This is a genomic window from Pseudoflavonifractor sp. An187 (assembly GCF_002160275.1).
GTDB lineage: Bacteria > Bacillota > Clostridia > Oscillospirales > Oscillospiraceae > Enterenecus > Enterenecus faecium.
This window is the reverse complement of the sequence record NZ_NFKG01000003.1, coordinates 1-112,756: the sequence shown is the minus strand read 5'-3', so window position 1 is coordinate 112,756 and position 112,756 is coordinate 1. Positions and strand designations below refer to the sequence as shown.

Here is a 112,756-nt window from a genome sequence, read left to right as displayed (position 1 = left end):
GCTTGTTGCTTCGAACCCAAATTGTTTGCTGCATTCCTCCACATACCCCTGGGTGGGGGGACTGGGAGGCAGGTCCCGAACGGAACCGCAGCAGGTGCACACAAAGTGTGCGTGGGGACTCACATCCCCGTCATACCGCTCTTGGCCATTCACCGTTCCCACCCGCTTGATGAGTCCATGCTCACACAGCTGGTTGAGATTGCGGTACACTGTGCCCAGACTCAGGTCTGGATACAAGGGCCGGAGCTGCTGAAAGATCCAGTCTGCCGAGGGGTGGCAGTCGGTGCTTCGCAGCAAGTCCAGCATGGCGTCGCGCTTTACGCTGCGTCTGCAGATCATTGCTGTCACCTCGCTAACAGGAACTGTTCTTGTTAAGAGAATACCACAGGGGTGCCTGTTTGTAAAGAGGCAAATTGAGATTTTTCAAAAAATTTTTTGAGGGCTGTGGCGGGCTATACAAACAGCTTTTCATAGGAGACTTCCAGCAGTTCATGGAGAAGTTTCAGCTCGTCGGGGTAGATGTGGCGCTGGCCCACTTCCATCTTGGCCAGGGCACTGCGGGTGATGTCGCAGCCCCTGGTTTGGAGCTGGGCGGCCAGCTGTTCCTGGGACAGTCCGCGCTTGAGACGCAGCGTGCGGATGTTTTGACCCAGGGCGTACTCATACTCTGTATTCATAGATAACACCTCCCAAAGATGAAAAGAGCACTTGCCGCTGCAAGTGCTCCTTATATATAATCGGTGCCGCTATGCGGCACACCATACTTCTTCCCTATTCACTCTTACTTATTCCTTTCCAAAAATCGACCCATCAAGTTAGTGAAGAGTGAATAGGGAATAGTGAATAAGTAAAAATCGACAAGCTCCTTGCGGAACTTGTCGATTTTTGGTACGCCCGAAGCCGAAGCGAGGAAAAGGTGCCTGTGGCACGTTTTCCCGCTGCGGGTCCCTTCCCAAGAAGGCGAGTCCTGTGGACGAAGCCTGATTGGCGATAGACGCAGAAGGTGGAAAAAGAAAAAGCTAGGGTAGACCTTGCGATCTATCCTAGCTTGGTACGCCCGAAGGGACTCGAACCCCCAACATTCAGAACCGGAAGCAGTACCCCGTTGCACCTGCTATCCGTTGCTGCGCAATGGGTACGGGCTACCCGGTTTCCACATTTCCACCAAGTTTCCCACCACCCTCTAATTTTGCAATATTAGCGTGGAGTGTGGCGCTGTCTCGGTGGGTGTAGATGTTGGCGGTGGTCTGGATGTCTGCGTGGCCCATCAGCTCCTTGGCCACGTTGAGCGGCACACCAGCCCGTTGGAGGTCTGTGCAAAAGGTGTGCCGGAGGCAGTAGGGGGTGAGGTCAGGGGCCACCACGCTGCGGATGATCTGATTGCGGTAGACCTCTGCCCCCATGGCAATGTCCAGATCCCGTTTGAAGCCGGTCCATAGGCGGCGCAGGCTGTTCTCGTTCTGCGGGTTCCCGGCTTGGGTAGAAAAGACAGGGGAGAATGGCTTGCCCCTGGCGGCCAGGAGGCGCTGGCGCAGCTCAGAGCGCATGGGTATGTCCCGCAGGCCCGCCTCAGTCTTTGTCCCTTTGATCTTCCCGCTGCCGGATTCCCTGGCGGCGTGGACGTGGATCTCGTTGGCGTCAAAGTCAACATCTGCCCAGGTGAGGGCGGCTGTCTCTCCGGGCCTCATGCCGGTGTATAGGAGGGTGAGCACCCAGAGCCCGGCCCGGTGGGTCTTGGCCAGCTCCAGGATGGCAGCACGCTCCTGGTCCGTGATAGATCTCCGCCGTCCCTCGGTCATGGCGGGAAGCTCCAGGAGCTCCGCTGGATCATAGGCTATGAGCCGGGACTGCCTGGCCCGCCGGAACAGCTCCTTGAGCAGCAGCCGGATCTTCTTGACGTGGGAGGAGCTGCGCCCGGCCTCCCCGTTGAGAATCTTTTGCAGATGCACGTCCCGGACATCCTGGAGGCGTAGGTGGCCAATGGCCGGTTTAACATATCCACGATATTTCTCATCATACATCCCCAGGGACTTTGGGGTGAGGCCCTTGGGGTCTTTGTAGGTGGCTTTCCACTGGCGATACCAGGCATCCACCGTCATGGCTCCGCCCAGTGTCTCCTCGCCCCGCTTGGCCTGGGCCAGCTTTTGGGCCAGTTTGGTCATGGCCTCCAGCTCGGTCTTTCCAGTGGCCTCGTATTTCTTGCCATTCCAACGAGCTGTTTTTCGTATGTAATTTCCCACGGTCTCACCTCCAAAATAAAACAAGTGTTCTATTATTTGCGTTTTTGATACCTCCCCCGGGTTCCGGGGGAGGTATTTGAGTTAGTAGCCCACGGCGCTCACGCCATATTCGGCTTGCTCAGCAGTAAAGCCTTCATACTCCAGCTGGTCAATCAGCCCAGCTCGGGAGAACGATGTGTAGTCAAGGTAGCTTTGTGCGCACTTTGCGGCCTGTTCGTTCCAGTCGGCTCCACAGTTGTCCACGGCAAATGTGGCATCCTCGGTGGAGTATCCCTCATACTCCAGCTGGTCAATCAGGCCAGAGTACGAAAATGCGCTAAATTCCAGGTAGTTGAGTGCTGTTTTGAGTGCATTTTTTTGTCCCATGGTCATTTCAGGGGTGGGCTCAGGGGTTGGATCGGGCGTGGCGGTGGGGGTCGGCTCTGCGCTGGGTGTAGTCTCCGCAGGCTGCTGAGTCTCTGTAACTGATGTAGATGGTGTGCTGTCATTTCCGGCGGTTTCCTCTCCACCGAAAATGGAACCAATGACACCCAGGCCCAGGATGACAACAATCACCCAAAACCACCATCGTTTTGTAACGGGTTTCTTCCCGTTCCCGGCTGGCTGGCCGGACTGCTGATAGGTGTACTCCATTTTTCTCTCTCCTTTTTGTATTTATAGCCAGGGTCAATATTTGGCCCGAAGCTCCACGACTTTTCCAATCACACGGACGGGCAGGCGCTCCACATCGGCAGCAGAATAAAATTGAACATCATAGGCCGGGTTAGTCGGGATAAGGGAAATCCCGTCTGACCCGTATTTTATTTTTTTGACGGTTGCGCTGTCTCCGTTGACCAGCACCACCACAGTGTCCCCAGTTTCAGCGGTGTCTTGCTTCCTGACTATGACAACGTCACCTTCCATCATGCGGGGCTCCATGCTGCTCCCTTTGATACGGAGCCCAAAGTGCTCCCCGCTGGCAGCCATGGCATCATCAATCTCTTCATAATCCACAATGTCAGTAACGGCCTCGATAGGGATGCCGGCGGCAACGTCGCCCAGGACTGGAACTATGTTCTTCTTTTTTTCAGTAGAGTCAATCCCAAGTATGTAATCTGCGCTGACTCCAAATATTTCGGCCAACTTTGCGAGTGTTTGATAATCAGGAGCATGCGAGGATGTTTCCCACATGGCTACTGTAGACCTTGACACCGAAAGAGCCTTGGCCAGTTTGTCTTGAGTGTAGCCAGCCAATTTTCGCAGTTCTTTCAAGCGGGTCATTAGCATCACCTCGCTAAAATTATATGTCATAGATAATGACACATCAAGAAACGGGGAAAGAAAAAATGTGAATAGTATTGACAATGCAAAATGAAGGTGGTATATATATGTCACAGATGGTGACATCCAGGGGTTCAAGTCAAGGGAGGTGACGCTATGTATATGCGCATTCGTGAACTGCGTGAACAGAACAAGATGACACAGTCAGACCTTGCGGCGAGTATGGGGGTAGTCCGAAATGCTGTGACTAACTGGGAGACAGAAGTAACGCTTCCAAAGGTTAGACAGCTTCCCCGGCTTGCTGAGGTTCTCGGTGTCCCCATCGGAGCCCTTTTTGTGGGCCACTCGATGGACTGTAACAACGATAACACATTTGAGGGGGCTTGACCATGCAACCAGGTTGCAACATTTACCAACGGGCTCGCAATATCAGGGGCCTGACCCAGGAGCGGGCGGCGGAGGCCCTTGGAATCTCTGTTCGCTCGCTGGCTGACTATGAGGCAGGCGTAAGATTCCCGCCAGACAAGGTGGCCACCCTGATGGTGGACATTTACGACAGCCAACTGCTGGCGGTGCAGCACCTGCGGCAGTCTGCGGCCCTGGCCTATGGCGTGATCCCGGACGTGCCGGAGCTGTGCTTATCCCAGGCTGCGCTCAATCTCATTGACACGGTCTATGCGTTTGCAGATAACAAGCTGGACAGGGAGCTTATCAATATTTGCCGTGACGGCGTGATCTCCCAGGAGGAGCAACCACGCTTTGATCACATCATGGAGCAACTCAGCGAGATTACCTCAGCGGCCATGGCCCTGTTGTGCTCACATCGAGATAGGAGGGATTAGGATGGCAGGACAAGCAACCAAGTGGCAGGATATTGCCGCCAAGAAAAAGGACATGTTTGAGCGCCACGGTGTGGCCATGCTCAATCTCCAGCAGGTGGCAAAGGAGTTGGGCTGCAAGGATGAGCGCACCGCCAAAAAGCAGCTGGAGCGGATGGACATCCCGGGCGTGGCCGTTGGCCGCCGGGTGCTCTACGAGGTGGACGTGCTGGCCAAGGCGTTGGTGGCTCGGCGGGGGATGGTGTGATGGATCGTCAGAGCACGAAAAAAGCCCCCGGCGGACGTTGGAGCATCCACCAGGGGCAGCATGGCAAAAGCCATTGCTATGAGAACATTTGTATTATAACAAAAATATGGCGCAAGCGCAAGGGGGTGTGGAGATGCAGCCGTTAAGTCGTGTACAAGGCTACGGCCATGTGGCCAAGCGGTATGGCCTGGAGGAGTCCATATTCCTGGAGGCGGTGATGTATTGGTATCGCACCAACCGGGCTGAGAATCGCAACTACTACGATGGACGCTGGTGGACCCACAACAGTCTAGCCGCCTTTGAGCAGCTATTCCCCTGGTGGTCCGGCAAACAGCTCCGCCGGATCATCAACAGCTGCAAGGACCAGGGAGCTATCCTCACAGGAAACTACAACAAGGACCGGAGAGACCGGACTGTGTGGTATACCCCATCGGCAGAATTGATGGAGCTCTACGGAGAATCCCAAACGGACAAAAGCATTTGCCCAAATGGGCAAATGCAAGAGCCCGAACGGGCAGACTCATATGCCCAAATGGGCACACCATTACCATGTAATACCCATGTAGATACTAATACCCCCTATAGTCCCCCACAGGGGGAAGTGTCTGGGGATGCTGCTGAACCGGAGGACAAGCCCAAGCCCCAGGCTAAGCCGAAGACCAGGACCAGCGGGGAGCGCTGTACATACAAGCCGGATTGGTTTGATGCCCTGTGGAAGATCTACCCCCGCAAGGATGCCAAGGCAGCTGCCCGGAAAAAGTGGGATGCCATCAAGCCAGACCGGGAGACCTGCCGGGCTATCCTGGCGGGCCTGGAGCGGGACAAGCGCTCCGAGCAGTGGCAGCGGGACGGCGGAAAGTATATCCCCATGCTGTCCACCTACCTCAACCAGCGCCGGTGGGAGGACCAGGGCGTGGATGCCAGCCAGCTGCCTACCCCACCGGCGGACAAGCCCCGCATAGCATGGGGCGAAGATCGGGAGGTGACCTGATATGTCCGAGGATATCAACCTGCTGACCGTGGACAGCCTGGGCGCTGAGCAGTCGGTGATCGGCTCCATGCTGATTGATGCCCGGTGCATCAAGGCTGTCATGGCGGAGCTGCCCGCCGCCGATCTGGCGGACGGTCCATGCCGGAACACCTACCAGGCAATCCGGCGGCTGTCCCTGGAGGGAAAAGCCGTGGACCCGGTACTGGTCCAGGAGGCCGTGGGCGGTGGGCAGGACTGGTCCAAGTGGGCGGCCAGTCTGATGGAGGCCACGCCCACGGCGGCCAACGTGATGGAGTATGTGCGGATCGTCAAAGAGTGCGCCCAGTACCGGCGACTGCGGGAGGGAGCCTCCAGGGTGTTGGAGACCACCACTCTGGCCGATGCCCGGCAGGCCGCCCAGGCCCTGAGCGCCGCAGCGGTGGGCCAGGAAGTGCGCACCGGCTCCACGGCCAGTGAGCTGGCCGCCGCCTTTTGGGAGCGGCTCAAAGCTCCCAAGCCGGATTACATCCCGTGGGGGATTGAGACGGCAGACGCCAAGGTGTGCGCTCAACTTGGGGACATGATCCTGCTGGGCGGCTACCCATCGGCAGGCAAGACGCTGCTCTCCCTCCAGTTTGCACTGCTCCAGGCTCAGAAGGGCTACAAGATCGGCTACTACTCCCTGGAGACCACGGACATCAAGGTCACAGACCGAATCATGAGTCACTTATCTGGCGTCCCGTTGTGGAGGATCAAGGATCGGGCTCTGTCTGATGCGGACTATCAGGCCCTGGCCAAGACCACGGCCAGCTTTGCCTCCCTGCCCTTTGAGCTCGTTGAGGCATCCGGGTGGACGGCGGATGACATCACCGCCCACGCCATTAGCCGTGGCTATCAGATCATCTACATCGACTATCTCCAGCTGGTGCCTGGGCCGGAAAAGAGCAATTATGAGCGTGTTTCAACGACATCCCGAAAACTGAAAATGTTTGCCCCACGCCACCGGGTGGCGGTGGTTGCCCTGGCCCAGCTCTCCCGGCCGGACAAGGTAAACAAGAAGGATGGCACCCAGGTGCTGATCCCGCCTACCATGCAGTCCTTCAAGGAGTCCGGGCAGATGGAGCAGGATGCCGATGCAGCCTTCCTTCTGTGGGAGTCAGTCCCGGATGACTACCGATCCCCCCGCAAATTCAAGCTGGGCAAGAACAAGGAGGGTGAGCGGTTTACCACCATGCTGGCCTTTGATGGGGCCCGACAGCGGATGGTGGAGATGGAGGAGGGGCCTGATAACAGTGTGGCCAATGATTTAGCGGCCAGAGGCCAGGCGGTCAAGGCTGCCAATCGGGCCACGGCTCAGGCCAATCAAGTCACCTTCCGGGAGTTGGTAGGCGCGGAGGAGGAAAATCCGTTTGAACCCCAGGAGGTGAGCGCATGAAAATCGGAGATGCTAAGACCTTTGTGCCGTCTGCGTTCAGCGAGCTGAGCCGGGACGGGGCTCAAAAGAGATACAGCCATCCGGCACACGTCAAGGGTAAAATCATCGCCATCAACTTGAGACACCGCCACTTTACCGTGGAGGGCCAGGTCAATGGCCATATCATCCGGGAAACCTACAAATTCAGACCGTAAGGAGAATCGCTATGAGAACAATCGCAGTGCTGAACATGAAGGGCGGAGTTGGAAAGACCACCACCGTCATTAACCTGGCCCACATCCTGGCCAATGACTACCGCCGCCGGGTGGTGGTGGTAGACTGTGACCCCCAGTGCAATTTGACCAACTTTTACGGGGCACCCACCGATGGGCCCACAGTGGCGGACGTGCTGCGGGGCACTCATGAGCCGTACTGGGGGGACATCATCACCGAGGTGACCCCGTGGATCTCGATTCTGCCCGCCTCCACTCAGTTGTGGCAGCTGGACCTGGCGGCGATCCAGGCTGGGGAGAGCAAACTCAATGCCATGCGGGATTTTGTCCAGGCCATGGCAGAGGACCAGGAGATTGACGTGGTACTCTTTGACTGCCCTCCAGGATTTACCGCCGCTTCCACCGCCGCATTGATGGCGGCTCAGGAGGTGATCATCCCGGTGCTGATGGACGGTTTTTCCCTGGAGGGGATGGCGGAGATGCTGGCCCAGGTGGCCTCTATCCGCAGCTCCAACCCGGGGCTCCAGGTGGGCGGGGTGCTGATCAACCAGTGGCACCGCTCGGTGCCGGTGATCCAGGCGGAGAAGGTTCTGCGGGCCATGCCGGTGCCGGTATACAATCAGACCATCCGCCGTTCTGACAAGGTGCTGGAGAGCACCATGGTCAAGGAGCCTGTGGCGGACTACTCCATCACCAGCGCAGCGGCCCGGGACTACCGGCTGCTAGTTCAGGAGATATTCGGGGAGGTGGGGACCTATGGGAAAATTTAATATTGGGAGCTTTGCCGCCTCACTGAATGAGACGGTGTCCAAGTTGGACACAAACACAGAGCCTCAGCTCCAGTACATCGACATTGACCAGTTGGATGCCAACGAGGCAAACTTCTACGATGTGTGCAACTTGGACACATTGGCGGACAGCATTGCCATGGACGGGTTGCAGCAGCCACTTGTGGTGACGCCTGGACAGGATGGGCGCTACACGGTGATCTCTGGTCACCGCCGCCGGGCGGCGATTCGCAAGCTGGTGGAGGAGGATGGCCGGGAGGACCTGCGCCGGGTGCCTTGCCTGGTCAAAACATACCAGAGCCCAGCTTTGGCCGAGCTTCAGCTCATCATGGCCAACAGCACCGCCAGAGTGCTGACCTCGGCGGAGGTGATGCACCAGGCCAAGCGCATGGAGGACCTGCTGTACCAGCTCAAAGAGGAGGGGTACAGCTTCCCAGGCCGGATGCGGGACCAGGTGGCCGAGGCCTGCCAGGTGTCAGCCTCCAAGCTGGCCAGACTCAAGGTGATCCGGGATAAGCTCATTGCTCCTTGGATGGATAGATTTGAGGCTGGCGAGATCTCCGAGGATGTGGCCTACACCATTGCTCAGATGGGGCAGGACTACCAGATCAGCCTGGATAAGATTTTTAGCGAGCCTCGTTGTTATGGGCTGACTAAAAACACGGTGGAGGGGTATCGACTCCGGCTAGATGAGATAGCAGCCATTGAGTGTGCGCATGGCAGCGCTTGCACCAATCGAGAGCGCATGATTGAGCACACAGCCAAGCAAGCTTCTCCCTATTGGGGAAAGTGTAAGACGTGCTGTGCATCCTGCAATTCCAGGTCAACCTGTGAGCATGTCTGCCCTATGGTGCAGGAGCAGGTGGCCCAGGAGGCCAAGGCCAGGCAGATGGAGCTGGAGGAGGCCAAGGCCAAGGGGGAGGAAGAGGCCGCCAAGCGAGCCGCTAAAATGGTTGCGGAAGCCGAGTGCAACCGAAAACGGTGGCAGAGATTGGGGCAGGAGTTTGACCGGCTTGGCATCGACAGGGAGAAAGTCGCAAGGATGTGGGTTGATGTCCCCGAGCCTGAGCAGATCGAGGCACTTTCCAGCATGCTGGATGGAGACATGCCTAAAAATCCAAATTGCTTTGACCTGGATCTCGGCTGGGAGCTGTGTGATAGCTTCTTGGTGGCGGATTTTGCGACTGCTGGGGTATCGCTGGACTATGTGCTGACCGGGAAAAGGGCAGAGGCAAGTCAAGACGGCCAGTGGCAGACAGGCAAGCCAACCACCAACGGCTATTATTTTTGTATTAATCGTGTGAGCAATTGGGCGGGGCTTTATTGGTGGCAGGACGACCACTGGGAGCATGCAGCGGCTATATGTACTGCGTATGTTTGTGTGGATTTGTGGGTGCCAGCCCCAATTATTCCAGGATGGAGAGCCTGGGAGCGGGAAGAGGTGTGAGTATGGAGCATTTGCGTGACGCTATGAAAATGGTGCGGTATGTGTCCAACTTGGACACATCCGAGTATAGCCGGCCCCGCTGGGGCCGGCGGGCCCTCTTGGCCCTGTGTGTGCTGTCCGTGATCTGCGTCACCCCGGCCCAGATCGCCGCCGGGGACTGGCTGGGTGCGGCGGCCGTGGTGGGCCTTTGCACGGTGGATGCGGTGCTGGTCTTAAGTGATTGTGGAGGGAGGGGAAATCCGTGAGTAGAGATCCGCTGACAAAAGAGCAAATGGAGGCTATGAATTTTGAAAAAGTCTGGATTAGCTATGGCGTAGACGAAAATGGAGTTGATGACGGGGAATGGGGAGTTATACTGTTCGGACGCCTTTACAGCATTGATGTGCTGGAGGGAGCGGGGATGGAGGAACTTCTCCAGGATTTGGCCAATGGTGAAAGCCTTTCGGATGCAGAAAAGCAGCACCGTGTATACAGTGCATGGCTACCTGGCACAGCGTGGTATTGGGGCCAAGTCGTACAGGATTTGAGGCGCCTAAAAGTGGAGACTGGCTCCTTGGCATGTTTGGGATGTAAGCGGGAAAGGCAATGTGCAACCAAAGGATGTTTTATCATCCGGGAAACTCTTTGCCTCTTGGGTGTGTCCAAATTGGACACGGTTCCGCAATCCATGGAGGTGGACGATGGCCAAGGCAATTAAGCACATCAAGGCCGGTCTCCTCCACATTGAGGTCATCGGCCAGGTGCCGGAGCGGGATGGGCGAAAGCCTCGGGCGGCCAGGAGCCGCCCGACCTCTCCGGCCCAGACCTTCTACAATCACAAATGCAGCTGGCGGGAACTGGAGCTTAAGTTGGCCGCCAACTTCGGCAAGTCAGATTTCTTTTTGACCCTCACCTATGACGATGCCCACTTGCCGAAGAATAAGGCCGCTGCTATCAAGGACATCCAAAAGTTTTTCCGCAAGCTTCGAGCCTCTCGGAAAAAGAGGGGGGAGGAGCTGAGGTACATCTACTGTACCGAGGGCAACCACGGGGCGCAGAAAGATGAGTACCTGGGAGCGGATCGAGAGCTGGAGGACAAGCGGCTCCACCACCATGTGGTCCTCAATGGATATGGGGAGGAGAGCATGGAGGAGATACGCAGCCTTTGGCACGGTGGAGGCTACGTCAATATAGAGGCGGTCAACATCCACTATTATCGGGAGTTGGCCAAGTACATGACGAAGGAGGCCCGGGAGTTTGGTAGCCCAAAGCCAGGAGAGCGCAGCTGGCGGGGCTCCCGCAACCTCCACAACTACGAGGTGGAGTATGTGGAAATCCCGGTGGACAATGTGACATTGACAGCACCGCCTGGAGCCCAGGACTATGTGCCGTTCAGCGAAAAGAATCCCTATGGATTTTCGGACAGTGTTGGCGCCAGGTATCTCCTGCCAGAGGATGAGGAGCCAGAGCCACAGGAATCCTACGCACGGCCCAGAAAACGCAAGCGGCGGCCTTAATAATTTTTGAGCTCGAAACCAGTCTTAATAATTTGTAGGGGGCTCTATAAAAAGGAGGAAACGGCATTGCAACCCAAAACCGAATCTGCTACAATAGTCACAAAGGACGGATGGGCAATCTGCCCGGTGTGCGGAAAAGGAAAGCTCATCAAGCTGCTACCCACCACCACTGTCCACGATTTGCCTTGCAAGTGCAAACGCTGCGGGCATATCACAAAACTCAACATCGAAGCGCCTGAGCCCGAGTCCAAAGAGACCAGCGCCTGAGCCTGATTACTCCAGCATGGAGTGAGTCATGGCTTAGGCGCTTTTTGTTTGCCCGGAGGTGATAGCCCGGGGACAAACGGGCCAGGCCAGGAGGTGACCAGGTGCAAGAGTTTGCCCGCAAATTCTACAAGTCCAAGGCCTGGCAGGCCTGCCGGGCGGCGTACATTGCCCAGCGTGTCCAGGAGGACGGTGGACTGTGCCAGTGCTGCGGGGAGGAGCCGGGGTACATCGTGCACCATGTGGTGCATTTGACCCCGGCAAACATCAACGACCCGGCGGTGGCGCTCAACCCGGCCAATCTGTCCTACGAGTGCAAGGCCTGCCATGACCTCCACGAGGGCCACGGCGTTGGCAACGGCAAAAAGCCTCTGGCACGCTTTGGCCCGGACGGTCAACCGGTGGACTTGCGGAGCATTTGACCACGGGGGCCTCCCCCCCCATCGACTGGGGCGGAGGCCCCCTCTGGAGGACCGATGGGGTGGAGGTAAATTACAGCGAGCGTGATGCGGGAGGGGGGTGTAGTCATAGCAAAAGTGAGCAAGAAACAGCTGGGGCGCTTCTGGCCCATCTACGATGGGGGAAGTGATGAGCAAAAGGCAAAGGGCCTGCATTTGGTTCAAAACCTGGTTTTCATCGAGGAGCAATTAACCCAGCTTCAAGGCGAAATTCGAGAAAAAGGCGTGGTCAGCGAGTACCAAAACGGAGAAAACCAGTGGGGCACTCGCAAGTCCCCCGAGGTGGACGTGTACAATGCCCTGCTGAAAAACTACATCTCCGGCATCAAGCAGCTCAACGAGATTTTTGGCGAGCAGGCCCAGGCTGAAGATGAGCTCACCGAGTTCCTCAAGAATGGCAGAGGCGGTGGCGCTAAGTGACCAACCTGGAGCGCTACTGCACCAGCATCCTGGACGGCAAGATCAACGCCTGCCGGCGGATCAAGCAGGTGTGTGAGCGTCTGCTGGAGGATCTCTACAACCCAGGCCAATGGCACTTTGACCACGACATAGCCAAGCACCATGTGGATTTCATCGAAAGATTCTGCAAAGTCCCATCCGGCCGCCTGGGCCAGCCCCTCAAGCTGGAGCTGTTCCAAAAGGCCAGGCTGGAGGCCATTTTCGGCTTTGTGGACGATGATGGCCTGCGCCGTTACACCGAGGCGTTGATCCTGGAGGGGCGAAAAAACGGAAAGACCACTGAGTCCGCAGCCGTGGAGTTAGACCTCCTGGTCAATGACGGAGAGGGCGCTCCCCAGATCTACAATGTGGCTACTAAGCAGGATCAGGCAAAGCTGGGCTATGAAGCCGTGAAAAAGATGGTCAGGCTCTCTCCGCTGCTCAACAAGCACCTGCGCCGCCGGGTTTCTGATATCTATAACCCGAAGAATATGGGATTTATTAAGGCCCTATCCTCCAACACTAACAGTCTGGATGGATTGGATGTCCACGGGGCTGTCATTGATGAGCTGGCCGCCATTAAAAATCGAGACCTGTACGATCTCATCAAGCAGGGCACCGGCGCCAGGGATCAGCCCCTGATCTTCACCATCACCACCAACGGCTTTGTGCGCAACGGGATTTTCGATGATCAGTATAAGTATGCTACTGCCATCCTGGACGGTGTGGCCAGCAATCCCCGGTTTCTCCCCTTCCTGTACCAGCTGGATAGCCCGGACGAGTGGGACAAGGAGGAATGCTGGATCAAGGCAAATCCAGGCCTGGGCACTATTAAGCGCATTGAGACACTGCGGGAGTGGGTGCAAAAGGCAAAGGATGATCCCAGCTTTAAGGCCACAGTGATGGTCAAGGACTTTGGTCTGCCCCAGACCTCCACGGCGGCCTGGCTGCTCTATGAGGAACTCAACAATGAGGCTGTGTGGACTGCGGATGAGGCCATCAAGTTTGACTACTGTATCGGCGGATTTGACGCCGCTGACACCACCGACCTCAATGCCGCCAAGGCCATCTGCATGCGCCCGGATGATCCGCACATCTATGTGCGCTCTATGTACTGGATTCCCCAGGCGGTGCTGGACAAGCAGGCGGAAAAGGGCACCCGCCAGGAGCGGGACAACGTGCCGTACACCCTGTGGGTGGAGCAAGGGCTCATGCGCACCTGCCCGGGGAACAAGTGCGACAAGCGGGTGTTCCTGGAGTGGTTCCGGGAGCTGCGGGACAAGGAGGATCTGTATGTGCTGTACATCGGCTATGACCCCTGGCATGTGGATGACACCCTGCTGCGGGATTTCAAGGCTGAGTTTGGCCCCAACTGCATGGTGCCCATCCGGCAGGGGCCTTACACGCTGTCCCAGCCCATGAAAGACCTGCGGGCGGACTTCCAGGCCGGACTTGTGGTGTACGACAACAACCCCATTGACAAGTGGTGTCTCATCAACACAGAGGTCAAGACGGACACCAATGGCAACATCCAGCCGGTGAAGAGCCTGGACCCCCGGCGCAGGATTGACGGCACGGTGGCCCTGCTGTGCGGCTATACGGTGCTCCAGGACAAGAAGGATATGTATATCAATTTGAACTGAGGTGAGAAAGTGGGACTGTTTGAAAAGCTGTTCCCGAAAAAGGCAGCGGAGCGGGAGATGTACTCCTGGTTCCGCACCCTGGGCGGCTACACCCCGGTATACACCAGCTTTGACGGCGGCTTGTACGAGATGTACCTGACCCGGGCGTGCATCGACACCTTTGCCACCCATGTGTCCAAGCTCAAGCCGGTGGTGTCTGGCCCCGGCTCTGGCAAGATGGGGCGGGTGCTGGACTACCGACCCAACCCGTGGCAGGACACAAAGAAGTACCTGTACCGGCTGGCCACCATCTACAAGGCGGAAAACACTGCCTTTATTGTGCCTGTGTATGAGGATGGCAGCATTGACCGGCTGGCTGGGTATTACCCGGTGCGACCCAGTCAGGCCCAGGTGGTAGAGTCCGGTGGGGTGCCGTACATGCGCTTTTCCTTTCCCTATGGCCAGGTTGCCACGGTGGAGCTGGAGCGGACGGGAATTATGACCCAGATGCAGTACCGGGATGATTTCTTTGGGGAGACAAATGCCGCTCTGCGGCCGGTGATGGAGCTAATCCACGCCCAGAACCAGAGCATCATCAACGGGGTCAAGGCCTCCGGCAATCCACGCTTCCTGGCCCAGCTGTCCCAAAACCTCAAGCCCGAGGCTATGAAAGAGGAGCAGAAGCGATTTGTGGCGGACAATTTGGGGCCGGACAACACCGGCGGCGTGATGATGTTTGATGTAAAATACTCCAGCGTCAAGCAGATCCTCTCCCAGCCCTACATCGTGGATGCCAAGCAGACGGAGCAGATCCGGGAGAGCGTGTTTGACTACTTTGGGATGAATGACGCCATCTTGCAGGCCAAGTATACCCCGGATCAGTGGGCGGCCTACTATGAGAGCCAGGTGGAGCCCTTTGCCATTGAGGCGGGGCTTGTCCACACCAACATGACCTATTCCATGGATCAGGTGGCCAGGGGCAAGCAGATTGCCTTCTCCACCAACCGGCTCCAGCACATGACCATGGGGGACAAGCTCAACGCTGTGCGGGATCTCTTTGACCGTGGCTTGCTCAACGGGGAGGGTGCCATGGAGATTTTGCAGATGCCGCCCATTGGCACGCCGGATGCCAAAAAGTATTACATCCGGCGAGAATATGCAGAAGTGTCCGCCCTGAACCGGGAAGACGGCGTGATTTTAGACGAAGGAGGAGAGGAAAATGCCAGTGGTGCCGGGCCGGGAGTACCGAGCCATGAGCCTGCTGCTGCCGACGGCAGCTAACAAGCGGATTGACACCGACTTTTACGTGGAGGGCTACGCCACCACCTTTAACCAGCCCTATGTGCTGTTTGAGGAGGAAGGGGTGCAGTACAAGGAGGTCATTGACCGCAACGCCCTGGTGGGGGCGGACATGTCGGACGTTATCATGCAGTATGACCACAGGGGCAATGTGCTGGCCCGGCAGTCCAATGGGACACTAATCATCGTCCCGGACCTCACTGGTCTCTTTGTGGCCGCTGACCTGTCCAAAAGCGTGGCGGCCCGAAATCTCCATGAGGAGATCAGCAACCAGCTTATAACCAAGATGTCCTGGGCCTTTACCGTGGCCGAGGAATCCTACGACCGGGTTACCCACACCCGGCGCATTTTGAGAATCAAGAAGGTATATGACGTGTCGGCAGTGTCTTTGCCCGCCAACCCGTCTACCGATATTTCCGCACGCTCTTGGCTTGACGGAGTGATCGAGGCAGAGCGGCAGGAGCGGCTGGCAGCGGAGGCTGCCGTGCGGAGAGCCAAAAAAATCAGAATTTTATTGGAGGTATGACCATGAAGAAAAACAAAATTGGCATCCAGTTCTTTGCCACTCCCGGTACCATGAGTGACCGCAGGGATGCTATTGTGGCCCGCCTGGCAGAGATTAAGCAGGTGGTTGAGCAGCCCGGGGCTGACCTGGATGCCCTGGAAACAGAGGTCCGCACTCTCAAGGATGAGCTCAACCAGATCGACCAGGCCGCTGAGCGCCGGGCCCAGATCCTGAAGGAGTTGTCCGCCGGCGGCGGCACGGTGATCCGCACCTTTGACCAGGGCCTGCCCGAGAAGCGCACCTACACCCCTGAATCTGCGGAGTATCGCTCCGCCTGGCTGCGCAATTTGCAGGGCAAGGCCCTGACGGCGGAGGAGCGGGCGGCGGTGACTGCCAGCGCAGTGATTCCCACCCAGACCATGAATATGGTGGTTGGAAAGCTGGAAGAGACCCCTATCATTGCCGCTGTGGACGTTACCTACATTCCCGGCAATGTGTCCTACCCTGTGGAGAAAACCGTCAATGATGCCAGTTGGGTGCCCATGGGCACCGCTGCCACCGACTCTGCTGATGCGCTGGATATCATCAGCCTGGGTGCCTACAAGCTCATCAAGACGGTGGAGATCACTGCCGATGTCAAGGATATGGGCATTGATGCCTTTGAGAGCTGGCTGGTGAGTCGACTGGCCAACAAGATTGCTGTATCTGTGGCTGCGGCTATTTTCAATGGCACTGGCTCCAGTCAGGCCACCGGCATTCTCAAGTCTGGGCAGATTACCCAGACTGGTACTTTTACCAGGGCTGGAATGACGTACAAGGACCTTCTCTCCATCTTCAAGAGCGTCCCCTCCCAGTATCGGATTGGGGGCAAGATTGCAATGGACAGCACCATGTTCTACACCGAGGTGCTGGGCATGACGGATGCAAACGGAAAGCCTGTGGTTGTGGCCGACCCTCAGGCACCTGAAAAATTCCTGGTTCTGGGCTACCCTGCCATCGTGGATGACAACTGCGCTGCCGACACTGTCATCTTCGGCAATTTCAAGGAGGGCTACAAATTCAACTTCTCCAAGGCTCCCGTGGTGGAGAGTGATGGCTCTGTGGCGTTCCGCAGCGGCTCCACCGTGTACCGGGCCATGGCTCTGGCCGATGGCAAGCCCGCCGACAAAAAGGCCCTGTGTGTCTTTAAGCGTGCCAGTGCCTAATGTGTCCAACTTGGACACAAGGGAGGGCGGCCTGAGCGCCGCCCTCCCGGAAAGGAGGCCACATGGTTACTGTCCAAGAGATTAAGCTGGCGCTGCGCATGAGCAGCGCTGTCCTGGATCAGGAAGTGCAGGGTACCATCGCCGCTGCTGTGCTGGATCTCCAGAGTGCCGGAATGCCGCCTGGTGTGGACAACGCCCTGAGTGATGAGGCCATCCGGCAGTATTGCAAGTGGCGGTACGACTACATGGGCAAGGCGGCAATGTATGAGCACTCCTATGATCGGCTTAAAACGGTGCTGGCCCTGCTGCCAAAGGAGGAGGTGGTGGGCGGTGGATGAGCAGATCTACCTCATAGCCCAGAACTACCAGACAGACAGCCTGGGACAGCGCATTCCCGTGGACGGCCCATCGTCCCCTGTGTGGGCCAAGCTCAAGAGCGTCTCCCGGTCTGAGTGGGCGGCAGCTGGACAGCAGGGCCTCCAGCCCCAGCTGGTGGCTATCGTGTATGCGCTGGACTACGCCGACCAGCCAGTGGTGGTGATCGGAGAGGGTGAGAGCGCCCGGCGGTACTCTGTGTACCGCACCTACCGGCCGGAGAACTCCGAGTACATCGAGCTGTATCTGGAGAGGAAGGTGGGTGTCTGATGGACATCAGCATTGACGACCTGGCGGACACTCTGGCCGAGGAGCTGGCTGGATATAGCCAGGAAGTCACCGACGACCTCAAGAGGGAGGTTAAGCAGACCGCTAAGGAGATGGTGACACAGCTCAAGGCCACATCTCCTTTTGATTCCGGTGACTACGCTTCCGGCTGGACCTCCACAACCGAGAGCGAGGGCCGCAACACAGTGCAGGTCCGGGTGTACAACCGGAAGAAGCCCACCCTCACCCATCTGCTGGAGAATGGCCATGCCAAGGTCAACGGGGGACGAGTGGAGGGCAAGGCCCACATCGGCCCTGCTGAACAGGCTGCGGAAAAGCGGCTGGAGAACAAGGTGGTGGTGATGGTCAAATGACGATGGAGGATGTAAAAACCTTGCTGGAGAGCACAGGCCTGCCGGTGGCTTATCGGTCCTTCCCGGAGGGCGGTGCTCCGGCGCTCCCATTTTTGTGCTACTACTCTCCATACACCAATAACTTTGCTGCCGATGGTGTGGCCTACGCCACCATCAACCACATCAATGTGGAGCTCTACACCCAGGTCAAGGACCCAGCCACCGAGGGAAAGGTGGAAGCAGCCCTCACGGGGGCCGGGATCTACTGGGAAAAGAGCGAGACCTACCTGGAGGACGAAAAGTGCTTCCAAATCCTTTATGAAATCGAGGTGTAACATGGCTGACAAAGTCCAATTCAACCTGAAAAATGTCCACTATGCGCCGATGACTACCACCGGTGAGCCCCCCGAATGGGGAACACCTGTGAAGATTCCCGGCGCTGTCAGCTTAACGCTGGATCAGCAGGGTGAGCTGACCAAGTTTTATGCCGATGGTATCGTCTATTGGCAGAGTAGTTCCAACAACGGGTATGAGGGCGAACTGGAAGTTGCGTTGTACCCGGACTCCATGCTCGTTGATATTTGGGGGTACACCAAGACCGATACGGACAACGTCCTCATCGAAAACGCCACAGTGGAGCCCAAACCCTTTGCGCTGCTCTTTGAGATCGACGGCGACGCCAACGGGCGTCGGTACTGTATGTATAACTGTTCCGGCACCCGGCCGGGCATTGGTAGCAAGACCAATGAGGCCAGCAAGACGCCCCAGACGCAGAAGAGTACCATCTCTGCGGTACCTCTGGAAAATGGTGACGTGCTGGCCCGTACCACCGATGAGACCACGCCCACCGTCAAGCAGAAGTGGTTTGAAAAGGTGTACAAGAAGACTGCCGCCGCTGCGGCCTCTCTGTCCCAGACTGAGCCTGCGGCAGCTGAGTCCGACGCCGGAGAGGAGGCTGCCAGCGCATGACCAAGGTGTTGACCATTGACGGGAAGGAGGTGGGGTTCCGGGCTTCGGCCTTGGTTCCCCGCCTCTACCGGCACAAGATGGGCCGGGACATTGTGCGAGACCTTAATGCCCTAAAGAAGTCCTTTGACAAGGCCCTTAAGGCAACGAATGCGGTTGCTCCGGTGGAGCCGCCTGAGGATGCCGACGATGAGACCGTGGCCCAGTACCTCCTGGATCTGGAGGCTTACGAGAAGGCTACCCAAGATGCCCAGCTGTCGGTGCTGGACCTGGAGATCTTCGAAAACGTGGCCTACATCATGGCCCGGCACTATGACCCCAAGCTGCCCAGCACCCCGGAGGAGTGGCTGGAAGGCTTCGATGTTTTTTCAATCTACGAGATTCTGCCCGAGATTTTGGCGCTGTGGAATCTCCAGGAGAAAACTACCTCTGTCCCAAAAAACGGTTAAGGCCCACCGTCCGGGAGGAGACGGGGGCCACGTTTATGCTCCGCTGTGCGGAGCTCCACCTGTCCGATGAGGCCCTGGCAGATATGACTATGGGAATGGTGTATGACATGCTCGTTGAGCAGGCCAACGACCATGAGGAGTACCCTGTCAAGGCAACCCAGGAGGACATTGACTACTTCTTTGGGGGGTGACCTATGGCAGACCGTATCAAGGGTATCACCGTAGTCCTGGGCGGTGATACCACGGGCCTCAATAAGGCCCTCTCCGGCACAAATAAGGAGATCAAGAACACCCAGGCACAGCTGAAGGATGTGGAGCGGCTGCTGAAGCTGGACCCCACCAACACCACCTTGCTGGAGCAGAAGCAGCGGCTCCTGGCGGATGCCGTGGGGGAGACCAAGTCCAAGTTGGACACGCTCAAGACCGCTGAGAAGCAGGTGCAGGAGCAGTTTAAAAAGGGAGAGGTTTCCCAGCAGCAATATGACGGACTCCAGCGAGAGATCGCAGCGACCGAGGCAGCATTGCGAAAGCTGGAGGACCAGGCTGGCCAAAGCGCAACCGCTGTTGGAAATGTGGGAGGAGCTGCTCAAAGTATTCAAACTGGTGCAAATAAGGTTTCTGCCGCAGCTGACAGTGTCCAGCAGAAATTTGCACCGGCGACGGCAGCCGTTGGGGGGCTTGCAACGGCTGCCCTGGCTACCATTCCAGCAACTGAGGAACTGCGCACAGACCTCTCCAAGTTGGAGGCCAATGCCGAGGAGAATGCTGTCAGTGCAGATGCAGCCAGGGAGGCGTGGAGGCTTTTTGCTGTACAGTCTGGAGAGACAGACAGTGCCGTGGAGGCTACTTCCAATCTCCTGCAAGCTGGATTTACTGAGAGCAATCTGCAAAAGGCTGTCGAGGGCTTAGCGGGTGCCGCTCAGCGGTTCCCGGACACTCTCAAGGTGGAAAGCCTGGCGGACAGTCTCCAGGAGACTTTGGCCACCGGGAAAGCAACTGGCCAATTTGGTGAGCTGCTGGACCGCCTTGGTGTGGGCGCTGAGAACTTCTCAACGCAACTTGCAGCTTGTGCTACTGACGCCGAAAAGCAAGACCTTGTACTGCAAACAATGGCAAAAGCTGGCCTGAATGACACCTATACTGCATGGGCGAAAAATAACGAGGAAATGTTGGCCAACAAGGAGTCAAACCTGGAACTACAAGAGAGCATGGCTGCATTGGCTGAGCAAATCCTCCCTTTCGCCACCACGGCAATACAGATGGTGACGGAGTTGATCAACTGGTTCACCTCTTTGGACAGTAGCACCCAGACCATGATTGTCACTGCCCTGGTTCTTCTAGCTGCTATCAGCCCACTGGCAGGGGTAATTTCTGGAATCTCTACGGTTGTTGGCTTTATGACTACGGCGTGGACGACGGTGAGCGGGGCGATAGCCCTATACACAGGAGCGGCTACCACAGGGACGGCAGCATCTTCGGCCTTGGCCAGTGCCATTACATTTCTGACTGGCCCCATCGGCATCCTGACCGTTGCCATCATTGCCTTTGTCGCCCTCATTGCCACCAAGGGCGATGAGATCCAGGCCATTCTCCAGCGGGTGGATGACTTCCTCCAGGGCATCTTCCTGACGGACTGGACCAAGATTTTTGGCCCGGGCCTGGGTGATGTGCTCAATGCCTTTTTCGCCAATGTCAAAAACATCTGGGATGCCGTCAAGCGCATCTTTGATGGTGTCATTGACTTTGTCCGGGGCGTGTTCACCGGCGACTGGGAGCGGGCGTGGAATGGCGTCAAGAATATCTTTGGCGGGATCTTTGATGGTCTGACAGCCATAGCCAAGGCGCCCATCAATGGGATTATCGGACTGCTCAATGGGGCCATTGGAGGTATCAATGGGCTTATTGGTGGCCTGAATAATATCAGCTTTAGCCTACCCAGCTGGGTTCCCGGTGTCGGGGGCAAGAGCTTTGGGATCAATATCCCGTACATGGGTAAGATCCCGTACCTGGCCAAGGGCGGCATCCTCTCCCGGGGCTCCGCTATCGTGGGCGAGGCTGGGCCGGAGCTGCTGACCATGATGGGCTCTCGGGCCATGGTGCAGCCCCTCACCAGCCAGCAAAAGACCACCAACGTGGGCGGCATCAACATGTACGTCTACGGCGCACCCGGCCAGGATGTCAACAAGCTGGCGGACATTGTGGAAGCCAGGCTGGAGACCAAATACCAGCAGAAAGCGGCGGTGTATTGTCATGCATAACCTCATCATTGATGGACAGTCTCTCAAAGACTTTGGAATCTATGTCAGCGGGGAAAACACCTACAACGCCCCTGCCTGGGCGGTGGAGACGGAGCCCGTGCCTGGGCGGCACGGAGAGCTGCTCCAGCTCATGGACCGCATGGAGCCCATCTCTGTCTCCTACCCCGCCTTTATCAGGACCATGTTTCCGGCGTACTCCGCCCAGGCCCGGCTCTACCTCCTGGGTCATCCTGGCTGGCGGCGCATCGAGGACGACTATCACCCGGAGAGCTTTCGGCTGGGCTACTTCGCCGGCCCCCTGGACTTTGACACCCGCTTTTTAAATCTGTCCGCTGAGCTGGAGCTGGTCTTTACCTGCCAGCCTCAGCGGTGGCTTAAGTCCGGGAAAACCCCGGTGGGCGTGACCTCTGGGCAGGCTCTCACCAATGACTGGATGCCCGCCAAGCCGCTGATCCAGCTCACGGGGACTGGGGCTGGAGAGCTGCGGGTGGGCAGCAGCACCATCACCATCACTGAGATGGAGGGCGGGCTCACCATCGACTGTGACGTCCAGAACGCCTATGATGGTGCGGAAAATCGCAACCGCACCATCAAGGTGTCCGGCGGCTTCCCCGTCCTGGAGGCGGGAGAGACCACCATCACCTACTCCGGCGGCATTACGTCCGTGCAGATCACGCCAAGGTGGTGGACGGTATGATACCTGTGCTTTTCCCGCCGGACGAGCGGGACTTTACCACCCAGGGCCTGGGTGCTTTGAGCGCTGCCATCTCCTGTACCGTCACCGAGGAGCGCAACGGCATCTACGAGCTGGAGCTTGTCTATCCCGTTATAGGCATCCACTACGGTGAGATCGCCAAACGCTGCATCATCTGGGCCATCCCCAGCCCCTACCGTGAACCGCAGCCTTTCCGCATTTATCGGCACACCAAGCCCCTGGCGGGGCGTGTGACCTTTTACGCCCGCCACATCTCCTATGACCTCCAGGGCGTCCCGCTCAACCCCTGCGGCGCTGGCAGCGTAGCGGCGGCCATGGTGGCCCTGGAGACCAATGTGGCTACCTCAAGCCCATTTAGTTACTGGACGGACAAGAGCACGGAGGCGGACTGGTCTGTGACCGTCCCCTCTGTCTCCCGGGCGGTCCTGGGCGGCCAGGAGGGGAGCATCCTGGACGTGTATGGTGGTGAGTACGAGTGGGACCGTTTTGTGGTCAAGCTCTACCAGGAGCGTGGGCGTGATAATGGCGTTACCATCCGATATGGTAAAAATCTCAGCGACATCAACGAGGACAGTGATGACTCCAATCTGGCTACGGGGATTTATCCCTTTTGGACGGACAGCGAGGGCAGCAACCTGGTGGTGTGTGATCCGCCCATTGTCCCTGCCCCTGGCACCTACGACTTCACCCGTATCACCACGGTGGACTTTTCCGGGGAGTGGGAGGAGCCGCCCACTCCTGAGCAGCTGAGGGCCCGGGCGGAGTCCTACGTGTCGGCCAATCAAATCGGAGTGCCCAAGGTGAGCCTTGAGGTGTCTTTTGTCCAGCTGGAGCAGACCCTGGACTTTGCGGACCTTCGGCTGCTGGAAAAAGTGGACTTGTGCGACACCGTCACCGTCCAGTATGAGGCCCTTGGCGTGGATGCCACGGCCAAGGTTATCCGCATTGAGACGGACGTGCTGAGAGAGCGGTACAACGAGGTGGAACTGGGAGACGCCAGGGGAAGTCTGACTGATACAATCATCAGCCAGGGCCAGCAAATCCAGCAAAAGCCATCTAAAAGCGATCTGCAGCAGGCTGTGAGCGGAGCCACGGATTCCATCACCGGGGCAAAGGGCGGAAATATCCGCATTATGTACAATGGGGCTGGACTTCCTTATGAGCAGGTCATTCTTGATACCCAAGACATCACGACAGCCCAAAATGTGTGGCGGTGGAATGTAGGCGGGTTTGGCCACAGTTCGGCGGGGTACAACGGAGAATACACCACTGCTATTACACAAGACGGTCACATTGTAGCGGACTTTGTGGACGTTGGTACGCTCAACGCCAACATCCTGCAAGCAGGGGTAATCCGGTCTCAAGACGGACTCTCTTGGTGGAATTTAGAGACTGGAGAGGTCCAGTTCTCCACGATGGCCAGCCAGAGCGATTTGGATGATCTTAAAGACCAGGTTGCCCAGGGCGTGGACCATGTAGATGCCCGGAATGGTTGTTATTTCGGCCCTCAAGGTATGACCGTCACCAAAACGGATGCCGAGATTTCGACAACTGTGGACTTCTCGGGTATGCGAGTTGTACAGGTGGAGAGTGGGCAAGTGTTGCTCTCCGCCCAGGGCAACCAGGTGACTGCTGCCAACTTGCATGCCTCCACCTATCTCATTGTGGGTGGCCGGTCTCGATTTGAGAATTTTGGTGAAAACTACACGGGATGTTTCTGGATTAAAGGGGGACAGTGATGGCGCTACAGACTAAGACCTACACTCAAAGGTCTAATACCTATACGCTGGAGCTGACGGTGGTGGAGCAGTCCACTAGCACCGCTGGGAACACCTCAACTGTTTCCTACACCCTCAAACTCAAGTCAACTACCAAAAACTTTGCTCTGTATGGGGTGGGTGCCAAGGTGGTGCTGGACGGGAGGACGGTAGGGGAGCGAAACCGGGACACTGCCCCAAAAGTTACCCTGGCCACCTACTCTGCGGTGACACTGCTCTCTGGCACGGCCACGATCGCCCACAATGCGGATGGTTCTAAAAGCATGCCTGTGGCCTACTCTCTGGATATGGCTACAGCCAGTTATACCCCGGGCCCCATGTCTGGATCTGGCACCATGGCTCTCACCAGGATTCCCCGTGGGGCCACTCTTACCAGTGCCCCGGACTTTGACGATGAGTCTAACCCTGTGGTCAAGTACGATAATCCTGCTGGGGTGGCGGTGCAGCTTGGCATTTTCAAGGACAGCACCCACGCCCTGGCCGACTATCGCACAGTGTCCGGCAGCCCCTACACCTTCCAACTGACCCAGCAGGAACGGGAGGCCTTACAGCTGGTAGACACCACAAAAAACACTGCTCAGGTGCGCTTTTACATCAAGAGCACTGTGGGCGGACAGACCTTTATCACCTATCTCACCCGCACCCTCACTATCAAAAATCCCGCCCCCACCCTGGCCCCTACGGTAAGGGACACCAATCCGGCCACTCTGAAACTCACTGGGGATGATGGAGTGATGGTGAGGTATCAGTCTACCGCACAGGTTACCATTGGGGCAAAAGCGGTCAAGGGAGCATCGCTGGTAAGCCAGTCTGTAACCTGTGGCAGCCGTACCCTCACTGGGGACGGCCTCATGGTTGGAGTGGAGTCTGGCACATTTGTCTTTACGGCAAAGGATAGCCGTGGGAACCCGGCTACCAAGACACTGACCAAGGATGTGGTGGAGTATCTCCCACTCACCTGTAACATTGGACAAGGGCTGCCAGATGGACAGGGCAACTTTAACTTTGCCGTCAGCGGGGCGGCGTTTACAGGCTCTTTTGGCCTTGCGGACAATGCATTGACCGTGGAGGCCCGGTACCGCCTGACTGGTGAGGACAGTTGGGGGGCATGGGAGCCGATGGAGGTACGACTAGGGGCATCCAGATATGATGCCACCCTAGCCATCACCGGACTGGACTACACGTCCCCCTACGACTTCCAGGCCCGGGCTACTGACCTCCTATCTAGTGTAGAGAGTAGTGTCCTATCCATTCAGGCGTGGCCACTTTTCTACTACGGGCCGGATGGTTTTTTCCACACCACCCCTGTATATCTGGAGGAGCAGCAGGCGGACGGGACCATCTCCCGCCGGAGTCTGGACCGATGCGGTATTACTGCAAGGATTGCTGCCACAGTGCCTCTCACTGGCGGAGAAAAAAATATCCCCGTCACTTTGGCCCTTTGCGCATATGGTGGCGCTACTGTGTCAAATGGTGCGGTAGTCGTCAAGCACACGGGGGTCTATGAGGTGTCAGCGAGTGTGTATTTTGTAAGCTCTGCGGAGGCCCTGTACTGCGGCGCTTACATCAAGTCAGGTGGGAATGAGCTGGCGTCCATGCACACGGGAATTGCAAACGGAGTGGGCGGTGTGGTAGTGCCTCCTACGCTCGTTGAGCTGGAGGCTGGTAGCACAGTCTCTCTCTCTGCATATGTGCCGACTGGCGGAAGTGCCACGGTCAACAATGACCCGCGCACACAGTTGACTGTGCGCCAAGTGTACTAAGGGCTGGTGGGCCGTCGAATTTTAACGATGGGTGTGTTCTATGGTGTCAAACAGTGGAATCACATGTGAGTATTATCATGTACGATTTCAAAGAAGGGAGGAATCACATGGACACTGTGATTGTAGCATCAAGCCAATTCTATTCGCACTACCCCAAGCGCATCCCCCAGGGCACCGTCAATGCTGAGGCGGTGCTTATCCGGCTGGACTCGGAGTGGGACAACCTAACCGTCCGCATCCACTGGCTCAACGTGGCCAGTAGTGTGGAGAAAGTGGTATTCCTGGAGCGAGACCAGCCCAACACTATCCCATGGGAGGTCTTGACCGAGCTAGGCGAGCTCCGCATGGGCCTGGATGGCATGGACGGCGGCACAATCGTCAAGCCCACTGTATGGCTCACCTATGGCTATGTGGTAGACGGCGTTGACCCGGAGGCCGGGGAGGACCCGCAGCCGCCCACGCCAAGCTGGGAGCAGCAGATGGTGGAGCAGGCTACACAGGCAAACCAGGCCGCCCAGGCAGCTCAGAAAGCATCCGAAGAGGCCGCCAAGGCTGTTGCCTCTGCTGGCCCCTATGCGGATGAGGCCAAGAAGTCCGCTGAGGCGGCCAAGGAGTCCCAGGAAGCAGCCGACACATCCGCAGACCAGGCAAATACTGCAGCCAACGCCGCAAAGGATCACGCTGATGCAGCGGGAACCGCCAAGGTGGCAGCGGAACGTGCCGCAGAAACAGCCGGGAATGCACAGTCCGGGGCGGCCCAGTCTGCCCAGGCCGCCGCCAACTCTGCCCAAGCGGCGGAGAGGGCAAAACAGGATGCCCAAAATGCAGCCTCCGCTTTGCCCGCCCCAAGTCCAGAGTTTGCCGGGATGGTCCCCATGGTCAACCCGGAGGGCAACGGGTATATCTTTGGGGAGGCTGGAGGTGGTGGGGCCGGCGGTGAACTCCTTCTGGCTGAATATATTCAGCAAGACAACCAGGAAATTCACTTCACGTCGTTTGATTGGGAGACTGGCATCGGAGAATGCACCGAGCCACACGGCTTGACTGAGGCAACTCAGGCAATGCTTGTGTGGAATGATTGGCATGGCGGAAACGCTTATGCAAACGCTACCGCCATGCCAATCGAGTGGACGAGCCTTGACCAAAATCTGTTCTTGGTCCCAACTGACGATACCCACGTGATGGTCACGGGTAATGATAAATCGACACCCATAACCGTGGACGCCTCTGACGATTTTAACAAAAACGTTGACGAGACCAAGATCCATTTCGAGATACCCGTTGGGTTTCGAATCTCTGACATTCCAGAGTTGTACACAAAGGTACAGTTGACAATCTTAGGCGTCGTCATGGGTGCCAGACGGTATAGGTATATCACATTTTTTTGCAGAAAAAAGGACGGTAAAGACGTTTGGGTAAATACCATAAATCTTTTATACCCACCGTATTTTGGAGTTGTAACTAAGCCAAGGCACGGACTTCTCACGTCTCATAATATAACTTTTGAGCTCAACAATGTGGTTGGTGGCAGCTTCTTGTATTCCAACTATTTCAATGGGAGACGCAATAATTACGTTGGAATGCCTGGAGAAGAATACACAGAGATAAAAAGGGCAATCCAGCTTTACAGTCCCACTGAATTTTTTGGCGTAACTGGCATAAATGTTGACCCGACGTATGCGGTATGGGCGAACGGAACACGGTTTAGGTTGTACGGGCTTTGCAAAGGGGGTGAGCACAAATGAGTTGGAAAACAACTTATAACGCTACTACTGGCGAATACGGGAAAGTGTGGGTAGAAGATGAACCGGTTGTCGAGGTAGACACCCGCACCCTGGAGGATGTGCAATCCGAAAAGCTGGAAGAGCTGTCCGCTGCCTGCGCCGCCGCTATCAACGATGGAATCACCCTCACGACGGAGGACGGGGTGGAGCGCCATTTTGCTGGAGATGAGCAAGACCAGATCAATATCGACCAGGTGCTGCGAGCTTGCGAGGGTGGAGCACCCGGCTGGCTGTACCAGAGCGAGGGAGAGGACGGTCAGGCAGGGGAGTGTTTCTGGTGCACCGCCACGGACGCCGAGAAGATCTCCAACGGCCTGGCCATCGACAAGACCAAAAAACGTACCTATCACAACGCCCTGAAGAAGTATGTCCTCCATCTCACTACTGTGGAGGAGGTGCTGGACGTCCAGTGGGGCCAGCCGCTCACCGGGGATTGGCTGGAGGAGTACACCTACAAGATGGGCCTGCTCACCCCCATCATCGAGAGCATGGGAGGTGGTGGCAATGCTGGCGGCTAAATATGCCTTCCTGGCCTGGGTAGGCGGCTCTACCTATGTTACCGTGGAGGTTTTCTTCCGGGCCCGCAGCCACTGGACCATGTTTGTGCTGGCGGCTGTGGTCTTTATCACGGTTGGGTTACTCAATGAGCTGTTATCCTGGGAGACAAGCCTCATCTGGCAAGTCCTGATTGGTGTGGCCATGGCCACCCTGGTGGAGCTGCTCACCGGCCTGGTGGTCAATGTGTGGCTGGGCTGGGGCATTTGGGACTACTCTCAGATGCCCGGCAACCTGTGGGGACAGATTTGCCCACAATTTTCGGCGGCCTGGTCGCCGCTGATCCTGCTGGCCATCGTGTTGGATGACGTCATCCGGTGGCGCTGCTTCGGCGAGGAGCGGCCCCGGTACCGGGTGGGGCGGTGGAAATACACCGTTGGCGGGGAGGTGTGCATCCTATGAGCAATCTGATGGAGCGACTCTTTGACGCTATCTTAGGCCAGAGTTTGGCCCGAATTAAAAGGAGGATGGAAGATTGAGTATCGAGGAAGTCTTTGCCGCTGTCGTCCTGGCCCTGGCGGGCGGCAGCGGCGTGGTGGGTCTGGCCATGACCTATTTGCGGAGATACATTGACCGTAAGCTGGAGGCCGGGGAAGAGGAGGCTGCCCGCCGCCTGGAGCACCGTAAGCGGCGGCAGCAGGTGGAGGATCAGCTCCACCACGCCTATGGCCGATGCCTGTTTTGGCTCAACCACGCTGTCACCAAGCCGCCCCCCAACGGGGAACTGGCAGAGGCCATGGAAAACTTGCAAAGGGCCGAGGAGGCCAAGAAAAATCTGGACCGGGAGATTCTGGCCGAATATGAGGAGGAATAAAACTATGAATGAAATTTTGAGAAAACTGTCCAGCCGCAAGCTGTGGACCGCTCTGGCTGGCATTGCTGCCGGCCTGGCCTTGGCCTTTGGCCTGGACCAGGAAGCTGTGGCCAGCACCGCCGGCGCTGTGGTGTCCGTGGTGTCCGTGGTGACCTACATCGTCACCGAGGGCCGCATTGATGCCGAAGGTGTGAAAAAGGCCATCGAGGACACGCAGGCAGCTGTGGAGGACATTGAGGAGGTGCAGGCATGAGCATGAGAGGCATTGACATCAGCACCTACCAGCGGGGGCTGGATCTGAGCAAAATCGACTTTGATTTTGCTATCATCAAGGCGACTGAGGGCACCGAGCTGGTGCAGGACACCTGCGACCCCTGGGTGCAGCAGTGTATCCAGCTGGGCAAGCGGTGGGGCTTCTACCATTTCTGCGCTGGTGGTGATCCCATTGCTGAGGCGGACTTTTTTGTTGATAACACCAAGGACTACTTCGGCCACGGCATCCCCGTCCTGGATTACGAGGCGTATGGCCGCTTTGGCACCGCCAAGGCCAAGCAGTTCCTGGACCGGGTCTATGAGCGCACCGGTGTGCGCTGCCTGGTGTACATGAGCCGTAGCGTCACCAAGGAGGAGGACTGGAGCGCAATCGCTCGGAATCATCCTCTGTGGGTTGCCCAGTATGCCAACAACGACACCACCGGCTATCAGGACAATCCTTGGCCTGGCGCTTCTGCTGGCGGATTTACCTATTGGAGTTTCCCTCCCGCTATCCATCAGTATACCAGCCACGGCCGCCTGGATGGATGGAGCGGAAACCTGGACCTCGATAAGGCGTACATCACCGCAGAGGCGTGGGACGCCCTGGCCGCCGGCGACAAGGTGGACATCAAGCCCAGCACCCCCGGCGGCAGCTCCGGCGGCACCAGCACCCAGCCCGCCAAGAAGGACCTGACCACCATTGCCCGTGAGGTGATTGCGGGCAAGTGGGGCAACGGCACCGACCGCAAGAACCGCCTGACCGCCGCCGGGTACGACCCCCAGGATGTCCAGGATAAGGTCAACGAGCTGATGGGTGCCAGCTCTGGCGCATCCCAGCCCGCCAAGAAGGACCTGACCACCATTGCCCGTGAGGTGATTGCGGGCAAGTGGGGCAACGGCACGGACCGGGCCAAGCGGCTGAGCGCTGCCGGGTATGATGCCAAGGCGGTACAGGCCAAGGTCAACCAGCTGCTGAGATGAAGTGTCCAACTTGGACACATTTGGATTGAAAGCCCATTCGCTTTGTAGGGAGCGGCATCCCTGGTGTGCCGCTCCTGATTTTCAAAAGACAAAGCCCCGCAGCTTACCGCTGCGGGGCTTTTGAAACAGCACACAACTGTTTCTGTCTATATTTCAATCCACGGGGCCAGGATCGAGGCCCCGCGAGTGAGAGCGCCTCTCTCACTCGACACCGCCATCATATCACTCCTTCATGTGGTTGTCAAGTCCGTTAACGTCTTTTCGGCCATCAATGGAAAGCAACTCCTCCATCATGCTGACAACATACTCTGGTGCTGATCTGTGTCCGGCATACCACTGTTGTACCGTGCGTAGTGGTATGCCGAATCGTCTGGATAGGGCTGTCTGTCCAAGCCCGTGCCGCTGGCACAAGTCGGCCACTGGCGTGTTTGGGGTTATTTTCACACATCCGCCTCCATTACAGTCGGATATACCTTCCACCGTTTTTGTGGTCAACAATCACGGGTTTCTCGTCTTTGTCAACGGCCAGGTGGTAGTGCTCTCCGTCTTTATACAGCTCTTTTGTCAGTCCATTGCTCATTTCCACCGAAAATCCACCTGGAAGTTCCACCTCGTGCTCAGTTACCCAAATCGAGCTGTCCACCAGGTTATAAGGGGAATCAAGCACGGCACGGCCAGATTGGCCGAACTCAATAGCGCAGGCGTCTCTGATGACGTAAATGGCTGCTTTCATGGTGACTTCTCCTTTCTTGTTGACAATCAGCCGACAAACATTTTTTTGCTGGTGCCGTCGGTGTAATAGATGATCTGGTAAAAGCCGTCATTTCCGTTTACCAGCCTGGTGTGTGAGACGGTCTTGTTGGCGTGGGCCTCGGCGGTCTTGACGGTCTCAGTGGTGGCTTTGGCCTCGCTGGAATCGTCGGCCTCCTCGGAGAGTTCCTCGGCATCAACGACCTCAAGCTTGTAACAGCGGGTCAGGTACTGGCGGAACTCGTTGATGGTCTCGTCCAGGTTGTCGGAGTGCCAAACCTTGCGGACATTATCCCAGGTGGCATAAAGGTCAGACTTGATGATTTCCTTCATGGCGTAGGTGTCGCCGTAAATGTCGCCGGTCTTGGTGTCGATGGTGATGGTGTTCTTCTTGCAGGTCATGGTGTACTTCATGATTCTCTCTCCTTTTCGTTCTAGGCGTTCCCCTTTCCATGGTTTTATTATACGCTCAATGAGCGTATAAGTCAAGAGGCAAAATAAAAAAAGTGTCCAACTTGGACACAGAATTTTTCCACCACCTTTTCCACCACTCAAATGGTGCTGGATGCTGCTAAATGCAGTTTTCGCAACCTACGCCGAAGCATGAAAAAAGCCTTGAACGTGTTGCACTGCAACGCTTTCAAGGCTTTTTCCCTTGGTACGCCCGAAGGGACTCGAACCCCCAACATTCAGAACCGGAATCTGACGCTCTATCCAATTGAACTACGGGCGCATCTTCATGATGCTTGAATAGTATAGCAGGAAAATTTCCGTTTGTAAAGAAGAAAATAAAAAATAACTCCCAGAGACGGAAATAAGCATAGGCAAGGGCGGGGGATTGTGGTATCATATTATAATGGTAAGCTACGAAATTCCCCTCAGACAGCCGGAGGGGTCAAGCCCAGCAAAAGAAATGAGGTTAGAACGGTGAAAAAACGAGTGTTTCGCGGTGTGGGGCTGTGTGCCATGCTGCTGTGCCTATCGTTGAGCTTATGCGGTTGTATGTTTGAGCAGTCCGAGGGAATGTACGCCCTGCCCATCCTGCCCGAGGCGTATTCCCAGCTCCAGAGCACCATCCAGGACGTGATGGATCAGCAGGGGGCGGAGTACGCCACCATCAGCTCGGGCAGCAACACCTCCACGGTGCAGCTGCTGGACCTCAACGGAGATGGAGAGCAAGAGATGGCGGCGGTGTTTCTCCGGGTCACCTCGGCAGAGGAGAAGCCTCTGCGGGTGTGCCTGTTCCGCAAGGGGGCGGACAACGACTACCGCCTGACCTATGTGGTGGAAGGGGACGGCACCTCCATCAACTCCGTGACCTATGAGGACGTGACGGGGGACGGGACCCTGGACCTCATCGTCTCCTGGCAGATGAGCACCAAGGTGCACATCCTCTCCGCCTATGCCCTGTTGGACGCAGGGGTCAGCGAGCTGATGAGCACCACATACAATGAGAGCTATCTGGTCACCGACCTGGACCAGGACGGCGCCAAGGAGATCGTGGTCTGTCACCAGGACAGCACCGGAGACGGGGCCAACCTGGCGGAATTTTACGACTATAACGGCGGTGTGATGACCATGACCTCCTCCGCCCCCCTGTCCAACGGCATCTATGGGGTGTACTCCATGGTGCCGGGCAAGCTGGCCGACGGCACCCCGGCGGTGTTTGCCTCCTCGCTGTTCTCCGGCGGAACCCTCACCGACGTGATGACGGTGGCGGACGGACGCCTGCACAATGTCACCTTGAACAAGCAGGCGGGCTACAGCGAGGTGACTTCCCGGGTGGACACCGGGGTGTCCCTGTCCGACATCAACAAGGACGGCGTGCTGGAAATTCCCATCCCTGTGAAGCTGCCCAGCGTCAAGGAGGGGGAGGAGTCCGAAGAGTCGGTGATTTACTGGTGCCAGGTCAACGCCAACGGCAGCTTGGCCATCAGCTGTGTCACCTACCACTGCCAGGCCGACGGCTGGTACCTGGTGTTGCCGGACAACTGGCCGGAGAACATCGCCGTGGCCCGGGACGACTCTCTCAGCCACCGGGGCGAGCGTTCGGTGGTGTTCTACTATAACTCCGGGGAAGAGGGCCAGGAGCCCAAGCCCTTCTTGACCATCTACCGCCTGACCGGCAGCAACCGTCAGGCCCGGGCCATGCTGCCTGGCCGTGTGACCCTGTACAGCGACAGCACCACCATCTACGCCGCCTCCCTGGAAGAGGGCGTGTGGGATTGCAAACTGAAAGCCAACGAACTGGCCCAGCGGTTCTTCCTCATCACCGTGGCCTGGGACAGTGAATCTTAAAGGAGTGAGCCACCATGAAAAAAGTATTGGTATTGGAGGACGAGTCCAACATCCGCAGCTTTGTGGTCATCAACCTCAAGCGTGCGGGATATGAGACCATCGAGGCGGGCACCGGGGAAGAGGCCCTGGAGCAGATCGCCCGGCACCCGGACATTCGGGTGGCGCTGCTGGACATTATGCTCCCCGGCGAGATGGACGGCTTTGAGGTGTGCCGTCGTATCCGGGCGGGCAATTCCCAGATCGGCATTATCATGCTCACCGCCCTTACCCAGGAGATGGACAAGGTCACCGGCCTGATGACCGGGGCGGACGACTATGTCACCAAGCCCTTCTCGCCCGCCGAGCTCACCGCCCGGGTGGACGCCCTGTATCGCCGCACCGGCGGAGAGACCACCCGGGAGACCGACGAGATTCATCAGCCCCCCTTCCTCCTCAACACCCGCAACCGCACCCTGGAGAAGAACGGCCAGCGGGTGAAGCTGACCCAGGTGGAATACTCCATCGTCAAGCTGTTTATGGACAACCCGGGGAAGGCCCTGGCCCGGGAGGAGATTCTGGACGCGGTGTGGGGCAAGGACTACATCGGAGAGCTGAAGATCGTGGACGTGAACATTCGCCGCCTGCGCATCAAGCTGGAGGACGACCCCCAGAACCCCACCTACATCAACACCGTCTGGGGCTTTGGCTATAAATGGGGCTGCTAATGCGGCGTGAAGAGCATGGAGAGGATATAAGATGATTTGGAAGAAGATCCCCCTTCCCGGCAAGCGGAAGAAGGAGGGACAGGAGCAGAAGAAAAAGGCGGTGCGCCGGGGCGTGCTGCGTCGCCGCTGGCTGGTGAATACCCTGGTGACCACCTTTGCCATTGTGGCCATTGCCGTGTCCGCCTTCTCCCTGGCCATTTACAACTACTACCTGGCCACCATCGCCGCCACCCTGGAGAGCAAGGCCCAGACGGCGGCCGGGATGTTTCAGAACTACACCGAGACCACCTACCTCTATGCGGCCCGGCAGTTCATCAACCAGTTTGAGGAGAAAAACACCATCGAGGTGCAGTTCCTCACCCCCGACGGCGAGGTGCGCATGACCTCCCTCATGGATATCTCCGGTGCCACCCCCCAGGGGGATGACATTCGGATCGCTATTGAGACTAAAGAGCTGTATACCTGGCGAGGGGTGGACACCTCCACCCAGGACTACCTCATGGCCGCCTCCGCTCCCATCGTGTACAACGGCTCGGTGGTGGGTGTGGTGCGCCTGGTCACCTCTCTGCGCCTGCTCCAGGCCCAGATGTTGAAGGTGGTGGGGGTGAGCGTGCTGGTGGGCATGGTTATCATCGCCCTGATGGTGCTCTACGCCTCCTACTTCATCCGCATGATTCTGGAGCCGGTGACCCGGGTCACCGAGACCGCCAAGCGCATCGCCGCCGGCAGCTACGGCGTGCAGATGGAGGTGCGGGGCGACGACGAGATGGGCCAGTTGGTGGACGCCATCAACGACATGTCCATGAAGATTGACCAGGCGGAGAAGACTCAGTCAGAGTTTATCTCCTCGGTGTCCCATGAGCTGCGTACCCCCCTCACCGCCATCAACGGCTGGGCGGAGACCCTGTACAACGGCGAGGTACGGGACGCAGAGGACGTGAAAAAGGGCATGGGCATCATCGTTTCCGAGGCCCGACGCCTGACCAACATGGTGGAGGAGCTGCTGGAGTTCTCCCGCATTGAGACCGGGCGGTTCAACCTGTCCGTGGAGCCCATTGATATCAAAGCGGAGCTGGAGGACGCCGTGTACACCTACCGGGAGTTCTTCCGCCGCAAGGGCTTGAAGCTGGAGTATATCGAGTGCGAAGAGGAGTTCCCCCCCATCAGCGGCGACCCCGAGCGGCTGCGCCAGGTGTTCTGCAACCTGCTGGACAACGCCGACAAGCACGGCGGCTCCGGCGGCGAAGTGGACGTGTCCATCCACCCCGAGGGGAACATGGTGGCCATCCGGGTGCGGGACTTCGGCCCCGGCGTCCCCGAAGAGGAGCTGCCCTACGTCAAATACAAGTTCTACAAGGGCTCTTCCAAGGCCCGTGGCTCCGGCATCGGCCTGGCCGTGTGTGAGGAGATCGTCACCTGCCACGGCGGCACCCTGGATATTGAAAACGCCATGGGCGGCGGCTGCGTGGTCACCCTGCGCCTGCCCATGACCCTGGAATAATGAAACAAATGTACGAAAACCCTTGTCATTTTTCCCGCCATCTGCTAAGATGTTCCGTGGAAGGACGGGGGGAGTACGCCCGAGATAAAGGAGTTCAATCCCATGTCCAATCAGTCTGCGTCCCCCTGTGGGACGCCTTATAAGACCACCTGCGGTGGTCAGGCCCTCATTGAGGGCATTATGATGCAGGGCCCGGAGAAGCGGGCCATCGTGGTGCGCAAGCCCAACGGGGAGCTGGATATCACCACCAAGAAGATTCAGCCCCGGAGCCGCTTTGCCAAGCTGCCCCTGGTGCGAGGGGTGTTCGTCTTCGGCTCGGCCATGGTTCATGGAGTCCAGGCCCTGATGCACTCCGCCGAGGTGTCCGAGGAGGGGCTGGAGCAGGAGGAGGACGAGGAACCCGGCTGGCTGGAGAAGTGGCTGGACGCCCACTTCACCCAGGAGAAGGCCGCCTCCATTTTCATCACCATAGCGGCGGCCCTGGGGATCGCCTTCTCGGTGGGCCTGTTCATCCTGTTGCCCACCGCCCTCACCGGCCTCATCCGCCTGGTGTGGCCCCAGATGCCTCTGTGGGTCCAGGCGGTGGTGGAAGGCGTGATGAAGGTGGCCATTTTCCTGTGCTACCTGTGGCTGTGCTCCCGTACCAAGGAGATGCGCCGGGTGTTCTCCTACCACGGGGCGGAGCACAAGGCCATCTACTGCTATGAAAACGGCCTGGAGCTCACCGTGGAGAACGTGAAAAAGCAGCCTCGCCACCATCCCCGCTGCGGCACCAGCTTTCTCTTTGTGGTGATCGTGGTGTCCATTTTCCTCTCCATTGTGATTTTCACCCCCTTGCAGATCAAAAACACCCTGCTGCGCATGGTGCTCCACCTGGTGCTGCTGCCCATCATTGTGGGGGTGACCTACGAGTTCAACCGCTACGTGGGCGGCCATGACAACGCCCTGTGCCGTGCCCTGCGGGCTCCGGGGATGTGGATGCAGAACTTCACCACCTTTGAGCCGGACGAGAGCATGATCGAGGTGGCCATTACCGCTTTGAAGCTGGTGCTGCCCCGGGAAAAGGGCGCCGACGCCTGGTAATGGAAGAGCAAGAGAGAGAAAGGCGGCAGACATGCAGACGTATAACGACATTTACTTAGCGGTACGGCGCACCCTCAAGGAGTCCGGCGTGGAGCAAGCCCAGCTGGAGGCCATGGAGCTGATGTGCGCCGCCCTGGGCAAGCGCCGGGAAGAGGTGCTCCGGGACCTGTCTCTCTATGCCAGCGAGGCCATTGAGGGACAGGTGGACGCCCTGCTCCAGCGCAGACTGGCCGGGGAGCCCATCGCCTATATCCTTGGAGAGTGGGAGTTCTACGGCCTCACCCTCACCGTCACCCCCCAGGTGCTCATTCCCCGCCCCGACACCGAACTGCTGGTGGAGCGGGGGATTTTGGCGGTGCGGGATTTGCCCCAGGCCCGGGTGCTGGACCTGTGCACCGGCAGCGGCTGTGTGGGGCTGGCTCTGGCCTACAACTGTCCCAACGCCCAGGTGGTGCTGGCCGACTGGTCTCAGGACGCCCTGGAGGTGGCCCGGCAGAACCTGATGCGCTGCCAGCTGGCCGACCAGGTGGAGCTGGTCCAGGCCAACGCCCTCCAGCCGCCCCCCCGGGAGTTGGGCGAGTTTGACCTCATTGTGTGCAATCCCCCCTACATCCCCCGCCAGGTGGTGGAGGAGGAGCTGGACCACTCGGTGCGGGACTACGAGCCCCACCTGGCTCTGGACGGGGGCGAGGACGGCCTGGACTTCTACCGGGCCATCACCCTGCACTGGAACTGGGCCCTGCGCCCCGGCGGCAAGCTGATCTTTGAGATCGGCTACGACCAGGAGGAAGCGGTGAAAAAGCTGATGGTGGACCGAGGCTTTCAGCAGGTCCGCAGTTTTCAAGACCCTGGCGGCCACTGGCGGGTCGTGGAGGGCATACTAGAACCCATACAGCCGGACGAGCCGGCAGGAAAGGAAGAATGACGCATGGCAGATAAGAAACGGCCCGTGGACCCTGTGGGGCCTGCATCGGATAAGAAGAAGGCGCTGGAGACCGCCATTGCCCAGATCGAGCGGGATTACGGCAAGGGCTCCATCATGCGCCTGGGAGAGAACGCCGACGTGATGGTGGAGGCCATCCCCACCGGCTCTCTGTCCCTGGACATCGCCCTGGGCATCGGCGGCGTGCCCAAGGGGCGTATCATTGAGATTTACGGCCCGGAATCCTCCGGTAAGACCACCCTGGCCCTCCACGTGGTGGCCGAGGCCCAGAAGCGGGGCGGCGAGGTGGCCTTCATCGACGCCGAGCACGCCCTGGACCCCACCTATGCCCGTGCCCTGGGCGTGGACATCGACTCCATGCTCATCTCCCAGCCGGACACCGGCGAGCAGGGCTTGGAGATCTGCGAGGCCCTGGTGCGCTCCGGCGCCATTGACGTGGTGGTGGTGGACTCGGTGGCCGCCCTCACCCCCCGGGCGGAAATTGAGGGCGACATGGGCGACTCCCATGTGGGCCTGCTGGCCCGCCTCATGAGCCAGGCCCTGCGCAAGCTGGCTGGCTCCATCGCCAAGACCAACTGTGTGGTCATCTTTATTAACCAGCTCCGTGAGAAAGTGGGCGTGGTGTACGGCAACCCCGAGGTCACCACCGGTGGCCGTGCCTTGAAGTTCTACGCCTCGGTGCGCATGGAGGTGCGCCGGGTGGAGGCCCTGAAAAACGGCACCGAGGTGGTGGGCAACCGCACCCGGGTGAAGATCGTGAAGAACAAAGTCTCTCCCCCCTTCCGGGAGGCGGAGTTTGAGATCATGTACGGCGAGGGCATCTCCAAGCTGGGCGAGCTGGTGGACCTGGGCGTGAAGCTGGACCTCATCCAGAAGTCCGGCTCCTGGTTCTCCATGGGCGACACCCGCCTGGGCCAGGGCAAGGACGCCGTGAAGAAGTATCTCACCGACAACCCCGAGATCGCCCAGGAGATCGAGGACCAGATTCGGGCCAACTCCTTCAAGCTCATGAGCCGCCAGTCCCAGATCGCCGCCCGGGCCGCCGGGCGGGCCGTGGACGTGTCGGCGGACGACTTTGAAGGATGAAACTGCTCAAGCTAGAGCCATCCTCTCGGATTGAGGGGCGGTGGCTGATCTGGCTGGAGGACGGCTCTCTGCTGCGGGTAGGGGAGGGGGACGTGGTGTCCTTTTCCCTCTACGCCGGGATGGAGCTGAGTGAGGAGCAGCTGGAAGGGCTGAAACAGGCCCAGGAGAAGGCCAAGCTGAACAACAAGGCCCTCACCCTTCTGGCCGCCCGGCCCATGTCCCAGCGGGAGCTGGAGCGCAAGCTGTCCGCCAAGTCCCCCCGAACGAGAGACCCTCAGGAGGGGGAGGAGCAGCGGCAGCAGCGCCGGGAGCTGGCCCAGGAGGTGGCCCAGCGCATGGCCCAGGTGGGGCTGGTGGACGACCGGGAGTACGCCTCCACGGTGGTGCGCCACTACAGCCGCAAGGGCTACGGCCCGGCCAAAATCCGGGATGAACTGTACCGCCGTGGCGTCCCCAGAGAGTTCTGGGATGAGGCCATGGAGGAGCGGGACCAGGGGGACGACAAGCTCCGGGCCCTGGTGGAAAAGAAGCTCCGAGGGGCAGCGCCCACCCGGGAAGAACTGAAAAAAGTGTCCGCCTATCTGGCCCGCCGTGGCTTTGACTGGGAGGAGATCTCCCGGGTGCTGAGCCAGGTGGAGCAAGAGGCGGAGTGAAAGGATGGAACCAATGAGTTATACCGTGGCATTCCAGTCTCTGGGCTGCTCTAAAAACCTGGTGAACACCGAGCAGATGATGGCCCTGTGCCGGGCTGCTGGCTACCATGTCACCGGGGAGCCCCGGGGGGCGGACGTGGCGGTCCTCAACACCTGCGGGTTTATTGAGGCGGCCAAGAGCGAGGCCATCGACTGCATTTTGGAGCTGGCCCAGCTGAAGAAAGAGGGGCAGCTGAAAAAGCTGCTGGTCACCGGGTGCCTGTCCCAGCGCTATCCCCAGGACATCCGCACCGAGCTGCCCGAGGTGGACGGCCTGCTGGGCACCGGCAGCTATACCGACGTGGTGTCCGCCATTGAGGAGCTCATGGCCGGGGAAGAGGCCCAGCACTTCGGGGACATCCACCGCACCTACGAGGACGGGGAGCGGATGGTCACCACACCCCCCTATACCGCATATCTGAAAATTGCGGAGGGGTGCAGCAACGGCTGCGCTTTCTGTATCATCCCCAAGCTCCGGGGCCGCTACCGCAGCCGCTCCATGGAGCACATCCTGGAGGAGGCCCAGAAGCTGGCGGACAACGGGGTGCAGGAGCTCATCGTCATCGCCCAGGACATCACCCGCTACGGCCAGGACCTGGAGCAGCCCACCACCCTGGCAGCGCTGCTCCGCGAGCTGTGCAAGCTGCCCTTCCACTGGATTCGTCTCCACTACCTCTACCCTGAGGCGGTAACCGACGAGCTCATCGAAGTGATTGCCAAGGAGCGGAAGATCGTCAAGTACCTGGACATTCCCATCCAGCACGCCAACGACGGCATTTTGAAGGCCATGCGACGCCGCAGCACCAAGGCGGAGATTGAGACTCTCTTTGCCAAGCTGCGGGCCGCCATGCCCAAAGTTGTTATCCGCACCTCCCTCATCTGCGGCCTGCCCGGCGAGGGCGAGGAGGAGTTTGAGGAGCTGTGCGAGTTCCTGAAAGAGCAGAAAATCCAGCGGGCGGGTGTGTTCCAGTTCTCCCCCGAGGAGGGCACCCTGGCTGCCGCCATGGAACACCAGGTGGACCCCGAGGTGGCCGCCCGCCGGGTGGAGCTGGTGGTGGACCTCCAGTCCCGTATCATGGACGAGTACAACCAGGAGCGGCTGGGCACCTGCATGGAAGTGTTGTGCGAGGGCTTTGACGCTGCGGAAGGTTGCTTTGTGGGCCGTACCTACGCCGACTCGGTGGACATTGACGGCCGGGTGCTGTTCACCGCCGCAGGCGACGTGAAAGCAGGAGAATTTGTGTGGGTCCGCATCACCGGCACTGCCGATGGCGACCTCACGGGCGAGATTGAGGAGTGAGCGACATGGAATGGAATACCGCCAATAAACTGACCATGCTCCGGGTGATTTTGATTCCCGTGTACCTGGTGGTGTGGTACCTGAACCTGAAATACAGCGCTCTGCTGGCCCTGGCCGTGTTTGTCATCGCCAGCGTCACCGACTTCCTGGACGGCTATGTGGCCCGGCACTACAACCAGGTGACCACCTTCGGCAAGTTCATGGACCCCCTGGCGGACAAGATTCTGGTGATCACCGCCATGATCTGGTTTGTCTCCGTGGGGCTGCTCCCCGTGTGGGCCCTGGTCATCGTGGTGGCCCGGGAGTTTGCCGTGTCCGGCTTGCGCCTCATCGCCGTGGACAATGGCCGAGTCATCGCCGCCGCCTGGTCGGGCAAGGTGAAGACCTTCTCCACCATGGTGTGCCTGTGCCTGATGCACTTGCCCATTCCTGAGATCTTGGTGCAGGTGTGCGTGTGGGTGATCGTGATTACCACCGTGTACTCCGGCATTGAGTATTTCTGGAAGAACAAAGACGTGATGAAATAAGTGAATCGTGGAAGTGGCCGTTGTGGCTGCTTCCACGTTCTTTTTCTCTTCTGTGCACTTGCCAGTGCTGCGGGGACGCTCCCCGCTGGGGGTTTCTTTTGAGCGGGCAAAAGAAACCAAAACCCGCTTAGGGCGTTCCCCCCTAAGTACCCCCCTGAGGTACCAGGCTGTCAATGCGTCAAGACTAGGTTCGGCCCGTCACTCTTATTGTGGCTCCTGTTTCTGCCACCACACCAGGTCACCCTGGGAAGCTGGCCCTACAGCCAGGTGGTTTTCACAGCCGGGCCTACCCTGGAGAAGCGGCGTTCCCGCCGCCGGGCACCAGGCCGCCGAGCGCTGGAAACAGCAGCTCACCAGGGTAAGGCCCTGGTGAGAGAAGCATAGTTTTGCAGAGAAGCAGGTACATTCTGTAGCACTGCCATGCTATCTATGTGACCCCACCAAGCCAAGGGCCGAGAAGAGAAGAACGCAGGGGCTCCCAGTACCGCGGGGTGGATTTCACAAGGCGGGGGAAGACCCCGCCTTTGGCGATTCTTTCCCCGATTTCTCATCGGGGAGAAATCGGGCCCAGCGGAGCGCCCCCGGCGGGGGCGGAGGGTTGCGCCTGAGACATTGGAGGAGGTCAATCCCTCCGACCCGGCTTACGCCGGGCCACCTCCCTTTACACAAGGGAGGCATTCCCATAAGAAAATGACCTGCTGCGTTGCCGCAACAGGCCATTTCTCATTTTATGTATTACACAAACTTGTACACGGTCTCTTCTTTATACTCCTGACCGGGCTTGAGCACGGCGGAGGGGAAGTTGGCGTGGTTGGGGGCGTCGGGGAAGTTCTGGGTCTCCAGGCAGAAGCCCCAGCGCTTGTCGTAGGGAGCGCCGTCCTTGCCCACGGGGCAGCCGTCCATGTAGTTGCCGGAGTAGAACTGCACGCCGGGGGTGGTGGTGTGCACCTCCATGGTGATGCCAGTGGCGGGGGAGTGGGCAGTGGCCACGTGGCGCAGCTGTCCAGCCTCACCATCCAGCACCCAGTTGTGGTCGTAGCCTCGGGCCATGGTCAGCTGCTCAAAGTCGTCGTCCCAGTGGGCCCCCATGGCCACGGGGGTACGCAGGTCCATGGGAGTGCCCTCCACGCTGGCGATCTCCCCGGTGGGGATGGACCCGGCGTCGGTGGGGGTATAGGACTGGGCCTTGATGCAGATGGTCTGGTTATCCACCGGGCCGCTGTCGTGACCGGAGAGGTTGAAGTAGCAGTGGTTGGTGAGGTTGCACAAGGTGTCCGCGTCGGTGTTGGCGTGGTAGGAGATGGACAGCCCATCCTCGGTGAGGGTGTAGGTGACGATGACGGTGAGGGTGCCGGGATAGTTCTCCTGGCCATCGGGGCTGACCAGGGAGAGCACCACCTGGTTCTCGGTCTGGTCCTCTACGGTCCAGATCTGCTTGTCAAAGCCGATGTCGCCGCCGTGAAGGTGGTTGGGGCCGTTGTTGGTGGCCAGAGTGTAGTCCACCCCGTTGAGGGTAAATTTGCCCTGGTTGATACGGTTGCCAAAGCGGCCGATGAGGGCACCGATGTAGCAGGTCTGGGTCATGTAGTCCTCGATGGTGTCGAAGCCCAGGGCCACGTCCACGGGGTTGCCGTCCTTGTCGGGGACCACCAGGGAGCGGATGGCGCCGCCATAGGTGAGGATGGAGCAACGCAGAGCGCCGCAGCGGAGGGTGAGTTCTTCCACCAGGTCACCGTTGGGCATGGTGGCAAAGAGGGTGCGATTGTCAGACATGGGAAAAACCTCCTTATTTGCTTTTTTCGATTGTAGCACTGGAAGGGCCCCTGCGTCAACTACCCCTTACAGGGCCAGCAGCCCCAGGTGCTCCAGCAAAATTTTGGCGCCGATGAGCACCAGCACCACGCCGCCCAGCAGCTCCGCCTTGGATTTGAAGCGGGCGCCGAAGACATTGCCGATCTTTACCCCCGCCGCCGAGATGACAAAGGTGCACACCCCGATGATGGCCACCGCCAGCCAGATGTTCACCCGCAAAAAGGCGAAGGTGATGCCCACCGCCAAGGCGTCAATGGAGGTGGCCACTGCCAGCAGGAACATACCGGGGACGGCCAGGGAGGGGGAGACCTCCTCCTCGTCGCCGCTAAAGGCCTCCCGAATCATGTTGCCGCCGATGATCAGCAGCAGCACAAAGGCAATCCAGTGGTCCAGCGCCTGGACCAGCTGGGTGAAGGCGGAGCCCAAAAAGTACCCCAGCAGGGGCATGAGGGCCTGGAAGGCCCCGAACCACAGGCCTACAATGACCATGTGGCGCAGATTGAGCTTGCGGATGGACAGGCCCTTGCAGATGGACACGGCAAAGGCATCCATGGCCAGGCCAACAGCTAAAATCAAAAGTTCCCAAATTCCCATATTCTTCTCGCCTTTCTGTTTCAGGTGTTGGGCGGGCATAAAAAAAGAGACTACCCGCCCTTTGTAGCGGATAAGTCTCACTGTTTCAGACCCGGCCAGACGGACACGCCGCCAGTATGTTGACCAGGCCACGGCGCAAACACGCCGCCAATTACTCCCTTATCGTGTGGGTATTGTACCAGCGGCAAGAGGAGTTAGTCAACGATAACACAGGAGACCTCGGGGGATTCATAAACTTTCTTTAAACAATGGTAAGGAAGGATTGCAGGTGGAGGGGAGAACGTGTACTATATAGTTAAGATAACAATATAGCGGGATGGTGGTAATTATGAGTTATATCTCTTTCAAACAAGTACGCAAGGAATACGTCATGGGAGAGGTGACCATCAAAGCGGTGGATGGGGTGGATTTCCACATCGAAAAAGGGGAATTTGCCATCATTGTGGGGCCATCCGGCGCAGGTAAGACCACGGTGCTGAATATGCTGGGGGGCATGGACGCCTGTACCAGCGGAGAGATCCTGGTGGATGGCACCCAGGTCAGCGGATTCAACGCCCGCCAGCTCACCCAGTATCGCCGCAACGACATCGGATTTGTCTTCCAGTTCTACAACCTGGTGCAGAACCTCACCGCCCTGGAGAATGTGGAGCTGGCCGCCCAGATCTGCAAAGAGCCCCTGGACGCCAAAGACGTGCTGGAGCACGTGGGGCTGGGGCATCGCCTCAACAACTTCCCCGCCCAGCTCTCCGGCGGCGAGCAGCAGCGGGTGGCCATCGCCCGTGCCCTGGCCAAAAACCCCAAGCTGCTGCTGTGCGATGAGCCTACCGGCGCGCTGGACTACGTCACGGGCAAGGCCATTTTGAAGCTCTTGCAGGATACCTGCCGCCTGCAGGGGATGACAGTGGTGGTCATCACCCACAATACCGCCCTCACCCCCATGGCAGACCGGGTTATTCACATCAAAAACGGGCGTGTGGAGGAGATGACCTGCAATCCTCACCCCACCCCGGTGGAGGCGATTGAATGGTAAAGAGGAAAAACAGGCTGCTCACCGATTTTATTCGGGAAGTCCGCCATACCTACAGCCGCTTTCTATCCATTCTCCTCCTCTCCGCTCTGGCCGTGGCCTTTTTGGTGGGCCTGCGGGCCACGGCCCCGGATATGGAGTATACGGCGGACAACTACTACGACTCCCACCACCTCATGGACGGCTATGTTATGTCCACCATGGGGCTCACCCAGGAGGACTTGCAGGCCTTAGCCCAGGCCGACGGCGTAGATCAGGTGGAAGGGGCGTGGAGCGTGGACGCCACCGCGGTGGACTCCATCGTCTCCATGCGCTCCATGCCGGAGAACTTGAATCTGCTCAACGTGGTGGAGGGCCGCCTGCCCCAGCAGGCGGACGAGTGCGTCACCGAGCAGATGCTCCTCACCGCTCTGGGGCTGGAGATTGGGGACACCCTCACCGTCACGTTGGACGAGGCGGACCAGGACAGCCTCACCCGTACCAGCTACACCATTGTGGGCACGGTGCAAAGCCCGCTGTATGTGGGTACAGACCGAGGCAGTACCACCCTGGGCAGCGGCAGCATCGATGCCTTTGTCTACATCCCCGGGGAGAATTTCGACCTGGACGTATACACCACCGCCTATTTCACTGGCGATGGAATGGAAGCCCTCAACAGCTACAGCCAGGCCTACGCCGACCAGCTCAGCGCCCTGGTGGACAGCCTGGACCCCTTGGCCCAGGAGCGGGCCAGCCTGCGGGACAAAGAGGTGCGCAGCGAGGCCCAGAAGGAGCTGGACGATGCCCGAAGCGAGCTGGCAGACGCCCAAAAGGAACTGGACGATGCCAAGAAGAAGCTGGACGATGCCCGGGCGGAGCTGGACAGCGGCTGGGCGGACTATGAGAGTGGTTTGGCCACCCTGGAACAGGAGATCAAGGACGGCCAGGCCAAGCTGAACGCCGCCCGGTCCCAGCTGGAGGAGTCCCAGACCCGGTATGAGCAGGGCAAAGTGGACTATCAGGAGGGTCTGGCTCAGTATCAGGAGGGCCAGACCGCCTATGAGGAGAACCTGGCCCAACTGGACGCCCAGCAGGAAGAGGTGGCCAAGGGCTATGAGGAGTATTACGACGCTCTGAAGCCCTTTGAGGGCACCCCTATGTATGACCAGATGGTGGAGCAGCTGGCTCCCCAGAAGGCAAAGCTGGACGAAGCTGCCGCCCAGATACAGGCGGGGTATCAGCAGCTGGCCCAGGTAAAGACTCAGTTGGAGGAATCCAAGGCGGAGCTGGATGCCGCCCAGGCCCAGTTGCAAGATGCCGCCCAGCAGTTGGATACCGGATGGGCAGAGTACCAGTCCGGGCAGCAGACCCTGGACCAGGAAGAGGCCCGTGGCCGCAGCCAGCTGGCCGAAGCCAAGGCAGAGCTGGACGACGGCGAGGCGGAGTACCAGAAGGGCCTGGAGGAGTACCAGCAGGCCAAGGCCGACGCCCAGCCGGAGCTGGAGCAGGCCCAGGCGGACATCGACCAGGGCCAGAAGGATTTAGACGAGATGGCTACCTGTGAGTGGTATGTGCTGGGCCGGGACACCAATTCCGGCTTTGTCAGCTACTCCCAAGACGCCGAGCGGGTGGATAATCTGTCCAGCATCTTCCCGGTCATCTTCTTTGTGGTGGCCGCGCTGGCCTGCCTGACCACCATGACCCGTATGGTGGAAGAGCAGCGCACCCAGATTGGCTCTTTGAAGGCCCTGGGCTTCTCCCGGCTGGCCATCTCCCAAAAGTACATTGGATACGCCTTTGTGGCCAGCCTGGTGGGCGGCCTCATTGGCTTAGGGGTAGGGGCTACCCTCATCCCGGCGGTCATCGCCAACGCCTTCCAGATCATGTACGCCATCCCCGGGCTGGACTATAAGATGCAGCTGCCCCTGTTTGTGTTGGCGGTGCTGGCGGCAGTGGCGTGCACCACCGGGGCCGCCCTGTGGGCCTGCCTGTCCACGCTGATTGATACCCCAGCCAACCTCATGCGGCCTCGGGCCCCCAAGGCGGGCAAGCGGGTCTTCTTGGAATACATCAAGCCCATTTGGCGCAGGCTAAGCTTTACCTGGAAGGTGACCATGCGCAACCTGTTCCGCTATCAAAAGCGGTTTTGGATGACGGTCATCGGCATTGGCGGCTGTACCGCCCTGATTGTCACGGGCTTTGGCCTCCATGAGTCCATTTTTGACGTGCTGGATAAGCAGTTTGATGAGATATCCCTGTATGACGCCACCGTAGGCCTGGACGAGGACCTGACGGAGGAGCAGAAGCAGGGGATTGAGGACTATCTGGACGGGGAAGAGGCTGTGGCGGACTACATGTTCACCTATCAGCAGATGATGGACGCTTCCACCACAGGCATCTCCTACGACGTGTACCTCTTTGCGGTGGACGACGTGGAGGAGTTCGGGCGCTTTGTGGATTTGCGCCACCGTTCGGACCACTCCCCGGTGGAGCTGGACGGCTCCGGCGTGGTCATTGACGAGAAGCTCTCTGAGCTGCTGGGTGTGTCGGTCGGGGACACCATCACCCTGGGGGGAGACCAGCGGGTGGAGGCCGTGGTGGCGGACATCACGGAAAACTACGTCTACCACTACGTATACCTCACCCGGGACCTGTATACCCAGCTGTTTGGGGAGGACTACCAGAACAATGTGATGCTCCTGGCCTATCAGGACGGCATGGGGGTGGACGTGTCCAACCAGACCTCGGAGACCCTGATGAAGATGGATGGGGTGGCCTCCTACTCCTACATTGCCACCATCCGGGACAGCTTTGAGGACAGCATGGACGCCATCAACTACGCCGTGGTCATCATCATTGTGGCCGCCGCCGCGCTGGCCTTTGTGGTGCTGTACAACCTGACCAACATCAACATCACCGAGCGCAGAAGCGAGCTGGCCACCTTGAAGGTGCTGGGGTTCTATGACGGAGAGACCACCGCATATGTATTGCGGGAGAACGTGTTCCTCACCATCTTTGGCGTGATTCTGGGACTGGTGTTGGGCCGGTTCCTCCACAGCTGGATGGTGCTGACGGTGGAGGTGGACCTGGTGATGTTTGGCCGCACGGCACCCCCCTACGCCTATGTGCTGGCCGCGGCCTTGACCGCCCTGTTCTCCCTCATTGTCAATGTGGCGGCACACTTTAGGTTAAAGAAAATTGATATGGTAGAAAGTTTGAAAACGGTGGAATGAACATGAACAGTGGAACCAATTTTTTGATTCGTCGGGGCAATATCCGGGATCTGCCTGCCCTGGAGCAGCTCTACGCCCAGGCCCGGGCCTTTATGCGGGAGTCCGGCAACCCGGACCAGTGGGGGGAGGATAAACCAACCCTGGAGCAGATCCAGCAGGATATCAACCTGGGGTACAGCTTTGTGTGTATGGAACATGGCCGCCTGGCCGCGGCCTTCTCCTTCCACACCAAGGGAGAGCCCACCTACGCCCACATTGAAGGGGAGGGGTGGCCGGAGAACGGGGACTATGGCGTGGTGCACCGGTTGGCCACCGGCTCCTCCCGCACCGGGGCGGCGGCCCACTGCCTGGCCTGGTGCCGGGCCCATTGCCGCCAGCTGCGTATCGACACCCATGAGAAGAACATCCCCATGCAGCAGTTGCTGGAGAAGATGGGGTTCACCCCCTGTGGCACCATCTATTTGGAGGATGGAAGTCCCAGACTGGCCTATTATCTTTGATCATGTAAGAAGCCCTCGGTTCCGCAAGGAACCGAGGGCTTCTTACATGATTCTCAAAAATGCAAGCATTTTTGAGAGGGGATGCAGCCCGCTGCATGCACCCTTGGGTCAAAGGGCGACCCAAGGCCACACTGGCGGGCTGAGAAGTGTTTTTTCCGATGCGCATGTCCCCGGAAAAAACGTGATTTTAGTTTATTTTCCCGCCTGCGGGCGGGAAAACTCTGCCGAGGGCTTTTATTTCATCATGTCTCTGACAAATCGGAATCCGTGCCGCAAGGAGGCGGCACACAATCATTCTTCATTTCTTCATTATTCATTCATCATTTTTTCTTCGGCCTCAATCTCCCGGAACCGAGGCATGATGCCGATCTTGTCCGGGGTGTGCACAGGCAGCTGATAGATGTCGTGGCCGGGGAAGGGGTTGCCCTCCACCAGACAGGGACCGTTGGGGGTAAAGCACACGTCCCAGCCCACATACCCCACCTGGGGAATGACCTGGGCGGCCTCAGAGACCATGGCCACCGCCTTGTCCCAGTCGGGGAACTGAAAGCCCTTGATGGGGGTGCCCGTGGCGGGGTGGTTTTCGTACAGGTTCTTGGCCTTGTCCAGGGCCCGGTCAATGACTACGCCCCGCTCAGGATCCATGGGGGCCACCATGCCGCCGCTGTTGAAGTTGTCCACAAACTTGCCGTTGCCGATGCGGAACATGGCGGTGACCAGGTACACCTTGCCGTGCTTGCCCCGGATGGTCACCATGCGCACGGTGTTGATGGAGCCGGGGTAGATGGCGGACACCTGGGGATGCTGCTCCAGCACCTCTTCCAGCTCCAGCTTGGGGGCCCGCTGCACCAGATAGTCGTAGAGGGCGTCCAGAGAGGGATACTCGGTACGGCGGATCTTTTCAATGCCCCAGCCACAGCTGCCCTGGGAGGGCTTGGCCATGAACACCTCGTGGGCGGCCAAAAACGCCATCACCTGATCCCGGTTGTCCCCGGTCACTGGCACCCAGTCCCGGTGCAGGTACTTGCCAAAGAGGGTGTTGAACTGCACCTTATCGTCAAATTGGCCCGTGTAGGCCTTGTCGTTGTACTTCACCACCAGGGCGTTGTTGCGGCCTCGGGTGAGGTAGGTGTCCCGCTGCTCTGGTGTGAGATTGTACATCTCAAACAGGTCGTAGTCCATATACCCCGCCCCGTACTTTACGGCGCAGTCCTTCATGTCCCGGAAAATGGCCAGCCGGGACCGCCCGGTCTTTTTGTGGATGGAGCTAATCTTCTCCCACATGGCCTTGTAGTTCATATTCATCACGCGCTGGAATAGATACTTCACGTTTGCCACGGTTCGTCCCTCACATTTTTCATAGAGTAATCCCATCTAAAGTATCACACATTGGGGGCAAAGGCAAGCGGTTGACAGGGGAAAAGTTATATTGTATACTTACAAGCGAATTTAGTATACAATCGGAGGGCGAGCATATGAAGCATGAGACCATACAAAAGTTGTGCAGCTGCGGGGTACTGGCGGCGGTGATCTGTGTCCTCAGCCCCTTTTCCGTGCCCATTGGCCCGGTGCCCGTGGCCTTTGCCAACCTGGCCATCTTTCTGGCGGTGTATCTGCTGGGGTGGAAGTGGGGAACGGTGAGCTGCCTGGTGTATTTGCTGGTGGGTCTGGCCGGTCTCCCGGTGTTTTCCGGGTTTGGCAGTGGAGCGGCCAAGCTGCTGGGGCCCACCGGGGGCTATTTGCTGGGCTATCTGCCCATGGCTTTGGTGGGGGGCTGGGTCATCGACCACACCCGGTCCAAGCTGCTCCACGCCCTGGGGCTGATGTTGGGCACCGCCCTGTGTTATCTGCTGGGCACCGCCTGGTTCTGCTGGCAGGGGGGGTATACCGTGGGGGCGGCCCTGGGGCTGTGCGTGACCCCCTTCATTCCCTTTGACCTGGGAAAGATCGTCATTGCCATTGGTCTGGGCAGTCTGCTGCGCCACCGACTGGCTCAGGCGGGCTTTTACAAAGAAAAACGGGTTGCACGTTGAGTGCAACCCGTTTTGAGTTATTATTGTGCGTAGTAGTTGATGAGGCAGCCAGCCAGGATGATGTCCCGCTCTTCCCGGGTCAGGCCGGGGAGGGAGAGGGTGACGGGGGTAGAGGTACCATCCCGCAGCACCTGGGCCTCCACGGTCTCGCCGTCTCCCTGGAGGAGGGCACGGATGCCGGGGATGTACACTCGGTCACCGGGCTGGAGGTTGAGCTGCTCCAGCTCGCTGGCGATGAAGGGCAGCATGCCCCAGTTGACCACGTTGGAGCGGTAGCGCTTGGTGGCGTACTCCTGGGCGATGTTGGCGCAGCCGCCCAGTACACGCTGGCAGGAAGCGGCCTGCTCCCGGGCAGAGCCGTCGCCGGGCTTCAGGGCCATCACCAGGGAGCCCAGTCCGGTGTTGGCGGGGTCGTAGCCCTCCAGAGCGGCCACCACCTGGGGGTCCTGGGGATTGGAGCGGCGCAGCTGCTCCACCTTCTGAATCTCCTTGGCCCGGGGCACATACTGGGGGTCCTTGCGGCTGAGGGCGAATTCCGACAGGCGCAGGGGGTTGGAGCGGTAAGAGGAGGTCTCACCAGAGGGGATGAGCTCGTCGGTGGTGGTGACGGGGTCGTAGATGGCGCAGGCCACGGTGAGCATCAGGTTTTCCGGCAGGGCGATCTGCTGGGGCCAGTCGGCGATGTTGGGGCCAAACACCAACTCCTCGTCGGGGTTGGCCTTGCCCACGCCGTAGTAGACCCGGGCCTGATAGGAGGAGCCGTCATAGGTCCACTGCTCGTCGGCCCGGTCGGCGGGCACGTCAGGCAGCTGGTCGGCGGCGGTGAGCACGCCGCCCATCTTGGCGGTGGCGGCGATGGAGCGGGCGTCCATCAGGGCCACATAGGACACCTGGCCCTCGCCGGGCTTGGAGCCCTCCCGGTTGGGGAAGTTGCGGGTGGAGTGGCGGATGGAGAAGGCCCCGTTGGCGGGCACGTCTCCGGCACCGAAGCAGGGGCCGCAGAAGCAGGAGCGCACCGAGGCGCCGGCGGCCATAAGGGTGGTGATATAGCCCTGGCGGGTCAGTTCCTGCATCACGGGCATGGAGCCGGGGTAGCAGGACAGCCAGAAGTGGTCGGACCCGGTGGCGGTGGTGCCCAGAATCTCAGCGGCCCGGCGCAGGTTCTGATAGGTACCGCCGGAGCATCCGGCAATGACGGCCTGGTCCACGTGGAACTTGCCGTCGCGGATCTTGGCGGACAGGGGAGCGGGGGGCTCGATACCCAGCTGGTCCCGGGTGTTCTGCTCCACCATGTGGAGCATGTCCTCCATATTCTCCTGAAACTCGGCGATGGGGAAGGCGTTGGAGGGGTGGAAGGGCAGGGCGATCATGGGCTGCACCTTGTCCAGCTCCACGCACACCACCCGATCATAGTAGGCGCCCTCTTTGGGCTGCATGGGGTGATATTCCGCGCCACGGCCCAGGAGAGTGAGGGCGGTCTGGGTGTTGGTATCGGTCTGCCACACCGAGGACAGACAGGTGGTCTCGGTGGTCATCACGTCGATGCCGGACCGATAGTCCATGGACAGATTGGCTACACCGGGTCCGAAGAACTCCATGACGGCGTTCTTCACCGCGCCGGACTGGAAGGTGGCCTTGACCAGGGCCAAAGCCACGTCCTGGGGGCCCACGCCGGGGCGGGGAGCTCCGGTGAGGTAGATGCCCACCACCTGGGGATAGGCGATGTCATAGGTCTTGCACAGCAGCTGACGGGCCAGCTCGGGGCCGCCCTCGCCGATGGCCATACAGCCGTAAGCGCCGTACCGGGTGTGGGAGTCCGAGCCCAGAATCATCTTGCCGGGGGCAGCGTACCGCTCCCGCATGTAGGAGTGGATGACGGCCTGGTGGGCGGGGACAAATTCACCGCCGTACTTCTTGGCAGCAGACAGGCCGAAGTTGTGGTCATCCTCGTTGATGGTGCCGCCCACGGCGCACAGGGAGTTGTGGCAGTTGGTGAGCACGTAGGGCAGGGGGAACTCCTTGAGACCGGAGGCCCGGGCGGTCTGGATGATGCCCACATAGGTGATGTCGTGGGAGGCCATGGCGTCAAAGCGGATGGAGAGCCGCTCCATGGAGCCAGAGGTGTTATGGGCTTTCAGGATGGAGTAGGCCATGGTGGACTCCACGCCAGCCTGAGTCTTTTCGGCCGGGACCAGCTGGCCTTTCTGCCAGCTCATGCCCTGGTTGTGAATGGTAATCATATGGGTTACCTCCTTGGGAGTAATATGACGCATTTGCTTTAGTGTAGCAAACAAACGAAGTCTTTGCAAGAGGGGGGCGGTGGAAATTGCAAAAAAATCCCCGAACCGAAGTTCGGGGATTTTGGGGAGGTTATTGGGCATAGGGGACGGCCCAGGCGTGCATGCGCTCCAGAATGGTGTCGTCATAATCGAAGGAGAGGAAATAGGTGACGTCCTGGCTGGGCAGGGAGCCTGCTTCATATTGCACCGACAGGAGGTCTGGGCCTAGAATCAGCCGATCCAGGTCAAAGGCCATCTCCATCTCCTGGCGGAGCGTGGGGTCGGTGATTTCGGCCTCATCCAAAAGGGCCTGCTCCAACTCCTCCGAGGTGCAGGTGAACAGGTCTTCCATGTCCACCCGTTCTCCAGTGTCTCGGTAGAACGCCGTGCCCACCTCCAGATACTTGGAAGGTGCTTGGAGGGATGTGGTGAAATAGATTACCCTGGGACTGGATGCAGAGAGGTAGGTATCTTGGAGAATGAGACAGGTGGAGAAGGATGCAGGGGAGCCTGCCTCGCGATAGGACTGGTAGACGGCTTCCAGCTCTTCCAGCTCGTCATACAGCAGACTCTGTGTTTCGTAGTACGCTACGATATTGTCCTGAGCCTCCTGAGATAGTTCCTCCAGACCCTGGACACCGTCCAAGGCGATGTCGGGAGGATAGGGGGTATGCACGTCCAGCAGCTCCGGGCCTTTGGGAAGAGCGTACAACACGCCTCCGTTTTTCTGCCAGACCTCCACCTGGGTGCCATCCTGCAAGAGAATGGGGTCAGGCTTTTGATAGGCGTTGATTTCCACCAGTTGGGCGGAATAAGTGGGGAGTTTCTTCCCATCCCGGTTGCTGATGGACTCTTTGGAGTTGCCCAGTTCGGCGTAAATGCGCAGACCGTCGTAGATGGCTCCATCCAGGAAGTCCTGGTCGGTATAGGCATCAAAGAAGGATATAACTTTGGTGTACTCCTCCATGATCAGCCCAAACTGCTCTCCTCGGGAAGTATACACCACATAGGACACCTCTCCGGTGGTGTTGTTCACATGGGTCTCCACGATTCTTCCGGTCAACTCTCGGGGAGGGGTGTGGAACAAAAACCACAGGCCGATGAGGCTACTGATCACCGCCACCAGCACAGCGGCAATGACAAAGCCCTTGGAAAAGGCCCGCCGCCGCCCCCGCTTCCAGGCAGAGGAGGCCGCCTGGGCCACGGTGCGCTCCTCCACTTGAGGGTGAGCGGTGGGAATGGGGGCACTCATACGCTCCCACTCTGCCCGGCAGGTCTCACATTCCTCCAGGTGCTCGGCCACCAGCTGACGGCTCTCTGGGCTGCACACGTCGTCCTGGTACAGGGGGAGCAGGTCCCGGATGACGTTACACGGTGTTTTCATCGAAATCCCTCCTCAGCTTGGTTTTGGCCCGGTAGAAGATGACTCTGGCCCAGCTGTCCGTCTTGCCAAACAGTTCCCCGATTTGGGCAAAGGGTAGCTCGCCAAAGACCCGCAGGGAAAAGACCTCTTTGTACGGCTCCGGGAGCTGGTGGAGCAGCACGTGGAGCCTGCGGGCGGTCTCCTGGTCCATGAGGTCCCGCTCAAAGTCCGGGGCAATCTCCTGGGACAAGTCTGCCGCCTCCTCTGAGACATGGCGTTTTTGCTTTTGGTGGTAGGTGAAATAGGTGTTTTTTGCGATTTGGCACAGCCAGACATACAGCTGACAGGTGCCGTCAAATTGGTCCATGTGCATCATGGCCTTGTAAAAGGCCTCTTGGGTCACCTCTTCGGCAGTCGCCGGGTTCCGACACATGGAAAAGATGTATTTGTATACGCTGGGAAAATGGTCGGTGTATATCCGCTCAAAATCTGCCACACCATCACCCCCTTCACCCATAAGACTGGGAAGCTGTGAAAACGTTGCAAAGAAGTTCAAAAAAATTGTACCACGAATGCCAAGGGAGAAAAAGACCTCCCCGAACCGAAGTTCAGGGAGGCTGAGACAATGATAAGAGCCTAAAGATATGTGAAAATTTCCCGGAAGGAAAGCCCTCGGCAGAGTTTTCCCGCCAAGGGCGGGAAAATAAATTGCAATCCTCTCAAAAATGCTGGCATTTTTGAGAAGCGTCAGCTCATAAACGCCTGGACCGCCACAATGAGGCCGGAGAACACGATGGAAACCGTGGACACCAGCTTGATGAGGATGTTCAGAGAGGGGCCGGAGGTGTCCTTGAAGGGGTCGCCCACGGTGTCGCCGATGACGGCGGCCTTGTGGCAGTCGGAGCCCTTGCCGCCATGGTGTCCGGCCTCGATGTACTTCTTGGCGTTGTCCCAGGCGCCGCCGGCGTTGGACATGAACACGGCCATGGCAAATCCGGTGACGGACACGCCGCCCAGCAGACCCACCACGCCCTCAGGGCCCAGAATCAGGCCGGTGAGGATGGGGATTACGATGGCCAGCAGGGAGGGAGCCACCATCTCTTTCAGAGCGCCCTTGGTGCACAGACCCACACATGCGGCGTAGTCGGGGTCAGCGGTGCCTTCCATGATGCCCCGGATTTCCCGGAACTGGCGGCGTACTTCCATGACGATGGACTGGGCGGCCCGCTGCACGGCGCTCATGGTGAGAGCGGCAAAGACGAAGGTGAGCATGGCGCCCACAAACAGGCCCACCAGCACGGCGGGGTTGGTGAGGGACAGGTCAATGGCCAGGCCCTTGGCCTCCAGCTTCACGGATACAATGTCCACATAGGACACCAGCAGAGCCAGAGCGGTGAGGGCGGCGGAGCCGATGGCAAAGCCCTTGCCGGTGGCGGCAGTGGTGTTGCCCAGGGAGTCCAGGGCGTCGGTACGGTTGCGCACTTCCTCGCCCAGGCCGGACATCTCGGCGATGCCGCCGGCGTTGTCCGCCACGGGGCCGTAGGCGTCGGTGGCCAGGGTGATGCCCAGGGTGGAGAGCATACCCACAGCGGCGATGCCGATGCCGTAGAGGCCCTTGGAGAACAGTTCCGTGTAGTTGTCGGCGCTGGTGGTCAGAGTGCCGCCAGCGGCCACGAAGGAGACGATGACCGCTACGCCCACAATGAGGATGGGGGCGATGGTGGAGAGCATACCCAGGGACAGACCGCCGATGATGGTAGTGCCGGCCCCGGTCTCGGTGGCCTCAGCCAACTCACGGGTGGGCTTGTAGGTGTCCGAGGTGTAGTACTCGGTGAAATAGCCGATGGCGCAGCCGCCTACCAGACCACAGAGGATGGCCACGTACACGCCCCAGCTGCCCAACAGGAAGTAGGTGAGGGGGGCGGCGATGACAGCAGCCAGTACGGCAGCGGTGTAGGTGCCCCGGCGCAGGGTGGCCAGCAGCTCCCGCTGGGTGGCTCCCTCTTTGGTGCGGATGAGGAAGGAGCCGATGATGGAGCACACGATACCAACCACAGCCAGGGCGATGGGCAGCAGCATGGCCTCCCAGGACTTGCCTTGGGACGTATAGGCGGTGACGCCCAGGGCAAAGGTGGCCAGGATGGAGCCCACGTAGGACTCGTACAGGTCGGCGCCCATACCGGCCACGTCACCCACGTTGTCACCCACGTTGTCGGCGATGGTGGCGGGGTTGCGGGGGTCGTCCTCGGGGATGCCCGCCTCCACCTTGCCCACCAGGTCCGCGCCCACGTCGGCGGCCTTGGTGAAGATGCCGCCGCCCACACGGGCGAACAGGGCCATGAAGGAGGCGCCCATGCCGAACATCACCATGGTCTGGGCGATGCGAGCGGCGTCATAGTGGGCGATGTACCTGAGGATGTGGAACCACACCGAGATGTCAAACAGGCCCAGACCCACCACGGTAAAGCCCATGACGGCGCCGGAGGAGAAGGCCACGTTCAGTCCCTTGTTCAGACTCTCCGAGGCCGCCTGCGCCGTGCGGGCGTTGGAGGAGGTGGCGATTCTCATGCCCACAAACCCGGAAATGGCGGAGTAGATGCCGCCGGTGAGGAAGGCAAAGGGGATAAACCAGTTGTCCAGAAGCCCAAACTTGCATAACACCAGCAGGATGACAAAGACCACTGCGAAGACCTTGAACACGGTGGCGTACTGATGTCGCAGATAGGCATTTGCGCCCTTGCGAATGGCTGACGCAATTTTCTGCATGGTGTCGCTGCCTTCTGAGTAGGCCAGCACCTTGCGGCTTTGCGCAAAGGCAAAGAGCAGAGCCAGAATGGCACCTAAAATGCCCAGCCAAAACAGGTTTTCCGTCATGAGAACTACAACTCCTTTTTCTGAATTTTGCCAATGGGTGAACACTCATAACACCCCTCCCAGGGGTGGCAGGGACTTCAAGAGCAAAGAGCTGAGGGGACTTGTATTCGATTGTGAAAGGGAACTTACGAGCGCTTCCAGGCGCTGCGGCTGAAGAGCACCAGGATGGGGAAGATCTCCAACCGTCCAATGACCATGCACATGCTGAGGACAAGTTTGCTCAAAGGGGAGAAGGCGGCAAAGTTGCCCATGGGTCCCACGGCCTCCAAACCAGGTCCCACGTTGCTGATGCAGGTGATGACGGCGGTGAGGGTGGTGCCGAAGGAGAAGTTGTCCAATCCCACCACCAGAGCGGAGACAAAGGTGATGAAAATATAGGTGGCGAAGTAGGTGTAGATGGTGCGCACGGTGGAGTCGGACAGAGGCGCTCCGTCCAGTTTCACCACGGACACCGCCCGGGGGTGGATGATGGAGCGCACCTGGGCCTTGATGGTGCGCAGAATGACCAGAATGCGGGAGCATTTCATACCGCCGCCGGTGGACCCGGCGCAGGCGCCAATGAACATCAAAATCACCAGTAGCATCCGGGACAGTTCCGGCCATCGGTTGAAGTCCGCCGTGGCAAAGCCGGTGGTGGAGATCACCGAGGCCACCTGGAAGGCGGCGGTGCGTACAGCATCAGCATATGTGGGCATGCTGGCCGCTATGTTTATGGAAATGATGGCGGTGGCAATGGCAGTGACCGCCAGGAAGAACCGCAGCTCATCACTTTTCAGTGCCTGTTTGATTTTGCCCGTGAGTACCAGGAAGTACAAAGCAAAGTTCAGAGAGAACAGGATCATGAAAATGGTGATGATGATCTCAAAAGTGGGATTTCCGTAGGCACCCACCGACAGGTTGCGGTTGGAGAAGCCACCGGTACCAGCAGTGCCGAAGGCGTGGATGAAGGAGTCATACCAGGGCATTCCCGCAATCCGCAGGCAGAACACCTGGATGACGGTGAGCGCCAGGTAAATGGCGTAGAGAATCTTGGAGGACTGGGAGGCCCGGGGCACCAGCTTGCTCTTCACCGGGCCGGGGCTCTCCGCCCGGATGAGGTGGGTGGAGTTGATGCCCAGGAAGGGGAGCAGGGCGGTGGTGAGAATGAGCACGCCCATGCCGCCCAGCCAGTGGGTGAAGGAGCGCCAGAACACCAGGCCCAGGGGCAGGCCCTCCACCGCAGTGAGAATGGAGGAGCCGGTGGTGGTAAACCCCGAGATGGTCTCAAAGAAGCAGTCCACATAGCTGCCGAACTGGCCGGAAAACCAGAAGGGCAGGGCGCCGAACACGCCGGAGAGCACCCAGATGAGGCCCACGGAGAAAAAGCCTTCCCGGGCAAAAAACTTGTGCTCCCCCCGCAGGCCAAACACGGATGCCAGGCCCACCACCACCATGATACCAATGGTTTTCCAAAAGGGAGAGGGGTCCTCCCCGTAGTACAGGGCCACGCCCATGGGCAGCAGCATGGCCGCCGCCTCCACCAGCAGGGTGAACCCTGCCACGCGAAATACGGTTTTAAAATTCATAGGGCGCCTCGCAGGCCGAAGGAGTCGGCATAGATGTCGTTGAGGTCTACAATGCCGCTGTCCTTGGCAATGACGATGACAATGTCATCCACCTGGAGGTAGCTGTTGCCCTCGGGGATGATGACCTGGTCGCCCCGGACGATGCCGGCAATGAGGACACCGTTTTTCAGCTTCAAATCCTTCAGAGGGGTGCCCAGGTTGCGGGTGGAAGAACAGACCACAAACTCCATGGCCTCTGCCTGTCCGTTGGCGATGTGGTGCAGAGCGGTCATACGGCTGCCCTTGGAGTTCTGGATGCCACGCACCATGCGGAGAATCTGGTAGGCGGTGGTGAGTTTGGGAGACACCACCGACTCCACCCCGGCGGAGCGGGCGATAAGGGAGTAGTTCTGCCGGTTGGACTTGGCGATGATCTTGTGCACGCCGCACTGGTGGGCGTAGAGGGAGATAATCAGGTTGTCCTCGTCCCGGTCGGTGAGGGCGATGAACACGTCACTGGCGGGCATACACTCCTCGGTGAGCAGCTCCGGGTCGGTGCCGTCTCCGTGGAGGATGAGGGCGTGGGGGAACCACTCGGCCAGCTGTCTGCAACGGGCCTCGTTTTTCTCCACCACCTTGCACTGGATGCCCAGCTTCTCCAGCTGCTGGAGCAGGTAGTAGGTGACCCGTCCGCCGCCGATGATGAAGGCGGAGCGGACCCGGTGGCTGTGGCGGCCCAGTACCTTGAAGAACTGGCTCACCCCGCTGGGGGTGCCCGCCACATAGACCTTGTCCCCCACCTGAGGGACGAAGGAGCCGTTGGGAATCATCACCTCTGCACCGCGCTCCACGGCGCAGAAGAGGATGGGCAGATTCTTGATTTTGGTGGCCAGGTGGGACAGGGGCTGATCGGCCATATGGTCCCCGGGCTGGACGTGGAAGGAGATGATCTCCGCCTTGCCCTTGGCAAAGGTGTCCACGTCGGCGGCGTTGGGCAGGCGAATCATCCGGGAGATGTCCATGGCGGCGGCGGACTCGGGGTTGATGAGCTTGGTGATGCCCAGGTCCCGGCGCAGGTTGTCCAGATCGGCCAGGTAGTCCCGGTTGCGCACCCGGGCCACGGTGTAGGGCACGCCCAGGCGCTTGGCGGTGTGACCGCACAGCAGGTTGATTTCGTCCGAGCTGGTGGCGGCGACGACAACGTCCGCATCCTCAGCCCCTGCGTCCTCCAACACGGTGCGGGAGGCACAACTGCCCTTGATGCACATCACGTCCAACTGGTTGGAGATGCGGGTCAAGGTATCTTCGGAGATGTCCACCACGGTGATGTTGTGGTGCTCCGCGGCCAGGTGGTGGGCGACGGTGGCGCCCACCTTTCCGGCTCCGGCTATGATAATATTCAAAATGAATCCTCTCGTTTCTCTCTTCTAGATGGGTTGGGGATGGTTTACACCAGGCCACGCCGCTGGGCAGCTGCCAGCAGTCGCTCCAGGGCGGCGGCCAGCACGTCCCGGGAACAGGCCAGGTTCAGGCGCATAAATCCGGCCCCGCCGTAGTTGATGCCGTGGCTGAGGTACAGCTGGGCCTCCTGCTCCATGAAGTCGGCCAGGGCCTTGTCGTCCAGCCCGAAGCTGGAGAAGTCTATCCAGGACAGATAGGTGCCCTCCAGGGGGGCAATCCAGACGTTGGGGAAATGCTGGGCCATGAAGTTCCGGAGGTAGCGGTCATTCTCCTTGAGATAGTCCACCAGCTGCTCCACCCAGGGCTCACACTGCTCATATCCTACCTCCAGGGCCAAGGTGCCGAAGGAGGAGTTGGAGTAGGCCCCAGAGCGGGCCACCTCGGCTTCCAGTTTGGCCTTGTTGTCCCCATCGGGCACGATCATATTGCCGCAGGCCAGTCCGGCCAGGGAGAAGGTCTTGCTGGCGGCCATGCCGATGACACAGTGCTTGGCGTACTCCTCCCCCAGAGAGGCGTACACCGTGTGGGGGTGCTCCGGCTGGCACAGGTCACAGTGGATTTCGTCGCTGATTAGGAACACCCCGTGGGCCAGACACAGGTCGCCCACCCGCTGCAGCTCGGCTCGGGTCCACACCCGTCCCACGGGATTGTGGGGGGAGCAGAGAATCATGGCGGTGGTGGTGGGCCGGGACAGCTTGTCCTCCAGGTCGTCAAAGTCCATCTCATAGTGGCCGTCCACCAGCTTCAGGGGATTTTCCAGAAGGGTGCGCCCGTTCTCCCGCACCGCCCGGTAGAAGGGGGGATAGACGGGAGTTTGGATGACGATGCCGTCCTCGGGGTTGGTGAAGGCCCGGACGGCGGCGTTGATGCCGTGGACCACACCGGTGGTGCGGATAATCCAGTCCCGCTGGATCTCCCAGCCGTAGCGGCGGGACACCCAGGAGCGGATGGCGTTATAGTAGCGGTCGCTCCAGCCCGCATAGCCCCACAGCCCAGAGCGGGCCATGTCCTCCAGGGCCTGGACAATGGCAGGGGGAGAGCGGAATTCCATGTCCGCCACGGACAGAGGCACCACACCGGGCTGGGGACTGGGGCCCATCAGGTCCCACTTCTCCACCTCCACGCCGACGCGGGGGGGAATGGGCTGGTCGAAGAATTGATTCACGGGAGACACTCCTCACAATGATAGCGGTATTTTCTAAAATCATATCACAACTGCACAACTGTCGCAAGGTCTAACCTGCAAAATGTTGGCAGAATCACAAGACAGGAAGAATGTGACAGGAAAGTAAAAAAACACAGAAGGACTTGCCGCAGTGTGAACTGCGACAAGCCCTTCTGAAAAAGACTGTGGGGAAGTAACTTACTTCAGCTCCACCTTGGCGCCAACCTCTTCCAGCTTGGCCTTCAGAGCCTCGGCGTCCTCCTTGGAGATGCCCTCCTTCAGAGCCTTGGGAGCGGACTCAACCAGACCCTTGGCGTCAGCCAGGCCCAGGCCGGTGATCTCGCGGACAACCTTGATGACCTTGATCTTCTCGGAGCCAACCTCAGTCAGCACCACGTCGAACTCGGTCTTCTCCTCAGCGGGAGCAGCAGCAGCGCCAGCGGCGGGAGCGGCCATGGCGGCGGCGGAAACGCCGAACTCCTCCTCCAGGGCCTTGACGAGCTCGTTGAGCTCCAGAACGGTCAGGGACTTAACCTCTTCGATCATAGCAGTAATCTTCTCGCTAGCCATGATGAAATACCTCCTTAAATAAATAATATAAAGTAGAATGTGGGCGGGTCAGGGTTGACCCGATGCTGAATTATTCAGCGGCAGTCTCCTCAGCAGCAGCAGCGGGCTCGCCATCCTTCTCGGCGATGGCCTTCAGGACGATAGCCAGGCTGGTAATGGGAGCCAGCATCATGCCGAGCAGCTGAGCCACCAGGCCATCCTTAGAGGGCAGCTCGGCCAGAGCGGCGATGTCCTCCAGGGGGATCACCTTGCCGTCCATGAAGCCGGCCTTGATGTTGAAACGATCGCCCATCTGCTTGGCGTACTTGTTGACAATACGCATGGGAGCGATGGGGTCGTCCTTAGAGATGGCGATGGAAGTAGTACCGTTGAGCACTTCATCCAGCTCACCGAGACCGACGTTGTCGGCAGCGCGGCGCAGCAGGGTGTTCTTTACGACGGAATATTCCACACCATTCTCTCTCAGTTCAGCACGCAGAGCAGTGTCCTCGGCCACGGTGATACCCTTGTAGTCCACCAGCACACCGGAAGAAGCGCTCTGCAGGGTCTCGGTCAGAGAGGCCACGATGGCTTGCTTTTCACTGAGAACCTTTGCGTTAGGCATTTGGAATTCACCTCCGGAAAATTTAGTGCAGCGGTCTTTGCCAAATAAGCAAAAACGCCGCTTTCGTGTCAAGACGAAAACAGCGCAAACATATCGTTATGAGCTGCATTCTCGGTAGGGCTTACGGCTTGCGCCACCTACTGTCTCCGAACACGAAGTGTATTATATCAACCCGGGAGGAGTTTGTCAAGCAAAAATCCCCCGAATTGGATATAATTTTGGGGAAATTCCCGGCCCGTGCCCATACCTTGGTATGGACACGGGGCTGGGATCAAACATTAGTTGCCGAACTTGGCAGCGCTGACCTTCACGCCGGGGCCCATGGTGGAAGCAGCCACACAGCTCTTCACGTACTGGCCCTTAGCGGCGGCGGGCTTAGCCTTGACGATAGCGGTCATCAGAGCGTTGAGGTTGTCAGAGAGCTTCTCAGCGCCGAAGGAGACCTTGCCGATGGGGCAGTGGATGATGTTGGTCTTGTCCAGACGATACTCCACCTTACCGGCCTTGATCTCGTTGACAGCCTGGGTCACGTTGGGGGTCACGGTGCCAGCCTTGGGGGAGGGCATCAGGCCCTTGGGGCCCAGAACCTTACCCAGACGGCCAACCACGCCCATCATGTCGGGGGTAGCCACGACCACGTCGAAGTCGAACCAGTTTTCCTTCTGGATCTTCTCCACCATGTCCATATCGCCCACGAAGTCGGCGCCAGCGGCACGGGCCTCCTCGGCCTTGTCGCCCTTGGCGAAGACCAGCACGCGGGCGGTCTTGCCGGTGCCGTGGGGGAGAACGATGGCGCCGCGCACCTGCTGGTCAGCGTGACGGGAGTCAACGCCCAACTTCACGTGCAGCTCCACGGTCTCGTCGAACTTGGCGGTGGCGGTCTTGATGACCAGCTCCATGGCCTCGTTCACATCATACTGAGCAGCGCGGTCGATGAGCTTGGCGCTGTCCACATACTTCTTACCCTTAGTTGCCATTGCTTATGTCCTCCTTTCCCTTACTCTTCCACCAGAACGCCCATGGAACGGGCAGTGCCGGCGATCATGCTCATGGCGCTCTCCAGGCTGGAGGCGTTCAGGTCGGGCATCTTGGTCTCGGCGATCTTCTGCAGATCGGCCTTGCTCAGGGTAGCCACCTTGGTCTTGTTGGGCACGCCGGAGCCGGACTCAATGCCACAGGCCTTCTTGATGAGCACGGGGGCGGGGGGGGTCTTGGTCACGAAGGTGAAGGAACGGTCGGCATACACGGTGATGACCACGGGGATGATCAGGCCCATGTCCTTCTTGGTGCGCTCGTTGAACTCCTTGGTGAACGCGGCGATGTTCACGCCGTGCTGACCCAGAGCAGGGCCAACAGGGGGGGCGGGAGTTGCCTGACCGGCGGGGATCTGAAGCTTTACATATCCAGTAACTTTCTGTGCCATTTGAAACAGCACCTCCTACATAAAATGTGGTGGTGACGGAGCCGCTTTGTGCTCCTCCCACGGTTTGCGACGGAAGCGTTCCGTCAGTTGAGAGGCTCGACCTGATCCAGTTCCAGTTCCACGGGAGTCTCCCGTCCGAACATGGACACGACCACCCGAACCTTGCTGCGCTCGGTGTCGATTTCCTCCACGGTGCCAATGAAGGATTCCAAGGCACCATCGGTAATTTTCACGTTGTCACCCACGGCATAGGACACCATGACCTCACGCTTCTCCACACCCAGAGCGGCGATTTCCTCGTCGGTGAGGGGGATAGCCTTGTTGGCGGAGCCCACGAATCCGGTGACGCCACGGATGTTGCGCACCAGGTGCCAGGTCTCATCGGTCATGACCATTTTGACCAGCACGTAGCCGGGGAACACTTTGCGCTCCACGGTCTTGGGGCCGTTGTCGGTGATCTCAGTGACGGTCTCCATGGGGATGGAGACCTCGGCAATGACGTCGTGCATGTTGCGGTTTTCCACGGCCTGCTCAATGGAGACGGCTACGGTGTTCTCATAGCCAGAGTAGGTGTGGGCCACATACCATTTCATTTCCTCAGCCATTGTGTTGACCTCTTAAGCGAAGAGCTTGAGCAGAGCCTCAACCACCTGGCGAGCAATCCAGTCGAAGACCCAGATGAACACGCCGACCAGGAGCACGCAGACAATCACGGTGCCTACGTTCTTCAGGGTATCCTTGCCGGAGGGCCAAGTGACCTTCTTCAGCTCACCCTTCAAGTCCTTCACCCAACGGGCGAGACGGTTCGGCTTTTTGTCCTTCTTCTTCGCAGCAGTCTTGGCCTTTTTGTCGGCGGAGCTTACGGACTCCTTGCCAGCGACGACCTCATCACGCTTGTTCAGTTCAGACATTCTTGTACCCTTCTTTCTTTGAGCGAGGGCTCATTACTTGGTTTCGGTGTGCAGAGTGTGCTTTCTGCAGAAGGGGCAGTACTTGTTGAGCTCCAGACGCTCAGTGGTGTTGCGCTTGTTTTTGTTGGTGTTGTAGTTACGCTGCTTGCACTCAGAACAACGCAGGGTAATCTTCACACGGCTACCGGCTTTCGCCATTCTCGGCACCTCCTTTTGAATTTGCCGCCCGGCAACAAAAAACGCCGGAACGGCCATGGCCAATTCCAGCGCTTCAAAAGGGTGCCGGGGCACCCTACATCTGCTACGGGAAACCGGCCTTTGCCTCCCTGTGACCCTATCGAAGAGGGGAGAGGGTTTTTGTGTTCATCCCGTAAAAATGCGCACAAAAAGAAAGCCCTGCTCACAGGTGCATCCAGCATATCACAGGGGTGAGGGGTTGTCAAGAGAAAATTTATCCTTTATAATCGTTTTACCAAACAATCAGGAGGACGAACCTATGCGAGTGATGGCGGTGGACTACGGAGACGCCCGGACCGGGGTGGCCATTTCCGATGCCTTGGGGATGCTGGCGGGATTCACCACGGTGATTCACAGCCGGAAGGCGGACCAGGTGGCCCAGGAGATCGGCAAACTGGTAAGCGAGCACCGGGTGGAGGAGCTGGTCATGGGCTTTCCCCGGAACATGGACGGCACAGAGGGCCCCCGGGCAGAGCTGTACCGGGCCTTTGCCCAGCAGCTTCAAGAGGTGACGGGGATGGAGGTGCACCTGTGGGACGAGCGGCGCACCACCATTGAGGCCCACCAGATTCTCCATGCCTCGGGGAAGAAGATGAAACAGCATAAAAAGAATGTGGACGCCGTGGCCGCTACCTTAATATTAGAGGGGTATCTCAATAGGCTGCGGCGCAAATGATTTGATAAGAAATAAGTAAAGTTAGAGTAGTGTTTATTCTGAATATTTCATTTTGCGGTTTGGGAGAAAATGTAATGAATGTGAAGCCACGAATTTTTATTGGTTCCTCTGCAGAAAGCAAGGAATTTGCAGAGGTGGTTTCTCGCTATTTAGGTCGAAAATATGAGTGTGTTGTGTGGTCAAATTGTTTCTTTGACTTAAATGCAACGACCTATGAGACCTTGGCTAGAAAGGCGATAATTTTCGATTACGCAGTTTATATTGGCGGAAAAGATGACTTTGTCATACGCAAGCAAGATGGAAGCACCAAGTATGCACCACGTGATAATGTTTATCTGGAATTTGGCCTATATGCTGGGATTCTTTCCCCAGCTAGAAGTTTTTTCTTAGTTCACAAGGAGTGCAGAATTGCTACAGATTTATTAGGAGTAACAGTAGCTCTGTTTCATGATAAAAAATCTATTCAGGCTTGCTGTAAACAGGTGGATCGCTCAATTGAGAGAGAATGCCGGAAAAACCGCATTCAGCTTCTTCCATCTACAAGCTTAGCTATGGGATATTATACTAACTTTTTGTGTCAAATAAAAAATGCTGTACTCGATAGGAAAGACAACTTCATAGATGGGTGGAGTTATGATGAAAAGAAGAAAAATCTGCGCATTGAAGTTGTACTTCCGGATGATGTTTATGTAGACTGGCAGAGCTGGGCAGATAGATATGCCAAACACAATGGATTGTGCAGGGTGTCATTTAATGGAAGTACACGGACAATGGGTATTTTAATGGATAAAGATACATTTGATGCAACTGGAGTTTTGAGAGTTATGGATGTTCCACAGACGCTCCGTGCCTCTTTTGCAGCGGTAGATTTGGTATTAGGGCAAGATTATCTCGGAGAAGATGAAGTAGCACAATTGGCTAAGGAAAATGAAGTAAGAAATTTTTGCGCAACATTGAAGAATTTAATAAAAAAAGATGCATATTTATCTGAGATTGTTGAGATATCTATGGTGAATGCCCATTTTTGAAAAACTAGTTTCGCATTTAGTTTAGTTCAGTTTACAAGGAACTACACGCAGACCGTGAAACGGGTTGCTGACAACAAACGGCGGTATGCTCCCGGAGAGGGCAGCATACCGCCTGTTTTGTTGTCTGGAGTTTCCAAAGGGGTTCTCCCTTTGGCACACGACTTTGCTTGCAAAGTGTAGTGTGTTATACCTGCTGGCGTGGCTGACGGGGGAAACGGGGTGCGGTGCTTTATGCGCCCCGTTTGCTCCGGCAGGAAAACAGGCTGAATTTTCGCGAATGGGAATGAGCGAAAAGCCGGGCTGTTTTTAAAGAACGGCGGCAGGTATATGAAAGCCCCCGTCCCTCGTCCTACGCTCCGACTTGTGGACAAAGTGTCCCGAAGTTGTGGCCACACTCCCGGAAAAGTAGCAGGACAGCGGGCAACCGTCAAGGCTGAAATGAACGGGTTTACACCCGGCCTTGACCGCTGCCCACTGTCCCGCTGAACAAGCAGACAAGGCGGCCAATCCCTCAAAGTGCTTGGCCGCACTCTCTTTCATTTTGGAGCATGCTTTTCCTCAAAATTGAAATGGGCGGGAAGCCCTTTTGTGGCTTTGCTATTTCCCCGATAAACTGGGAGTTGTTGTGCAAGACATTATATTTTTCTATTTTCTATTATGAGCAATGCTGTAAATATAATTTCAAAAACAAGCATCATTAACGCTAATATCAAACGTGTAGAATTACATCCAACAATCAATGAAGCTATAGGGATAAGAACTGACATAATCATGTAAGTTTTTGATTTATATAACCAGCTATATGGTAACAAATGCGCCCCAAAAATCATAGCAATAACCATTAGCATTTTTTCTGGTACTGTTGGATAAATCCACATTGCAATCAATAAATATAAGATTTGATTTATCGAAAATAATATACCTAGATTATTCAGTGGATTGCTTTTGTCCTGAAATTGGATCTTTAATAATTTGGACATCAAAAATGCTAAAGGCAATAGTGGTGCGGTACAACAAAATGTTAGCAAATTCTTGGTAAGAATCGGTAAATCTAAGAATTGTACCATCATCACCAAAAGCCAAATCACAATAGAAGCTGAAATAAAATGAATACCTCTCTTTTGCTTGATAGCACAATCTATTCTTAAATCCTCTAAATTCATAACACGTTTTTCCTCCGCAAATTCAAATTTAACGCTTTCTTTGCTTATATATAACAACAGCAAACCAACTGGCTATAATGAACATCATTATTCCTCGAACAATCTCCGCAATCAACAATTCTTTGCCGTTCATCACTACGATTTTAGTTTCAAAATCAAAGAGAAAATGCACCAGAAATACAGGAATGATATTGGAGGATATTATAGTCATCTCCATTGCAAGCCAACCAAAAATAAAAGCATTCAGTACGGTTAAAGCAATCTCAAATCCATTACTTCCTGTGAATGCGGTAGCAACATGCCCAATGCCAAAAATAAGCGTAGACCATAACACAATTCCTTTCGTCGAAAATTCTTCTTTTAGATATCGGGGTATTATCCCTCTGAAGTATACTTCCTCCGATATTCCTACAAACAGGTACAGAAACAAACTTCCTATCACGTATCCAATTGATTTTACATAGAATCCTTTAATGGCTACTGGAAGAAAAATAACAAGAAGAGGGATAAAAAATAACACTCTTTTGCAACCTTTAAAATCAAACTTTGCAAATCCAACCTCTCTCCATTGCCACTTACCTCTAAAAACAAAAATAGTAGGGGGAATTAAAGCTAATGCCATAAAAGTTCCTTGTAAAAATAGTGTTGTAACAGTATCTAAAGCTAAAATTACCGATATTGTTCCTGATGCAATTGGAAATAACAAAACCACAAAACACCATAATAATGATTTACATATCGCCAACACTTTATATTTCATAATTAATTTCCTTTTCTATTGAGTCCTACAAATTAGAATTTGTCGCTCTCTTACTTTCTCCCCCGCTGCGGGTTTGGATTTTTCAGCAAATCCGACTTCTGCGCAATCCGTTTCGGCCACTTCTTTTCTTCCTCGGACAGCTTCTTGTAATTCAGTTTGAGCCGCTTGCAGATAAACATCATAGCCGCCTGCTCCGGGTCGCTGTCCTCTCTGGTGGTTTCCTCTGCGGTCTGCAAGAAATCTTCCAGTGGGTTGTCCTCCGGGACGCTGAAAAAATCGTCCTTATGGGCTTCCCGCAGGTCGAGGGCTATCTTGTTTATGTCCTGCTGTATCACATAGCGGCAAAAGCTGTCGTCGTCAATGTGGGCGGCGATAAGCTGCCTTAACTGCGGGTCGGTCAAGCCGGGATTATGCTGTTTCATAATCGTTGCGCTCACAGCGTCCACAATGGCGTTTGCGCCCTGCACCTGCTTTCCCGCTACGCCGTTCACATAGATTTCAAGGTCGGCCATGAGCCGGGGAAAATCCGGGTGGGTCGCCAGTTCACATAAAAGAGAATTGTCCACCAGCCCGCTTTTCAATAGTTCTATCGTGTCATCACTCAAACGCAGGTCTGCAAAATCGGCGTTTGGGTGATTTTTTGTCTCAGAACGGCACAGCAGATAATCAACGGTCACTTCGTAAAACTTTGCGAGCTGGATAAGGGCATAGTGGCTGATGTCTTTGAACTTGTCCCCCTCATAACTGCCCAAAGCAGACTTGGAGAGATGGGTCTGCTCCGCAAGCTGCTCCAGCGTCAAGCCACGCTCCACACGCAGGCCTTTCAGCCGTTCTTGTATGGATAGTTCCATGCTCTCCCTCCTTGTCTGCCCGATAAATGGGAAGTTAATGTTTCGATAGAAATTCAATGATACTTTCACTTATTGCTTTGTATTCGTAGTCGTGAACATAATGCGGGCAGTTTAATTCTATATATTCCCCTTCATCAATCTGTGATATATATTCTATAGGGATTTCCCGCCATGTTTCTTTATCGAATCCCGTTCCGCCAGAACCGTCCGAAATAAATAACAGCATTGGAAGCTGCGGGGTTCCCATGTTATGCACTGTTTCAGCGTTTTCCTTCACCCATTCAGTTTCATTTATCATAGTTACAGTTGCCGTCCGACTGTAGAAAACTGCTTTATAGATTTCTTTTTCTTTCTCCGATAATGTGCCGTACTTTACGGCATCGCTGTCCGAAAGCCCAGGAATAAAACGAGTGGCACCTATGTTTGCCGCCCAACTTGCAATACGCATAAGCGGAATATTTATGTTCATGCTTCCATAATACTCTGGAACTGCCATATCAAGCCCAATAATTGCAGACACCTCATCAGGATATTTTTGCGCCCAATATAATGCTTCAAGCCCTGACATAGAGTGCGGGCATAGGATATAAGGTGCGGTTAATCCCGCTGATGTAAGCGCTGCCCTTGTATCTTCAAGTATGGAATCAATATCTCTGTTTTTATCGACAACATCACTGAAACCATATCCAAATTTTTCTACAACGGCAATCTGATATTTATCACTTAAAAGAGAATAGAGAGATTTGAAATCCAGTATGGGAGAACAAGTCCCCCCACCCGACATAAAAACAAGCGTTGTATCACCTGTGCCTTCAATATAGACGCTCATATTGTGTCCATCAACTTCAACCATCTTTCCTAACGGCAAACGCAATTCATTTTCTCCTTTTAAATGGATTTGATGATTGATGTATATAATAAGCAGCAATATAAGCATTGCAACAATCACAGTAAAAAATATTTTCATAACTCTTTTTCTCTTTCTCATAGTATTCCTCATCTCTGCTTTCTTTCACTAAATCCCGCTTTGTCTCTTTGTACTTATACCACAATTCCGAGAGCGTGGAAATAGCCTATTTTTTAAGCCGGTTTCCCACCTTTCGGATATACGGGACGGGCGGTCATTTAGGTGTAGACTTATGAGTATCTTCAATCCGTCCGGCAGGCAATATCTCCGCTGCACAAAACGGCTGGACAATAAAAGCTGTCCGGGCTGTGGGAAAATCATCACTTCCGAACTGGAAGCGGTGGTTTACCAGCAGATGGTGAAGAAGCTGGAAAAGCACAAGACGCTGACGGGCAGGAAGAAAGCGGTAAAGGCCAATCCCAAAATCGCCGCCCTGCAAGTGGAGCTTCTCCATGTGGACAGCGAGATTGAAAAGCTGGTGGACAGTCTGACGGGCGCAAACAATGTCCTGCTCTCCTATGTGAATGTGAAGATAGCGGAACTGGACGGACGCAAACAGGAACTTGTGAAGCAGATAGCCGAGTTGACGGTGGGAGCCATCAGCCCGGAACAGGTCAATCAGATTTCCGGCTACCTCGACACATGGGACAATGTATCCTTTGATGACAAGCGGCGGGTGGTGGATTTGATGATTACCACCGTTGCCGCCACAAGCGACAGCTTGAACATTACATGGAAAATCTGACGGGCGGCACACCTCCCGTCAGACCATTACTCTGTGTAGTTCCTTGTAAACTGTACTTTGCCTCTATATAAGAAATAACGTAAAAGTCAACCCCGCGAGGGGTTGACTTTTTATATCTCTTGTATTACAATCTATAATACAAACAAGACAAAGAGAGGACGGTGAACCTTCATGTTGTTGCAATTGGATTTCAACAGTGAGCGACCCATTTACCAACAGATTCGGGACCAGATTGTGGTGGGCATTGCCCAAGGGGTCTTATCCCCGGGGGAGAAGCTGCCCACGGTGCGGGCTCTGGCCGATGAGGCCGGGGTGAACATGATGACGGTGAGCAAGGCCTACCAGCTTCTGAAACAGGAGGGGTACATCACCACCGACCGGAGAAGCGGCACGGTGGTCAGTGCTCGAGAGGGAGCCCAGACCGTGCCGGAGCAGACGGTTGGGCGGTTGAAGCTGGCCCTATCCGAGCTGCGCGTGGCCGGGTGGCAGAAGGAGCAGGTGCTGGAACTGTGCCAGAAGCTATATGAACAGGAGGGGTGACTATGATCGTTCGGTTGATTCTTTGGGCGTGTGGAATTATCATCATACCGCTGATGTTTTGGCAGCTCAACAACGAGACCAAGTTTAAAAAGAACATTGCCCTGGGGGTCACGCTGCCCTATGTGGGCCGCACCCACCCCCAGACCGTGGAGCTGTTGAACCGGTTCCGCCGGATTCTGCGGTGGATCTGTCTGGGCTTGCTGGTATCGGCGGTGGTGCTGGTGCTTTTGCCCATGTCCACGGGGCTGTCCCTGACTGTGTGGCTGATTTGGATTGATGTGGCTATGGTGCTGCCCTTTATCCCCTATGTGAAGTACCACAAAAAGCTCAAGGCGCTGAAACAGGAACAGGGCTGGTACCCGGAGGTGCCCCGCACCCATGTGGTAAACCTCACTGCGGCGGCCCAGGGGGAGAAGCCCATCTCGCCCGTGCAGTTTTTGCTTCCTTTGGTGGTGAGCTTGGCGCCCCTGGTGTGGGGCATTGTGAAACAGGATTGGCTGATGACCGCCCTGTTTCTCACCGGACCGGTGTGTGTGCTGCTGTTCTGGGCCCTGTATCAGTGGGCCATGCGGCGGCGGGCGGAGACGGTGGACGAAAATGAGAGCCTCACCCAGACCCTCACCCGCATCCGCCGGAGAGCCTGGCGGCGGAGCTGGGTGTGGGGCAGCTGGTTTATGGCAGGGGTCAACCTGGCCATGTGGTTGTCTCTGTCCCACCCGGTTTGGGGCCTGGTGGTGATGTTGGCCCTCACCGTCCTCTTTCTGGTGCTGGCGGTGGGGCTGGAGTTCCACCTGCGCCACCAGCAGGAGCGGCTCACCGCCCAGAGCGGTCAGACCTACTATGTGGACGAGGACGAAAAGTGGATTTGGGGCATGTTCTACTATGACCCCAACGACACCCACTTGGTGGTCAACAACCGCATCGGCATGAACACCACCGTGAACCTGGCCAAGAAAAGCGGCCGGGTCATCATGGGAGCTACGGCGGTTCTGATGCTTCTGATGCCCCTGTTCGGCGTATGGCTGATGGCGGAGGAGCGGGCGCCTGTGACCCTCACCCTCACCGACACCGCCCTGGTGGCAGAGCACGGCTGGGATCACTATGAGATTTCCCTGGCGGACGTGGACCAGGTGCAGCTGCTGCAAGAGGAGCCGGAGGGGCTGCGGCGCATTGCTGGCACGGCCATGGACAACGTATATAAGGGCCGCTACCAGAGCGACGAGTACGACAAAATCACCGTGTGCATGGACCCCCAAGAGGGGCCCTGGCTGCTTATCACCATGGACGATGGCACCGTCTACCTGGTAGGGGATGGGGCTGAGGACATGGCGGGCCTGTACGAGCAATTGAAATAAGTGGCAAAGTGTGGCGCAGGGGGCCTCCCTGCGCCACTCAAATTGTGCAAGAAATACCTTGCAATTCTGCTCCTGTGTGTTAGAATAGACCGGACAACTGAATACAGTTGCGAGAAAAGCAGAAACGAAAGGAAGAAGCAAAATGCCCAAGTTCACGAAACGGGCCCTTTTGCTGCTGCTGGCCGGGGTCATGCTCTCGGCTTCACTGTACGGATGTACAGGAGGCACGAACAATAGCGCCACCCCCACAGCCTCTGCACAAACGGGCGAGTTATCCAAAGGAAACTCAGTCACGGTAGGTATCGCACAGGATTTGGACAGCCTGGACCCCCACAAGGCGGTAGCCGCAGGGACCAGTGAAGTGCTGTTCAACATCTTCGAAGGACTGATGAAAGCCAGTCCCGACGGCGGCGTCATTCCCGCTGTTGCCAGTGACTACACAGTTTCCGACGACGGACTTCAGTACACCTTTACCCTGCGGGAGGGCGTGAAGTTCCACAACGGCAACGCAGTCACCATGGAAGATGTACTATACTCCTTGGAACGCTGCGCCGGGTCAGAGAACGATGGAACGCCTCTGATTTCGGCGTTTTCTAATGTCACCAGCATGGAGGCCACCGACGACACCCATGTGGTGCTCACCCTCAAAGAGCCCAATCTGGAGTTCATCAACTCCATGACTGCCGCCATCATCCCCGCAAATTCCAGCGACACCATTGCCACCACTCCCGTCGGCACCGGTCCCTTCGCCTTCACCTCCTACACTCCTCAGCAGAGCATGGAGATGAAGAAGTTTGACGGCTACTGGGGCGAGCCCGCCCAGCTGGACAAGGTGACCTTCCGCATCATCACCGATGTGAATACCCTGGTGATGGGCTTGCAGGGCGGCACTCTGGACATGGTCATCCACCTGCCCAACTCGGTGCGCAAGGAGGTGGAGAAGCAGTTCACCGTGCTCCAGGACACCATGAAGCTGGTGCAGGCCCTGTACCTGAACAACGACGTCAAGCCCTTTGACGACGTGCGGGTGCGTCAGGCCATGTACTACGCCATCAATGTCCCTGAGATCATCGAATTTGTGTGTAACGGGGACGGCGTGGCCACTGGTACCAGCATGTACCCCGCTTACACCAAGTATTTCATGCCCGAGCTGGCGGAAAACTACCAGCAGGACCTGGAAAAGGCCAAGCAGCTGCTGGCTGAGGCCGGTTATCCCGATGGCTTTACCATGACCATCACCGTGCCCTCCAACTACACCCAGCACGTGGAGACCGCTGAGGTGGTCTCCCAGCAGCTGGCTCAGGTGGGCATCACTGCCAACCTCAACCCCATCGAGTGGGAGAGCTGGGTCAGCGATGTGTACCGTGGCCGCGACTTTGAGTCCACCGTGGTGGGCATCGCCGCCAGCGACATGACCGGCCGGGAGATGCTGGAGCGCTACGTCAGCGACAACCAGAAGAACTTCATCAACTTCAACTCGGAGGAGTATGACCAGGTGATGGAGAAGGCCCTGACCACGCTGGACCAGGGCGAGCAGACCCAGCTTTACAAGCAGGCCCAGACCATCCTCAACGAGGAGGCCGCCAGCCTGTGGATTCAGGACCTGTGCGACCTGGTGGTGATGAATCCCGCCCTGGATGGCGTGACCTTCTATGCCACCTATGTGCTGGATATGAGCACCATCCACTATAAATAAGAGACCAACGCTTTGGGGGCCGCACCTGCGGCCCCCAAATTGCAAGAGGTGAGATGTATGATGAAAACCCTGGTCAAGCGGGTGCTGCTGCTGATTGCCACCCTGCTGCTGGTGACCATCCTGGCCTTTGTGGCCTTCTCCATCATTCCTGGCGACCCCACCTCCTCCATCCTGGGGGTGGAGGCCACCCAGGAACAGATTGCAGCCCTCCGAGATCGGCTGGGGCTGGATTTGCCCATCTGGCAGCGGTACCTCCACTGGCTGGGGGGCCTGCTCACCGGGGACCTGGGGGAGTCCTACAACTACGGCATGCCGGTGGCTCAGCTGCTGGCCACCTGCGTCACCCACACCCTCACCCTGGCGGTGCTGGCCTTTGTGCTCATTGTGGCCATCTCGCTGCCCCTGGGTATCATCGCCGCCCGGTATGAGGGGGGCGTGGTGGACCGGGTGCTCACCATCCTCAACCAGATCACCATGTCGGTGCCCAACTTTGTGGCGGGTATCTTGCTGGTGTATGTGTTTGGACTGGTGCTGCGCCTGTTCCAGCCCGGGGCCATTGTCACCCCCCAGGCTGGATGGGGGCCCTACCTGTGGTACATGCTCTTTCCCGCCCTGGCGGTGGCCCTGCCCCGGTCGGCCATGACGGTGAAAATGCTGCGGGGCTCCATCCTCAGCGAGCTGGGCCAGGACTACATCCGCACGGCGTACAGCAAGGGCAACTCCAAGACCTCGGCCCTGTGGCGGCACGTGCTGCGCAACGCCATGATTCCCGTGGTCACCTTCCTGGCCATGACGGTGGCGGACATTATGGCCGGTTCCATTGTGGTGGAGCAGGTCTTCGGCATCCCCGGCCTGGGCAAGATGCTGGTGACCTCCATTGGCAACCGGGACTATCCGGTGGTGCAGGCCATTGTGGTGCTCATCGCCACGGTGGTGGTGGTGTGCAACTTCGCCGCCGACTTGCTCTACCGGGTCATGGACCCCAGACTGAGAGGACGGTGAGGCGAGATGACAACACGCAACTGGTATGGACGGCTGGGCCTGGTGCTCACCGTGCTCATGGTGGGCTTTGCCGGGGTGGGTATGTTCTGGACCCCCTATGAGCCCACCGCCATGGTGGGAGCGGACCGGTATGCCGCCCCCTCTCTGGCCCACCCCTTCGGCTGCGATCAGCTGGGCCGGGACATCCTGTCCCGCACCATGGAGGGAGCGGGCAGTACCCTGATGATCGCCCTGGCCGTGCTGGCCATCGGCTTTGTGGCCGGGCTGCTCATCGGCGCCTTCTGCGGCTACTTCGGAGGTGTCGTGGACGCCCTGGTCATGCGAATTTGTGACGCCCTGGCCGCCTTCCCCAGCATCCTGCTGGCTCTGGTGGTGTTGGCGGTGATTGGCCCGGGCAAGTATAACGTCATTGGAGCTTTGGGCATTCTCTTCATTCCCAGCTTTGCCCGCCTGGTGCGGGGGGAGTTCCTCAAGGTCCGGGACCGGGACTTTGTGCGCTCGGCCCGGCTCATGGGGGTGTCCAATGGACGCATCCTCTTTGTCCACATCCTGCCCAACACCTGGCCTACCCTGTTGTCGGGGCTCACCATCGGCTTTAACAATGCGGTGCTCTCCGAGGCGTCCATGAGCTATCTGAGCATTGGCGTCACCGCCCCCGACGTGAGCCTGGGACGGATGCTCAACGAGGCCCAGGCGGTGTGGTCCACTGCCCCCTGGTGTATGCTCTGTCCTGCCCTGGTGGTGGTGCTCACCATCCTGGGCGTGAGTTTGCTGGGCGAGGGCCTGCGGGAAAGGATGGCGGCATGATGTTACAGATTGAACATTTGAAAATTGCATTTCCCAACCCCAAGGGTCATTTCGAGGCGGTGAAGGACTTCTCCCTCCATGTGGAGGAGGGCCAAGTCATCGGCATTGTGGGAGAGTCCGGCTCAGGCAAGTCCATGACCGCCCACGCCATCATGGGCCTGCTGGACCGCAAGAGCGTCCAGGTCTCCGGCTCCATCCGCTTTGAGGGGGTGGAACTGCTGGACCTCACCCGCAGCCAGATGCGCAGCTATCAGGGCAAGGACCTGTCCATCATCTTCCAAGAGCCTATGACCAGCCTCAATCCCACCATGAAGATTGGACCCCAGGTGGAGGAGGCCCTGCGCATCCACACCAAGATGCCTCCCAAGGAGCGCAAACAGCGGGCTCTGGAGGCCATGGCCCTGGCCGGGCTGCCCAATGGGGAGCAGCTGTACCACCAGTACCCCCACCAGCTGTCTGGCGGTATGCGCCAGCGGGTGATGATTGCCGCCGCCCTGGTGCTGCGGCCCAAGCTGCTCATCGCCGATGAGCCCACCACCGCCCTGGATGTCACCATCCAGGCACAGATTCTGGACACCCTCAAGGAGATCAACCGGAAAGAGGGCATCGCCATTTTGTTCATCTCCCACGACCTGGGTGTCATCCGGGCCCTGTGCCACCACGTGGTGGTGATGCAGCAGGGGGAGATCGTGGAGGCAGGGGACGTGGAGCAGGTGTTCCACCACCCGCAGCAGGCGTATACTCAGCGGCTCATCGCCTCCCGCCCCACCCGAACCAAACTGAAAGCAGGTGGCAGCCATGGCTGAGAAACCAATGGTAAACATCCAGGGCCTCAACAGCTACTATGGAAAGGGCAAGGAGCGCAAGCAAGTGCTGCGCAACGTCTCCCTCACCCTGGACCCCGGCGAGGTGCTGGGCATTGTGGGAGAGTCTGGCTCCGGTAAATCCACCCTGGCCAAGTGCCTGTTGGGGGTGGTAAAGGACACCGAGGGCACCTTGGAGGTCAACGCCTTCCGGCCTCAGATGGTGTTTCAGGACCCCTACGGCTCGTTGAACCCCGCCAAGTCGGTGGGCTGGTTTTTGGAGGAGCCTCTGCGGGTGCTGGGGGTGAAGGACAAGAAGGAGCGGAAGGCCCAGGCCATTGACATGCTGCAGCAGGTGGGCCTGGGGGAGGAGCACTATTCCCGCCGCCCCTCCCAGCTTTCCGGCGGTCAGCGCCAGCGGGTGGCCATTGCCGCCGCCCTCATCGGGGGCAGCCGCCTCATTGTGCTGGATGAGCCGGTGTCCGCTCTGGACGTGACCATGCAGGCCCAAATCCTCCAGCTGCTGGTGGACTTGAAGGCCAAGTTTCGCCTGTCCTACCTGTTCATCTCCCATGACCTGGCGGTGGTCTATCAGATCTGCGACCGGGTGGCGGTGATGTACCAGGGGGAGATCGTGGAGCAGGGGGACGTGGACACCATCTACGACAACCCCCAGCACGACTACACCAAGAAATTGCTCCAGGCCTCTCTGGCTCTGGAAGAATAAACGCATGGGCGGACGGCCTTTCGAGGCCGTCCGCCCATGCGTTTTGTGTGGTTAGACCCGTCGGTACCCCAGCAGATACCCTGCAAAGTAGACCACCCAGGCCAGGGCGCAGCCCATCACCGGGGCCGTGCACCAGTATATAAAGAGGGCCCAGCCCAAGAGCGTCCATTGGGTGAGACAGAGCCACACCAGACCCACTCCGGCCAGAATGCCCAGGGGGAGGAGGATGCACACCGGGGTGGAGCGGGTGCGGCACAGCACCAGCTGCAACAGGAACATGGGGATGAAATGGAAATAGAACAGCAGGCCCTGGTGCCAGATGTATACATTGATGGGCTCCCCAACAAGCGTTTTGCGGCCCTCTCGGGCTGCAAAAATAGCAAGTGTGGCCACACTTGCCCTGCTTGCCATTAGTGCGCTGCCCTAAACAGCGCAAAAAAACGGAGGTGCGTGTTTCTCTTACGCATCCTCCGTTTCCTTAGCCGCTTTCATCGCTTGGATCGTGGCTTCTACAATTTTCAGTTCTTTTTCGTCCAGAGCATTAAGCATGGCGTCGATACGCTTTCTACACTCGCTGCCTTTATTCTTGGACGGATAAAAATATTGGTCAACCGATATATTGAACATCGTCACCATCTGATAAAAGGTGTTAAGGCTGGGGTGGTGGCCGTCATTCTCGTTATACATGATGGTGCGAGGAGCCCGGTCAACGATATAGGCCAGTTGCTCCTGCGTCATCCCACTGGCTTCCCGAGCTTTTTTAATGGCAAGCCCTATATCGTGAAAGTCAAATCGTCGCTCATCTCGTTCAAACTTCATAACATCACCCAAAATGATTTTACATTTCAGGTATTAGTGTTTGAACGATTTATAAAATCACTATACTGACTATTTAATTTCCGGTTCAACATCCATCTCGATTAAACTCGTAATGGCTTGAACCGCAACAATTTTTGATCTGGACAACTGTGCTTCATCAATGATCTGCTGTATATAATCGTGGCAAAGCTGCTCAATGATCCCAAAAGCGATGCGAAGTTTTTCCTCTAAGAAGCAAGACGAAAACTCTGCACTAATAAGAAGTTCCTTAATTTGTGCGAGTAGCCTTGCTTCAAAATCAACAAAGTAATTTTGTATTTCAGGATCGAGTAACGCCAAGGCCATAAACTCATTATGCGCAGAACCATTCATGGTATGAGAGGTAATCAATGCATCAAGCAGTTCTTTAACAAGGTTATGGAGATCCTCTTTTTGAATTTGCCTGCTAAGTGCAGTTCTAAATTCAGATTCCAATCTGGAAATATACAGACCAATAACTTCCTTTAGAATGTCGTGTTTGTCGTGAAAATAGTTATAGACAATTCCGGTAGAAACATTTGCTGCCTTTGCAATTTCCGCCGTATTAGTCTTATAATACCCTTTTTCGCAAAACAGTTCATAGCTTGCTACTATAATAGCATCTTTTTTTTCAATAGACCGTTTTTGTTTAGGAATACGGATTTCATTTGTAGGCATTACATTCACCCGCCTTTGTTGTCTTAACCATTATACCGCAATATAGTGATCAAATCAATAAAATCTGAAACTAATTTCAGATACATTGTTGACATCAGACGGATGGCGTGATACACTAAACCTGAAATAGATTTCATGTTTTTGAGGAACACAATGACCGAGAACGACAATAAAAAATCTATGTGCTCGTACAAATTCTATCTACTATTTATCATTTTTGCGTGTGGAGGAGCCTGTATTTGGCAATTATTCATTCCTCAAATTGGAGAGCAGTACTCAATTTGGGGAAGTGCGGTTGGTTGGCAGCGAGAAATTGCGTTATGGAATATTGCCTTAATAACAGCAATCATGCTTTCGATAAAGAAAAAGGATATTGCTGCCCTAAGATTATTAACTATTCAAACTACAACACTATGCTGGCTTTTAGGTGCAAATCACCTTGTGGCGTTTGTTAATTCGAACTTTTCTTTTGGTTCTATTCATTTCCTTGGTTTTCTTGAGGTCATGCTTTGTGGGGGAATATGGGGAACCATATTGATTTTTAAGTATCGTCCCCAAAAATAAAAACAGGCAATTCAATTTGATATAGCTCAATCCACCAAAGAAGGGGATAATAAAAAAACCGTTGTTTTGGTCCGAGTGACAGGACTTGAACCTATGGCCCCCAGAGCGGACGCTCTAGAGGCCATAGGGCGGCGGATTTTATGTGCCTGACGGCACCAAGAGGCCGCAGGTTCACCACCCCGTACAAATCAAAAGAGAAGAGCACTGCCAACTGATGTTGACAGTGCTCTTCTCTTTTGGTCCGAGTGACAGGACTTGAACCTGCGGCCTCTTGACCCCCAGTCAAGCGCGATACCAAACTTCGCCACACCCGGATCTGAACCGAACTATGACATAATAGCACATGATTTTTGAAATTGCAAGAGGGAAATCAAAAAAAGTTGAAAAAATTTTCGGCCATTTCCAGGGCTCCATCTGGTAAGTGGAAATCTTGCATTTTCCACTGCGGGTTTGCTATACTGTAAAAGAAATGACCGCGCCAAGTTAGGAGGGAATCTCTATGGAATATAGCTGCTATACCATCTATGATCGCCACACTCTGGCCGATATGTCTCGCGCGCTGCGGAAAACCGTTCGGAAGAAGACCGCCCGGCGGTGGTGGATGGCGGGATGCCTGCTTCTGGTCCTGGGGCTGTCCCTCCTGCTGGAGCCCGGCGAACGGCTGTGGTTCAAAGCCGTGATCCTGGTGGCGGTGGTGTGCCTGTTTGTGGTGCAGGGCTGGGGCGACGGCCTCAACGCCCTGATGGCCCAACGCCGCATGATGCCGGGCAGTGAGCTGTGCAGCAGCAGCTTCTACGGGGACCACTATGAGTGCAAAATCTCCGGCGCCACCACCAGCTGGGAGTATGGGAACATCCTGGCCATTGCGGAGACCCGGGACTATCTTGTCTTTGTGCTGGGCAAAAACCACGCCCAGGCGTTTGCCAAGCGAGAGTTGAAGGGGGGCACGGTGGACTCTTTCCGCAGCTTCCTGGAGCATAAGGTGGGAAAACCCGTGGAAAAGATCGGCGGATAACCAAATAGACGACAAAAGGGGGTGACGGTTCCGTCACCCCCTTATTCGTTACTTGAGTTTGCTGTACTCCTCGTCGGAGACGGCCTCCAGCCATTCGTTGGAGCTGTTCTCACCGGGAACCTCCAGAGCCAGGTGGGAGAACCAGCTGTCGGGAGCGGCCCCGTGCCAGTGCTTGACCCCGGTGGGAATGTTCACCACATCGCCGGGGTGCAGCTCCTGGGCCTCCTTGCCCCACTCCTGATAGTAGCCACGCCCGGCCACGCAGATCAGCATTTGCCCGCCGCCCTGGGTGGCGTGGTGGATGTGCCAGTTGTTCCGGCAACCCGGCTCAAAGGTCACATTGAACACCCCCACCTGGCTGGTGGACAGGGGGTGCAGATAGCTCTGCCCCACGAAATACTGGGCAAAGCCATCGTTGGGCGCGCCGATGGGGAAGACCATCTCCTGCTGATGCTGGGCCTTGCCGTCCGCGTCATCTTCCTCCGCCCACACCTCTTTGGCCATGCGGAAGGCGGCCCAGGCCTTGGGCCAGCCAGCGTAGAAGGCGGCGTGGGTGAGAATCTCGGAAATTTCCTGCCGGGTGATGCCGTTTTGTTTGGCGGTGGTCAGGTGATACTGGAAGGAGCTGTCCACCAGCCCCTGGGCCATGAGGGCCACCACGGTGACCAGGGAGCGGTCCCGAAGGGAGAGTTTGTCCTCACGGCTCCACACCTCTCCAAACAATACATCGTCATTCAACTGGGCAAACTTGGGGGCAAACTTACCCAGAGCGTCCCGGCCTGCGGTCTGCTTTACTGCCATTTCAAAGGCCTCCTTTATACCAAATACTCGTGGAAGAAACTTGTGATCTTATCAAAGGGAATGATGTCCTTCCGGTCATACAGATCGGTGTGGACAGCTCCGGGAATAATAAGCAACTCTTTATTGGCGGTGTAGGGGTTGCCCTCCACCATGTGGGCGAAGGCGTCCCGGCTGAAATAGCAGGAGTGAGCCTTCTCCCCGTGGAGCATCAGCACGGCACTGCGGATTTCGTTGGTGTAGTGCAAAATGGGCATGTTGACAAAGGACAGGGAAGAGGTCACATTCCAGCCGTCGTTGGAGTTGAGGGACCGCTCGGTGTACCCCCGCTGGGTCTTGTAGTAGTCGTAGTAGTCCTTGAGGAAGAAGGGGGCGTCCTCGGGCAGCGGGTCCACCACACCCCCGGCCCGGGCGTAGGTGCCGGACTGGTAGTCCTGGGTGCGCTGGGCGTTGAGGGCTTGTTTCATCTCGTACCGGGCGTCGGCGCTGTCGGTGGAATCAAAGTAGCCCTTGGCGTTGACCCGGCTCATGTCATACATGGTGGAGGTGACCGTGGCTTTGATGCGGGTGTCCATGGCGGCGGCGTTCAGGGCCATGCCGCCAAATCCACAGATACCCAGAATGCCGATCTTCTCCCCATCCACAAAGTCCCGGGTGGCCAAAAAGTCCACGGCGGCGGAGAAGTCCTCGGTGTTGATGTCGGGGGAGGCCACGTTGCGCACCGCCCCGCCGCTCTCTCCGATAAAGGAGGGGTCAAAGGCCAGAGCGGCAAAGCCACGGCTGGCCAGCTCTTCGGCGTACAGCCCGGAGCACTGCTCCTTCACCGCCCCGAAGGGGCCGGACACTGCCACAGCGGCCAGCTTTCCCGCTGCGTCCTGGGGCAGGTACAGGTCTCCCGCCAGCTCGATGCCGTAGCGGTTGTGGAACTTTACTTTCTCCCGGCGCACGGTGTCCCGGAGGGGGAAGGAATAACCGTTGTACTTGGATTCCATGGCGTGCTCCCTCCTTACACGTTCTTGCCCATCCGGTAGGCAGCGTCCAGCTTGTCCTGGCCCATCTCACCGGGGTCGTTGGCGCCGCCGCCCCGGACCACGCCGGCCAGTCGGGCCCGTTCAAAGCAGGCAATCCAGCCGTTGAGGCCGTGAACAGGTCCATCCGAGGCGCTGTCCTCCTCCTCGGCGGAGGCGGTGAGCAGATAGATGTCCCGGAAGGCGTAGTCGGAGTCATACAGGGAGTTGGCCCGGTCCAGCAGGGTCTTCATCTGACCGGCCATCTCATAATAGTAGACGGGAGTGGCAAAACAGATGACGTCTGCTGCCCCCATCTTCTCCACAATGGCGTTGGCGTCGTCCTCAATGACACACCGGTGGGCCTCCAGACAGGCCATGCAGCCGTTGCAGAAGTGCAGCTGTTTCCCTTGCAGGGAGACAAGCTCCACCTGGTGCCCAGCGTCCTGAGCGCCCTGGGCAAACTGCTGAGCCAGCAGATGGGAATTGCTGCGGGAGCGCAGGCTGGTGGAGATGACCAAAACGTGTTTACTCATATGGGTTCCTCCTTATGTGAGTGGATCTTTGATTCTGATTCTAACACTCCAGAGATAGAATCACCAATACTTATACAGAATGCATCACCATGCTTAAAACCTATACTTGAGGAAAGGAAAGAGGTGCTGGCCTCCATCCAACGGGGGCCAACACCTCTTTGCGGTACGGTTACAGGAACAGCTCTCCCTCTTTCCGGTCCGAGCAAACCTTCTTCAAGGCCACCTGTGCGGCGGTGAGCATGACGGGGTTTACCTTCCGGGCACCCTTGGGGCACACGGCCACACAGCGCATGCAGGAAATACACAGCTCCTTGTCGGTGCGGCTAGGGTCGGCGGGGTCAATGGCCTGGACGGGGCACTGCTGGGCACACAGGCCACAGCGGTTGCAGTCCTTGGAGGGCTTGGGCACCATGCCGACTCCGCCCGCCTTTTTGTAGGGGCGGTTGCCGGGCAGCGCGGGCTGGGAGTTGTCTCCGGACTGCAGCTTATCCCAAATTTTTTGTCCAAAGTCCTGCAATTGCTGCTTGTCCTGGCTGTCTGGACGTCCGGCGGCATACTGGTGGGCGATGGAGTGTTCGGCAATGGCGGCCACTCCGGCCACCACCTGGAAGCCCGCCTGGACGGCGGCGTCCTCCAGCTCCACCAGAGTGTCCTCATAGGCCCGGTTGCCATACACGCACACCAGCACCGCCCGGGCGCCGTTGCCCTGCATGGCGGTTAGACGCTGGACGGCAGGGGCGGGAACCCGGCCAGCATAGGAGGGCACGGCAATGACGGCCACATCTTCTGCGGTTAGGGAGTAATCGGAGAAGTGGGCATTGGGGTCAGTGAGGTCCAGCGAAATGGACTGGGCCTCCCAGTTCTCCACCAGCAGGTCAGCGGCCTTTTGGGTGCCGCCTGTGGGGCTGAAGGTGATTTTGTAAAGTTTTATGGTTCCATCTCCTTTTCCTTCATGCTACCACGTCAGTGGAAAAAATACAAGGCAGAGGCATGCTGGAGCAGCTGGTGGCAAAGGCCGAGGCCATGGTGGCCGAGCAGGACAAGTACGTGCAGACCGATTGGCAGCAGCTGGTGGACGCTTTGGCCCAGGCCCAGGAGCTGCTGGAAGACAGCGGCAATGCCTTGGCAGGGGATGTGGGAGAGGCCAGCGAAGCACTGCTCAACGCCATTCTGGCCCAGCGCTACAAGGCCAACAAGGAGAACCTGAAGGATATTCTGAACCAGGCTCAGGCTGTGAACCTCTCCGGTTATACCGCCCAGAGCGTGGCCGTGTTCCAAGCTGCATTGGCTGAGGCTCAGGCGCTGATGGCGGACGAGACCCTCGGCGTGGAGGATCAGGACGCGGTGGACGCCGCTGTGGAAGCGCTCGCCTCCGCCATGAACGGACTCACCGCTGAGACCACTCCCCAGCCCACTCAGACCCCTGAGGCCAGCCAGACCCCCGAGGCCACTCAGAAGCCTGTGGTGTCTGAGAAACCCGAGACCAACGTACCCCAGACGGGAGATGCCAGCCAGCTGGCTGCCATGGTGGGCGTGCTGATGAGCAGTGCCACCGCTCTGGGCGGCGTGGCCATTGCCCGCAAGCGCCGCAACGGCTAAGCGGATGCGTAGACCATCACACAGAGTAGAAACAAAGCAGGTCGCAGTCATTGGGCTGCGACCTGCTTTTCAGTGTCCAAGGATGGGCTATGTTTGGTGATGTGGTCACAGAAAAAATCTCACAGTTTGGGTATACTAACCTCAGACAAAGGAAAGGAGCTGACCCACATGGCGGCGATCAATATCAATAAGGAACAATTTCAACAACTGACCCAGGGCGATCAGCCCGTGCTGGTGGATTTTTGGGCACCCTGGTGCGGCTACTGCCGCCGGATTGGCCCTGCATTTGAAAAGATTGCAGAAGAGTATGGCCAGAAGCTGGTGGTGGCCAAGGTGAACATCGACGAGGAGGCCCAGCTGGCCCAGGAGCAGCAGATTGAGGTGATTCCCACCCTGGTGCTGTACCGGAACGGGGAGGCCATCTCCTCCATTGTGGCCCCCGAGTCCAAGGCTATGATCGACCAGTTCATCCGCCAAGCGTTGGAGCAGTAAGGAGGAGACGGTTATGGGCGAACACCACATCTATGATATGATCATCGTGGGCGGCGGGCCGGCCGGTTACACCGCCGCCCTGTATGGGGCCAGAGCTGGGCTGGATACCCTGGTGCTGGAAAAGTTGTCCGCCGGGGGCCAGATGGCCCTGACCCAGGACATTGACAACTACCCCGGCTTTGAGGACGGGGTGGACGGCTTTACCTTGGCGGAGAATATGCAGCGTCAGGCGGAGCGGTTCGGAGCCAAGACGGAGTACGCCCAGGTTTTGCGTATGAATCTCACCGGGGCACCCAAGGAGCTGGAGACCAGCGAGGGGACCTTCTACGCCAGAACCGTGGTTCTGGCCACCGGGGCCAATCCCCGGGAGCTGGGCCTGGACCAGGAGGCCGCTCTGGTGGGGAAAGGCGTGGCCTACTGCGCTGCCTGTGATGGTATGCGCTACCGGGATAAGACGGTGGTTGTGGTGGGCGGCGGCAATTCCGCCGCTGAGGACGCCCTTCTCCTCAGCCGAGTGGCCCGGAAGGTGATTTTGGTGCATCGGAGAGACACGCTACGGGCCACCAAGGTGTACCACCAGCCTCTGATTCAGGCGGAAAACGTGGAGTTCCGGTGGAACAGCACGGTGGTGGAGTTGCTGCACGAGGACAAGGTCACCGGCGTGCGGCTCCGGGACGTGAACACCGGGGCGGAGACCACGGTACCCTGCGACGGGGTGTTTATCAGCGTGGGCAGAAAGCCCGCCACCGAGCTGGTGCAGGGACAGCTGGAGCTGGACCGCGGGGGCTATGTGGTGGCGGATGAGACCACCGCCACCAATCTTCCCGGGGTGTTTGCCGTGGGCGATGTACGCACCAAGCTGCTGCGTCAGGTGGTGACGGCAGTGGCAGACGGCGCGGTAGCCGTTCATATGGCGGAGGAATACCTGGCCGCAACAAACTAAATATGAATTTCATGCAAAAAAGGGAGCAAGGTAGAACTTTGCTCCCTTTTTTGCTGAAACTGGAAGTATGCTTTGGAATAAAAGAGGGGATGGAAAACGTTGCGCTGGGCCGATATAATGGAGATACTGGCTGAACATCAATGACGTAGAATTGCATCTCACACGATGGAGGAGAGAGTATGGAGATTATCCAAGTTACCAAGGTCAACGAAGCTCTGGCACAGTTGGTTGCCCTGTTCCGAGTTGAGTTACGTTCCTATAAGAACATTCCGTCCAAGCCCAATCCAGAGGCAGGGCGAGAGGAAATGGAAGAATATCTGGTTGCTAAGTTTCCTGTGTATGCAGCTGTGGTGGATGGCGAATATGCGGGCTATGTTGTGTGCCGGGTTGATGACGGAGTAGTCTGGGTGGAGTCCCTTTTTGTGGGCGAAGAATACCGCCGTTGTGGAATCGCTTCTGCTCTGCACAGCAAAGCGGAGGAACTGGCTGCTTCCTATGGAGACAATACGGTTTATAATTATGTTCATCCCAACAATCACCGCATGATAGCATTTCTGCGCCAGCGTGGCTACACTGTTTTGAATCTCATTGAGATTCGAAAGGCGTATCCTGGGGAGACATTGACGCAGAAAATCCCAGTGGGGGAACACGAGTTTGACTACTGAGCGTGTATGAGACGCTACATCGAACGAGATGAGGAACCAATATGAATGCACAGGAATTGTTTGAGCTGGCCATGAAGCACATCTATGGTGACGGTGTCCCGGAGGACAACGATCTGGCTACAAAGCTTTTGATCCAATCCCATGAAATGGGGCATATAGAAGCTACCTATAACCTGGGTATCTGTTATCACTATGGGTTTGGAACAGATGTAGATTTGGGAAAAGCCTTTGATCTGTACTTAGAATCGGCAAACGCTGGATATGGCAAGGGGATGGAACTGGTTGGTCGCTTTTACAATCAGGGTATCTATGTGGAGAAAAACCGAAGCCAGGCAGAATATTGGCTTCAAAAGGCCATAAACAGCGCAGAGCCAGATGTGGTTGAGGAAGCAGAAAAGGAATTGGCTCGCTAGGTAATTCCATACGCAACAGAAAGGAGATGGTCTATGAGAAAGTCTGCGGATGCAAACCTGCCACCCTTGGTGGAGGCCATACAATTGTGGTCCGAGTGGAGAGACTCGAACTCCTGACATCCTGCTCCCAAAGAGGTTCTCGGTATTTTTTATAGTTATTTATAGTAGTTTATGGAACTATCCACTCCAAAGCAATTACTTTTTAGCGCTCTTATTTCCACTGTTTCCGAGTGCTCCGACGCTGTCTGTGGTCAAACATGTGGTCAAAGAGCCCTTCTTGACCAGGCGCGGCATCCGCTGCCGCCGCCTGTCCAGAAGGGCTCTTTTTTCATGCTCGGGGTTTGCGGTATTGTACCTTTGGCAAAGCCTGAAAGCAAGTCATTTCTGCCCCTCAGGCGTATCAGTTTTTAGCACGTCTAATCAAAGAAATATTCTCGCGCCAAGGCGTTGACAGGCCGGAATTAGTTTCTTGTCAGATGAATAGAATTTGACAAGAATGACAAGAATGACTATAATGATAACTAAGAAAAGGAGGCGCTGTGTATGGCATTTGTTGAGAGTGAAGTTGTTGAACTGAAAGCAGAGGTCGTGGGAGATATCTGCAAAGAAGTCATTGCCTTTGCCAACACAAAAGGCGGTACGCTGTATATTGGCGTCAGCAACGATGGAAGCGTTGTGGGAGTCAAAAATGCAGACCAAGTCATGTTGCAGCTGAACAATATGATTCGAGATTCCATTAAACCTGATGTGACAATGTTTGTGGGCTATGAAACGCAGCATGTCACGGACAAGGATATCATCGCTGTGACCATTCAAAAAGGAACCGACCGGCCCTATTATCTGGGCAGTAAGGGGTTGAAACCCAGTGGGGTCTATGTCAGAAACGGCACATCTTCTGACCCGGCTACAGATACTGCAATCCGAAGAATGATTAAGGAAACCGATGGTGACAGCTTCGAATCCATGCGTTCACTGGAACAGAACCTCAGCTTTGAAGCGGCAGAGAAGCAATTCGAGAAGCAGAATATCCCATTTGATGCTGCAAAAATGCAGACCCTTGGGATGACCTCCGCGGATGGTATCTACTCCAATGTGGCGCTGCTCCTGTCCGACCAGTGTCCCAGCACCATCAAGGCGGCGACCTTCTCGGGGGAAGATAAGGGAAGCTTTCAGGACAGAAGAGAATTTGACGGTTCGCTGTTTCAGCAGATGGAGGAGCTATACAGCTATCTGGATATGCGTAACCAGACAAAGGCAACTTTTGATGGGCTATACCGAATCGACACACGGGATTATCCGGAAGATGCACTGCGGGAAGCGCTGTTGAACTCACTGGTCCACAGAGACTATTCCTTCCGTGCAAGCACCCTTGTCAGTGTGTATGCTGACAGAATCGAATTTGTTTCTGTGGGTGGACTGCCCTCCGGCATTGAACTGGACGACATTATGCTGGGACTTTCGGTTTGCCGAAACCCCAAGCTGGCAGCCATATTTTATCGTCTGCAGCTGATTGAGGCATACGGCACCGGTATGCCTAAAATCATGAACGCCTACACGGAGACGGAGTTGAAGCCCAAAATCGAGGTATCGAGCAACGCATTCAAAATAACGCTACCAAACAGGAACACCGGCGCAAATCATACAGAGACACTGGTTGGTACACTCAAAAGCGAAGAGAAACGGATTCTGGATTTCATTGGTTCCCATGGTCATATCGTGCGCAGTGATGTAGACCGGCTGCTGGATGTGAGCCAGGCCACAGCCAACCGGATTCTAAAACGCATGGTTGCCGAGGGCCTGATTTATCAGGATGGAAACGGCAGGAAAACAAAGTATAGACGGAAGTAACTGCTGGTGCGGAGGGGGTGCTGTGTATGAATCGAAAAGCGATCATCAATGGCCGGGAATATACGCTTCTTGAAATCGTCCCGTCTCTGGATGGGGGGCAGGCGCTGCTTCTCTGTGAAGATGAAAACGGCAAAAGGGCGGTATGCTCCGAGCCGCTGTGGCGCAGCTGTGCTCTAACGGATGTACAGTCTGCTCCGGTTCACGCACACAGCTCCTCACAGGAGAAAATCGAGTATTTCCTCTCTGTTTTCAAAGGGCGGGAAGATGTATATGCACGCCGGTATCACAGCACCACCACCGGGAAAACCGGTTACACCCCAGTCTGTAAAAATGAATGGGTACATGGCCTGTGCGATAAAAAGAAATACAGGTGCGCAGAGTGCCCCAACCGTGAGTTTCGGCCGCTCACGGCCGATGTGGTCAAAGCACATTTGATTGGCCGTGATTCTTTGTGCAGAGATGTGGCGGCAATCTATCCGATGCTGGAGGACAACAAGACTTGGCTGCTGGCTGCGGATTTTGATGAAGAAAACTGGAAGCTTGATGTGACTTCATTTTGTAAATCCTGCAAAGATGCGGGACTTGTACCGGCAGTGGAACGCTCCCGCTCCGGAAACGGAGCCCATGTCTGGTTTTTCTTTTCGGAGCCTGTTTCCGCCGCCGATGCCAGGCGCTTGGGGACCGGTTTGCTGACCCAAACCATGTCGTGCCGGCATGAGCTATCCTTTTCGTCCTATGACCGGTTGTTCCCGTCTCAGGATCTTGTGCCGAAGGGCGGTTTCGGGAATTTGATTGCCCTGCCATTTCAAGGACAGGCACAGAAAGACGGAAATTCTCTGTTTGTGGATGACCGCTTTGAGCCTTATCCCGATCAATGGGCGTTTCTCTCCTCTCTGCCAAGAATCACACCGGAACAGTTGGAAGAAGCCTTAAGGAAACTATGTCATCATGGCGACGTGGGAGAATTGGCAGATGCCGAGGAGAAGCAAGTGCCCTGGAAACGCAAGCGAACCCAGACAAAACTGACACGTAGAGATTTTCCGTTGCAGGTAAGCCTGTATATTTCCAATCTGATCTACATTGAGAAAAAAGACTTCTCTCAAGGGGCGTTGAATACGCTCAAACGGCTTGCGGCGTTTCCAAATCCGGAATTTCGCTCCAAGCAAGCCATGCGCATTTCCGTATATGGCATTCCCCGTGTGCTGGATTGCGGATATGAGGATGAGAATTACATTGGCATTCCCCGTGGCTGTATAGAGGCGCTTCTGGGGTTATTCGATCAATATGAAGTCCCTGCCATCCTGGAGGATCACAGATCACTGGGACATTCCATTGATGTGGAATTCAACGGAATGCTACGTCCAGAGCAGGAACCCGCTGCTCAGGCGCTGCTTGCCGCAGACATGGGTGTTCTGTCCGCAACTACTGCATTTGGGAAAACTGTGATCGGTGCATATCTGATTGCACAGCGTAAAGTCAATACCCTGGTATTGGTACAGTCCAGCGCATTGCTGGAACAGTGGAAATCCTCGCTGGAACAATTTCTGAATATTCATGAGGTTCTGCCGGAACTTCCTAAAAAGCGTGGCAGGAAGAAAAAGCGGCATCTCATTGGCCAAATCGGCAGTGGAAAGAATACCCGCAGCGGGATTGTCGATATTGCCACCATGCAGTCCCTGCTTAAGGGAGAAGAAAAGACGGTAAAGTCTTTTGTGGCAGAGTACGGAATGGTCATTGTAGATGAGTGCCATCATGTGGCCGCATTCACCTTTGAAACCGTGCTGAAAGCCGTGGAAGCCAAATATGTTTACGGTTTGTCTGCCACACCTGTCCGCAAGGACGGCCATCATCCCATCATCTTTATGCAGTGCGGTCCTGTCCGGTATTTGGTGGACGCAAAAAGCCAGGCGGAGAAGCGAAGCTTCTCTCATATCGTAATCCCCAGATTTACTCGCATGAGGTTGCCGGATGCCAACAGGATTCAGGATATGTACGCCGGTGTGATTGAAAATCACAACCGGAACGGACTGTTGGTGTCAGACACTTTGAAGCTGGTTCAGGAGGGGCGCACACCGATTCTTCTGACGGAGCGGAAGGAACACGCTGTATTGCTTGCCAATCAGCTGTCGGATCAGGTGAAACACGTTTTCTTGCTCATTGGCAGTGACAAGCAAAAGGATAAGCGTGAAAAGCTGACCGCATTGCAGAATATGCCTGACGATGAGGATGTGGTGGTCGTTGCCACCGGAAAGTACATTGGAGAGGGCTTTGACGCCCCACGGCTGGACACCTTGCTTCTGGCGATGCCCATATCGTGGAAGGGCACATTGGCACAGTATGCCGGTCGTCTCCATAGAAATTATGAAGGAAAGCAGGAAGTTCGCATCTACGATTATGTGGATATCAATGTTCCTACATTGGAGCGGATGTATCATAAACGCCTGAAGGGTTATGCGGAACTGGGATATCAGGTCAAATTCGGTGCAGCGGATCAGTCTATCGGTGTGATTTATGATGGCCACTCATCTATGCTTCCCTTTGAGCAGGACTTGGACGATGCTGTCCGCAGCGTGGTTATTGTTAGTCCCTATCTGCAAAAAGGCAGAATCGTGAAACTTCTTCCCCCTTTGCAGAAGGCGGTCGCTTCCGGTGTCGAAATTGCGATCCATACCAGAACGGCAGATGGCAGAGAACTCTTAAATCAAGAAAGTGTGTGTGAGGCGATTAAGATATTGGAGCAGATAGGCATAGTGGTCCATACGCACAAAGAACCAAATCAGCGGTATGCCGTTGTCGATGAAAGTGTTGTGTGGTATGGCGGCGTGGATTTTCTTGCTTTTGGCAGAAAAGATACGGATGTACTTCGGTTCAAAAACCCGGATATTGCAGGTGAGTTCCTGTCTCTGTCCGGTCATGCAGAAAGCGAACAGCTTGTCATGGAAGATGTGTCTATGTAGAGGCAGCCAGTGGCGAGCCAGTGTGTACGCTTGCAGTCGAGAGATGAGATTGGGGCCGGTGCTTTGAAAACGATCTGCCCAACACATAACCAAGACATCGAAAATTCGTGCAGCAGGCGTATCAATTTTTAACACGCTATAGACAAAGAATAGGCACTATAAAATCTTCGATGTAAAGTGCATGATTGCGGCACAGAACAGAAAATAAGTTTATAATATCAATAAGGGAGAAAAATTCGACTGCGAATTTTTGACCACAACTTTTATGTTCCAAAAACAACGGACTATGCAAAAATAGTGCCAGTTTCTAAGCGCTTATGTTCGGAATAATCAAATTTTATGGAATCGCATGTGGTCAAAGAGCCCTTCTTGACCAGGTGCGGCATCCGCTGCCGCCGCCTGTCCAGAAGGGCTCTTTTTCATATTCAGGTTTGGGGTATTGTACCTCTGATGGCACCTGAATGCAAGTTATTTCTGCCCCTCAGGCGTATCAGTTTTTAGCACGCCTAATCAAAGATAAGAAAACATCGAAAAAGCAGGAAGTCCCAGCCTGTGATTGACACAGGCCGGGCTGTTCCGTTTAGTCAAATCCTTCGAAAAAGGGATTTTGAGTCAAAAGAGAATAAAGATGTTTTTTCAGTTCTGCTTCCCCAAACCAGTCACACGCATCCAATAAATCTTCCTGAGCATCCCCTACATAGGCACTCTGAAATATTTGCCGTGCCAGACGGTCATCCTGCTTGAGTTGTTTCAAAAGGGGAGCTTGGACAAACTGATTTCGGAACAGATCGCACATATCCCATCCCAACAGCTGCTCGGCCACCTCTGGTTCCTGGAGGTGACTTTCTGCCGTGTCCAATAGCAACTTCATCATCTGAACTGCGGCCTGGGGGTCACTGTTACCGGTTTCACAAAGGAGATCCTGGGTGTCCATGTCCTCCAGTTCTTCTGCAGTCCAGCGCCGGACAGCATCGGGAAAGTCGGCAATCAGCAGTTCCCGGCAGGCCCACTCGTTTTCGGAAAAATCCCAGCGGCGGACCATATCCACCAGTTCTGTGCGGGTAAAATGGCGTGGCGGAGGCGTAGTGTCCTCCACAGAGACGGTAAAGCTCAAAGTAATTTGTGGTGTGCTTTTCTCGGGAACCAGCTTGGCTCGTTCGGATGGGAACAGAGAAGAAGTACTTCCAAAATCCCCACACCAGCCACATTCCCAACGGCTTCCCCGCACCATGACAGGACTGCCGCAGTGCGGACATCGGATTGTTGCCATAGACTATGCCTCCCTTCCTATTGCCATTGTATCCAGGAATAGCGCTTATGACAAGTCTCATCGGCTCAGTATCCAGGCAGTGGTGTGCTCCTGGTGTGCTCCACGCTCTGGACAAAGTGGTTTCCTTGGTTCAATACACCGCATCGATCATAAGTATGTACGCCCTCAGTGCTCTCTTGAACTGTATGCAAAACAGCATTTCGTGTCTTGGCCTCCTTGTCTCCCAGAGAAAAGTAGGCACATTCCGGCCAGCGCTTTGGCTCATGGGAAAAGATGTACTCCTTCATTCCGGGGAACCAGAGGGAGCTGTAGATAGTCATCTGCACCATCCGTGCAGGGATCGGCATTTTTGAAAGCAGGTAAGCTGTCCCAAGGTACAATGTCGTGGTTCAAGTCCAGATCAGTGATGGCCGCCAAGGTAAACAGCGGGTAGCCAGTGGCCTGTGCAACCTCAAATACCTTATGGCCTTCGCCGGAGAAGGTGTTGGGGTAGATAATTGGTGCGTCTGGAACGGGATGTGGAAAGATGGGTGCAATCTTACTATTTACCACAGAGATACTCAATTAAATTCACCTGCTTCTTATTTGTCTGCTCTGTTTGTCGTGAGTAATTTTACATAGCAACATAGAGCAGAACTGAGGACTGTCGAATATTAGTAGTAATCGATTGTAATTGTTCGCTAAATGGTATATAATGATTCCAACCTACTTGTCGCATTAAGCTATTGCGTTAATAACGACTGTGCAGATGCAAGGACTGTTTCTTTTGTATTGACGTCAGCTGTATTTAATGTGGCCCTCCTTTTATGGTAGGGCTGTTTTATTTTGATGGAGTGTGAAATATGGATTATATTTCGATTGCCCAAGCCGCTGAAAAATGGGGAATCACCCGCCGACGGGTTCAGGTTCTATGCTCACAAGGAAGGATTCCGGGGTTAACGAAGTTTGGGAAATCTTGGGCTATTCCTAAGGATGCCGAAAAGCCCATGGATGCGCGTAAGAAGTGTATTCAGATTCAAGAAGAGAAATAATTGATGTCCTGTTTATCGGACCGCAAATATGTTACACTGAGCTAATATAGGGGTAGCGTATAAGCGTATATTTTTAATACTGATGTGTAGGAGAAACAAACATGTGGTGTAAAACCTGCCGTATAGAAACTAACGAGGAACTCTGCCCAATTTGCGGCTCAGTAACAATTGAAGATCTTCCTACTGAGGTATATTGGTGTGCGCATTGTGCCGTTCCTGTCATCCAAGTGGAAAACCAAGCAGACAAAGGATTTTGTCCCATATGCGGAAGAAAAATGAAGTATCTTGCCGCAGACCTGAGACCCGTATTTCCAGAGGAACGCTTGTTGCTTGAACTGCTTTTAGGAAAGAAGCCGTTTTCGTATGTTGATAAATCTGTATGGGCATCAAATAGCCGATACTATGTCGATGGGAAGTCATTTTCTATCTCAAGTAAAACCTTCCAAGAAGCAGATACTGATGTCTTACGTCAAAAGATTGAACAATATAAAGGGCAGAATACATATGAGCATTTCGACCATCATATTGCTCATTTTGTTAATGCAAATCAACTAAGGTTGCATTATCTCAAAGATGAAGCGTATTCTTTTATCAAAAAAGCAGCAGAAAAATTCGATGAAGAACATATTGTTCTATCGTTTTCTGGTGGTAAGGATTCAACAGTGACAGCAGACATCGTTATAAAGGCACTTAGCAATCCAAGTTTGGTCCATATTTTTGGTGATACAACTTTAGAATTCCCGTCGACAATTAAGTATGCGACAAGATATAGAGAAAATCACCCTCTCGCAATTTTTCAAATTGCAAAGAATCGAGAGCAAGTTTTTTATGATGTTTGTGAAGATATCGGTCCTCCTGCGAGAATGATGCGCTGGTGTTGCTCTATGTTTAAAACGGGTCCAATTACAAGAGTTATCAACAGCTTGTATCGAAATCAGCAAATCCTGACCTTTTATGGAATAAGAAAATCAGAATCTGTCAGTCGAAGTAAGTACAATAGAATTGAAGATGATGCTGAATCTGTCAAGATTCAACAACAAACAGTTGCCTCGCCCATTTTTTTCTGGAAGGATTTTGACATTTGGCTGTACATTCTATCTGAGGAGGTAGACTTTAACGACGCTTATAGATTGGGATATGATCGTGTTGGCTGTTGGTGCTGTCCAAATAACAACCAGCGTGCGCAATTTTTATCCAGAATTTATATGCCGGAACAATCTAACAAGTGGAGAGAGTTTCTTATAAGTTTTGCAAAAAAAATTGGAAAACCGGATGCAATAACATACGTCGACACCGGAAAATGGAAAGCCCGCCAGGGTGGGAATGGTTTAGCGGCAGCTGGCGATATAAAAATTCGATTTACTAATTGTACTGCGGAGGATCACGCAAAGATTTACAGTTTGCTGCGTCCTTTAGATGATGAATTAATCGGTATGTTTACCCCGTTTGGAAGAGTGGCTCCGGAGTTAGGACAAAAACTACTGAATGAGGTATTAGTTCTTGATATGAAAACTAATGTGCCTATCATTTCCATTCAGCCGTTTGGACAAGATGGATATAAACATGCTGTTAAAGTTAAAACAATGAATGTTGTGGATCATGAGTCTTTGCAGCGCATGATTGGATATCAGATCCGCAAGTTTAACGCTTGTCGTAAGTGCCTAAAGTGTGAATCGCTATGTCGTGCTGGAGCCATTTCTATTATAGGTGATAATTATTATATCAACCCTGACAAGTGTGTTCGCTGCAAAATGTGTGTTACCGCTAAGTATTTGGATGGCGGTTGCATGATGGATAAATATCTGAGAACGAAGTAAGACATTTGGAGGTACGTACCGATGGCTATGAAATTTCGTGCCCATGATACATTTTTTATAAGAAAAGGCTGGCTGAACAAGGGCATGAAGCATGTCCATAATAGAGCGGATGTTTTTGTTGCACGGGACGAAAATCCAACGGATATACTTGGTATCGGCACAAATATGGTAAAAGCCTTACGTTATTGGCTGCAGGCTGTTGGAGTAACACAAGAACCAGCTGCTGGCCGGCGCATCCAGCACTTTACAGACCTGGGGCACCTGATTTATGAACATGACCGGTACATTGAAGAACTTGGGACCCTGCATCTTTTACATTACAAATTGGCATCTAATCAAGAGAATGCTACTGCGTGGTACTTTTTTTTCAATGAGTTTAAAATGAGTGAATTTACCAAAGAAGACTTTGTTTCAGCTTTACAAAACTATGTTCTGATGAGTGGTGAAGATATTTCAGTTGCTCTGCGGTCTCTTAACGATGACTTCACATGCATTATAAACACATATTTACCGAGGTACAAATCAAACCCCGGAAAGGTATCACCTGAAAACAATATAGATTGCCCATTTGGTGAACTGGGATTTATTGATATACTAAGCAAAGAAAAGCACACTTATAAAAAGTCAATCCCATCAGCAAAGAGCTTTAATCCCTGGGTAATCCTTGCTGTAATTGTTGATCAAGTACATGGAAGAGAAGAAATTACTTTAAATGAGCTTTTGACAGCTCCATGTAATATCGGTCGCATTTTTAATCTCGACGCCATTACAATGCTGGATGTACTTCACTATGTAGAAAAGGCGGGCGAACTAAAGATTATTAGAACAGCGGGCTTGGATATAGTCCGATTAAATCATCAACGAACCTTCCAAGAATGCGTAGATATGTATTACGCAAGTATTGAAGAGTAGGATTAGGAGAAATCAAAAATGAGTAACATGATTTCTGTCGCTTCGGGCTTCCAGTACTCCGTAAATATTGGATATGACCTGAATAATGACGATAAACTCAAAAACTTTATACCGACCCAATCGGCCCTTACTCTTCTCGAAGATATTCTTCTGAGCACTCGGATTGCTTCTGCTGATAGAGCTCGAGTATTAATTGGTGCCTATGGCAAGGGAAAGTCCCATATTATTTTGATGATTCTTTCCATGCTTATGAAAAAGGATCTTTCTCTATTTGAGAAACTGGTGCCTAAGCTTGAAGTGAACAAACTTCTCTATCAGTGCGTTTTGAATTACTATGAAAGCAATCAAAAACTTTTGCCGATAATTATCAATGGAAGTAATACCAGTCTTCCTCAAGCTTTCCTTTTGGCTCTCCAGAGAACATTGGCAGAGAATGAGTTGCTGGATATCATGCCCGAGACTAATTACAAAGCCGCAGTAGCGGTGATCCAGAGATGGAAGTCAGATTTTCCGGCCACCTATGCTCAGCTGGAAAAGGCTATTGATGAACCAATTAAGAAATTTATTGAGGATCTTGAGGATTATAGTATTACTGCATATGAAAAATTTGAACGCATATATCCGACATTGACTGCAGGCAGCGTATTCAGCCCATTCCTTGGATTTGATGTTGTTGAACTGTACGAAAGTGCGGTTCAGGGGTTACGTTCGAAAGGATATACTGGCATTTATGTAGTATACGATGAATTTAGTAAATTCTTAGAAGCGAACATTTCTGAGGCATCTGTCAGTGACACAAAAATGCTTCAAGATTTTGCTGAAAAGTGCAATCGCAGCGGCGAGTATCAGATGCATTTGATGCTGATTTCACATAAGGAAATTGCCAATTATATTGATACTCTACCGAAACAGAAAGTAGATGGCTGGCGAGGCGTATCTGAGCGATTTAAGCACATCCATCTTAATAATAATTTTGCTCAAACTTACGAAATCATTGCCTCTGTTATTCAAAAGGATGCTACCCTTTGGGCAGAATTCTGCCAGCAGCATAAAAAAGAGTTTGATAGTGTAAAGCATCGTTACGCAAACCATGCAATTTTTACAGATGCAACCAAAAAGGATGTAAAACGCATCCTATATACTTGCTATCCCCTCCATCCTGTTTCTACATTTATTCTTCCGAGACTTTCTGAGCGTGTTGCCCAAAATGAAAGAACATTATTTACATTTCTGTCTGCAGCTGGAACATCTACGCTACCGCAATTCCTCGCAGATTATGATGACAAATGCTTTGATGTAATTACCCCGGATGAAATCTATGATTACTTTGAGCCGCTATTTAGAAAAGAGGTTTATACCGGCCAAATTCATCAAACATATTTGCTGACCACAGCTATTCTGTCAAAACTGCAGCAAGGCTCTCTGGAAAGCAAAATTGTGAAAGTTTTATCCCTCATTTATATTCTGGAACAATTTGAGAAGTTGAAACCAACAAAAGACGAAATTGTTGGCATTTTTTCTATCAAATATACTGTTGGAGAGATTGAGGGAGCGATTGCGAATTTAATAGAAAAAGAATATGTTATTTATTTAAAGCGCAGCAATGACTATTTACGTCTGAAGCAAACCTCGGGCGTTGATATTGGTCAGAAGATCCGTGACACTGTTGCCGCTCTATCTGGTAAAGTTTCAACCAAGAAAACTTTGAATTCCTCAAACTTTGACAATTATCTTTACCCCTCTCGATATAACGACGAAAGAGAGATGACTCGCTATTTTGCTTTTGAGTTTATCGAAGAGGAAGAAGTTCGTTTAGATGTAGACTGGACAACAAAGAGTGAAATAATCGACGCTGACGGGGTCGTGTATGGGATTATTCCTAAGAGCGATGAGGCCATTAACCGTTTACATGAAGTACTTGTTGAGTCCAGTGTTGGACACCCACGTTTTATTTTCATTCTGCCTAAAAAATATAAAGAGATTACGGATATTATCCAAGAATTTAACGCAGTTGCTCTATTGAGAGATCAAGCGTCTGGAGATAAGGTCCTCTTCGATGAATATGAAGTAGTCTATGAGGATCTTCGCGAGGTAATTTCCGACTTCATAGGTACTTATACGCATCCTGAAAACTTTAAATCCAGCTACATCTACATGGGTGAGGAGAAAACAATCACTCGAAAGGCTGCGCTTACAGGTTTGATGTCGGACATTTGCGATAATGTATATTCGCTTACTCCCATTATCAACAACGAAGCGATCAATCGAAATGATATCACTTCTATTGCTAACAATAGTAGAAGTAAAATTATTGCGGGTTTGCTGAGAAATGTGTTAGAACCGAACCTGGGGCTATCTGGATCTGGCCAAGAGGTCTCCATCATGAGAAGCACACTCTTGCGGACAAGTATTCTCGTCACAGATAATGGGTTTATTCGAATTAACCTAAATCCGCAGGATGATTTAATTAGAAATATGATGGAGACGATAGTGGGATTTATCCAGGAAACTAAGGCTTCCGGCAGCATATCTCTTGGAGTGTTGTATCACCGTCTGGTAGCTCCGGAAAATCATATTGGTTTACGAAAAGGTCTTATCCCTATTTATCTTGCTGCAGTGTTTCATGAGTTTAAGCAGGAACTAATTCTGCAAGACAGATTCGGACAAGTTCCTATGACTGCCGATATATTGCTCCAAATAAATGCTAATCCCGAAGGGTTTACTTTGGCATATCTGGACTGGGATCCCGAAAAGGCGGAGTTTACCCAACAACTTGCAGATCTTTTTTCTGATTATGTAATTGACGCTGAAAAACTGGTTAACGCATATGATTATGTTGTGTCAGCAATGAAACGCTGGTATATGGCATTACCTAAATATGCAAAGGAGCTCAAGCGTAGTGTAAAAGGCCAAGAGGTTGATAAGCGCTATTTAGCTATGCTGCGATTGTTAAAGAGCGATGTTGGTGGACATGAATTGTTATTCGACAAACTTCCGACGGCTTTTGACTATACAGACCAGTTTAGCACTGGATTAGCGGAAAATGTCACTGCTGCAAAGAAATACTATGACCAATGCATAGCGCAGCTTAAAAAGGACCTAATTCAAATAGTTAAAGAAATTTTTTCCACATCACAGAATGTTAACAGCCTAAAAGCTGTTTCGCTGACATCCGTAATCAGAGATTGGTGTGAGAGTCTTGATGAAAAAGTTTTTGAGCAGATATTTACCGATGGAACAGAAAAATGCCTCGGTCTGTTCAAAACAGCAACGAACGACGAAGAGACACTCGTTGCTCGTCTTGCAAAAACAGCCACAGATCTCCGCTTAGAGGACTGGGATGGCAGCACATACGAGCGCTTTGTTGCCAATATAAAAAAGTATAAAGCAACTGCAGAAGCATACAAGAGCATGGATACTTCTACGCAAGAAGTAGTAGCGGCAGATGCCTATCAGGTTACATTCATCGGTGAAAACGGCGAAGCTGTTACAAAGAGGTTTTCTCGTATTGATTATAGTAATAGTGGGAGAGGTCAACTCTTGTACAATCAGGTCACAGGTGCTTTGGATTCTATGGGACAATCCATCTCTGAGCAGGAAAAGCGACAAATCCTTATGGATATACTGAAAGAATTGTGTTAGGAGGGAAAAAGATGGCCTACTTCGATAATGCGGCGACAACCTATCCCAAGCCAGAGGTGGTCTATACCAGTATGGATCAGTTTTATAGATTGAATGGTGCCAACGCGGGAAGAGGCCGTTATAACCTCGCACAGGGTGCCAATGCCCTGATTGGTGAAACCAGGGCATTGGTACAAGAACTTCTGCACTGCCCTGCAAAACAAGTGGTCTTTACTCCTACTGCAACGATAGCGCTGAACATTATTATTCAGGGACTGATTCGTAATGGAGTCCAGACAATCTATATAAGCCCATTTGAACATAATGCAGTAACTCGGACTCTGCATTATTTCCAAAAAGATGGTACTATTACCGTTCACCAGCTGGCTGTTTCGCGTGATTTTAAATATGACCTGGACAGAACAAAATATCAATTTGAATCAGAACGTCCAGATTTAGTAATTGTAAGTCATGCGAGCAATGTATTTGGATTGATTGCGCCCGTAACAGAAATTTGTTCATTGGCTAAAAACTTTGGCGCTGTCACTGTCATAGATATGGCACAGACTGCGGGTCTTGTGGACTGTAATCTCAGCCTCAACATATTTGATTTTGCTGTTTTTGCAGGACACAAAACCCTGTATGGGCCTACAGGAATTTCGGGGTTTGTTATGGACCCTTCTATTGACTTGCCTCCAGTTCTATTTGGTGGCACGGGATTTGAGTCTGCTAACCAGAATATGCCCTTAAGCGTACCAGAAAGATATGAAATGGGAACAATGAATATCTCAGGCATTGCTGGCTTAAACGCGGCAATAAAATGGGGGCTGGGGTGCGGCATTGAAGAAATCTGGGAAAAAGAGCAGGAACACCGAAAGAAATTGATTGCGCTGTTACAAGAATATTGGTTTATTAAAATTATCGGCAATTATCCCGACAGCAATTATGTGGGAATCGTTTCTTGTTTGATTGAAGGCATTAGTAGTGATAGTGCGGGAGATATTTTTGACCGTTGTGGCGTTGCTGTTAGAACGGGACTGCAATGTGCGCCACTGGCACATCAATTTGCTGGAACGCATCCAGCTGGAACGATTCGGTTTAGTGTAGGCTACTTCACCTCAGAAGAAGATTTTGAGGAACTCCGGCAAGCTCTCGATTACATTGAAGAAAATCTGTGAGGAGCGCAAAATATGAGCTTTCAGGATCATACCGTAAAAACCGAATATCGCTCTTTGATTGACAATGTGGTGCAGAAATTTTATGTCCCACTACTCAAAGAAGCTGTGTCATATAAGAGGGCTGTAGGCTTTTTTTCATCGTCTTCTCTCATTGAAATTTCTAAAGGTATCGCTGATCTTGCTTGCCGGGGCGGTAGGATCCAGATTGTTGCTTCACCTTATCTGTCCGATGATGATATTGAAGCAATTAAAAAAGGATATGCAGATCGCGATGAAATTATTGAAGCTGCTTTGTTAGGGCAGCTGTCAGATGAACAGACCGACTATTATTCCATGGAGCGGCTAAACCTCTTGGCAAATCTTATTGCAACCGGCATTTTAGATATAAAAATTGCTTATACAGAGGACGTAAGAGGAATCGGAATGTACCATGAAAAAATGGGAATTATTGAGGATGCGGAAGGGAATAAAGTTGCGTTTTCTGGTTCAATGAACGAATCTTCTACTGCCATGTCCCTGAATTATGAAACTATTGATGTATTTCGTAGTTGGCAAGATAAAAGCGAAGCAGAACGTGTTCAATTAAAGGAAAATGCTTTTTGTTCGATCTGGAATGACTGTGAGCCAAGTATTCGAGTTCTGGAATTTCCTCAAATAACGAATGCCTTAATAGAGAAATACAGAAAGAAGGCACCTAATTTCAACATTGATCAAGAACAGTTTCCTCCCCGAAAAGAAAAAATGCAATTTACGGCTACTTCTGCAACAAATCATGATGTGGTTGGTGCTAGGATACCACCAGATATAACCCTACATGATTACCAAAAGCAAGCAATTTCTGCATGGGTAGGAGAAAATTATCGCGGCATTTTTGATATGGCAACGGGTACCGGAAAAACATTTACAGGTTTGGGAGCTGTTTCGAAAATATCTGAAGACTTAAACGATGAACTCGCAGTCATTATTGTTTGTCCCTATCAACATCTGGTTGAGCAATGGGTAGATGATATCGTAAAGTTCAACATTCAGCCTATTATTGGCTACAGTAGCTCATCTCAAAAAGATTGGAAAAAGAGATTATCTAAGGCGGTCCGGGATCAAAAGTTACGAAGCGAAAAGAGTTTCTTTTGCTTTATTTGCACCAACGCAACATTTGCAAGCACTTTTGTCCAGGAGCAGATTGGAAAAATAAAGAGCCAGACCCTTCTCGTAGTGGACGAAGCGCATAACTTTGGTGCGAGAAGCTACGCAAGGCTATTAGATGAACGCTTCACTTATCGGCTTGCACTGTCTGCTACATTGGAACGACATCGTGATGAGGAAGGCACAGCCATTCTTTATAGTTTCTTCGGGAAGAAGTGTATTGAGTATAGTCTTGAGCGAGCAATCGAGGAAGAGAAACTTACGCCTTACAAGTACCATCCTATCCTTGTTTACTTAAATGATGAGGAACTCGAAAAATATGAGCAACTTTCTTACGAAATATCCCGCCATGTAATCAAAGGAAAATCTGGAAAGGTTAAGTTGGATAGCTATGGTGAGATACTCGCTATTCAGCGTTCTCGTATTGTTGCAGCTGCGGCTCTAAAGCTTGCTCGGCTTAAGGAAGTTATTACACCATATAAGGAGGAGCATTTCCTGTTGGTATACTGTGGAGCCACAAATGTTTTAGCACCAAATGCTGATAATTCGGATGTGGATGAAGGAGATATCAAACAGATTGAAGCTGTCACAAGAATGCTTGGCAATGAGCTTAAAATGAAAGTATCTAAGTTTACGGCTGAGGAAAATATTGAAGAGCGTAACGCTATAAAGCAGCACTTTAAAGATGGTGATGATTTGCAGGCTATTGTTGCCATCAAATGTTTGGATGAAGGTGTAAATATTCCAGGCATTCGTACTGCTTTTATTTTGGCAAGTAGTACCAACCCTAAAGAGTATATCCAAAGGCGTGGCCGCGTGTTAAGAAAGTCTCCTGAAACAGGCAAGGAGTTCGCGGAAATTTATGATTTTATAACATTGCCTCGGCCCTTGGATGAAGTGTCCGGTTTGACAGAAGACCAAATGCGAAGAGATCTGTCCCTCGTTAAGAACGAGTTGACGAGAGTATCGGAGTTCGGACGGTTGTCTATGAACTCTATGGAAGCCTCTAAATTGATTTGGGAAATCTGTGATTGTTATGGATTGCCCTACGATTTGAATGATAACAAAAAGGAGGATCCATATGGAGACATCGAAATTTGACCTTGATCAGAAGGCAATCGATCGTCTGAAACGGAAGATCGTTATTGCCGAAAACACAAATTTGCGCACCAAAAACAAGACGGATGCTCAAATGATTCGTGATATCAAGAAGTGGATAGAGGAGGAAGTTCAATGCTGCTCCAATCAATAGAATTGCAGAACTTTCGACAGTTCATCAATGAAAAGATAGATTTCTCCACTGATCCTGAACGAAATGTTACTCTCATTATTGGCGAAAACGGCACAGGTAAAACCACATTTGCGCAGGCATTTTTTTGGTGTCTCTATGGAGAAACCGATTTTACTGACAAGATTATGCTCAACAGAGTCCTTGCTGAGCAGATGACACCAGATCAGAAAATTACTGTCAAAGTTGTTCTCAGGCTCATTCACGGCAGTGCAACTTATGAGATCGTTCGAACACAAGAATATAAGAAATCCTACAGTAACAAAGTGACAGGCGCAAATACAGTGTTAAACATAGCGGTCAAATCCGCTGATGGAAATACCCGCTACTTGAAGCAGCTTGAATGCGAAGCAGAAATCAAAAAAATTCTTCCTAAGGAGCTTTCAAATTACTTTTTCTTTGACGGCGAACGCATTGAAAAAATGAGTAAGGAGGTTGCCAGCGGAAGAAAGAGCAGCGGTTTTTCAAACGCTGTTGTGGGACTGACCGGCTTAAAGGCTACATTGGCTGCATTGGGACATATTGCACCTACCAGAACAAATTCAGTCATGGGAAAGTTCAACGAGGCCTATACTGGTGATAGCAGTGGCAAAATTCAGCAACTTTCGAAGCGAATCGATGAACTTCAGAGAGAGCTTGAACAAATTACCAAGCGCTTGGTTGAAATCGACGATGAGATTGATGCGGCATCATCTGCAAAAGCCAAGTTTGAACAGGATATCAAACAATATTCCGATGGTGAAAAGCTGCAAAATGAAAGAGATCACTTGACAGCAGAATTACAAAAGCTCAAAAAATTGAGAGCACAATTCATCAAAGAAAGCTGCAAGAAGTTCAATGATGGAATAACTCCGTTTCTCTCGCTTTCACTCGTACATAGAGCCCTGGAAGTCCTTTCTCACAGTGATTTTAGCGGGAAAGATATCCCAGAAATGCATTCTAAGACCATCGAGTTTTTGCTGAAGCGCGGCACATGCATTTGCGGGACTCATCTTGACCCCGGCACCATCCCTTACAACAAGGTCATGGAGCTGATGGATTATCTGCCTCCGCAGTCTATTGGCGTAACGGTTGGTCAATTTGTAAAGGACTCTCGTTCTAAATACAGCAGAGAAGTTTGTTTATACCAAGATATTGCTGAACAGGTCAGTCTGATTAGCCAGCAAGAAGAATCCATTGCAGACCTTGAAGAACAACTGGCTATCATTAGTGAAAAACTTGATGGCGATGATGTTCGGGAACAGGTCAAGAAGCTGAATACACAGATACGGGCTTGTGCAGATACCATTTCTAAGCGCAGAGCTGAACAGCAGCAATTGCTCCGTAAGCAAGGTGCTTTTGAAGAGGAAAAGAAGCAGAAAGAGAATAGTCGCTCCGAACTATCTCTCCTTGACAAAAACAACCAGATGATTGAGTTGTACAAGGCCTATACTCAGAGAATTTTTGATGAATTGAATGCAGAGTACAAGCAAAAGGAAGCGCAAATCAGAGCGAAGCTGCAGATGTATATCAATGAGATATTTAAGTCTATTTATGATGGAGGCTTGTCTCTTACGATTGATGAGCATTACAATATTTCCGTCTATGTGACTGACTTTGGCGGTGGAGTTGAGACGTCTACGGCCCAGAGCATTTCTGTTATTTTTGCGTTTATCTCCGCTATTATCAAAATGGCAAGAGAAAATCAGCTTGAGAATGGTGACGAAGCATACTCCGAGCCGTATCCTCTCGTCATGGATGCTCCGCTGTCTGCTTTTGATAAGCGTAGAATTAAGGCAATTTGCGCTGCAATTCCAGAAACAGCGGAACAAGTTATCATTTTCATTAAAGACACAGATGGTGAGCTGGCAGAAGAGCACCTTGGCACAAAAGTAATGACCCGTCATTACTTTGAAAAAAATGATGAGTTTCATACTCGTCTGCTATAAGGGGGTGTCATTATGTTTGATAAACAGTATCGTTTTACAGGAAGCCATGCAGAAAAGGTTAGTGCATTGACATCTATTTTTGACGAGGTTGCAAAGGCAAAAATCTTTGAGCGAAATCTGGATGTATACATGAATGCACCCTTGATTGGATTTCTTTTCAAACGGAAGGGCACTAAAAACTCCGATGGTGCTATAGCGGACCAGAATATCTTCCCAGAGCAGCTTATAAACAACTCTGAGCAATTGAAGTACATCTTTCGTCTTATACTCATTTTGGATACCCAGCACGAGCCTGATGAGGAAGCACGGTTAGATAAGGCTTTCCGTCGTTTTGGAGCAGATGAGGCTGATCTTCAATTGTTTGATTCCTATGTACTTGGTGGCATTGATGTTTTGTACGAAAAACTCGTTGGCGGTTCAACAGATCCCGCCGAATACATTAACCGTATGTATGATTTTGTAGAAGAGTTCAATGAAAGATTTAATGAAGGCATTACCAGTAAAGATATTCTGGACCTGTGTCGTGCTAATACAGAATAAGATATAGACTCCGAAGAAAGAGGTGTCTGGAATGTCTAAAGTTGCAGACTGTCAAAAGCTACTGATTGCTGAGTCTGAGAAAAAAGGTTTCTTGACTTTTGACGATATCATGGATATGTCGGACACCTACTCCCTGTCTGTATCTGAAGTTGATCAACTAAGCGAAGCACTTGAAATTCGCGGAATTATAATCTATGAAACTGCACCTATTGGAAAAGATGTAGACCATTTTGAGGACTACAGCAGAATAGATTATGAGGCCATTTTCAAGGAAATTATCTCGTTATCGCCAGATCTTGAATATGTGGTTGAACTTATCAGGCAATTGCCTCCGCCACAGTACGGCGAGATCTCTGCTCTTACTATGCAGACTGCTGCAGGAAATGCATATGCCAGAGAACGCCTGATACTCATCCACTTGCGAGTTGCGTTGAAGATTGCGCTTTCAATGGCAAAATCACACCAATATGATATTATAGATGCGGTATCTGCCGGATTTGTGGGATTGGTCATTGCGGTCGATAGATTTGACCCGGATGGATTTTCGGCTTTTCAGTCATATGCATCTTTGTGGATACAGCAGAATATTAACAGAGAATGCACGCCTATCTGGATGGAGTATTACTTTCCTGCTCACTATAAAGAAAAAATGCTTCCGGCTTACGAACGCTACCTTAACCACTGGTGTGGTGATTGCATGCCCGGTAGAATTTGCGAAACCCTTGTTTCTGAAATCGCAGATAGCTTAGAGATATCTTTTGGGGAAGCAAATGAGTACATCGCTGCAGCAATCAAGCAAGCCGAGAATCATCTGTACCTTTCTGATTACTTTGAAGAAAGTGACTGCGAAGAGCCGCTGCCTTGGCCACAGGAGCTTATACAGGCCGATGATTTATTGTTTGAAAAAGTTTCCGCATCATTGGCCAGAAACGCTCTCTTAAATGCGCTGGGTTCGTTAAATCCTCGAGAAGCTGATGTTATACGTCTCAGAACAGGCTTTGACGATAATAGACCTCTTACGCTTGAAGATGTAGGTGCGATATATGGAGTTACACGAGAGCGAATACGACAGATTGAAGCAAAAGCACTTAGGAAACTTAGACACCCCAGCAAAGCCAAGAAATTGAAGGATTTTTGGAGTTGAAACATTTTCTCACAATGAAAGGGATGAAATTATGCAATGGGAATCATACTCGCATCCAATATCTGATGTACGCGACTGGAATGATAGCTGCCGTTTAGAGTTAAGACCAGATTTCCAACGCAATGAGGTCTGGAGTAAAGCGGCACAAATCATGCTCATTGATACCATCATTAAGGGAATTCCTATACCGAAAGTGTATATCAAATCGATTATCCGGGATGGAAATACTTATCGCGTTGTTATTGACGGTCAACAGCGATTGACGGCTATTCTTAAGTTTGTGAAAAATAAGCTTGCGCTAAAAAAACCGTATATAGGTGAATACCAGGATAAGAAGTTCTCAGATCTTCCGCCGGAGGTACAAAATCAGATTCTGCGATACAAGATCGATATTAATGAAATTTTCAATCCCACTGACGAAGAGATTCGAGATTTGTATTCTCGAGTGAATAAGTACACTGTGCAGCTGAATAAGCAAGAGCTCCGCCGTGCCGATTTTCCTGGAGACTTTATACACCTTGCAGAAGAGTTATCTGAAAACAAGTTCTTCGAAGGTGCAAAAATCTTCTCAGTAAAACAGCGCAGAAGAATGCTTGATGTAGAGTATGTAGAGGAACTACTTACAATTATTCTCAAAGGGATTCAAGATAAGAAAGATTATTTGGATGCGGTATGCGAGGAGTATATGCAGCTTGATAATCAAGCAGACATCGTTGATATTTTTACGGGAATTATTGACGATATTGCACTTATCTTTGACGCAGAAAAATTCCCTATGAAAGATACACGGTTTAAGCAAAAGTCAGACTTCTATTCTCTGTTTGCTTGCATATTTGAATTGCGCAAAGATGCTGTTTTAAACTGCAAAAATTTGGAGAGCACCAGAGAGATTCTGCGCGAAATGTGTGATAATATTGGTCCTCAAAGTGACGATGATTTGTATCGAGAATATGCTACTCGGTGCCTGAGTGATGCAAATTCCCTCTCTAATAGACAATGGAGAGTGGACTTTTTGAAGGAGCGGTTGTCGCCTGCATATGGAAAGAAGGCAGAATATGACGATATATCTTAAAAATCTGTTCTTCGATATAGACGACGAAATTATCTCTTTTTCTGGCAAGAGTTATGAATTGCAGGACCGAATTGGTTCTGGTGGAAATGGAGCCGTGTACGAATGCATTGATTCAAGTGGTTCGATTTATGCCGTTAAATTTCTTCTCCAGCTTTCCCACAAAAGCCAAAAACGATTTGATCAGGAAGTCTCTTTGATGGAGCGCATTAACCATCCGCATATCATTCGTTATGTTGATAAGGGAAAGGTTGATGCGGTTAACAGGAAAGGACAAGAAGTGGAACTTCCGTTTGTTGTTATGGAGCGCGCTGATAGAAATCTTGTCGACTACCTGCGGGGTGTTGAGTCAGTACCCTATGAGATATATGCTGCGCAATTCCGCGGCCTATGTGAAGCATTAGCAGAGATTCATAAGGTCGCAATCCATAGAGACATCAAGCCAGAGAATGTACTTATCAAAGGCGAAACATGGGTAATCAGTGATTTTGGATTGTGTACATTCCTTGATCCCGAGGAACACAGAGAAATAACAAAACCGAATGAAAAGGTTGGCCCCGCCTTTTGGATGAGTCCAGAGGCTGTTGATTGCAGCTATTTTCAGAGTGACCTGGTCGGCACATATTCAGATGTGTTTCAATTGTGCGCAGTGTTCGTCTTTGTGCTAACCAAAAGGTTTCCTGGTGGAATAATTCACGAATTAAACGATTTGAATACGACTCCTGAAATAAGAGAAGTGTTAATACGATCGCTATCAAATGACTATTCACAAAGACCGGTAGACGGAAGTGACTTAGCCGTTCAATACAATAATGCCACATATGCAAGGGCATAGCCGGGTACGCTCATACGGTCAAAATATAATAAGGATGACTTGCCTACTGGACAGCGGTACATCCATCATCGGAAGCGTGGAAGCAATGTGCTGAAGAAGTTCAAGGCGGATCGGATCACAGGCGGTGTAGCGGCCTATACCTTCCTGAGAATATCAACTATGGAAGCATGACGGGAGCAGATCACCTGGAGGCTTGATTGACCGATTTCGGCGAAGTTTTGGAGAAGACAAATAAATTGGTGGTTGGATAAATGACTGAAGTAGTAGCGGCCCTGATTTGGGATCAGGACAAGTTTATGATTTGCCAGCGCCCGGCCAACAAGGCAAGAGGACTCCTGTGGGAGTTTGTAGGTGGAAAGGTGGAGCCAGGGGAGACCAAAGAACAGGCACTCATTCGTGAATGCCAGGAGGAGTTGGCTATCACTCTAGATGTGGGGGAGATATTTATGGACGTGATCCATGAATACCCGGATTTGACAGTTCACCTGACCTTGTTCCATGCCACCATCCAGGAGGGAGTGCCACAGAAGCTGGAGCACAACGACATTCGCTGGATCACGGTGAATGAGATTGACCAGTATGAGTTTTGTCCTGCGGATGTGGAGATTCTGGAGAGACTAAAAACAGCCAGGTGATGCAAGTGCATTTGCTACCAGGGGAAAGGATCAGCACAATATGAATATCATCTGCTTCGGCGATTCCAACACCTACGGCTACGACCCCCGAGGCTATCTCAGCGGGCGCTATGACGCGGACAGCCGGTGGGTGGACATCCTGGCTGCGGAAACTGGCTGGACTGTCTGCAATATGGGGCAAAACGGGCGGGAGATCCCTTCTTCTGCTCCACAATTTCCTACTGACACTGATCTGCTGATTGTCATGCTTGGCACCAACGATCTGCTCCAGGGGAAAAGATCGGAACAGGCCGCCAAGAAGCTGGAGAGGTTTCTCTCCGGCATCCGTCTGGAGAAAAGCAAGATACTCCTCATTGCACCACCGCCAATGACCTTGGGTGAGTGGGTATCCAGCCAGCAGCTCATTGGCGATTCCCACACTTTTGCCCGGCTCTGTCAGGCCCTGGCAGAGCAGCTTGGCATCTGCTTTGCCGATGCCGGAAGGTGGGACATCTCCCTGGCCTACGACGGCGTACACTTTACGGAGCAGGGGCACAAAGCCTTTGCTGCCGGACTTCTGGAGGAACTCAAATGAAACGAATTGCAATTTTACTCTCCTCTCTACTTTTGCTGTTGACCGGATGTGGTGGGAATGCCACAGACGGCTCCTATGAGCAGATCACCCAGGAAGCTGCCAAAGAGATGATGGACACCCAGGAAGTGATTGTCCTGGACGTGCGGGAACAGAGTGAGTACGACAGCGGCCACATTCCTGGAGCTGTCCTGCTGCCGGTGGGAAGCATAGATGAGAAAACTGCCGCCGCCGTGATTCCTGAAAAGGATTCTACGGTGCTGGTCTACTGCCGCAGTGGAAACCGCAGCAAGACCGCATCCTCCACGCTGGCCGGACTGGGCTACACCAATATCTATGAGTTTGGCGGCATTAACACCTGGCCCTATGAGATAGAGCCATAACTGCAACGAAAGCCCGCAAGCAACACAAAATTTATATCGCCTAAACATAGAGGGGCCTGTTGCAAAATTCAGTTTTGCAACAGGCCTATACTTAGTGATTATGGTTTCGGTGCTGCAAGAAGCTCACATACAAAGGCTACAGAAGAAGTTACTCCTGAAAATAAGTTGAATTGGACAATTGCATCATAAATCGAGTCTGGATATGCTGACTGAAATGCAATCATGCAAAGGCGTTGAATATCATCAATAGACGAAGTGGAACATCCTGAAGTTTCAAAATCAGACAAAAAAACTGACACTAATTCCTGGAAAAATTTTGCGCCGCCTATTGTTTCAAAAGTATTGCCCATCATTTCTTTTAGGCTTGAAATATTGGCTTGGAGTACATCGTTTTTAAGCAAATGCCTTTCGAGTTCATTGGCAGTGGAGTAATAAAACAACGTCCAAAGGCAAATATCTTGAAAGGGACCAGAGGAGAGGTTGGATTCTTTTTGTATCTCATCGATCTTCATCCAAAAGAAAGAAGAAATAGTTTCGGCAATTTTATCCCGCCTCGGTATTTCTTGCTGATGATTTCTCTTTTTGAAAAATATAAACATATCCATTCACATCCTTATGAGGGAAATATTAATTGAGATCGATTTGAATTACAGTACAATTTCGTATTTATAATCTTTCATGATTTTATCTGTTCCCTTTTTCTTATATGTACTCTCGCTGACAATTTTTCCGCCACATTTCTGGGCAACACGATTGGAAGCGGCATTTTCCTGAGCCACATAAATGGTTACTTTCTCGGCTCCTTGACGACGAGCATAATCTATCATTCCCTGAGCGATTTCAGTTGCGTAGCCTTGACACCAAAAATTCTTATGTACGCAATAGGCAATGTCATATACTTTCTTGTCATCACTTATTATGAAACTGCATGTCCCTACCCGTTCTAAGGAATCCTTAAAAACAGGAATCAGGTAACAGCAGTCCCCATCCTCACCTAGGCCTTCTAACATTTTCAAATATTCATCATCTATTTCTTCTTTTGCCTCATCTGGCAAATACTGTCCCATCTCTGGATGATTCCAGATACCATATGCCCACAAGGCATCTTCCTTTGTAAATCCTCTTAATACAAGCCTTGAAGTTTCAATATCATTTATCTTCATAATGTCCTCCGTCAAATTCAGCTTTTCACCGTTGCATCTTTCATCAAGGCATTCGCTTCACCAGCTGCGGTATCTTCGTCTGGGGTGCGCTTGCAGTCATGGACAGCATGAGCGAAAGCGGTCATAGCCTGTTTTTGTACGCTTGTATTGTAACACACCGATTCCAAGCTGTCATGCGTAACCGTAAAATCTCCCGGCGTATAAAAAGGCCGCCATCTCAGCGCAGAGGCAATGAGATGGCGGTCGGCATTTTCATTATGGTTTTGGAATTTTACATTTCTGAGG

General features: G+C 54.4%; 121 protein-coding genes, 2 tRNA genes and 1 pseudogene (1 of these 124 cut by a window edge). 82 read left to right on the top strand and 42 right to left on the bottom strand.

Annotation, left to right across the window (positions count from 1 at the left end; genetic code table 11):
- The 5 genes from B5F22_RS03440 to B5F22_RS03420 form a co-directional block, all read right to left on the bottom strand.
- Window positions 1-339, bottom strand: the 5' portion of a protein-coding gene (locus B5F22_RS03440; RefSeq protein WP_087390905.1) for a transcriptional repressor. Its footprint begins 54 nt before the window's first position; 339 of the gene's 393 nt are visible here — the first part of the coding sequence; it begins with the start codon at window positions 337-339; its stop codon lies off the left edge, out of view.
- Window positions 340-452: 113 nt separating this feature from the next.
- Window positions 453-677 (bottom strand): helix-turn-helix transcriptional regulator, encoded by a 225-nt coding sequence (locus B5F22_RS03435; protein WP_087390902.1) that lies wholly within the window; start codon window positions 675-677, stop codon window positions 453-455.
- Between the two features lie 465 nt (window positions 678-1,142).
- Window positions 1,143-2,240, bottom strand: coding sequence for a site-specific integrase (locus B5F22_RS03430; RefSeq protein WP_143482176.1), 1,098 nt, complete (start codon window positions 2,238-2,240; stop codon window positions 1,143-1,145).
- Between the two features lie 81 nt (window positions 2,241-2,321).
- The gene (locus B5F22_RS03425; protein WP_087390895.1) at window positions 2,322-2,873 is read right to left on the bottom strand and encodes an Ltp family lipoprotein; all 552 of its coding nucleotides are present in this window, start codon (window positions 2,871-2,873) and stop codon (window positions 2,322-2,324) included.
- Between the two features lie 33 nt (window positions 2,874-2,906).
- Window positions 2,907-3,500: an XRE family transcriptional regulator gene (locus B5F22_RS03420; RefSeq protein ID WP_242955050.1), complete on the bottom strand. Its 594-nt coding sequence runs from the start codon at window positions 3,498-3,500 to the stop codon at window positions 2,907-2,909.
- A gap of 156 nt (window positions 3,501-3,656) precedes the next feature.
- Here B5F22_RS03420 and B5F22_RS03415 point away from each other — a divergent pair, with 156 nt between their 5' ends.
- The 35 genes from B5F22_RS03415 (at window position 3,657) to B5F22_RS12245 (ending at window position 30,038) form a co-directional block, all read left to right on the top strand.
- Window positions 3,657-3,887: a helix-turn-helix transcriptional regulator gene (locus B5F22_RS03415; RefSeq protein WP_087390889.1), complete on the top strand. Its 231-nt coding sequence runs from the start codon at window positions 3,657-3,659 to the stop codon at window positions 3,885-3,887.
- A gap of 2 nt (window positions 3,888-3,889) precedes the next feature.
- Window positions 3,890-4,342 (top strand): helix-turn-helix transcriptional regulator, encoded by a 453-nt coding sequence (locus B5F22_RS03410; protein WP_087390886.1) that lies wholly within the window; start codon window positions 3,890-3,892, stop codon window positions 4,340-4,342.
- A gap of 1 nt (window position 4,343) precedes the next feature.
- The gene (locus B5F22_RS03405; RefSeq protein ID WP_087390883.1) at window positions 4,344-4,586 is read left to right on the top strand and encodes a hypothetical protein; all 243 of its coding nucleotides are present in this window, start codon (window positions 4,344-4,346) and stop codon (window positions 4,584-4,586) included.
- A 106-nt stretch (window positions 4,587-4,692) separates the two neighbouring features.
- A complete protein-coding gene (locus B5F22_RS03400; protein WP_143482175.1) occupies window positions 4,693-5,577 on the top strand; it encodes a hypothetical protein in 885 nt (294 codons plus the stop codon).
- A 1-nt stretch (window position 5,578) separates the two neighbouring features.
- On the top strand, window positions 5,579-6,991 hold the full coding sequence (locus B5F22_RS03395) for a DnaB-like helicase C-terminal domain-containing protein (protein WP_087390877.1): 1,413 nt from the start codon (window positions 5,579-5,581) through the stop codon (window positions 6,989-6,991).
- Window positions 6,988-7,185, top strand: a complete 198-nt coding sequence (locus tag B5F22_RS03390; protein WP_087390874.1) for a hypothetical protein — start codon at window positions 6,988-6,990, stop codon at window positions 7,183-7,185. The genes B5F22_RS03395 and B5F22_RS03390 overlap by 4 nt, the downstream gene beginning before the upstream one ends.
- A gap of 11 nt (window positions 7,186-7,196) precedes the next feature.
- Window positions 7,197-7,973 (top strand): ParA family protein, encoded by a 777-nt coding sequence (locus B5F22_RS03385; protein ID WP_087390869.1) that lies wholly within the window; start codon window positions 7,197-7,199, stop codon window positions 7,971-7,973.
- A complete protein-coding gene (locus B5F22_RS03380) occupies window positions 7,960-9,438 on the top strand; it encodes a ParB N-terminal domain-containing protein (protein WP_087390866.1) in 1,479 nt (492 codons plus the stop codon). Before B5F22_RS03385 ends, B5F22_RS03380 begins: the two co-directional genes overlap by 14 nt.
- A gap of 2 nt (window positions 9,439-9,440) precedes the next feature.
- A complete protein-coding gene (locus tag B5F22_RS03375) occupies window positions 9,441-9,683 on the top strand; it encodes a hypothetical protein (protein WP_087390863.1) in 243 nt (80 codons plus the stop codon).
- Complete coding sequence (locus B5F22_RS03370) at window positions 9,680-10,135, top strand: hypothetical protein (protein WP_087390860.1); 456 nt, start codon at window positions 9,680-9,682, stop codon at window positions 10,133-10,135. The genes B5F22_RS03375 and B5F22_RS03370 overlap by 4 nt, the downstream gene beginning before the upstream one ends.
- Window positions 10,119-10,934: a hypothetical protein gene (locus B5F22_RS03365; protein ID WP_087390857.1), complete on the top strand. Its 816-nt coding sequence runs from the start codon at window positions 10,119-10,121 to the stop codon at window positions 10,932-10,934. The genes B5F22_RS03370 and B5F22_RS03365 overlap by 17 nt, the downstream gene beginning before the upstream one ends.
- A gap of 66 nt (window positions 10,935-11,000) precedes the next feature.
- Entirely contained in the window at window positions 11,001-11,201 is a 201-nt protein-coding gene (locus B5F22_RS12255; protein ID WP_087390854.1) for a hypothetical protein, read from the top strand.
- A gap of 101 nt (window positions 11,202-11,302) precedes the next feature.
- Window positions 11,303-11,620, top strand: coding sequence for a hypothetical protein (locus tag B5F22_RS03355; RefSeq protein WP_087390851.1), 318 nt, complete (start codon window positions 11,303-11,305; stop codon window positions 11,618-11,620).
- 114 nt (window positions 11,621-11,734) lie between these two features.
- Entirely contained in the window at window positions 11,735-12,076 is a 342-nt protein-coding gene (locus B5F22_RS03350; RefSeq protein WP_143482174.1) for a hypothetical protein, read from the top strand.
- Window positions 12,073-13,737 (top strand): terminase large subunit, encoded by a 1,665-nt coding sequence (locus tag B5F22_RS03345; RefSeq protein ID WP_087390846.1) that lies wholly within the window; start codon window positions 12,073-12,075, stop codon window positions 13,735-13,737. The genes B5F22_RS03350 and B5F22_RS03345 overlap by 4 nt, the downstream gene beginning before the upstream one ends.
- A 9-nt stretch (window positions 13,738-13,746) precedes the next feature.
- Window positions 13,747-14,997: a phage portal protein gene (locus B5F22_RS03340; protein ID WP_087390843.1), complete on the top strand. Its 1,251-nt coding sequence runs from the start codon at window positions 13,747-13,749 to the stop codon at window positions 14,995-14,997.
- Entirely contained in the window at window positions 14,936-15,541 is a 606-nt protein-coding gene (locus tag B5F22_RS03335; protein WP_087390840.1) for an HK97 family phage prohead protease, read from the top strand. Before B5F22_RS03340 ends, B5F22_RS03335 begins: the two co-directional genes overlap by 62 nt.
- Window positions 15,542-15,543: 2 nt before the next feature.
- Complete coding sequence (locus tag B5F22_RS03330) at window positions 15,544-16,725, top strand: phage major capsid protein (RefSeq protein WP_158096602.1); 1,182 nt, start codon at window positions 15,544-15,546, stop codon at window positions 16,723-16,725.
- Between the two features lie 62 nt (window positions 16,726-16,787).
- Window positions 16,788-17,063 (top strand): hypothetical protein, encoded by a 276-nt coding sequence (locus B5F22_RS12250; RefSeq protein ID WP_158096601.1) that lies wholly within the window; start codon window positions 16,788-16,790, stop codon window positions 17,061-17,063.
- Complete coding sequence (locus B5F22_RS03325) at window positions 17,056-17,370, top strand: phage head closure protein (protein WP_158096600.1); 315 nt, start codon at window positions 17,056-17,058, stop codon at window positions 17,368-17,370. The genes B5F22_RS12250 and B5F22_RS03325 overlap by 8 nt, the downstream gene beginning before the upstream one ends.
- Window positions 17,370-17,741: an HK97 gp10 family phage protein gene (locus B5F22_RS03320; RefSeq protein ID WP_087390831.1), complete on the top strand. Its 372-nt coding sequence runs from the start codon at window positions 17,370-17,372 to the stop codon at window positions 17,739-17,741. Before B5F22_RS03325 ends, B5F22_RS03320 begins: the two co-directional genes overlap by 1 nt.
- Window positions 17,742-17,743: 2 nt before the next feature.
- Window positions 17,744-18,055: a hypothetical protein gene (locus tag B5F22_RS03315; RefSeq protein ID WP_087390828.1), complete on the top strand. Its 312-nt coding sequence runs from the start codon at window positions 17,744-17,746 to the stop codon at window positions 18,053-18,055.
- Window position 18,056: 1 nt separating this feature from the next.
- Entirely contained in the window at window positions 18,057-18,689 is a 633-nt protein-coding gene (locus B5F22_RS03310; protein WP_087390825.1) for a major tail protein, read from the top strand.
- The gene (locus B5F22_RS03305; RefSeq protein ID WP_087390822.1) at window positions 18,686-19,135 is read left to right on the top strand and encodes a hypothetical protein; all 450 of its coding nucleotides are present in this window, start codon (window positions 18,686-18,688) and stop codon (window positions 19,133-19,135) included. Before B5F22_RS03310 ends, B5F22_RS03305 begins: the two co-directional genes overlap by 4 nt.
- A gap of 35 nt (window positions 19,136-19,170) precedes the next feature.
- Window positions 19,171-19,326: a hypothetical protein gene (locus B5F22_RS12430; protein ID WP_204210514.1), complete on the top strand. Its 156-nt coding sequence runs from the start codon at window positions 19,171-19,173 to the stop codon at window positions 19,324-19,326.
- Between the two features lie 3 nt (window positions 19,327-19,329).
- The gene (locus B5F22_RS03300; RefSeq protein ID WP_087390819.1) at window positions 19,330-21,393 is read left to right on the top strand and encodes a hypothetical protein; all 2,064 of its coding nucleotides are present in this window, start codon (window positions 19,330-19,332) and stop codon (window positions 21,391-21,393) included.
- Window positions 21,386-22,090 carry a hypothetical protein gene (locus tag B5F22_RS03295; RefSeq protein WP_087390816.1) on the top strand — a complete coding sequence of 235 codons (705 nt, stop codon included), beginning with the start codon at window positions 21,386-21,388 and terminating at the stop codon, window positions 22,088-22,090. The genes B5F22_RS03300 and B5F22_RS03295 overlap by 8 nt, the downstream gene beginning before the upstream one ends.
- A complete protein-coding gene (locus B5F22_RS03290; RefSeq protein WP_087390813.1) occupies window positions 22,087-23,847 on the top strand; it encodes a phage tail spike protein in 1,761 nt (586 codons plus the stop codon). Before B5F22_RS03295 ends, B5F22_RS03290 begins: the two co-directional genes overlap by 4 nt.
- Window positions 23,847-25,649, top strand: coding sequence for a DUF859 family phage minor structural protein (locus B5F22_RS03285; protein ID WP_087390810.1), 1,803 nt, complete (start codon window positions 23,847-23,849; stop codon window positions 25,647-25,649). The genes B5F22_RS03290 and B5F22_RS03285 overlap by 1 nt, the downstream gene beginning before the upstream one ends.
- A gap of 107 nt (window positions 25,650-25,756) precedes the next feature.
- Window positions 25,757-27,394, top strand: a complete 1,638-nt coding sequence (locus B5F22_RS12425) for a hypothetical protein (protein WP_087390807.1) — start codon at window positions 25,757-25,759, stop codon at window positions 27,392-27,394.
- Window positions 27,391-27,951, top strand: coding sequence for a hypothetical protein (locus B5F22_RS03275; protein ID WP_143482171.1), 561 nt, complete (start codon window positions 27,391-27,393; stop codon window positions 27,949-27,951). Before B5F22_RS12425 ends, B5F22_RS03275 begins: the two co-directional genes overlap by 4 nt.
- Entirely contained in the window at window positions 27,938-28,390 is a 453-nt protein-coding gene (locus B5F22_RS03270; RefSeq protein WP_087390801.1) for a hypothetical protein, read from the top strand. The genes B5F22_RS03275 and B5F22_RS03270 overlap by 14 nt, the downstream gene beginning before the upstream one ends.
- Window positions 28,391-28,463: 73 nt before the next feature.
- Window positions 28,464-28,802 (top strand): hypothetical protein, encoded by a 339-nt coding sequence (locus B5F22_RS03265; RefSeq protein WP_087390798.1) that lies wholly within the window; start codon window positions 28,464-28,466, stop codon window positions 28,800-28,802.
- 4 nt (window positions 28,803-28,806) lie between these two features.
- Window positions 28,807-29,055 carry a hypothetical protein gene (locus B5F22_RS03260; protein WP_087390795.1) on the top strand — a complete coding sequence of 83 codons (249 nt, stop codon included), beginning with the start codon at window positions 28,807-28,809 and terminating at the stop codon, window positions 29,053-29,055.
- Window positions 29,052-30,038, top strand: a complete 987-nt coding sequence (locus B5F22_RS12245; RefSeq protein WP_158096599.1) for a GH25 family lysozyme — start codon at window positions 29,052-29,054, stop codon at window positions 30,036-30,038. Before B5F22_RS03260 ends, B5F22_RS12245 begins: the two co-directional genes overlap by 4 nt.
- Window positions 30,039-30,495: 457 nt before the next feature.
- Here the strand turns inward: B5F22_RS12245 and B5F22_RS03245 are convergent, their stop codons facing one another.
- The 3 genes from B5F22_RS03245 to B5F22_RS03235 form a co-directional block, all read right to left on the bottom strand.
- Window positions 30,496-30,771 carry a hypothetical protein gene (locus tag B5F22_RS03245; RefSeq protein WP_087390790.1) on the bottom strand — a complete coding sequence of 92 codons (276 nt, stop codon included), beginning with the start codon at window positions 30,769-30,771 and terminating at the stop codon, window positions 30,496-30,498.
- A gap of 26 nt (window positions 30,772-30,797) precedes the next feature.
- Window positions 30,798-31,202 (bottom strand): hypothetical protein, encoded by a 405-nt coding sequence (locus B5F22_RS03240; protein ID WP_087390786.1) that lies wholly within the window; start codon window positions 31,200-31,202, stop codon window positions 30,798-30,800.
- Between the two features lie 242 nt (window positions 31,203-31,444).
- Window positions 31,445-31,521, bottom strand: a tRNA-Arg gene (locus tag B5F22_RS03235).
- Between the two features lie 194 nt (window positions 31,522-31,715).
- Between B5F22_RS03235 and B5F22_RS03230 the strand changes: the two genes are divergently transcribed.
- The 9 genes from B5F22_RS03230 to pgsA all read left to right on the top strand — a co-directional run bounded on the left by B5F22_RS03230 (window position 31,716) and on the right by pgsA (window position 40,922).
- On the top strand, window positions 31,716-33,086 hold the full coding sequence (locus B5F22_RS03230; RefSeq protein WP_143482170.1) for a VCBS repeat-containing protein: 1,371 nt from the start codon (window positions 31,716-31,718) through the stop codon (window positions 33,084-33,086).
- Between the two features lie 14 nt (window positions 33,087-33,100).
- Window positions 33,101-33,790, top strand: a complete 690-nt coding sequence (locus B5F22_RS03225) for a response regulator transcription factor (protein ID WP_087232548.1) — start codon at window positions 33,101-33,103, stop codon at window positions 33,788-33,790.
- Window positions 33,791-33,821: 31 nt separating this feature from the next.
- Window positions 33,822-35,291 carry a HAMP domain-containing sensor histidine kinase gene (locus tag B5F22_RS03220; RefSeq protein ID WP_087390784.1) on the top strand — a complete coding sequence of 490 codons (1,470 nt, stop codon included), beginning with the start codon at window positions 33,822-33,824 and terminating at the stop codon, window positions 35,289-35,291.
- A gap of 102 nt (window positions 35,292-35,393) precedes the next feature.
- On the top strand, window positions 35,394-36,374 hold the full coding sequence (locus B5F22_RS03215; RefSeq protein WP_087369804.1) for a DUF1385 domain-containing protein: 981 nt from the start codon (window positions 35,394-35,396) through the stop codon (window positions 36,372-36,374).
- A 31-nt stretch (window positions 36,375-36,405) separates the two neighbouring features.
- Window positions 36,406-37,299, top strand: a complete 894-nt coding sequence (prmC, locus tag B5F22_RS03210) for a peptide chain release factor N(5)-glutamine methyltransferase (RefSeq protein ID WP_087369802.1) — start codon at window positions 36,406-36,408, stop codon at window positions 37,297-37,299.
- A 3-nt stretch (window positions 37,300-37,302) separates the two neighbouring features.
- On the top strand, window positions 37,303-38,403 hold the full coding sequence (gene recA, locus B5F22_RS03205) for a recombinase RecA (RefSeq protein ID WP_087232536.1): 1,101 nt from the start codon (window positions 37,303-37,305) through the stop codon (window positions 38,401-38,403).
- Entirely contained in the window at window positions 38,400-39,056 is a 657-nt protein-coding gene (locus B5F22_RS03200; RefSeq protein ID WP_087390781.1) for a regulatory protein RecX, read from the top strand. The genes recA and B5F22_RS03200 overlap by 4 nt, the downstream gene beginning before the upstream one ends.
- Window positions 39,057-39,069: 13 nt before the next feature.
- Window positions 39,070-40,395 carry a 30S ribosomal protein S12 methylthiotransferase RimO gene (rimO, locus tag B5F22_RS03195; protein WP_087390778.1) on the top strand — a complete coding sequence of 442 codons (1,326 nt, stop codon included), beginning with the start codon at window positions 39,070-39,072 and terminating at the stop codon, window positions 40,393-40,395.
- Between the two features lie 5 nt (window positions 40,396-40,400).
- Window positions 40,401-40,922 (top strand): CDP-diacylglycerol--glycerol-3-phosphate 3-phosphatidyltransferase, encoded by a 522-nt coding sequence (gene pgsA, locus B5F22_RS03190; protein ID WP_087232527.1) that lies wholly within the window; start codon window positions 40,401-40,403, stop codon window positions 40,920-40,922.
- Between the two features lie 735 nt (window positions 40,923-41,657).
- Here the strand turns inward: pgsA and B5F22_RS03185 are convergent.
- Both B5F22_RS03185 and B5F22_RS03180 read right to left on the bottom strand, forming a co-directional pair.
- On the bottom strand, window positions 41,658-42,695 hold the full coding sequence (locus B5F22_RS03185; RefSeq protein WP_087390775.1) for an aldose epimerase family protein: 1,038 nt from the start codon (window positions 42,693-42,695) through the stop codon (window positions 41,658-41,660).
- Between the two features lie 66 nt (window positions 42,696-42,761).
- A complete protein-coding gene (locus B5F22_RS03180; RefSeq protein ID WP_087390929.1) occupies window positions 42,762-43,328 on the bottom strand; it encodes a manganese efflux pump MntP family protein in 567 nt (188 codons plus the stop codon).
- Between the two features lie 328 nt (window positions 43,329-43,656).
- Here B5F22_RS03180 and B5F22_RS03175 point away from each other — a divergent pair, with 328 nt between their 5' ends.
- Genes B5F22_RS03175 through B5F22_RS03165 form a run of 3 tightly spaced genes read left to right on the top strand, consistent with a single transcriptional unit; the run spans window position 43,657 to window position 48,067 of the window.
- On the top strand, window positions 43,657-44,358 hold the full coding sequence (locus B5F22_RS03175) for an ABC transporter ATP-binding protein (protein ID WP_204210512.1): 702 nt from the start codon (window positions 43,657-43,659) through the stop codon (window positions 44,356-44,358).
- Window positions 44,352-47,567: an ABC transporter permease gene (locus B5F22_RS03170; protein ID WP_087232520.1), complete on the top strand. Its 3,216-nt coding sequence runs from the start codon at window positions 44,352-44,354 to the stop codon at window positions 47,565-47,567. The genes B5F22_RS03175 and B5F22_RS03170 overlap by 7 nt, the downstream gene beginning before the upstream one ends.
- 2 nt (window positions 47,568-47,569) lie before the next feature.
- The gene (locus B5F22_RS03165) at window positions 47,570-48,067 is read left to right on the top strand and encodes an N-acetyltransferase (RefSeq protein ID WP_242954916.1); all 498 of its coding nucleotides are present in this window, start codon (window positions 47,570-47,572) and stop codon (window positions 48,065-48,067) included.
- A 309-nt stretch (window positions 48,068-48,376) separates the two neighbouring features.
- Here B5F22_RS03165 and B5F22_RS03160 read toward each other — a convergent pair whose 3' ends face one another.
- Window positions 48,377-49,405, bottom strand: a complete 1,029-nt coding sequence (locus tag B5F22_RS03160; RefSeq protein WP_158096598.1) for a sugar-transfer associated ATP-grasp domain-containing protein — start codon at window positions 49,403-49,405, stop codon at window positions 48,377-48,379.
- Window positions 49,406-49,542: 137 nt separating this feature from the next.
- Here B5F22_RS03160 and B5F22_RS03155 point away from each other — a divergent pair, with 137 nt between their 5' ends.
- On the top strand, window positions 49,543-50,100 hold the full coding sequence (locus tag B5F22_RS03155; protein ID WP_087232515.1) for a biotin transporter BioY: 558 nt from the start codon (window positions 49,543-49,545) through the stop codon (window positions 50,098-50,100).
- Between the two features lie 20 nt (window positions 50,101-50,120).
- Here B5F22_RS03155 and B5F22_RS03150 read toward each other — a convergent pair whose 3' ends face one another.
- The 14 genes from B5F22_RS03150 to rpmG form a co-directional block, all read right to left on the bottom strand.
- Entirely contained in the window at window positions 50,121-52,316 is a 2,196-nt protein-coding gene (locus B5F22_RS03150) for a hydratase (RefSeq protein WP_242954917.1), read from the bottom strand.
- Between the two features lie 154 nt (window positions 52,317-52,470).
- Window positions 52,471-53,763: a zf-HC2 domain-containing protein gene (locus tag B5F22_RS03145; RefSeq protein WP_087232510.1), complete on the bottom strand. Its 1,293-nt coding sequence runs from the start codon at window positions 53,761-53,763 to the stop codon at window positions 52,471-52,473.
- Window positions 53,747-54,238 carry a sigma-70 family RNA polymerase sigma factor gene (locus B5F22_RS03140; protein WP_087232507.1) on the bottom strand — a complete coding sequence of 164 codons (492 nt, stop codon included), beginning with the start codon at window positions 54,236-54,238 and terminating at the stop codon, window positions 53,747-53,749. Before B5F22_RS03140 ends, B5F22_RS03145 begins: the two co-directional genes overlap by 17 nt.
- 251 nt (window positions 54,239-54,489) lie before the next feature.
- Window positions 54,490-56,616 (bottom strand): sodium-translocating pyrophosphatase, encoded by a 2,127-nt coding sequence (locus B5F22_RS03135; protein WP_087232504.1) that lies wholly within the window; start codon window positions 56,614-56,616, stop codon window positions 54,490-54,492.
- Window positions 56,617-56,741: 125 nt separating this feature from the next.
- Entirely contained in the window at window positions 56,742-58,181 is a 1,440-nt protein-coding gene (locus tag B5F22_RS03130) for a TrkH family potassium uptake protein (protein WP_087232502.1), read from the bottom strand.
- Window positions 58,178-59,563 (bottom strand): Trk system potassium transporter TrkA, encoded by a 1,386-nt coding sequence (trkA, locus tag B5F22_RS03125; RefSeq protein WP_087232499.1) that lies wholly within the window; start codon window positions 59,561-59,563, stop codon window positions 58,178-58,180. Before trkA ends, B5F22_RS03130 begins: the two co-directional genes overlap by 4 nt.
- Before the next feature lie 44 nt (window positions 59,564-59,607).
- Window positions 59,608-60,786: a MalY/PatB family protein gene (locus B5F22_RS03120; RefSeq protein WP_087390769.1), complete on the bottom strand. Its 1,179-nt coding sequence runs from the start codon at window positions 60,784-60,786 to the stop codon at window positions 59,608-59,610.
- Window positions 60,787-60,984: 198 nt separating this feature from the next.
- A complete protein-coding gene (gene rplL / locus B5F22_RS03115) occupies window positions 60,985-61,356 on the bottom strand; it encodes a 50S ribosomal protein L7/L12 (RefSeq protein ID WP_087232494.1) in 372 nt (123 codons plus the stop codon).
- A gap of 70 nt (window positions 61,357-61,426) precedes the next feature.
- On the bottom strand, window positions 61,427-61,960 hold the full coding sequence (rplJ, locus tag B5F22_RS03110) for a 50S ribosomal protein L10 (protein ID WP_087232491.1): 534 nt from the start codon (window positions 61,958-61,960) through the stop codon (window positions 61,427-61,429).
- A 278-nt stretch (window positions 61,961-62,238) separates the two neighbouring features.
- The gene (gene rplA, locus B5F22_RS03105) at window positions 62,239-62,937 is read right to left on the bottom strand and encodes a 50S ribosomal protein L1 (RefSeq protein WP_087232488.1); all 699 of its coding nucleotides are present in this window, start codon (window positions 62,935-62,937) and stop codon (window positions 62,239-62,241) included.
- 20 nt (window positions 62,938-62,957) lie between these two features.
- The gene (rplK, locus tag B5F22_RS03100; protein ID WP_087232485.1) at window positions 62,958-63,383 is read right to left on the bottom strand and encodes a 50S ribosomal protein L11; all 426 of its coding nucleotides are present in this window, start codon (window positions 63,381-63,383) and stop codon (window positions 62,958-62,960) included.
- 83 nt (window positions 63,384-63,466) lie between these two features.
- A complete protein-coding gene (gene nusG / locus B5F22_RS03095; protein WP_087232482.1) occupies window positions 63,467-63,988 on the bottom strand; it encodes a transcription termination/antitermination protein NusG in 522 nt (173 codons plus the stop codon).
- A 12-nt stretch (window positions 63,989-64,000) separates the two neighbouring features.
- Window positions 64,001-64,294, bottom strand: coding sequence for a preprotein translocase subunit SecE (gene secE, locus B5F22_RS03090; RefSeq protein WP_087232479.1), 294 nt, complete (start codon window positions 64,292-64,294; stop codon window positions 64,001-64,003).
- 33 nt (window positions 64,295-64,327) lie between these two features.
- Complete coding sequence (gene rpmG, locus B5F22_RS03085; RefSeq protein WP_087232476.1) at window positions 64,328-64,492, bottom strand: 50S ribosomal protein L33; 165 nt, start codon at window positions 64,490-64,492, stop codon at window positions 64,328-64,330.
- A gap of 298 nt (window positions 64,493-64,790) precedes the next feature.
- On the opposite strand from rpmG, the gene ruvX reads away from it, so the two are divergent.
- Window positions 64,791-65,207 (top strand): Holliday junction resolvase RuvX, encoded by a 417-nt coding sequence (gene ruvX, locus B5F22_RS03080; protein ID WP_087390766.1) that lies wholly within the window; start codon window positions 64,791-64,793, stop codon window positions 65,205-65,207.
- Between the two features lie 29 nt (window positions 65,208-65,236).
- Window positions 65,237-66,235: a TIR domain-containing protein gene (locus tag B5F22_RS03075; protein ID WP_158096597.1), complete on the top strand. Its 999-nt coding sequence runs from the start codon at window positions 65,237-65,239 to the stop codon at window positions 66,233-66,235.
- Window positions 66,236-66,870: 635 nt separating this feature from the next.
- Here B5F22_RS03075 and B5F22_RS03060 read toward each other — a convergent pair.
- From B5F22_RS03060 to B5F22_RS03045, 4 genes are read right to left on the bottom strand one after another with little or no spacing between them, the layout of a single operon-like run.
- Window positions 66,871-67,398: a hypothetical protein gene (locus B5F22_RS03060; RefSeq protein WP_087172014.1), complete on the bottom strand. Its 528-nt coding sequence runs from the start codon at window positions 67,396-67,398 to the stop codon at window positions 66,871-66,873.
- Between the two features lie 28 nt (window positions 67,399-67,426).
- Window positions 67,427-68,158, bottom strand: coding sequence for a CPBP family intramembrane glutamic endopeptidase (locus B5F22_RS03055; protein WP_087390763.1), 732 nt, complete (start codon window positions 68,156-68,158; stop codon window positions 67,427-67,429).
- A gap of 50 nt (window positions 68,159-68,208) precedes the next feature.
- Complete coding sequence (locus B5F22_RS03050) at window positions 68,209-69,009, bottom strand: helix-turn-helix transcriptional regulator (protein WP_087390760.1); 801 nt, start codon at window positions 69,007-69,009, stop codon at window positions 68,209-68,211.
- A 34-nt stretch (window positions 69,010-69,043) separates the two neighbouring features.
- Window positions 69,044-69,997 (bottom strand): alpha/beta hydrolase, encoded by a 954-nt coding sequence (locus B5F22_RS03045; RefSeq protein WP_242955048.1) that lies wholly within the window; start codon window positions 69,995-69,997, stop codon window positions 69,044-69,046.
- Between the two features lie 148 nt (window positions 69,998-70,145).
- Between B5F22_RS03045 and B5F22_RS03040 the strand changes: the two are divergent.
- The 8 genes and pseudogenes from B5F22_RS03040 to B5F22_RS03005 all read left to right on the top strand — a co-directional run.
- Window positions 70,146-70,661: pseudogene (locus B5F22_RS03040) on the top strand (recombinase family protein); the annotation flags it as partial.
- Window positions 70,662-70,832: 171 nt separating this feature from the next.
- Window positions 70,833-71,201: a GntR family transcriptional regulator gene (locus tag B5F22_RS03035; protein WP_087390758.1), complete on the top strand. Its 369-nt coding sequence runs from the start codon at window positions 70,833-70,835 to the stop codon at window positions 71,199-71,201.
- A 2-nt stretch (window positions 71,202-71,203) separates the two neighbouring features.
- Window positions 71,204-72,556, top strand: coding sequence for a hypothetical protein (locus tag B5F22_RS03030; protein ID WP_087390755.1), 1,353 nt, complete (start codon window positions 71,204-71,206; stop codon window positions 72,554-72,556).
- A gap of 313 nt (window positions 72,557-72,869) precedes the next feature.
- Window positions 72,870-74,252: an ABC transporter substrate-binding protein gene (locus B5F22_RS03025; RefSeq protein ID WP_242955047.1), complete on the top strand. Its 1,383-nt coding sequence runs from the start codon at window positions 72,870-72,872 to the stop codon at window positions 74,250-74,252.
- A 57-nt stretch (window positions 74,253-74,309) separates the two neighbouring features.
- Complete coding sequence (locus B5F22_RS03020) at window positions 74,310-75,254, top strand: ABC transporter permease (RefSeq protein WP_343223921.1); 945 nt, start codon at window positions 74,310-74,312, stop codon at window positions 75,252-75,254.
- A 6-nt stretch (window positions 75,255-75,260) separates the two neighbouring features.
- Window positions 75,261-76,061, top strand: a complete 801-nt coding sequence (locus B5F22_RS03015) for an ABC transporter permease (RefSeq protein WP_087232458.1) — start codon at window positions 75,261-75,263, stop codon at window positions 76,059-76,061.
- A gap of 17 nt (window positions 76,062-76,078) precedes the next feature.
- Window positions 76,079-76,867: an ABC transporter ATP-binding protein gene (locus B5F22_RS03010; RefSeq protein ID WP_242955046.1), complete on the top strand. Its 789-nt coding sequence runs from the start codon at window positions 76,079-76,081 to the stop codon at window positions 76,865-76,867.
- Window positions 76,860-77,591, top strand: a complete 732-nt coding sequence (locus B5F22_RS03005; RefSeq protein WP_087232452.1) for an ATP-binding cassette domain-containing protein — start codon at window positions 76,860-76,862, stop codon at window positions 77,589-77,591. Before B5F22_RS03010 ends, B5F22_RS03005 begins: the two co-directional genes overlap by 8 nt.
- 51 nt (window positions 77,592-77,642) lie before the next feature.
- Here B5F22_RS03005 and B5F22_RS03000 read toward each other — a convergent pair whose 3' ends face one another.
- The 3 genes from B5F22_RS03000 to B5F22_RS02990 all read right to left on the bottom strand — a co-directional run bounded on the left by B5F22_RS03000 (window position 77,643) and on the right by B5F22_RS02990 (window position 79,106).
- On the bottom strand, window positions 77,643-77,984 hold the full coding sequence (locus B5F22_RS03000) for a hypothetical protein (protein WP_087390749.1): 342 nt from the start codon (window positions 77,982-77,984) through the stop codon (window positions 77,643-77,645).
- A 66-nt stretch (window positions 77,985-78,050) separates the two neighbouring features.
- On the bottom strand, window positions 78,051-78,410 hold the full coding sequence (locus B5F22_RS02995) for a helix-turn-helix transcriptional regulator (protein WP_087390746.1): 360 nt from the start codon (window positions 78,408-78,410) through the stop codon (window positions 78,051-78,053).
- A 69-nt stretch (window positions 78,411-78,479) separates the two neighbouring features.
- Window positions 78,480-79,106, bottom strand: coding sequence for a TetR/AcrR family transcriptional regulator (locus B5F22_RS02990; RefSeq protein ID WP_087390743.1), 627 nt, complete (start codon window positions 79,104-79,106; stop codon window positions 78,480-78,482).
- A gap of 153 nt (window positions 79,107-79,259) precedes the next feature.
- On the opposite strand from B5F22_RS02990, the gene B5F22_RS02985 reads away from it, so the two are divergent.
- A complete protein-coding gene (locus tag B5F22_RS02985) occupies window positions 79,260-79,670 on the top strand; it encodes a hypothetical protein (protein ID WP_050004307.1) in 411 nt (136 codons plus the stop codon).
- A gap of 237 nt (window positions 79,671-79,907) precedes the next feature.
- Here the strand turns inward: B5F22_RS02985 and B5F22_RS02980 are convergent.
- A tRNA-Pro gene (locus tag B5F22_RS02980) sits at window positions 79,908-79,984 on the bottom strand.
- Window positions 79,985-80,169: 185 nt separating this feature from the next.
- On the opposite strand from B5F22_RS02980, the gene B5F22_RS02975 reads away from it, so the two are divergent.
- Entirely contained in the window at window positions 80,170-80,685 is a 516-nt protein-coding gene (locus B5F22_RS02975) for a YcxB family protein (protein ID WP_087390740.1), read from the top strand.
- A 48-nt stretch (window positions 80,686-80,733) separates the two neighbouring features.
- Here B5F22_RS02975 and B5F22_RS02970 read toward each other — a convergent pair whose 3' ends face one another.
- The 4 genes from B5F22_RS02970 to B5F22_RS02955 all read right to left on the bottom strand — a co-directional run bounded on the left by B5F22_RS02970 (window position 80,734) and on the right by B5F22_RS02955 (window position 83,894).
- Window positions 80,734-81,486, bottom strand: coding sequence for a carboxymuconolactone decarboxylase family protein (locus B5F22_RS02970; protein ID WP_087232429.1), 753 nt, complete (start codon window positions 81,484-81,486; stop codon window positions 80,734-80,736).
- Between the two features lie 14 nt (window positions 81,487-81,500).
- The gene (locus tag B5F22_RS02965; protein WP_087390737.1) at window positions 81,501-82,475 is read right to left on the bottom strand and encodes an alpha/beta hydrolase; all 975 of its coding nucleotides are present in this window, start codon (window positions 82,473-82,475) and stop codon (window positions 81,501-81,503) included.
- Window positions 82,476-82,489: 14 nt separating this feature from the next.
- The gene (locus B5F22_RS02960; protein WP_087390734.1) at window positions 82,490-83,026 is read right to left on the bottom strand and encodes a flavodoxin family protein; all 537 of its coding nucleotides are present in this window, start codon (window positions 83,024-83,026) and stop codon (window positions 82,490-82,492) included.
- A 169-nt stretch (window positions 83,027-83,195) separates the two neighbouring features.
- Complete coding sequence (locus tag B5F22_RS02955) at window positions 83,196-83,894, bottom strand: 4Fe-4S binding protein (protein ID WP_343223920.1); 699 nt, start codon at window positions 83,892-83,894, stop codon at window positions 83,196-83,198.
- 122 nt (window positions 83,895-84,016) lie between these two features.
- Here B5F22_RS02955 and B5F22_RS02950 point away from each other — a divergent pair, with 122 nt between their 5' ends.
- The 7 genes from B5F22_RS02950 (at window position 84,017) to B5F22_RS02920 (ending at window position 91,943) form a co-directional block, all read left to right on the top strand.
- Window positions 84,017-84,625, top strand: a complete 609-nt coding sequence (locus tag B5F22_RS02950; RefSeq protein ID WP_087390726.1) for an LPXTG cell wall anchor domain-containing protein — start codon at window positions 84,017-84,019, stop codon at window positions 84,623-84,625.
- Window positions 84,626-84,793: 168 nt separating this feature from the next.
- The gene (gene trxA, locus B5F22_RS02945; protein ID WP_087233808.1) at window positions 84,794-85,117 is read left to right on the top strand and encodes a thioredoxin; all 324 of its coding nucleotides are present in this window, start codon (window positions 84,794-84,796) and stop codon (window positions 85,115-85,117) included.
- Window positions 85,118-85,130: 13 nt separating this feature from the next.
- Entirely contained in the window at window positions 85,131-86,060 is a 930-nt protein-coding gene (trxB, locus tag B5F22_RS02940; protein WP_087390723.1) for a thioredoxin-disulfide reductase, read from the top strand.
- A gap of 179 nt (window positions 86,061-86,239) precedes the next feature.
- Window positions 86,240-86,725: a GNAT family N-acetyltransferase gene (locus tag B5F22_RS02935; protein WP_087390720.1), complete on the top strand. Its 486-nt coding sequence runs from the start codon at window positions 86,240-86,242 to the stop codon at window positions 86,723-86,725.
- 41 nt (window positions 86,726-86,766) lie between these two features.
- A complete protein-coding gene (locus B5F22_RS02930; RefSeq protein ID WP_087390718.1) occupies window positions 86,767-87,138 on the top strand; it encodes a tetratricopeptide repeat protein in 372 nt (123 codons plus the stop codon).
- Window positions 87,139-87,681: 543 nt separating this feature from the next.
- A complete protein-coding gene (locus B5F22_RS02925) occupies window positions 87,682-88,986 on the top strand; it encodes an RNA-binding domain-containing protein (protein ID WP_087390715.1) in 1,305 nt (434 codons plus the stop codon).
- A 26-nt stretch (window positions 88,987-89,012) separates the two neighbouring features.
- Window positions 89,013-91,943, top strand: coding sequence for a DEAD/DEAH box helicase family protein (locus B5F22_RS02920; protein WP_087390712.1), 2,931 nt, complete (start codon window positions 89,013-89,015; stop codon window positions 91,941-91,943).
- Window positions 91,944-92,523: 580 nt separating this feature from the next.
- On the opposite strand, the gene B5F22_RS02915 is transcribed toward B5F22_RS02920, so the two are convergent.
- Together B5F22_RS02915 and B5F22_RS12530 are read right to left on the bottom strand one after the other, a co-directional pair.
- Window positions 92,524-93,213 (bottom strand): hypothetical protein, encoded by a 690-nt coding sequence (locus B5F22_RS02915; RefSeq protein WP_143482169.1) that lies wholly within the window; start codon window positions 93,211-93,213, stop codon window positions 92,524-92,526.
- 261 nt (window positions 93,214-93,474) lie between these two features.
- Window positions 93,475-93,765, bottom strand: a complete 291-nt coding sequence (locus B5F22_RS12530) for a hypothetical protein (protein WP_242955045.1) — start codon at window positions 93,763-93,765, stop codon at window positions 93,475-93,477.
- 290 nt (window positions 93,766-94,055) lie between these two features.
- Here B5F22_RS12530 and B5F22_RS02905 point away from each other — a divergent pair, with 290 nt between their 5' ends.
- From B5F22_RS02905 to B5F22_RS02840, 15 genes are all read left to right on the top strand, one after another.
- The gene (locus tag B5F22_RS02905; protein WP_087390706.1) at window positions 94,056-94,244 is read left to right on the top strand and encodes a helix-turn-helix domain-containing protein; all 189 of its coding nucleotides are present in this window, start codon (window positions 94,056-94,058) and stop codon (window positions 94,242-94,244) included.
- A 101-nt stretch (window positions 94,245-94,345) separates the two neighbouring features.
- A complete protein-coding gene (locus B5F22_RS02900; protein ID WP_087390702.1) occupies window positions 94,346-96,061 on the top strand; it encodes a phosphoadenosine phosphosulfate reductase family protein in 1,716 nt (571 codons plus the stop codon).
- A 21-nt stretch (window positions 96,062-96,082) separates the two neighbouring features.
- The gene (locus B5F22_RS02895) at window positions 96,083-96,973 is read left to right on the top strand and encodes a DUF4007 family protein (RefSeq protein WP_087390698.1); all 891 of its coding nucleotides are present in this window, start codon (window positions 96,083-96,085) and stop codon (window positions 96,971-96,973) included.
- An 18-nt stretch (window positions 96,974-96,991) separates the two neighbouring features.
- Entirely contained in the window at window positions 96,992-100,615 is a 3,624-nt protein-coding gene (locus B5F22_RS02890; RefSeq protein ID WP_087390695.1) for a hypothetical protein, read from the top strand.
- An 11-nt stretch (window positions 100,616-100,626) separates the two neighbouring features.
- The gene (locus tag B5F22_RS02885; protein ID WP_087390692.1) at window positions 100,627-101,772 is read left to right on the top strand and encodes an aminotransferase class V-fold PLP-dependent enzyme; all 1,146 of its coding nucleotides are present in this window, start codon (window positions 100,627-100,629) and stop codon (window positions 101,770-101,772) included.
- Window positions 101,773-101,784: 12 nt separating this feature from the next.
- The gene (locus tag B5F22_RS02880) at window positions 101,785-104,016 is read left to right on the top strand and encodes a DEAD/DEAH box helicase family protein (protein ID WP_087390689.1); all 2,232 of its coding nucleotides are present in this window, start codon (window positions 101,785-101,787) and stop codon (window positions 104,014-104,016) included.
- On the top strand, window positions 103,997-104,167 hold the full coding sequence (locus B5F22_RS12420; protein ID WP_204210509.1) for a hypothetical protein: 171 nt from the start codon (window positions 103,997-103,999) through the stop codon (window positions 104,165-104,167). Before B5F22_RS02880 ends, B5F22_RS12420 begins: the two co-directional genes overlap by 20 nt.
- Complete coding sequence (locus B5F22_RS02875) at window positions 104,149-106,131, top strand: AAA family ATPase (RefSeq protein ID WP_087390686.1); 1,983 nt, start codon at window positions 104,149-104,151, stop codon at window positions 106,129-106,131. Before B5F22_RS12420 ends, B5F22_RS02875 begins: the two co-directional genes overlap by 19 nt.
- Before the next feature lie 12 nt (window positions 106,132-106,143).
- Window positions 106,144-106,671: a hypothetical protein gene (locus B5F22_RS02870; protein ID WP_087390683.1), complete on the top strand. Its 528-nt coding sequence runs from the start codon at window positions 106,144-106,146 to the stop codon at window positions 106,669-106,671.
- 31 nt (window positions 106,672-106,702) lie between these two features.
- Window positions 106,703-107,815 carry a sigma-70 family RNA polymerase sigma factor gene (locus tag B5F22_RS02865; RefSeq protein ID WP_087390680.1) on the top strand — a complete coding sequence of 371 codons (1,113 nt, stop codon included), beginning with the start codon at window positions 106,703-106,705 and terminating at the stop codon, window positions 107,813-107,815.
- Window positions 107,816-107,846: 31 nt separating this feature from the next.
- Window positions 107,847-108,887 (top strand): DUF262 domain-containing protein, encoded by a 1,041-nt coding sequence (locus B5F22_RS02860; RefSeq protein WP_087390677.1) that lies wholly within the window; start codon window positions 107,847-107,849, stop codon window positions 108,885-108,887.
- Window positions 108,871-109,719, top strand: a complete 849-nt coding sequence (locus B5F22_RS02855; RefSeq protein WP_087390674.1) for a serine/threonine-protein kinase — start codon at window positions 108,871-108,873, stop codon at window positions 109,717-109,719. The genes B5F22_RS02860 and B5F22_RS02855 overlap by 17 nt, the downstream gene beginning before the upstream one ends.
- A gap of 251 nt (window positions 109,720-109,970) precedes the next feature.
- A complete protein-coding gene (locus B5F22_RS02850) occupies window positions 109,971-110,354 on the top strand; it encodes a (deoxy)nucleoside triphosphate pyrophosphohydrolase (protein WP_087390672.1) in 384 nt (127 codons plus the stop codon).
- A 40-nt stretch (window positions 110,355-110,394) separates the two neighbouring features.
- Window positions 110,395-110,928 (top strand): GDSL-type esterase/lipase family protein, encoded by a 534-nt coding sequence (locus tag B5F22_RS02845; protein ID WP_087390669.1) that lies wholly within the window; start codon window positions 110,395-110,397, stop codon window positions 110,926-110,928.
- A complete protein-coding gene (locus B5F22_RS02840; protein ID WP_087233832.1) occupies window positions 110,925-111,308 on the top strand; it encodes a rhodanese-like domain-containing protein in 384 nt (127 codons plus the stop codon). Before B5F22_RS02845 ends, B5F22_RS02840 begins: the two co-directional genes overlap by 4 nt.
- Window positions 111,309-111,406: 98 nt before the next feature.
- Here the strand turns inward: B5F22_RS02840 and B5F22_RS02835 are convergent, their stop codons facing one another.
- The 3 genes from B5F22_RS02835 to B5F22_RS12240 all read right to left on the bottom strand — a co-directional run.
- A complete protein-coding gene (locus B5F22_RS02835; RefSeq protein WP_087233835.1) occupies window positions 111,407-111,907 on the bottom strand; it encodes a hypothetical protein in 501 nt (166 codons plus the stop codon).
- A gap of 48 nt (window positions 111,908-111,955) precedes the next feature.
- The gene (locus B5F22_RS02830; protein WP_087390666.1) at window positions 111,956-112,471 is read right to left on the bottom strand and encodes a GNAT family N-acetyltransferase; all 516 of its coding nucleotides are present in this window, start codon (window positions 112,469-112,471) and stop codon (window positions 111,956-111,958) included.
- Window positions 112,472-112,488: 17 nt separating this feature from the next.
- Window positions 112,489-112,756, bottom strand: a 268-nt coding sequence (locus B5F22_RS12240) for a hypothetical protein (protein ID WP_158096596.1), incomplete at its 5' end; no start/stop codon positions are given.

Excerpts from the sequence above, each read along its gene's own strand:
- ruvX (WP_087390766.1), top strand. The coding sequence starts at position 64,791 with ATGCGAGTGATGGCGGTGGACTACGGAGACGCCCGGACCGGGGTGGCC.
- B5F22_RS03045 (WP_242955048.1), bottom strand. The coding sequence starts at position 69,997 with ATGAGAAAGAGAAAAAGAGTTATGAAAATATTTTTTACTGTGATTGTT.
- B5F22_RS12420 (WP_204210509.1), top strand. The coding sequence starts at position 103,997 with ATGGAGACATCGAAATTTGACCTTGATCAGAAGGCAATCGATCGTCTG.
- B5F22_RS03200 (WP_087390781.1), top strand. The coding sequence starts at position 38,400 with ATGAAACTGCTCAAGCTAGAGCCATCCTCTCGGATTGAGGGGCGGTGG.
- B5F22_RS03365 (WP_087390857.1), top strand. The coding sequence starts at position 10,119 with ATGGCCAAGGCAATTAAGCACATCAAGGCCGGTCTCCTCCACATTGAG.
- B5F22_RS03260 (WP_087390795.1), top strand. The coding sequence starts at position 28,807 with ATGAATGAAATTTTGAGAAAACTGTCCAGCCGCAAGCTGTGGACCGCT.
- B5F22_RS03405 (WP_087390883.1), top strand. The coding sequence starts at position 4,344 with ATGGCAGGACAAGCAACCAAGTGGCAGGATATTGCCGCCAAGAAAAAG.
- B5F22_RS02900 (WP_087390702.1), top strand. The coding sequence starts at position 94,346 with ATGTGGTGTAAAACCTGCCGTATAGAAACTAACGAGGAACTCTGCCCA.
- B5F22_RS03130 (WP_087232502.1), bottom strand. The coding sequence starts at position 58,181 with ATGAATTTTAAAACCGTATTTCGCGTGGCAGGGTTCACCCTGCTGGTG.
- B5F22_RS03305 (WP_087390822.1), top strand. The coding sequence starts at position 18,686 with ATGACCAAGGTGTTGACCATTGACGGGAAGGAGGTGGGGTTCCGGGCT.
- B5F22_RS02860 (WP_087390677.1), top strand. The coding sequence starts at position 107,847 with ATGCAATGGGAATCATACTCGCATCCAATATCTGATGTACGCGACTGG.
- B5F22_RS02855 (WP_087390674.1), top strand. The coding sequence starts at position 108,871 with ATGACGATATATCTTAAAAATCTGTTCTTCGATATAGACGACGAAATT.
- B5F22_RS03050 (WP_087390760.1), bottom strand. The coding sequence starts at position 69,009 with ATGGAACTATCCATACAAGAACGGCTGAAAGGCCTGCGTGTGGAGCGT.
- B5F22_RS02915 (WP_143482169.1), bottom strand. The coding sequence starts at position 93,213 with ATGGCAACAATCCGATGTCCGCACTGCGGCAGTCCTGTCATGGTGCGG.
- B5F22_RS02895 (WP_087390698.1), top strand. The coding sequence starts at position 96,083 with ATGGCTATGAAATTTCGTGCCCATGATACATTTTTTATAAGAAAAGGC.
- B5F22_RS03150 (WP_242954917.1), bottom strand. The coding sequence starts at position 52,316 with ATGAGCTGGCAGAAAGGCCAGCTGGTCCCGGCCGAAAAGACTCAGGCT.
- B5F22_RS02865 (WP_087390680.1), top strand. The coding sequence starts at position 106,703 with ATGTCTAAAGTTGCAGACTGTCAAAAGCTACTGATTGCTGAGTCTGAG.
- B5F22_RS03380 (WP_087390866.1), top strand. The coding sequence starts at position 7,960 with ATGGGAAAATTTAATATTGGGAGCTTTGCCGCCTCACTGAATGAGACG.
- B5F22_RS02875 (WP_087390686.1), top strand. The coding sequence starts at position 104,149 with ATGCTGCTCCAATCAATAGAATTGCAGAACTTTCGACAGTTCATCAAT.
- B5F22_RS02930 (WP_087390718.1), top strand. The coding sequence starts at position 86,767 with ATGAATGCACAGGAATTGTTTGAGCTGGCCATGAAGCACATCTATGGT.
- rimO (WP_087390778.1), top strand. The coding sequence starts at position 39,070 with ATGAGTTATACCGTGGCATTCCAGTCTCTGGGCTGCTCTAAAAACCTG.
- nusG (WP_087232482.1), bottom strand. The coding sequence starts at position 63,988 with ATGGCTGAGGAAATGAAATGGTATGTGGCCCACACCTACTCTGGCTAT.
- B5F22_RS02975 (WP_087390740.1), top strand. The coding sequence starts at position 80,170 with ATGGAATATAGCTGCTATACCATCTATGATCGCCACACTCTGGCCGAT.
- secE (WP_087232479.1), bottom strand. The coding sequence starts at position 64,294 with ATGTCTGAACTGAACAAGCGTGATGAGGTCGTCGCTGGCAAGGAGTCC.
- B5F22_RS02965 (WP_087390737.1), bottom strand. The coding sequence starts at position 82,475 with ATGGAATCCAAGTACAACGGTTATTCCTTCCCCCTCCGGGACACCGTG.
- B5F22_RS03270 (WP_087390801.1), top strand. The coding sequence starts at position 27,938 with ATGCTGGCGGCTAAATATGCCTTCCTGGCCTGGGTAGGCGGCTCTACC.
- rplJ (WP_087232491.1), bottom strand. The coding sequence starts at position 61,960 with ATGCCTAACGCAAAGGTTCTCAGTGAAAAGCAAGCCATCGTGGCCTCT.
- B5F22_RS03300 (WP_087390819.1), top strand. The coding sequence starts at position 19,330 with ATGGCAGACCGTATCAAGGGTATCACCGTAGTCCTGGGCGGTGATACC.
- B5F22_RS03035 (WP_087390758.1), top strand. The coding sequence starts at position 70,833 with ATGTTGTTGCAATTGGATTTCAACAGTGAGCGACCCATTTACCAACAG.
- B5F22_RS02995 (WP_087390746.1), bottom strand. The coding sequence starts at position 78,410 with ATGAAGTTTGAACGAGATGAGCGACGATTTGACTTTCACGATATAGGG.
- B5F22_RS03180 (WP_087390929.1), bottom strand. The coding sequence starts at position 43,328 with ATGGGAATTTGGGAACTTTTGATTTTAGCTGTTGGCCTGGCCATGGAT.
- B5F22_RS03220 (WP_087390784.1), top strand. The coding sequence starts at position 33,822 with ATGATTTGGAAGAAGATCCCCCTTCCCGGCAAGCGGAAGAAGGAGGGA.
- B5F22_RS03245 (WP_087390790.1), bottom strand. The coding sequence starts at position 30,771 with ATGAAAGCAGCCATTTACGTCATCAGAGACGCCTGCGCTATTGAGTTC.
- B5F22_RS03155 (WP_087232515.1), top strand. The coding sequence starts at position 49,543 with ATGAAGCATGAGACCATACAAAAGTTGTGCAGCTGCGGGGTACTGGCG.
- B5F22_RS03315 (WP_087390828.1), top strand. The coding sequence starts at position 17,744 with ATGGAGGATGTAAAAACCTTGCTGGAGAGCACAGGCCTGCCGGTGGCT.
- rplL (WP_087232494.1), bottom strand. The coding sequence starts at position 61,356 with ATGGCTAGCGAGAAGATTACTGCTATGATCGAAGAGGTTAAGTCCCTG.
- B5F22_RS03420 (WP_242955050.1), bottom strand. The coding sequence starts at position 3,500 with ATGACCCGCTTGAAAGAACTGCGAAAATTGGCTGGCTACACTCAAGAC.
- B5F22_RS02920 (WP_087390712.1), top strand. The coding sequence starts at position 89,013 with ATGAATCGAAAAGCGATCATCAATGGCCGGGAATATACGCTTCTTGAA.
- B5F22_RS02890 (WP_087390695.1), top strand. The coding sequence starts at position 96,992 with ATGAGTAACATGATTTCTGTCGCTTCGGGCTTCCAGTACTCCGTAAAT.
- B5F22_RS03175 (WP_204210512.1), top strand. The coding sequence starts at position 43,657 with ATGAGTTATATCTCTTTCAAACAAGTACGCAAGGAATACGTCATGGGA.
- B5F22_RS03285 (WP_087390810.1), top strand. The coding sequence starts at position 23,847 with ATGGCGCTACAGACTAAGACCTACACTCAAAGGTCTAATACCTATACG.
- B5F22_RS03060 (WP_087172014.1), bottom strand. The coding sequence starts at position 67,398 with ATGAATTTAGAGGATTTAAGAATAGATTGTGCTATCAAGCAAAAGAGA.
- B5F22_RS03275 (WP_143482171.1), top strand. The coding sequence starts at position 27,391 with ATGAGTTGGAAAACAACTTATAACGCTACTACTGGCGAATACGGGAAA.
- B5F22_RS12425 (WP_087390807.1), top strand. The coding sequence starts at position 25,757 with ATGGACACTGTGATTGTAGCATCAAGCCAATTCTATTCGCACTACCCC.
- B5F22_RS12250 (WP_158096601.1), top strand. The coding sequence starts at position 16,788 with ATGGTTACTGTCCAAGAGATTAAGCTGGCGCTGCGCATGAGCAGCGCT.
- B5F22_RS03330 (WP_158096602.1), top strand. The coding sequence starts at position 15,544 with ATGAAGAAAAACAAAATTGGCATCCAGTTCTTTGCCACTCCCGGTACC.
- B5F22_RS02960 (WP_087390734.1), bottom strand. The coding sequence starts at position 83,026 with ATGAGTAAACACGTTTTGGTCATCTCCACCAGCCTGCGCTCCCGCAGC.
- rpmG (WP_087232476.1), bottom strand. The coding sequence starts at position 64,492 with ATGGCGAAAGCCGGTAGCCGTGTGAAGATTACCCTGCGTTGTTCTGAG.
- rplK (WP_087232485.1), bottom strand. The coding sequence starts at position 63,383 with ATGGCACAGAAAGTTACTGGATATGTAAAGCTTCAGATCCCCGCCGGT.
- B5F22_RS02840 (WP_087233832.1), top strand. The coding sequence starts at position 110,925 with ATGAAACGAATTGCAATTTTACTCTCCTCTCTACTTTTGCTGTTGACC.
- B5F22_RS03165 (WP_242954916.1), top strand. The coding sequence starts at position 47,570 with ATGAACAGTGGAACCAATTTTTTGATTCGTCGGGGCAATATCCGGGAT.
- B5F22_RS03310 (WP_087390825.1), top strand. The coding sequence starts at position 18,057 with ATGGCTGACAAAGTCCAATTCAACCTGAAAAATGTCCACTATGCGCCG.
- recA (WP_087232536.1), top strand. The coding sequence starts at position 37,303 with ATGGCAGATAAGAAACGGCCCGTGGACCCTGTGGGGCCTGCATCGGAT.
- B5F22_RS02950 (WP_087390726.1), top strand. The coding sequence starts at position 84,017 with ATGCTGGAGCAGCTGGTGGCAAAGGCCGAGGCCATGGTGGCCGAGCAG.
- B5F22_RS02970 (WP_087232429.1), bottom strand. The coding sequence starts at position 81,486 with ATGGCAGTAAAGCAGACCGCAGGCCGGGACGCTCTGGGTAAGTTTGCC.
- B5F22_RS03335 (WP_087390840.1), top strand. The coding sequence starts at position 14,936 with ATGCCAGTGGTGCCGGGCCGGGAGTACCGAGCCATGAGCCTGCTGCTG.
- B5F22_RS12430 (WP_204210514.1), top strand. The coding sequence starts at position 19,171 with ATGCTCCGCTGTGCGGAGCTCCACCTGTCCGATGAGGCCCTGGCAGAT.
- prmC (WP_087369802.1), top strand. The coding sequence starts at position 36,406 with ATGCAGACGTATAACGACATTTACTTAGCGGTACGGCGCACCCTCAAG.
- B5F22_RS03390 (WP_087390874.1), top strand. The coding sequence starts at position 6,988 with ATGAAAATCGGAGATGCTAAGACCTTTGTGCCGTCTGCGTTCAGCGAG.
- B5F22_RS03215 (WP_087369804.1), top strand. The coding sequence starts at position 35,394 with ATGTCCAATCAGTCTGCGTCCCCCTGTGGGACGCCTTATAAGACCACC.
- B5F22_RS03415 (WP_087390889.1), top strand. The coding sequence starts at position 3,657 with ATGTATATGCGCATTCGTGAACTGCGTGAACAGAACAAGATGACACAG.
- B5F22_RS02885 (WP_087390692.1), top strand. The coding sequence starts at position 100,627 with ATGGCCTACTTCGATAATGCGGCGACAACCTATCCCAAGCCAGAGGTG.
- B5F22_RS02870 (WP_087390683.1), top strand. The coding sequence starts at position 106,144 with ATGTTTGATAAACAGTATCGTTTTACAGGAAGCCATGCAGAAAAGGTT.
- B5F22_RS03410 (WP_087390886.1), top strand. The coding sequence starts at position 3,890 with ATGCAACCAGGTTGCAACATTTACCAACGGGCTCGCAATATCAGGGGC.
- B5F22_RS03225 (WP_087232548.1), top strand. The coding sequence starts at position 33,101 with ATGAAAAAAGTATTGGTATTGGAGGACGAGTCCAACATCCGCAGCTTT.
- B5F22_RS03375 (WP_087390863.1), top strand. The coding sequence starts at position 9,441 with ATGGAGCATTTGCGTGACGCTATGAAAATGGTGCGGTATGTGTCCAAC.
- B5F22_RS03435 (WP_087390902.1), bottom strand. The coding sequence starts at position 677 with ATGAATACAGAGTATGAGTACGCCCTGGGTCAAAACATCCGCACGCTG.
- trxB (WP_087390723.1), top strand. The coding sequence starts at position 85,131 with ATGGGCGAACACCACATCTATGATATGATCATCGTGGGCGGCGGGCCG.
- B5F22_RS02835 (WP_087233835.1), bottom strand. The coding sequence starts at position 111,907 with ATGTTTATATTTTTCAAAAAGAGAAATCATCAGCAAGAAATACCGAGG.
- B5F22_RS02830 (WP_087390666.1), bottom strand. The coding sequence starts at position 112,471 with ATGAAGATAAATGATATTGAAACTTCAAGGCTTGTATTAAGAGGATTT.
- B5F22_RS02845 (WP_087390669.1), top strand. The coding sequence starts at position 110,395 with ATGAATATCATCTGCTTCGGCGATTCCAACACCTACGGCTACGACCCC.
- B5F22_RS02905 (WP_087390706.1), top strand. The coding sequence starts at position 94,056 with ATGGATTATATTTCGATTGCCCAAGCCGCTGAAAAATGGGGAATCACC.
- B5F22_RS03030 (WP_087390755.1), top strand. The coding sequence starts at position 71,204 with ATGATCGTTCGGTTGATTCTTTGGGCGTGTGGAATTATCATCATACCG.
- B5F22_RS03320 (WP_087390831.1), top strand. The coding sequence starts at position 17,370 with ATGGACATCAGCATTGACGACCTGGCGGACACTCTGGCCGAGGAGCTG.
- B5F22_RS03240 (WP_087390786.1), bottom strand. The coding sequence starts at position 31,202 with ATGAAGTACACCATGACCTGCAAGAAGAACACCATCACCATCGACACC.
- B5F22_RS03055 (WP_087390763.1), bottom strand. The coding sequence starts at position 68,158 with ATGAAATATAAAGTGTTGGCGATATGTAAATCATTATTATGGTGTTTT.
- B5F22_RS03290 (WP_087390813.1), top strand. The coding sequence starts at position 22,087 with ATGATACCTGTGCTTTTCCCGCCGGACGAGCGGGACTTTACCACCCAG.
- B5F22_RS02880 (WP_087390689.1), top strand. The coding sequence starts at position 101,785 with ATGAGCTTTCAGGATCATACCGTAAAAACCGAATATCGCTCTTTGATT.
- rplA (WP_087232488.1), bottom strand. The coding sequence starts at position 62,937 with ATGGCAACTAAGGGTAAGAAGTATGTGGACAGCGCCAAGCTCATCGAC.
- B5F22_RS03135 (WP_087232504.1), bottom strand. The coding sequence starts at position 56,616 with ATGACGGAAAACCTGTTTTGGCTGGGCATTTTAGGTGCCATTCTGGCT.
- B5F22_RS03400 (WP_143482175.1), top strand. The coding sequence starts at position 4,693 with ATGGCGCAAGCGCAAGGGGGTGTGGAGATGCAGCCGTTAAGTCGTGTA.
- B5F22_RS03145 (WP_087232510.1), bottom strand. The coding sequence starts at position 53,763 with ATGAAAACACCGTGTAACGTCATCCGGGACCTGCTCCCCCTGTACCAG.
- B5F22_RS02925 (WP_087390715.1), top strand. The coding sequence starts at position 87,682 with ATGGCATTTGTTGAGAGTGAAGTTGTTGAACTGAAAGCAGAGGTCGTG.
- B5F22_RS03170 (WP_087232520.1), top strand. The coding sequence starts at position 44,352 with ATGGTAAAGAGGAAAAACAGGCTGCTCACCGATTTTATTCGGGAAGTC.
- B5F22_RS03395 (WP_087390877.1), top strand. The coding sequence starts at position 5,579 with ATGTCCGAGGATATCAACCTGCTGACCGTGGACAGCCTGGGCGCTGAG.
- trxA (WP_087233808.1), top strand. The coding sequence starts at position 84,794 with ATGGCGGCGATCAATATCAATAAGGAACAATTTCAACAACTGACCCAG.
- B5F22_RS02990 (WP_087390743.1), bottom strand. The coding sequence starts at position 79,106 with ATGCCTACAAATGAAATCCGTATTCCTAAACAAAAACGGTCTATTGAA.
- B5F22_RS03005 (WP_087232452.1), top strand. The coding sequence starts at position 76,860 with ATGGCTGAGAAACCAATGGTAAACATCCAGGGCCTCAACAGCTACTAT.
- B5F22_RS02935 (WP_087390720.1), top strand. The coding sequence starts at position 86,240 with ATGGAGATTATCCAAGTTACCAAGGTCAACGAAGCTCTGGCACAGTTG.
- B5F22_RS03425 (WP_087390895.1), bottom strand. The coding sequence starts at position 2,873 with ATGGAGTACACCTATCAGCAGTCCGGCCAGCCAGCCGGGAACGGGAAG.
- B5F22_RS03020 (WP_343223921.1), top strand. The coding sequence starts at position 74,310 with ATGATGAAAACCCTGGTCAAGCGGGTGCTGCTGCTGATTGCCACCCTG.
- B5F22_RS02850 (WP_087390672.1), top strand. The coding sequence starts at position 109,971 with ATGACTGAAGTAGTAGCGGCCCTGATTTGGGATCAGGACAAGTTTATG.
- B5F22_RS03295 (WP_087390816.1), top strand. The coding sequence starts at position 21,386 with ATGCATAACCTCATCATTGATGGACAGTCTCTCAAAGACTTTGGAATC.
- B5F22_RS02985 (WP_050004307.1), top strand. The coding sequence starts at position 79,260 with ATGACCGAGAACGACAATAAAAAATCTATGTGCTCGTACAAATTCTAT.
- B5F22_RS03185 (WP_087390775.1), bottom strand. The coding sequence starts at position 42,695 with ATGTCTGACAATCGCACCCTCTTTGCCACCATGCCCAACGGTGACCTG.
- B5F22_RS03385 (WP_087390869.1), top strand. The coding sequence starts at position 7,197 with ATGAGAACAATCGCAGTGCTGAACATGAAGGGCGGAGTTGGAAAGACC.
- B5F22_RS03015 (WP_087232458.1), top strand. The coding sequence starts at position 75,261 with ATGACAACACGCAACTGGTATGGACGGCTGGGCCTGGTGCTCACCGTG.
- B5F22_RS12245 (WP_158096599.1), top strand. The coding sequence starts at position 29,052 with ATGAGCATGAGAGGCATTGACATCAGCACCTACCAGCGGGGGCTGGAT.
- pgsA (WP_087232527.1), top strand. The coding sequence starts at position 40,401 with ATGGAATGGAATACCGCCAATAAACTGACCATGCTCCGGGTGATTTTG.